This is a genomic window from uncultured Vagococcus sp. (assembly GCF_963518325.1).
Classification (GTDB): domain Bacteria; phylum Bacillota; class Bacilli; order Lactobacillales; family Vagococcaceae; genus Vagococcus_D.
This window is the reverse complement of the sequence record NZ_CAUQJB010000003.1, coordinates 115,343-230,685: the sequence shown is the minus strand read 5'-3', so window position 1 is coordinate 230,685 and position 115,343 is coordinate 115,343. Positions and strand designations below refer to the sequence as shown.

General features: G+C 40.6%; 106 protein-coding genes (2 of these 106 running past the window's edge). 23 read left to right on the top strand and 83 right to left on the bottom strand.

Features of this window, described 5'->3' with window-relative positions; translation table 11 throughout:
* The 9 genes from RWN13_RS04435 to RWN13_RS04395 all read right to left on the bottom strand — a co-directional run.
* A protein-coding gene (locus RWN13_RS04435) for a PTS transporter subunit EIIC (protein WP_314060841.1) crosses the window boundary here: on the bottom strand, positions 1-969 show its 5' portion. 618 nt of this gene lie to the left of the window's left edge; 969 of the gene's 1,587 nt are visible here — the first part of the coding sequence; it begins with the start codon at positions 967-969; its stop codon lies off the left edge, out of view.
* Between the two features lie 258 nt (positions 970-1,227).
* Positions 1,228-2,103 carry an LD-carboxypeptidase gene (locus tag RWN13_RS04430; protein WP_314060839.1) on the bottom strand — a complete coding sequence of 292 codons (876 nt, stop codon included), beginning with the start codon at positions 2,101-2,103 and terminating at the stop codon, positions 1,228-1,230.
* A gap of 23 nt (positions 2,104-2,126) precedes the next feature.
* A complete protein-coding gene (locus tag RWN13_RS04425) occupies positions 2,127-2,441 on the bottom strand; it encodes an antibiotic biosynthesis monooxygenase (RefSeq protein WP_314060838.1) in 315 nt (104 codons plus the stop codon).
* Between the two features lie 186 nt (positions 2,442-2,627).
* Positions 2,628-3,008, bottom strand: coding sequence for a DJ-1/PfpI family protein (locus RWN13_RS04420; RefSeq protein ID WP_314060837.1), 381 nt, complete (start codon positions 3,006-3,008; stop codon positions 2,628-2,630).
* A gap of 50 nt (positions 3,009-3,058) precedes the next feature.
* Positions 3,059-3,211, bottom strand: a complete 153-nt coding sequence (locus RWN13_RS04415; RefSeq protein WP_314060835.1) for a hypothetical protein — start codon at positions 3,209-3,211, stop codon at positions 3,059-3,061.
* Complete coding sequence (locus RWN13_RS04410; protein WP_314060833.1) at positions 3,208-3,405, bottom strand: hypothetical protein; 198 nt, start codon at positions 3,403-3,405, stop codon at positions 3,208-3,210. Before RWN13_RS04410 ends, RWN13_RS04415 begins: the two co-directional genes overlap by 4 nt.
* A 155-nt stretch (positions 3,406-3,560) precedes the next feature.
* The gene (locus RWN13_RS04405; protein WP_314060832.1) at positions 3,561-4,607 is read right to left on the bottom strand and encodes an oxidoreductase; all 1,047 of its coding nucleotides are present in this window, start codon (positions 4,605-4,607) and stop codon (positions 3,561-3,563) included.
* Positions 4,608-4,620: 13 nt separating this feature from the next.
* Positions 4,621-5,856, bottom strand: coding sequence for a PTS transporter subunit EIIC (locus RWN13_RS04400; RefSeq protein WP_314060831.1), 1,236 nt, complete (start codon positions 5,854-5,856; stop codon positions 4,621-4,623).
* Positions 5,857-5,860: 4 nt separating this feature from the next.
* Complete coding sequence (locus tag RWN13_RS04395) at positions 5,861-7,189, bottom strand: 6-phospho-beta-glucosidase (RefSeq protein ID WP_314060830.1); 1,329 nt, start codon at positions 7,187-7,189, stop codon at positions 5,861-5,863.
* Between the two features lie 213 nt (positions 7,190-7,402).
* Between RWN13_RS04395 and RWN13_RS04390 the strand changes: the two genes are divergently transcribed.
* Positions 7,403-8,140, top strand: coding sequence for a MurR/RpiR family transcriptional regulator (locus RWN13_RS04390; protein ID WP_314060829.1), 738 nt, complete (start codon positions 7,403-7,405; stop codon positions 8,138-8,140).
* Positions 8,141-8,219: 79 nt separating this feature from the next.
* On the opposite strand, the gene RWN13_RS04385 is transcribed toward RWN13_RS04390, so the two are convergent.
* From RWN13_RS04385 to RWN13_RS04365, 5 genes are all read right to left on the bottom strand, one after another.
* On the bottom strand, positions 8,220-11,105 hold the full coding sequence (locus RWN13_RS04385) for a glycoside hydrolase family 3 protein (protein WP_314060827.1): 2,886 nt from the start codon (positions 11,103-11,105) through the stop codon (positions 8,220-8,222).
* 307 nt (positions 11,106-11,412) lie between these two features.
* Entirely contained in the window at positions 11,413-12,525 is a 1,113-nt protein-coding gene (glf, locus tag RWN13_RS04380; protein ID WP_314060826.1) for a UDP-galactopyranose mutase, read from the bottom strand.
* Between the two features lie 34 nt (positions 12,526-12,559).
* On the bottom strand, positions 12,560-13,570 hold the full coding sequence (locus RWN13_RS04375) for a glycosyltransferase (protein ID WP_314060825.1): 1,011 nt from the start codon (positions 13,568-13,570) through the stop codon (positions 12,560-12,562).
* A 31-nt stretch (positions 13,571-13,601) separates the two neighbouring features.
* Positions 13,602-14,081, bottom strand: coding sequence for a GtrA family protein (locus tag RWN13_RS04370; RefSeq protein ID WP_314061011.1), 480 nt, complete (start codon positions 14,079-14,081; stop codon positions 13,602-13,604).
* 69 nt (positions 14,082-14,150) lie between these two features.
* Positions 14,151-16,553 (bottom strand): glycoside hydrolase family 3 C-terminal domain-containing protein, encoded by a 2,403-nt coding sequence (locus RWN13_RS04365; protein WP_314060824.1) that lies wholly within the window; start codon positions 16,551-16,553, stop codon positions 14,151-14,153.
* A 270-nt stretch (positions 16,554-16,823) separates the two neighbouring features.
* Here RWN13_RS04365 and RWN13_RS04360 point away from each other — a divergent pair, with 270 nt between their 5' ends.
* The 3 genes from RWN13_RS04360 (at position 16,824) to RWN13_RS04350 (ending at position 19,671) form a co-directional block, all read left to right on the top strand.
* The gene (locus RWN13_RS04360; RefSeq protein ID WP_314060822.1) at positions 16,824-17,531 is read left to right on the top strand and encodes a LytTR family DNA-binding domain-containing protein; all 708 of its coding nucleotides are present in this window, start codon (positions 16,824-16,826) and stop codon (positions 17,529-17,531) included.
* Entirely contained in the window at positions 17,528-18,832 is a 1,305-nt protein-coding gene (locus RWN13_RS04355; RefSeq protein WP_314060821.1) for a GHKL domain-containing protein, read from the top strand. The genes RWN13_RS04360 and RWN13_RS04355 overlap by 4 nt, the downstream gene beginning before the upstream one ends.
* Positions 18,833-19,296: 464 nt before the next feature.
* Positions 19,297-19,671, top strand: coding sequence for a YbgA family protein (locus RWN13_RS04350; protein ID WP_314060819.1), 375 nt, complete (start codon positions 19,297-19,299; stop codon positions 19,669-19,671).
* 294 nt (positions 19,672-19,965) lie between these two features.
* On the opposite strand, the gene RWN13_RS04345 is transcribed toward RWN13_RS04350, so the two are convergent.
* The 3 genes from RWN13_RS04345 to RWN13_RS04335 form a co-directional block, all read right to left on the bottom strand.
* Positions 19,966-21,558, bottom strand: coding sequence for a polysaccharide biosynthesis protein (locus tag RWN13_RS04345; protein ID WP_314060817.1), 1,593 nt, complete (start codon positions 21,556-21,558; stop codon positions 19,966-19,968).
* Between the two features lie 129 nt (positions 21,559-21,687).
* Positions 21,688-23,340, bottom strand: a complete 1,653-nt coding sequence (locus RWN13_RS04340; protein WP_314060816.1) for a hypothetical protein — start codon at positions 23,338-23,340, stop codon at positions 21,688-21,690.
* A gap of 12 nt (positions 23,341-23,352) precedes the next feature.
* A complete protein-coding gene (locus tag RWN13_RS04335) occupies positions 23,353-24,075 on the bottom strand; it encodes an ABC transporter ATP-binding protein (RefSeq protein WP_314060815.1) in 723 nt (240 codons plus the stop codon).
* Positions 24,076-24,299: 224 nt separating this feature from the next.
* Between RWN13_RS04335 and RWN13_RS04330 the strand changes: the two genes are divergently transcribed.
* Together RWN13_RS04330 and RWN13_RS04325 are read left to right on the top strand one after the other, a co-directional pair.
* A complete protein-coding gene (locus RWN13_RS04330; protein ID WP_314060813.1) occupies positions 24,300-24,869 on the top strand; it encodes a helix-turn-helix domain-containing protein in 570 nt (189 codons plus the stop codon).
* 15 nt (positions 24,870-24,884) lie between these two features.
* On the top strand, positions 24,885-25,262 hold the full coding sequence (locus tag RWN13_RS04325; protein WP_314060811.1) for an isochorismatase family protein: 378 nt from the start codon (positions 24,885-24,887) through the stop codon (positions 25,260-25,262).
* Positions 25,263-25,450: 188 nt separating this feature from the next.
* Here RWN13_RS04325 and RWN13_RS04320 read toward each other — a convergent pair whose 3' ends face one another.
* Positions 25,451-25,882: a flavodoxin domain-containing protein gene (locus tag RWN13_RS04320; RefSeq protein ID WP_314060810.1), complete on the bottom strand. Its 432-nt coding sequence runs from the start codon at positions 25,880-25,882 to the stop codon at positions 25,451-25,453.
* Positions 25,883-26,005: 123 nt separating this feature from the next.
* Between RWN13_RS04320 and RWN13_RS04315 the strand changes: the two genes are divergently transcribed.
* Complete coding sequence (locus RWN13_RS04315) at positions 26,006-26,485, top strand: MarR family transcriptional regulator (protein ID WP_314060809.1); 480 nt, start codon at positions 26,006-26,008, stop codon at positions 26,483-26,485.
* 201 nt (positions 26,486-26,686) lie between these two features.
* On the opposite strand, the gene RWN13_RS04310 is transcribed toward RWN13_RS04315, so the two are convergent.
* The 10 genes from RWN13_RS04310 to RWN13_RS04265 all read right to left on the bottom strand — a co-directional run bounded on the left by RWN13_RS04310 (position 26,687) and on the right by RWN13_RS04265 (position 36,322).
* On the bottom strand, positions 26,687-27,868 hold the full coding sequence (locus RWN13_RS04310) for an RtcB family protein (protein WP_314060808.1): 1,182 nt from the start codon (positions 27,866-27,868) through the stop codon (positions 26,687-26,689).
* 297 nt (positions 27,869-28,165) lie between these two features.
* On the bottom strand, positions 28,166-28,480 hold the full coding sequence (locus RWN13_RS04305) for a pyrimidine/purine nucleoside phosphorylase (protein WP_314060807.1): 315 nt from the start codon (positions 28,478-28,480) through the stop codon (positions 28,166-28,168).
* Between the two features lie 16 nt (positions 28,481-28,496).
* Complete coding sequence (proC, locus tag RWN13_RS04300; protein WP_314060805.1) at positions 28,497-29,297, bottom strand: pyrroline-5-carboxylate reductase; 801 nt, start codon at positions 29,295-29,297, stop codon at positions 28,497-28,499.
* A gap of 22 nt (positions 29,298-29,319) precedes the next feature.
* Positions 29,320-30,096, bottom strand: a complete 777-nt coding sequence (locus RWN13_RS04295) for a glycyl-radical enzyme activating protein (RefSeq protein ID WP_314060803.1) — start codon at positions 30,094-30,096, stop codon at positions 29,320-29,322.
* Positions 30,097-30,122: 26 nt separating this feature from the next.
* Complete coding sequence (gene hypD / locus RWN13_RS04290) at positions 30,123-32,525, bottom strand: trans-4-hydroxy-L-proline dehydratase (protein WP_314060802.1); 2,403 nt, start codon at positions 32,523-32,525, stop codon at positions 30,123-30,125.
* A gap of 504 nt (positions 32,526-33,029) precedes the next feature.
* Positions 33,030-33,251 (bottom strand): hypothetical protein, encoded by a 222-nt coding sequence (locus RWN13_RS04285; protein WP_314060800.1) that lies wholly within the window; start codon positions 33,249-33,251, stop codon positions 33,030-33,032.
* Between the two features lie 1,108 nt (positions 33,252-34,359).
* Positions 34,360-34,920 (bottom strand): elongation factor P, encoded by a 561-nt coding sequence (gene efp, locus RWN13_RS04280; RefSeq protein WP_314060798.1) that lies wholly within the window; start codon positions 34,918-34,920, stop codon positions 34,360-34,362.
* Between the two features lie 240 nt (positions 34,921-35,160).
* Positions 35,161-35,436 carry a nucleotidyl transferase AbiEii/AbiGii toxin family protein gene (locus RWN13_RS04275; protein ID WP_314060797.1) on the bottom strand — a complete coding sequence of 92 codons (276 nt, stop codon included), beginning with the start codon at positions 35,434-35,436 and terminating at the stop codon, positions 35,161-35,163.
* The gene (locus RWN13_RS04270; RefSeq protein WP_314060796.1) at positions 35,429-35,926 is read right to left on the bottom strand and encodes a hypothetical protein; all 498 of its coding nucleotides are present in this window, start codon (positions 35,924-35,926) and stop codon (positions 35,429-35,431) included. The genes RWN13_RS04275 and RWN13_RS04270 overlap by 8 nt, the downstream gene beginning before the upstream one ends.
* A gap of 27 nt (positions 35,927-35,953) precedes the next feature.
* The gene (locus RWN13_RS04265) at positions 35,954-36,322 is read right to left on the bottom strand and encodes a hypothetical protein (RefSeq protein ID WP_314060794.1); all 369 of its coding nucleotides are present in this window, start codon (positions 36,320-36,322) and stop codon (positions 35,954-35,956) included.
* A gap of 733 nt (positions 36,323-37,055) precedes the next feature.
* On the opposite strand from RWN13_RS04265, the gene RWN13_RS04260 reads away from it, so the two are divergent.
* Together RWN13_RS04260 and RWN13_RS04255 are read left to right on the top strand one after the other, a co-directional pair.
* Positions 37,056-37,280 (top strand): helix-turn-helix transcriptional regulator, encoded by a 225-nt coding sequence (locus RWN13_RS04260; RefSeq protein WP_314060792.1) that lies wholly within the window; start codon positions 37,056-37,058, stop codon positions 37,278-37,280.
* Positions 37,281-37,489: 209 nt separating this feature from the next.
* On the top strand, positions 37,490-38,032 hold the full coding sequence (locus RWN13_RS04255; protein WP_314061008.1) for a dihydrofolate reductase family protein: 543 nt from the start codon (positions 37,490-37,492) through the stop codon (positions 38,030-38,032).
* Between the two features lie 47 nt (positions 38,033-38,079).
* Here the strand turns inward: RWN13_RS04255 and RWN13_RS04250 are convergent, their stop codons facing one another.
* The 9 genes from RWN13_RS04250 to RWN13_RS04210 form a co-directional block, all read right to left on the bottom strand.
* The gene (locus tag RWN13_RS04250) at positions 38,080-39,486 is read right to left on the bottom strand and encodes a HAMP domain-containing sensor histidine kinase (RefSeq protein WP_314060790.1); all 1,407 of its coding nucleotides are present in this window, start codon (positions 39,484-39,486) and stop codon (positions 38,080-38,082) included.
* Entirely contained in the window at positions 39,467-40,114 is a 648-nt protein-coding gene (locus RWN13_RS04245) for a response regulator transcription factor (protein ID WP_314060789.1), read from the bottom strand. The genes RWN13_RS04250 and RWN13_RS04245 overlap by 20 nt, the downstream gene beginning before the upstream one ends.
* Positions 40,115-40,147: 33 nt before the next feature.
* Positions 40,148-40,741 (bottom strand): glycoside hydrolase family 73 protein, encoded by a 594-nt coding sequence (locus RWN13_RS04240; RefSeq protein ID WP_314060788.1) that lies wholly within the window; start codon positions 40,739-40,741, stop codon positions 40,148-40,150.
* A 180-nt stretch (positions 40,742-40,921) separates the two neighbouring features.
* A complete protein-coding gene (locus tag RWN13_RS04235) occupies positions 40,922-41,287 on the bottom strand; it encodes a DUF1304 domain-containing protein (RefSeq protein WP_314060787.1) in 366 nt (121 codons plus the stop codon).
* Between the two features lie 18 nt (positions 41,288-41,305).
* Positions 41,306-41,935 (bottom strand): nitroreductase family protein, encoded by a 630-nt coding sequence (locus tag RWN13_RS04230; RefSeq protein ID WP_314060786.1) that lies wholly within the window; start codon positions 41,933-41,935, stop codon positions 41,306-41,308.
* A 22-nt stretch (positions 41,936-41,957) separates the two neighbouring features.
* Entirely contained in the window at positions 41,958-42,386 is a 429-nt protein-coding gene (locus RWN13_RS04225; RefSeq protein ID WP_314060785.1) for a MarR family transcriptional regulator, read from the bottom strand.
* A gap of 195 nt (positions 42,387-42,581) precedes the next feature.
* A complete protein-coding gene (locus RWN13_RS04220) occupies positions 42,582-44,003 on the bottom strand; it encodes a leucine-rich repeat protein (RefSeq protein WP_314060784.1) in 1,422 nt (473 codons plus the stop codon).
* 12 nt (positions 44,004-44,015) lie between these two features.
* A complete protein-coding gene (locus tag RWN13_RS04215) occupies positions 44,016-44,606 on the bottom strand; it encodes a hypothetical protein (protein WP_314060783.1) in 591 nt (196 codons plus the stop codon).
* Positions 44,596-45,930, bottom strand: coding sequence for a WxL protein host-binding domain-containing protein (locus RWN13_RS04210; protein WP_314060781.1), 1,335 nt, complete (start codon positions 45,928-45,930; stop codon positions 44,596-44,598). Before RWN13_RS04210 ends, RWN13_RS04215 begins: the two co-directional genes overlap by 11 nt.
* 343 nt (positions 45,931-46,273) lie before the next feature.
* Between RWN13_RS04210 and RWN13_RS04205 the strand changes: the two genes are divergently transcribed.
* The 5 genes from RWN13_RS04205 to RWN13_RS04185 all read left to right on the top strand — a co-directional run bounded on the left by RWN13_RS04205 (position 46,274) and on the right by RWN13_RS04185 (position 53,559).
* A complete protein-coding gene (locus tag RWN13_RS04205; protein ID WP_314060780.1) occupies positions 46,274-48,040 on the top strand; it encodes a PTS sugar transporter subunit IIA in 1,767 nt (588 codons plus the stop codon).
* Between the two features lie 14 nt (positions 48,041-48,054).
* Positions 48,055-48,507 (top strand): PTS sugar transporter subunit IIA, encoded by a 453-nt coding sequence (locus RWN13_RS04200; protein ID WP_314060778.1) that lies wholly within the window; start codon positions 48,055-48,057, stop codon positions 48,505-48,507.
* Between the two features lie 4 nt (positions 48,508-48,511).
* Complete coding sequence (locus tag RWN13_RS04195; protein WP_314060777.1) at positions 48,512-49,909, top strand: PTS fructose transporter subunit IIBC; 1,398 nt, start codon at positions 48,512-48,514, stop codon at positions 49,907-49,909.
* 2 nt (positions 49,910-49,911) lie between these two features.
* Entirely contained in the window at positions 49,912-52,572 is a 2,661-nt protein-coding gene (locus RWN13_RS04190) for a glycoside hydrolase family 38 C-terminal domain-containing protein (protein WP_314060775.1), read from the top strand.
* A gap of 192 nt (positions 52,573-52,764) precedes the next feature.
* On the top strand, positions 52,765-53,559 hold the full coding sequence (locus RWN13_RS04185) for a hypothetical protein (RefSeq protein WP_314060774.1): 795 nt from the start codon (positions 52,765-52,767) through the stop codon (positions 53,557-53,559).
* A gap of 46 nt (positions 53,560-53,605) precedes the next feature.
* Here RWN13_RS04185 and menE read toward each other — a convergent pair whose 3' ends face one another.
* A complete protein-coding gene (gene menE / locus RWN13_RS04180; RefSeq protein ID WP_314060773.1) occupies positions 53,606-55,042 on the bottom strand; it encodes an o-succinylbenzoate--CoA ligase in 1,437 nt (478 codons plus the stop codon).
* Positions 55,043-55,044: 2 nt separating this feature from the next.
* On the bottom strand, positions 55,045-55,860 hold the full coding sequence (gene menB, locus RWN13_RS04175; RefSeq protein ID WP_314060771.1) for a 1,4-dihydroxy-2-naphthoyl-CoA synthase: 816 nt from the start codon (positions 55,858-55,860) through the stop codon (positions 55,045-55,047).
* Positions 55,861-55,952: 92 nt separating this feature from the next.
* Between menB and RWN13_RS04170 the strand changes: the two genes are divergently transcribed.
* Positions 55,953-56,345, top strand: a complete 393-nt coding sequence (locus RWN13_RS04170; RefSeq protein ID WP_314060770.1) for a PaaI family thioesterase — start codon at positions 55,953-55,955, stop codon at positions 56,343-56,345.
* A 45-nt stretch (positions 56,346-56,390) separates the two neighbouring features.
* Here RWN13_RS04170 and RWN13_RS04165 read toward each other — a convergent pair whose 3' ends face one another.
* From RWN13_RS04165 to RWN13_RS04115, 11 genes are all read right to left on the bottom strand, one after another.
* Positions 56,391-57,728 carry an amidase gene (locus tag RWN13_RS04165; RefSeq protein ID WP_314060769.1) on the bottom strand — a complete coding sequence of 446 codons (1,338 nt, stop codon included), beginning with the start codon at positions 57,726-57,728 and terminating at the stop codon, positions 56,391-56,393.
* Positions 57,729-57,778: 50 nt separating this feature from the next.
* A complete protein-coding gene (locus tag RWN13_RS04160) occupies positions 57,779-58,753 on the bottom strand; it encodes a LacI family DNA-binding transcriptional regulator (protein WP_314060767.1) in 975 nt (324 codons plus the stop codon).
* Between the two features lie 245 nt (positions 58,754-58,998).
* Complete coding sequence (locus RWN13_RS04155; protein ID WP_314060765.1) at positions 58,999-59,460, bottom strand: RidA family protein; 462 nt, start codon at positions 59,458-59,460, stop codon at positions 58,999-59,001.
* A gap of 16 nt (positions 59,461-59,476) precedes the next feature.
* A complete protein-coding gene (locus tag RWN13_RS04150) occupies positions 59,477-60,553 on the bottom strand; it encodes an alanine racemase (protein ID WP_314060763.1) in 1,077 nt (358 codons plus the stop codon).
* Entirely contained in the window at positions 60,553-61,650 is a 1,098-nt protein-coding gene (locus RWN13_RS04145) for a MupG family TIM beta-alpha barrel fold protein (RefSeq protein WP_314060761.1), read from the bottom strand. The genes RWN13_RS04150 and RWN13_RS04145 overlap by 1 nt, the downstream gene beginning before the upstream one ends.
* Positions 61,643-62,944 (bottom strand): PTS sugar transporter subunit IIC, encoded by a 1,302-nt coding sequence (locus tag RWN13_RS04140; protein WP_314060759.1) that lies wholly within the window; start codon positions 62,942-62,944, stop codon positions 61,643-61,645. Before RWN13_RS04140 ends, RWN13_RS04145 begins: the two co-directional genes overlap by 8 nt.
* Before the next feature lie 171 nt (positions 62,945-63,115).
* Positions 63,116-64,549, bottom strand: coding sequence for a glycoside hydrolase family 1 protein (locus RWN13_RS04135; protein ID WP_314060757.1), 1,434 nt, complete (start codon positions 64,547-64,549; stop codon positions 63,116-63,118).
* Positions 64,550-64,566: 17 nt separating this feature from the next.
* Positions 64,567-66,012: a family 1 glycosylhydrolase gene (locus tag RWN13_RS04130; RefSeq protein ID WP_314060755.1), complete on the bottom strand. Its 1,446-nt coding sequence runs from the start codon at positions 66,010-66,012 to the stop codon at positions 64,567-64,569.
* Positions 66,013-66,052: 40 nt separating this feature from the next.
* Positions 66,053-66,373, bottom strand: a complete 321-nt coding sequence (locus tag RWN13_RS04125) for a PTS lactose/cellobiose transporter subunit IIA (RefSeq protein WP_314061007.1) — start codon at positions 66,371-66,373, stop codon at positions 66,053-66,055.
* A gap of 29 nt (positions 66,374-66,402) precedes the next feature.
* Entirely contained in the window at positions 66,403-67,626 is a 1,224-nt protein-coding gene (locus RWN13_RS04120) for a PTS transporter subunit EIIC (protein WP_314060754.1), read from the bottom strand.
* A 13-nt stretch (positions 67,627-67,639) separates the two neighbouring features.
* Positions 67,640-67,951, bottom strand: coding sequence for a PTS sugar transporter subunit IIB (locus RWN13_RS04115; RefSeq protein WP_314060752.1), 312 nt, complete (start codon positions 67,949-67,951; stop codon positions 67,640-67,642).
* A gap of 238 nt (positions 67,952-68,189) precedes the next feature.
* Between RWN13_RS04115 and RWN13_RS04110 the strand changes: the two genes are divergently transcribed.
* Positions 68,190-70,088, top strand: a complete 1,899-nt coding sequence (locus tag RWN13_RS04110; protein ID WP_314060751.1) for a BglG family transcription antiterminator — start codon at positions 68,190-68,192, stop codon at positions 70,086-70,088.
* A 419-nt stretch (positions 70,089-70,507) separates the two neighbouring features.
* Here the strand turns inward: RWN13_RS04110 and RWN13_RS04105 are convergent, their stop codons facing one another.
* The 16 genes from RWN13_RS04105 to RWN13_RS04030 form a co-directional block, all read right to left on the bottom strand.
* A complete protein-coding gene (locus tag RWN13_RS04105) occupies positions 70,508-71,251 on the bottom strand; it encodes a DeoR/GlpR family DNA-binding transcription regulator (protein WP_314060750.1) in 744 nt (247 codons plus the stop codon).
* Positions 71,252-71,417: 166 nt separating this feature from the next.
* Positions 71,418-72,323 carry a DUF1861 family protein gene (locus tag RWN13_RS04100; protein WP_314060749.1) on the bottom strand — a complete coding sequence of 302 codons (906 nt, stop codon included), beginning with the start codon at positions 72,321-72,323 and terminating at the stop codon, positions 71,418-71,420.
* A gap of 2 nt (positions 72,324-72,325) precedes the next feature.
* A complete protein-coding gene (locus RWN13_RS04095) occupies positions 72,326-73,321 on the bottom strand; it encodes an ABC transporter ATP-binding protein (protein WP_314060747.1) in 996 nt (331 codons plus the stop codon).
* On the bottom strand, positions 73,311-74,342 hold the full coding sequence (locus RWN13_RS04090) for an ABC transporter ATP-binding protein (protein ID WP_314060746.1): 1,032 nt from the start codon (positions 74,340-74,342) through the stop codon (positions 73,311-73,313). Before RWN13_RS04090 ends, RWN13_RS04095 begins: the two co-directional genes overlap by 11 nt.
* Positions 74,335-75,207, bottom strand: a complete 873-nt coding sequence (locus RWN13_RS04085; protein ID WP_314060745.1) for an ABC transporter permease — start codon at positions 75,205-75,207, stop codon at positions 74,335-74,337. The genes RWN13_RS04090 and RWN13_RS04085 overlap by 8 nt, the downstream gene beginning before the upstream one ends.
* Complete coding sequence (locus RWN13_RS04080) at positions 75,197-76,186, bottom strand: ABC transporter permease (RefSeq protein WP_314060744.1); 990 nt, start codon at positions 76,184-76,186, stop codon at positions 75,197-75,199. The genes RWN13_RS04085 and RWN13_RS04080 overlap by 11 nt, the downstream gene beginning before the upstream one ends.
* A gap of 66 nt (positions 76,187-76,252) precedes the next feature.
* Positions 76,253-78,046: an ABC transporter substrate-binding protein gene (locus RWN13_RS04075; RefSeq protein ID WP_314060743.1), complete on the bottom strand. Its 1,794-nt coding sequence runs from the start codon at positions 78,044-78,046 to the stop codon at positions 76,253-76,255.
* Position 78,047: 1 nt separating this feature from the next.
* A complete protein-coding gene (locus tag RWN13_RS04070) occupies positions 78,048-79,703 on the bottom strand; it encodes a phospho-sugar mutase (protein ID WP_314060742.1) in 1,656 nt (551 codons plus the stop codon).
* Positions 79,704-79,958: 255 nt separating this feature from the next.
* Complete coding sequence (locus RWN13_RS04065; protein WP_314060741.1) at positions 79,959-80,132, bottom strand: hypothetical protein; 174 nt, start codon at positions 80,130-80,132, stop codon at positions 79,959-79,961.
* Between the two features lie 310 nt (positions 80,133-80,442).
* Positions 80,443-81,309: a nucleotidyl transferase AbiEii/AbiGii toxin family protein gene (locus tag RWN13_RS04060; protein ID WP_314060740.1), complete on the bottom strand. Its 867-nt coding sequence runs from the start codon at positions 81,307-81,309 to the stop codon at positions 80,443-80,445.
* Entirely contained in the window at positions 81,302-81,889 is a 588-nt protein-coding gene (locus RWN13_RS04055) for a hypothetical protein (RefSeq protein ID WP_314060739.1), read from the bottom strand. The genes RWN13_RS04060 and RWN13_RS04055 overlap by 8 nt, the downstream gene beginning before the upstream one ends.
* A gap of 158 nt (positions 81,890-82,047) precedes the next feature.
* Complete coding sequence (locus tag RWN13_RS04050; RefSeq protein ID WP_314060738.1) at positions 82,048-83,553, bottom strand: ABC transporter permease/substrate-binding protein; 1,506 nt, start codon at positions 83,551-83,553, stop codon at positions 82,048-82,050.
* Complete coding sequence (locus tag RWN13_RS04045) at positions 83,546-84,517, bottom strand: ABC transporter ATP-binding protein (protein WP_314060737.1); 972 nt, start codon at positions 84,515-84,517, stop codon at positions 83,546-83,548. Before RWN13_RS04045 ends, RWN13_RS04050 begins: the two co-directional genes overlap by 8 nt.
* 383 nt (positions 84,518-84,900) lie before the next feature.
* Positions 84,901-85,509: a hypothetical protein gene (locus tag RWN13_RS04040; protein ID WP_314060736.1), complete on the bottom strand. Its 609-nt coding sequence runs from the start codon at positions 85,507-85,509 to the stop codon at positions 84,901-84,903.
* A gap of 86 nt (positions 85,510-85,595) precedes the next feature.
* Complete coding sequence (locus tag RWN13_RS04035; protein ID WP_314060734.1) at positions 85,596-85,919, bottom strand: helix-turn-helix domain-containing protein; 324 nt, start codon at positions 85,917-85,919, stop codon at positions 85,596-85,598.
* A gap of 177 nt (positions 85,920-86,096) precedes the next feature.
* Complete coding sequence (locus RWN13_RS04030; RefSeq protein WP_314060732.1) at positions 86,097-86,744, bottom strand: GntR family transcriptional regulator; 648 nt, start codon at positions 86,742-86,744, stop codon at positions 86,097-86,099.
* A 138-nt stretch (positions 86,745-86,882) separates the two neighbouring features.
* On the opposite strand from RWN13_RS04030, the gene RWN13_RS04025 reads away from it, so the two are divergent.
* From RWN13_RS04025 to RWN13_RS04005, 5 genes are all read left to right on the top strand, one after another.
* Positions 86,883-87,650, top strand: a complete 768-nt coding sequence (locus RWN13_RS04025; RefSeq protein ID WP_314060730.1) for an arginine deiminase family protein — start codon at positions 86,883-86,885, stop codon at positions 87,648-87,650.
* A gap of 93 nt (positions 87,651-87,743) precedes the next feature.
* Positions 87,744-89,150 (top strand): basic amino acid/polyamine antiporter, encoded by a 1,407-nt coding sequence (locus tag RWN13_RS04020; RefSeq protein ID WP_314060728.1) that lies wholly within the window; start codon positions 87,744-87,746, stop codon positions 89,148-89,150.
* A 28-nt stretch (positions 89,151-89,178) separates the two neighbouring features.
* Positions 89,179-90,195: an ornithine carbamoyltransferase gene (gene argF / locus RWN13_RS04015; RefSeq protein ID WP_314060726.1), complete on the top strand. Its 1,017-nt coding sequence runs from the start codon at positions 89,179-89,181 to the stop codon at positions 90,193-90,195.
* A 12-nt stretch (positions 90,196-90,207) separates the two neighbouring features.
* On the top strand, positions 90,208-91,155 hold the full coding sequence (gene arcC, locus RWN13_RS04010; protein ID WP_314060724.1) for a carbamate kinase: 948 nt from the start codon (positions 90,208-90,210) through the stop codon (positions 91,153-91,155).
* 251 nt (positions 91,156-91,406) lie between these two features.
* Complete coding sequence (locus tag RWN13_RS04005) at positions 91,407-92,597, top strand: coenzyme F420-0:L-glutamate ligase (protein ID WP_314060723.1); 1,191 nt, start codon at positions 91,407-91,409, stop codon at positions 92,595-92,597.
* A gap of 1,460 nt (positions 92,598-94,057) precedes the next feature.
* On the opposite strand, the gene RWN13_RS04000 is transcribed toward RWN13_RS04005, so the two are convergent.
* Positions 94,058-95,224 carry a cation diffusion facilitator family transporter gene (locus RWN13_RS04000; protein ID WP_314060722.1) on the bottom strand — a complete coding sequence of 389 codons (1,167 nt, stop codon included), beginning with the start codon at positions 95,222-95,224 and terminating at the stop codon, positions 94,058-94,060.
* A gap of 178 nt (positions 95,225-95,402) precedes the next feature.
* A complete protein-coding gene (locus RWN13_RS03995; RefSeq protein WP_314060720.1) occupies positions 95,403-96,566 on the bottom strand; it encodes an NAD(P)-dependent oxidoreductase in 1,164 nt (387 codons plus the stop codon).
* Positions 96,567-96,693: 127 nt separating this feature from the next.
* Here RWN13_RS03995 and RWN13_RS03990 point away from each other — a divergent pair, with 127 nt between their 5' ends.
* Positions 96,694-97,317 carry a DapH/DapD/GlmU-related protein gene (locus RWN13_RS03990; protein ID WP_314060719.1) on the top strand — a complete coding sequence of 208 codons (624 nt, stop codon included), beginning with the start codon at positions 96,694-96,696 and terminating at the stop codon, positions 97,315-97,317.
* Positions 97,318-97,382: 65 nt separating this feature from the next.
* Here RWN13_RS03990 and RWN13_RS03985 read toward each other — a convergent pair whose 3' ends face one another.
* The 3 genes from RWN13_RS03985 to RWN13_RS03975 form a co-directional block, all read right to left on the bottom strand.
* A complete protein-coding gene (locus RWN13_RS03985) occupies positions 97,383-97,892 on the bottom strand; it encodes a hypothetical protein (RefSeq protein ID WP_314060717.1) in 510 nt (169 codons plus the stop codon).
* A 163-nt stretch (positions 97,893-98,055) separates the two neighbouring features.
* Positions 98,056-99,486, bottom strand: a complete 1,431-nt coding sequence (locus tag RWN13_RS03980; protein WP_314060716.1) for a HAMP domain-containing sensor histidine kinase — start codon at positions 99,484-99,486, stop codon at positions 98,056-98,058.
* Positions 99,479-100,141: a response regulator transcription factor gene (locus RWN13_RS03975; RefSeq protein ID WP_314060715.1), complete on the bottom strand. Its 663-nt coding sequence runs from the start codon at positions 100,139-100,141 to the stop codon at positions 99,479-99,481. Before RWN13_RS03975 ends, RWN13_RS03980 begins: the two co-directional genes overlap by 8 nt.
* A 118-nt stretch (positions 100,142-100,259) precedes the next feature.
* Here RWN13_RS03975 and RWN13_RS03970 point away from each other — a divergent pair, with 118 nt between their 5' ends.
* Positions 100,260-101,705 carry a helix-turn-helix domain-containing protein gene (locus RWN13_RS03970; protein ID WP_314060714.1) on the top strand — a complete coding sequence of 482 codons (1,446 nt, stop codon included), beginning with the start codon at positions 100,260-100,262 and terminating at the stop codon, positions 101,703-101,705.
* Positions 101,706-101,801: 96 nt separating this feature from the next.
* On the opposite strand, the gene RWN13_RS03965 is transcribed toward RWN13_RS03970, so the two are convergent.
* The 12 genes from RWN13_RS03965 to RWN13_RS03910 form a co-directional block, all read right to left on the bottom strand.
* A complete protein-coding gene (locus RWN13_RS03965; protein ID WP_314060712.1) occupies positions 101,802-103,382 on the bottom strand; it encodes a TcaA 3rd/4th domain-containing protein in 1,581 nt (526 codons plus the stop codon).
* A 240-nt stretch (positions 103,383-103,622) separates the two neighbouring features.
* On the bottom strand, positions 103,623-105,050 hold the full coding sequence (araA, locus tag RWN13_RS03960; RefSeq protein ID WP_314060711.1) for an L-arabinose isomerase: 1,428 nt from the start codon (positions 105,048-105,050) through the stop codon (positions 103,623-103,625).
* A 21-nt stretch (positions 105,051-105,071) separates the two neighbouring features.
* Complete coding sequence (locus tag RWN13_RS03955; protein ID WP_314060710.1) at positions 105,072-105,767, bottom strand: L-ribulose-5-phosphate 4-epimerase; 696 nt, start codon at positions 105,765-105,767, stop codon at positions 105,072-105,074.
* Positions 105,768-105,849: 82 nt separating this feature from the next.
* Entirely contained in the window at positions 105,850-107,448 is a 1,599-nt protein-coding gene (locus RWN13_RS03950; RefSeq protein WP_314060709.1) for an FGGY-family carbohydrate kinase, read from the bottom strand.
* Positions 107,449-107,964: 516 nt separating this feature from the next.
* Positions 107,965-109,068: a GntR family transcriptional regulator gene (locus RWN13_RS03945; protein ID WP_314060707.1), complete on the bottom strand. Its 1,104-nt coding sequence runs from the start codon at positions 109,066-109,068 to the stop codon at positions 107,965-107,967.
* A 104-nt stretch (positions 109,069-109,172) separates the two neighbouring features.
* The gene (locus RWN13_RS03940; RefSeq protein ID WP_314060706.1) at positions 109,173-109,889 is read right to left on the bottom strand and encodes an epoxyqueuosine reductase QueH; all 717 of its coding nucleotides are present in this window, start codon (positions 109,887-109,889) and stop codon (positions 109,173-109,175) included.
* A gap of 56 nt (positions 109,890-109,945) precedes the next feature.
* Complete coding sequence (locus RWN13_RS03935) at positions 109,946-110,788, bottom strand: MurR/RpiR family transcriptional regulator (RefSeq protein WP_314060705.1); 843 nt, start codon at positions 110,786-110,788, stop codon at positions 109,946-109,948.
* Positions 110,789-110,864: 76 nt separating this feature from the next.
* Positions 110,865-111,506 carry an HAD family phosphatase gene (locus RWN13_RS03930; protein WP_314060703.1) on the bottom strand — a complete coding sequence of 214 codons (642 nt, stop codon included), beginning with the start codon at positions 111,504-111,506 and terminating at the stop codon, positions 110,865-110,867.
* Between the two features lies 1 nt (position 111,507).
* Entirely contained in the window at positions 111,508-112,953 is a 1,446-nt protein-coding gene (locus tag RWN13_RS03925; RefSeq protein ID WP_314060702.1) for a PTS transporter subunit EIIC, read from the bottom strand.
* A 20-nt stretch (positions 112,954-112,973) separates the two neighbouring features.
* Positions 112,974-113,864, bottom strand: a complete 891-nt coding sequence (gene murQ / locus RWN13_RS03920; RefSeq protein ID WP_314060701.1) for an N-acetylmuramic acid 6-phosphate etherase — start codon at positions 113,862-113,864, stop codon at positions 112,974-112,976.
* Between the two features lie 71 nt (positions 113,865-113,935).
* Complete coding sequence (locus RWN13_RS03915; protein ID WP_314060700.1) at positions 113,936-114,991, bottom strand: MupG family TIM beta-alpha barrel fold protein; 1,056 nt, start codon at positions 114,989-114,991, stop codon at positions 113,936-113,938.
* Between the two features lie 221 nt (positions 114,992-115,212).
* On the bottom strand, positions 115,213-115,343 hold the final stretch of the coding sequence (locus RWN13_RS03910) for a MurR/RpiR family transcriptional regulator (RefSeq protein WP_314060699.1). Its footprint extends 727 nt past the window's final position; 131 of the gene's 858 nt are visible here — the last part of the coding sequence; its start codon lies beyond the right edge, outside the window; it ends in the stop codon at positions 115,213-115,215.

The window sequence follows — 115,343 nt, the reverse complement described above, 5'->3', positions numbered from 1 at the left end:
GCGGTTTTTTTCGCCTGGTTTTGAGGTTTTATACATGGCATAACAGGCCGCCGGCAAACCAAAGACCATAAAAGGAATTTTCCCTTGAGCTAAAAAGCGAGTCGCTTCTTGCATCATTCCTAAATCAGGGTTAGGTTGAGCAAGCAAGGTATTAAAAATGGTTAAAGCGCCAACCGTTTGCTCACCGTCAATCAGCGCCACACCACCGATTGGCGTAAAACGAACCAGTTGATTCAAAATATGATGTAGGCCCGTCGGCACTAACAGTCGCTCTAAAGCACCAAAAAGAAAGGTTCCTGGCGCTCCCGCCCCTGCAATAACCGTACCAAGTCCTTCTATCCCTTTTCCTAAAACAGGCCAGACTCCATACATCAGTAACCCCAATAAAGGAATTGTAACTGTCGTAATAATTGGCACAAAGCGTTTACCACCAAAGAAACTAATCGCCATAGGTAACTCAACATCGTAAAAGCGATTATGCACCGTTGCCACCCATAAACCGACTAAAATCCCTCCAAAAACATTCATCCTTAAAGTGAAATACCCTAGCACCGACTCGTAAGCTGACGCTATTTTAGTGGCCTCTAACTGACTCGAACCAGCCTCCACTAAAGCATCCACAGAAGTCGTCAATGAGTTAATGCTATTTAAATTTAAAATATAACTAATCGTCACATGAAATAAGATAAAGCCAATCACCGCGGCAAATGCAGCGGTGGCTTTCTCAGCTTTGGCCAGGCCAATCGCTACCGATATGGCAAAGAGAATCGGTAAATTACCGAATAGCGCTGCCACAATGGCTCTAATAAAACCAATCACCTGCTGAACGTTAACCAAGGAAACGAAGCCTTCACCCACTATCATTGGATTTTGCAAAACAGAAGCCAACCCTAAAAAAATCCCCGCTGCCGCAATAATTGAAATTGGCATCATTAACGATTTCCCTAACTTTTGTAAAAACTCTTTCATTTGTTTTCTCCCTTCTTAATTACTGAGTTTAGTATATGAAGATTAGTAACCGATTACAATCCCTTTAGCGAAGCTTGACCCGAGAACAAGTCAATGTATTTTGACCACAATAGGAGAGTCTTGTACACAAAACAAACTTTACTGCCTGACGGAAAAGATCAGAAAAAGCTCTGATATGTGGCTTTATTAGGAGGCTGATGGATGGGAGTATCATCGACCGATTGCATCCTAACTAAATAAAACGAAAAGACGACTGAACTAGTCAATCGTCTTTTCGTTTTTCTTAATGCTCACTTGTTGTCCAATCACTGCACAACACGATTGGGAACCATGACCAATCTCTGATGTTTTAGCTACAGATAAATCGGGATTATCAATCATCTCGCGGACCAGTTCACCAACAGAAAGTCTGTCCTCACTTGCCTCTAATTCCGTAAAGACCCCCAATAGAATACCACTAATTTGATTAAAGACACCGATTTGTTTTAATTGAGTCAAGTAAGTCGTTAGCTGAGGAATACCTCCCCCATTGCTTTCTAAGAGTAGCACTTTGTTCCGACAGTCTGGAAAATAAGGGGTTCCTGCCAACTTCAGAAAACAGCGGATATTCCCACCAATTAATTCCCCACTGATGGTTTCTCCTTGAATAAATTGCCATTGACAGTCAAATAAGGACTCTTCATCCTTTAGAAAACTTTCAACAAAGCGCTTTTTTTGCCTCCCTGTTTGATCCCAGAGAATGGTTCGCAGCTGAAACAAATAAGTCAGTACTCCTGTTTGTTGATAGATACCATTCAAAATTGTCGTGACATCACTGTAACCAAAAAAGGGTTTCGGATGCTTTTTAATCAACTCGTAATCCAGATAAGGCAGTACTTGATTGGCAATATCCCCACCTGAAATATCAAAAATCACTTGGACGCTCCGATCAGCAAAAAATGCATTCATCTCCATGCCACGTTCCTTTGGGCTGCCACTGGCAATTCCCTTTTTTTGATAAAGAAACTGACTACAAACAGGAGTTAATCCCATTTCAGTCAACTCTTTTAGTAGGGTTTGTAGTTCATTTTCCTTGTCTAGCGAAATCCCATTAGAATTAACCACCAGTGCAATTTTATCACCTTGTTTTAACATTTAAACGCTCCTAGCTTTTCGAATTATAAGGTTGCTTTCCCACCGTAGATGATTAATTCTGGGTAATGACTGTGAACTGATAAATCTAAAATCGGCATTGCTTGACCTATTAAGTTTCTGACAACATCCAAAGTAAGGGAGGCTTCATGAGCGGCCTTGTTCTCCCAAACTTCAAAGACATAAACTGCATTCGGCTCTTCCTCATTCATTCCTACAATATAACAGTCACAACTAGCGACAGCTTTCAGCTCCTCAGACGCTTCTAATAATAAAGATAACAATGTTTTTCCATGTCCATCCAAAGCTGTCAATTTACCATATTTACTATACTTTTCCATGATATCACTCCTTTAGTTGCCCACTCTCACTGCACTCCGCTTCGTTCTCACCAATCTCTAGACGTTGAAAACTCAAGAATTGACGGTCTCCTTTTCTTACGGGGCCGTCCTTCACGTTTATCTAAATTGTAGCACAGGTCTCGCTAATTCAAGTTGATCATGCTTAGTAGCCTCTTCTTTACTCAGTTAATGAAAAGGATCGATACTGGCGTCCTCCTGCCAATTGTATTCTATTTCGTTGGCGACTTGACTGGTAAATTTATGAATGAAACGATCTGCGAGAATGCCTAAAACCATATCCATTCCCGCCGAAACGCCTGAAGATGTATAGCTATTCTCAGTGACTCCCCTTCTAGCTTTCTCAATCCAGTTTACTTTCGGATTAACCGACTTAACCCAACCTAAAGCCCGTTTATTAGTGGTAGCTGGCTGATTGTCAATTAACCCTGTTCGAGCTAATAGTGCTGGCCCTGTGCAAACCGTTAAAACGGAGCTAGCTTCCAGACTAAATTGTCTTAACTGTCCAATGTAAGAATCATTATCTACTAGTCTCCTTGTGCCTTTCACCCAAGAATTAGAAGAATACCTCCTTGATCAAGTTCCAAAAAGGGCTGGGTCTAAATCTGCAGACTTTGATAACTAGAGACTAGTCCGCCAGTTTCAGAGTAGCAAGTCACTTGATACTCTGCTATCCGACCAAAAATTTCGATGGGACCTGCTGCATCCAATAGTTCAAACTCAGAGAATAGCATTAGGTTAACATTTTTCATAACCTATCTCCTTTTTCATTCACTCGTCCAAACATCAGCTCATCTCCCACCTTCTCTTGAATCGAGATGCCTATCGTCAGCTGATTTTCGTTGATTAGTTGTTCAATCCCTTGCCTCAATCCTTCTTCTTCAAAATAACCTGATTCATATAGTCCTTTTAAGATCTGGCCTAATTGACTTATCGGTAATTCCATTAAACGTCTCCTTGTATTCGTTATCTTATTCGATTCTCTCCCCTATTATAACGTAAATGATTCTTTTTTCCTTCAGATGGGAGCAGAATATCAGGAGACAAATTAAAGACGAGAATCAGTTTGATGATTCTCGTCTTATATCTCAACCTACTTGATTAATCAGCCCAGCGAAAAACACTTGGGTTCTTTTGTTTAAAACCTTGTTCCAACAACTTAATTGTCGTAATTATTTGATCAGCTGTGACAATTGGTGGTTTCTGATGAATCAAGGTGTCGTAGGCACTGTCATAGAATGCCCCGTAATCCCCTTGTTGACTAGTGATGGACTTGTGAATCCAGTCGCCATTTTGATTCTGATAGGTGACTTTACCATAAGCCTCAGGGCTATCCTCGCCAAAATGTGACGCTCCTGGCAAAATCCCCAGCTTTAAATCGTTTTCTTGTTGATCCATTCCGTATTTCAAATAGCTACCATGCGTACCGTGTAAAAGAAAACGTGGGTAAGGGGCAGCTACTAGCTGACTCGTTTTCACTATCACCTTAAACTGTTCATAATATAATCGGATATCATAATAATCATCCACTGCGCTTTCAGGATGCTGATTGTTGCCAATCTCATAACCGACAGTGTGGGGCTCGCCAAAAAGGGCAACCATCTGATCAATCTGATGAACGCCAAGACCATAAAAATTTCCCGTCAGGGGATGGCCAACTTTAATCGTCTTGTCTGGTCGAAAGTAATCAACATGCGCTTCAAGTTCCACCGGTCGCCCTACATACCCACTCTTTAACACCTCTTTTAAGGTCAAATAATCGCTATCAAAACGACGATTTTGATAAGGGATAGCTAACAGCTTAGCCTCTTTTGCCAAGGCCAACACTTCCTCAGTTTCCGCTACTGTCTGACAAAAAGGTTTTTCAACAATCAGATGTTTACCTTTTGCCAAACAACGTTTCGCCAACTCGTAGTGGCTTTCTGGCGGTGTACACAAGGTAATTAAACGAATTTCCGGATCATCCAGCAATTGGTTTAACTCATTGGTAAATTGGCAGCCTAAGTTCCGACAAGCGTCTTCCTTTTCAGGAGAATAGTTAACATCACATACATACTTAACTTGTATTTTATCCCTGATTGCCAGATAGGGCAAGTGGTAACGAGTCGCACTTTTACCAAAGCCAATGATTGCCATTTTTAAGATCATTCATCATACCTCCTTAATTAACTTCTTCTTCCAAATTAGTGGTTTCCATCAGGCTTTGTTTTTTATCGACCATTCTAAAAAATGGCAAATAAATCACATATGAAATCACAATCGTTAAACAGGACCAAATCGCTGCTCCAACATTGCCATTAGTCGCCAGATAGGGACCGATGATTGGCGGTGTTGTCCAAGGTACTTGAAAAACAATCCGACCAATTAAGCCTAGTCTCATTAAGATAATCGTGGAAACACCTAAGACCATCGGCGTTAAAACGAAAGGAATCGCCATAATAGGATTCATCACAATCGGGAACCCAAAGATAATCGGTTCGTTGATGCAGAATATGGCTGATGGAAACGATAATTTACCTAGCTCGCGGAAAGCCTTACTTCTGCCAAATATCATGGCAATCACAAGACCAATCGTCGCACCTGATCCCCCAATATTCATAAAAAGTGTCCAAAAACCGTCCGCTACTTCATTAGGAATCGTCGCGCCTTTTTGAAATGCCTCCATATTCATGGCAATATTACTCAAAAAGATAGGCGTGGCGATACCAGATAATAAATTGGGACCGTGAATCCCCAACGTCCACAATCCCAGCGCTAAGAATGTGTACACCAATAAACCAGGAATCGTATTTAAGCTAAAGACCAGTGGTTTAAAGACCATTTGCAAAATAGTATTAATCTCAATATTTAAAGCGACTCTAACAATCCAAACAATTGTCAGTGTAAACGCAGCTGGTGTTAAACTAAAAAATGATTGGGCCACAGCTGGCGGAACACCTTCAGGCATTTTAATTACTAAATCTCGCTTGATGACAAAGCGAGTGATAATCGTTGTCAGTCCTGCAACAATTAAAGCCGTAAACATCCCCGTTGCCCCCAAATTTGCAATGTCGATGGTAAAGTCTTTATTTGTCGTCGCCAATAAGAAGGCCACTACCGTAATTAGCGTGTTACTTAATGGCTCAAGCTTGAACTGCTTAGCCATGCTATAACCTACACCAATAGCTGATATCAGCCCTAACATTCCAAAAGTGACGGTTACCATCGAACCTAATAAGCCCGAGTATGGCGAGATGATGGTCATCCAGGCCTCTATTGGCAAATTGCCAATGATTAAAAATAAACTGCCAATAATAGTAAAGGGCACGGTAAACGATAGTCCGTCCCGAATCGAAACCAAATACTTATTGTCTCCAATTTTAATTAAATAAGGCATGATTTTATCCATAGCTGTCATTTTCCTAATCTCCTTTTTTGATGTGGGATTGATTAAATTGTGGTAAAAAAGCTTGATGAACCTCTAGCAACTCATCTAACATGGCCTTTCCTTGACTATCACTTGAGACTAAAGGATTGATCGTCATCGCGACTAACGCTTGGTTATAATCCCCTGTCACAGCCGCCTCACATGCCACCTGCTCGTAGGACTTCATGGCTTGAATAATCCCATTCAACTCTGGGGGCAATGGACCAGTCGTCAGAGGAACCGGCCCTTGACTCGTAATCACACAATTAACTTCCACCACCACATCTGATGCTAAATTGGTAATCGCCCCATTATTTCTAACATTAACGGTTTGAATGTCCCGCTTATCCGTATAGAGTGAGGTAATTAAATCACAGGCCGCTTCACTGTAACCAGCGCCGCCTCTTTTCCTTAATAATTCAGGCGCCGCCATCAACCCTTGATCTCGGTAAACCTCAAATAATTCCTGATCCATCTTTTGCGCAACCACAGCCCTAGAGCCACCATGGCTGGCTGCATACTGCTCACTTGCCAGCACTTCATTCGTTTTCCAATAATACTGTAAATAACTCATTGGTAAAGCCTTTAAGCCTTTCAAAAAATCAGGCTGCCAATCTGAGCTACCAGGATTATCTACAAAAGCGCCTTCATCTGCTACCGAATTAATGACTTGTTCCGTTACGTCCTTCCCATCCAAACACACTTTTTTTGCAAAAATCAGATGATTTAACCCGGCAAACTCCACATACAAGCGCCGTCTATCCACTCCCAAAACTCTGGCAATGTCATTTTCAATTGACAAGGGGCCATTACATATACTGATAATTTTGGTCCACTTACTGTGATTAAGAACCGCTTCCGACAGCATTCCTGCGGGATTGGCGAAATTAATTAGCCAAGCCTCAGGACAGTGGGCTTCCATCTCTTTGACAAGATCAAGCATGACTGGAATCGTCCGAAATGCTTTAAACAACTCACCTGGCCCATTGGTTTCCTGACCAATCGTCTCATATTTAAGGGGAATGTTTTCATCTTGAATCCTCGCCTCCATCTGGCCGATTCTAAATTGGGTTAAGACAAAATCAGCGTCTTTCAGCGCTTCCTGCCGATTAAGTGTTGTAAACAACTGAATCGAGCTGCCAGCTTTCTCTAGAATCCGCCGAGATAATTGCTCGACTAAAGCTAATTTCTCCTTTCCTTCTTCCACATCAACTAACCACAATTCCGTTACTGGCATCTCCAAGTATCGTTTAATAAATCCTTCGACTAATTCTGGGGTATACCCGGAACCACCGCCTATGGTGACGATTTTTAATTTTTTCATCCTAACGCCTCCTGCTAATAATAGTCGCCCTTAGATAAACGCTTTCATCGACTTGTTCACATTATAGCAAGTTCTTTTCATAAATAACGGATTTCCAGTTCTTTAGGCACACCATCAGTCGATTGATATTTGTGACACTTTTATCACAGGTTGTGACAGCTGTTTCTTTTTAAGATGGGATGACTTATACTCTAATTAAAGGATGTGATCACTTTGTTATTTTTAAATCGAACACCTGAGTTAACGGATTTAGATTTCGACATCTATAAATACATCACGGACCACTTGGAACAAACCACTTACATGACGATTCGTGAATTAGCTGACCAAACCCATACAAGTACCACAACGATTCAACGTTTTTGTCAAAAATTTGAGTGTAAGGGCTTCTCCGAATTTAAAATTCGCCTGCGCTTATACTTACAAAGTCGCGACCAGTTTGATCATGCTGTCACCCTCGACACCTCAACATATATCGATTTTTTAACACGGACAACTCAGCCTCACTTTCAAAAAAAAATTGAAGCGGCAATCCAATTACTAATAAATAAAGAGTTAATTCTCTTTATTGGGGTGGGCTCTTCCAATGTTATGGCTGAATACGGTGCCTTGTATTTTTCTTCGTTATTTCAGATGGCATTGCGAATTGAAGATCCCGTTACCAATCCCATGTCCTTTCTTTCTAAGGACTTATTGGATAAAACCTGTGTCATTGCCCTTTCCGTTTCTGGCGAAACGCCTGAAGTAATCAATTATTTAAGTAACCTTAACTTTCGTAACAGCAATATTATTTCCATCACAAACACAGCCAATTCAACGGTTGCCAAGCTCTCCAATGTGAATATTCCATATTACATTACCAAAGAATCTCTAGTCGAACAGGATATCACTTCCCAACTTCCCGTTTTATTTATTCTGGAATCGATTGCCAGAGCTATCCATAATCATTAATTCAGTTTGATTATCATCGCAGGAATTTTTAAAGACAAATAAAGACAGCCTAGCAACTTAACTAGACTGTCTTTTGTTTTTATTTCATCGCCTTCTTCTCACGCCGTTGTCTGATTAATTTTCGCGTGGTAATAAAGAAGATAAAGACTAGTAACCCACCAATGACTACATCAGCAGCCAACAAGAAGAATTTCCACTTAGGTGTTGCCTTTTTAACCTCTGTCTTTGGTGTCACACCGTTCATGGCATTGCTGTTAACAATCGTGTAAATAATGTTATGAGAAGCCTTCCGCAAATGATTGGCCATGGTTGGCGTTAACTCTTTATCCGAGAAATTCCACAACATAGTACTGGTATTGAGCCACATATCGGTGCCTGCTTCCAACCCGCCAAACATGTCTTGATAATAAAAATTTGGAAAGGAAGCCTGATCGGTAATCACAAGACCCCTGAAGTCCCATTCATCTCGCAAAGTATTGGTCATTAACCCTTTATGACTGCCTACCCAACGAGCCCCAATCCGATTCATGCCAGCCATGGCGCCTGAGGCATCACCTTCTCTAACGGTAGTTTCAAATGGTTTCAAATAAATTTCTCTAAGAGCTTGTTCATTGGCAAACATCGCCCCGCCCATTCGATTGGTTTCGATGTCATTTAGAGCAAAATGTTTCATAAAGACAAAAGTTCCCTTATTTTGAGCCCCTTCGACTTCGCTGGCACTTAATTTACCAGATATAAAACTGTCCTCTGAAAAGTATTCAAAATTACGACCACCAAATGGCAGACGGTGGGTATTAATACCCGGAGCATACCAACCCGATACTTTCGCGGCTAAACTGTCTTCGCCAATGGCTTTCCCCATTCGATTCACCACATCCGTATTCCAAGTCGATGCCACAACCACTTGTGCCGGATAGCCCATTGCCGTGGACTCACCACCGCCTACTAATGTGCTAGAAATTCCCGCAGGGCCATCTTTATTGATTGTTCCTGGTAAATTAATCGATTCGATGTAATGAGTGGCGTAGCCCCCCATTCTGACTAAAGTCGTCATGTCCTCTAAACTCATTTGGTTCAACAGTGCCTGATACTTATCGTCATCGTAGTCTGCTCCGATTAGCATAGCGGCACTTAATTTTCCATATTTTTTGCTAACTTTTTCAAATTCTGGCATCTTATCAGCTTTATTTTCTTCATGAGAAAATTCAAGATCGGCCAATAGCTGTTCACTGGCCTCTAACTGACCCTCCTGATAAACGGTCGGCCAAGTGCCCTCCCAGTCACTACGTGAAAGATAGGTAAACTGATCGTCATATTTTTTAATGTCAACAGCTTCAAATTGATTGTTAATCTCTTTTCCAGTTTCTGCTGAAACAGCATAAGTAGTGGCATCTAATTCGTCCACTGTGACTTTTTTAGTCAGTTCTTTTTGTCCCTCAGCATCCATCCCATCTGCCACGGTTTTTCCTTTAGCAGCTAGGATGTTATTGAGGGCTTCATGAGCGTCGCGACCAGCCGCCAAATAATAATCTCCGGCATCCACAATATACGTCCCATGGCCTTGACTGTCATAGGTTTTCATCTCTTCTTTTGGTACTTCAATCTTCACCGTTTCTGATTGTCCAGCTGGAATCATCACCGTTTTATCAAAGCCAACTAATTGAACTGCGGCTTTTTCGATCTGGTTTTCTTTATCGTAATCGGTATAAGGCGATTGCAGATAAAGTTGAACAGTCTCCTTACCAGCTGCTTTCCCCTTGTTGCTAATGGTTAAACTGACCTCAAAGCTACTATCAGTTTCTTTCACTTGATAATCTGTCCAAGCAAAATTTGTATAAGAAAGACCATAACCAAAGGGATATTGAACTTGCGTGGCGTAATCGTAAGCCGTCGCTTCCTCATTCCCTAAGATCACATCTTCGTAACGGGTTTCATAATACTTATAGCCCACATAGATTCCCTCACCGTAAACCACGTATTTATTGCCGTTAGCCACCTCACTGTTTTTAATCGTGTAATCCCCAAAGTTAACCATCGCCGGCGAGCTAAAAGCATCGTAGGCATAGGTGTCAACTAAACGACCAGAGGGATTGACCTTACCATTTAAGACTTGCCCAATTCCGTAAGCGCCTGTTTGCCCTAAAGCACCTGCCCAAATACAGGCATCAATCTTGTATTCCTTTAAAAATCCCAGTTCAATCGGATTAGACGTATTTAAAATTACCACAACTTTTTCAAAGTTATCCTGAGCCAACTGCAATAAATCCCGTTCTTCTTGGTCCAATTCCAAATAATGATAACCAGATTCTAATTTATCAGGTGATAAGTCGGCGCTTTCGCCTCCGGAACGGCCAATTGTCACGATTGCCGCATCTTGATAATCGGCAAAACTGTTAATTACTTCTTTGGTATAAAGGTCTTTCGGTACTTCGTTAACTTTAAAGGCTCCTTGTCCAGTAATACTCGGAGTTTCTTTGCGGAAATCTTTCCCTTCACCTTTCGTGTAAAAGTCCCATAAAGTCGGATTAATCTCAAATCCTGATTTTTTCATCACGGTCTTAAAGTCCGGCGCTTTACTGGTGTCAATTGAACCAGCCCCACCGCCACCATAAATTAAATCAACTGAGTTCTGACCTAATAAACTAACCTTATTGCCAGAAGCTAGTGGCAAGGTACTGTCGTCATTTTTTATCAAAACAATCGCTTCTTCCACAATTTCCTGTCCTAATTCTTTTGTGTAGTCATGTAAGGCCTCATTATTTTTAAAATCACTGGTGAAAAAATCAACTGGCTTTTCATCTTTTGCCGCAACCAACTTGGTTGAACTTTGACCTGTAAAGACGGTCACGATTTGTGAATAAGATAATATCAGCACATTTCCCACGATTAACAGAACTGTTAATAAGGTGGTGATCAAATAAATAATAACTGCTACAGGTATTGGTAATCTTCTCTTCTTTTTCATCGGTACTCTCCTTCTCATGGCGTCATTTAGACTTAATCTGCTATAGGTAGCCCTTTTTTAGAACGCTTTCAAATTACAACTTCATAAAATACCTTCCCCATTTCTTGTATTTAACGATAAATCCTTGTTATGACAACAGCTTTATCGTCATTGACTATTAGCTTAAGTATAGCATTTGCTGTTATTTATGAAATAACTCTTGCATAACCTGTCACGAAAAAAACATATCTTGTCACGGAATCCCAACATCATAAGGAAAGCAGTTATCAGCAATCATTTCTCCAAAGGAATGATTGCTGATAACTGCTTAGTTAAATTCACGTTTGACTAAAGCCAGTGCATTAGCCACGACCTGATCCATATTCAAGTACTGATAGGTCCCCAAACGTCCCCCAAAAATCACATTCGGTTCTCCTTTAGCCAACTTGACATATTTCTTATACAAGTGGGTGTTCTTCTGATCATTCACCGGATAATAAGCCTCATCACCTTGACGCCACTCCTTTGAGTACTCCTTGGTAATGATCGTATCCGGCTGCTGCCCAAAGTTAAAGTGCTTATGCTCAATAATCCGCGTATAAGGTGTTTCCTCATCGGTAAAATTAACAACGGCGTTCCCTTGATAATTTGCCACATTTTTTAAATAAGTGGTTTCAAATTCCAACGACCGATATTCCAGAACCCCTAACTGATAATCAAAATAATTATCAATCATTCCTGAATAGATAATTTTCGGATACTCCCGAAGATAGGTAGCTTTATTGTCAAAAAAATCCTGATTGGTCTCAACGACAATCCGATCTGAAGACAGCATTTTTTCCACAATCGCCGTATAACCAGCCACAGGGATCCCCTGATACCTATCAGAGAAATAGTTGTTATCAAAAGTAAAACGAACAGGCAACCGTTTAATAATAAAAGCAGGCAGGTCCTTTGGCTCTTTGCCCCACTGCTTTTTAGTGTAAGACTTAATCAATCGCTGATAAATATCTGTTCCAACCAAAGCAATGGCTTGCTCCTCTAAATTTTGAGGCTTTTTCCCGGCCAGCTCAGCCCGCTGCTCAGCAATTTTGGCCTGAGCTTCTGCTGGTGACGTAATGCCCCACAATTGATAAAAAGTATTCATATTAAAGGGTAGATTATACAGATTTCCCCGATAATTGGCGATCGGAGCATTGATAAAATGGTTAAATTCCGTAAATTGATTCATATACTGCCAAATCACATCGTTCTGAGTATGAAAAATATGGGCACCATAACGATGTACATCAATCCCGCCAATCCTTTCCGTGTAAATATTGCCCCCAATATGGGCCCGCTTATCAATCACCTTCACCCGATAGCCCCTTTGCGCAGCTTCGTATGCAAACGTCGACCCAAACAAACCAGCGCCTACAACTAAATAATCAAATTTATCCATAAGCTTTTCTTCTCCCTATCACCGACTCACAAAACTAGTTAAAGCCATAAATTTTTTGAAGCACCCGGTAAACCCCAATCACCGTAAAACGACCTGTTCTCCCTGGTAAATTGACACTGTAACCAATAAAACTTTTACGCATCAATTGATACAATGTCCGATTTTTTTGGGCAATATACGACCATAACTCAGCTTTTTTCGTTAGACTTTCTGGCGAACCATCTTTTAACAGCATTACCGAAGACACACTGGTAATGATTTCAATGTACTGACGCATGTACTTTTGCTGATCCTCAGACAAACCCTGTAGATCCGAATAAAAATCCACCATCCGTTGATTAACGAACAATTGTTGATCGATACGAGCAATCATGTTTTTCTCATTGACCGATTGATCCTCGCGACCGATAAAATAACGATAAAAATCAACATTCAAATAGTACATCCGCTTCACATACGGCAGAGGCTCAAAGGCATAGAGATTGTCCACATAAAAGGTGTGAGCCGGCAGCTTGAGTTGACAGTCTTCCAAGACCTGTCGCCGATAAATCAGCGCGTGCATCAGTAAATACTTGCCAACTGGCAAATTGACTTCCTTCCATGAAAAGACTCGATCAACTGGTAATGTGGCGGAATAGTTAATGCTCTTTTTATTACGGGCCCCCACTTTTTCATAAACATAATTATTAATAATCATATCTACGCCACCTGACTCAGCCAAGTGATCAATCAACTGCAAGACAGCCTTTAAGGCACCTTCGTCGACCCAATCGTCGCTGTCCACAATTTTTACATAGTCTCCCTTGGCTTCTTTTAAGCCAGCATTAATCGCCATTCCATGGCCACCATTTTGTTGGTGAATGACCTTGATGATCTGTGGGAAACGGCGCTGAAACTCATCAGCGATTTCAGCAGTTCGATCCCTTGACCCATCATTTACGATAATAATTTCCAGTTGTTGGCCACCTTTCAGTAAAGACTCCAGACAATGTGCCAGATACTCTTCCGAATTATAGCAAGGAACAACCACACTTAACGATTTCATTGTTAACGTACTCCTTTTTCTCTGAAGGCCCCTATTCCTTCTTCATGATTTTGAATTTCATCATGGGATAATTAATAACCACTTGCAACACAATGTTGACGATATTAGCAAACGTCGGAGCAAAGCCATGTAATACGGACTGAGTTAATTTTATGATATAGGGCGGTAACCAAATGGAGATAATCCCCGCAAACATCACAGTCAACAGATACCACGGCAGTACTTTTTTTATCTCCACCGTAGCCGAAAAAACAAATTTTCGCTGAACGATAAAGTTCACGACTTGGGCGCAGCTATAAGCCAAAAGAAAGCTAAGAAAGCCCCCAAGCCCCCCTTCCTTTGAGGAATAATTGAAAATAAACCAGTGAAAGTCAATCTCTGACAGATTGGCAAACAACAAGCCAGTGCCAATCCATAAAACAATAAAATTGGTGATCGTCGCTACATTACTCATGATATTAAACATGATAAACTCAAATAAATCAGGGTGTTTCTCTTTAAATTGTTGAATAGCCCTTAATGGACTTCTTTTTTTAGATTCCACTGGTTAATCACCTTTACAAGTATAGTATAGTGTAGCTTAGATTCCTCTTTTTTGCAATTTTCGATTGCGACGAAAGGCTCCTACTAACTGGCCAAAGCCAGCCCAGAAACGACCATTGACCATCACTAAAACAGCTTCCATCATGTCCTGATTGGCCATGCCGTTGGTCATCTTACCGACAGCTCTAAAGGTCATATTATAAATAAATAACACATTTAAGTTAGGTTTCCCCTTCTTTTCACTGCGCTCTAGCATCCCATCCAAAATCCGATACACAAGGCGAGCTAATCCACTTTTGGCATAAACCAACTGACTGATTGAATCATTCAAAAACAACTCTTGGCCTTTAGTAAATGGCAAGAGTCGAACCTCTCGCCCTAATAATTCTTCAAACTCAGCCAGACTAACATCAGTCACCTTCCCACTAAAGTAATGGGGTATCGATTCTAGTTCATAAGGCGAACTCACCTCCCCCACTTGCTGAATACTGCCCTTCAACCGAATATCCTGAACGCTAGCACCTACTAACAAATCATAGTCACCTGGCTCAACAGCCCACTCCTGAGTCAGAATATTGTAATAACGAAAGGTCTTGTCATCAAAAGGAATCTCAATGCGCTGACTTTCCCCAGCCTTCAGAAAAACTTTCTTGAAACCTTTCAGCTCTTTAAAGGGGCGATAGATGACCTCTGATCCTTTGGAAACGTATAGTTGAACCACTTCAGCTCCATCATACTGACCTTCATTTTTGATCAAACAACTGATTCCTGTCTCACTGACGGTCAAGTCAGAATAACCAAACTGAGTGTAACTTAAGCCAAAACCAAAAGGATATTTGACCTCTTTTTGAACCGTTTCAAAATAACGATAACCAATATAAGGGCCTTCTTGATAAACAGTTTGATTGGTTGCGCTTGGGTAGTCTCTAGCAGAAGGTAGTTGCAGGTAATCATGAGGATAAGTTTCACTCAGTTTACCACTAGGAGTGGCTTTCCCCACAATCACATCCAACATGGCACTAGGGCCTGCCTGTCCAGCTAAATAGCCATGAAGAACCCCTTGAACGTCTTGATCCCAAGCCATGTCAATCACCGAACCCGCCGAAATTATCGTTATCACCTGTGAATTAACTGCTGTGACAGCCTTAATCAACCCAAGCTGATTAGCAGGTAAGGACAATGTACTACGATCCAAGCCTTCTGATTCACTGATTTCATCCAGACCGATGTATAGCAAAACCGTCTCAACTCGTTTGGCCAAAGCCACCGCTTCATCAATCAGTTCCTGATCCTCTTTAAAACTTCGATGATAGCCTTTGGCAAATCCCTGATAGTCAAGGTCGTAAGAATCTATCACTTCTAAAGTTGTATCTAATCGAGTCGGATTAACCACCGACGAACCTGCCCCTTGGTACCTTGGCGTCTCAGCAAAATCACCGATGATCCCAACCTGAGCTTTTGCTTTCAAGGGTAGGACCTCTTGGTTTTTTAATAACACCACGCTCTCTCTTGCGGCTTTCTTAGCCACTTGATGGTGGTCTTCTAAGGTATCTGGGCTTTTTTGATAATTAAGACTAGCTGTTGCTAAAAGAACTGTCAATAATTCATCGACCCGCTGATCGAGGACCTCCTCAGATAAACGGCCAGATTTAACGGCTTCGACCAGTTCTTTTGCTCCGTTAACACCAGTCGTTGGCATTTCCAAATGACTGCCTGCCGCCACCCCTAAGACATGGTCATTACTGCCTCCCCAGTCAGACACCACAAAGCCATCAAAGCCCCATTCCTCAACCAGAACGTCCCGTAACAGCCACTTATCTTCATTGGCGTAGACCCCATTCAACCGATTATAGGCCGTCATAACAGATTTGGCTTGACCTTCTTTTACAGCTATTTCAAATCCAGTTAAATAGATTTCTCTTAAGGTTCGCTCATCCACAATTGAGTCAGTAGTCATGCGACGAGTCTCTTGACTATTGGCTGCCAAATGTTTCGGACAAGCCACAACGCCATTTTCTTGGATTCCCCGAGTGTAAGCCGCAGCCATCTTCCCTGCCTGATAAGGATCTTCACTAAAGTATTCAAAATTGCGACCGCAAAACGGGTGCCGCTTGATGTTCAGACCTGGCCCCAATACAACATGAACATCATTGTTACGAGCTTCCGCCCCTAAACTACGGCCGATTGCCTCACCAATTTCGGGATCCCAACTGTTGGCAATCGTTGCCGCTGTGGGAAAGCATGTCGCCTTCAAACTGGCATTTAAGCCTAAATGATCCGCGGCCCCTTCTTGTTTTCGTAAACCGTGGGGCCCGTCTGACAGAAAGATTGAGGGAATTCCTAAAGCCTCATAAGGAACGGTTTCCCATGTACTTGCTCCTGACATCAAAAAAGCTTTTTGAGTTAAATCTAATTGTTCAATCAATTGTTTATTTTTCATTATTCTGTTTCTCCTTTCAACCACCCTGTCTGTCCCAGACCCACTAGTTGCTCCTGAAAATGGTTGGTTTCGCCATTTTATCTCTTATTTTCAGTATAACATCAGGGGAAACGTTTGCAATCACACCTGCATAACTTGAACCATTTCATTCATTTTCTGTCATTGAAGTCAGCCAATCAGTCCTGTTGGCTATAGCACAAGCTTGATAATTTTGTTATACTGTTTCTCAAAAGCACCCCTTATCTAAAGGGGAGATTATGGGGGATTATTATGCGCATTGCGATTGTCGAAGATAATGAAGCCAATCGACTCACATTGGAACAACATATCAATACTTTTTCTAGCGATCATCACCTTAGCTGTACCATCGATTGGTATCCTAATGGTCTCAGCATTGTTGACAATTATCAAAGTAATTACGATATTATTTACTTCGATGTGGAAATGGAAATCATGGATGGCATGACCGCGGCAAAAAAAATCCGCCTAGTGGATGAGGCCGTGATGATTGTCTTTATTACTAACTATGTCCAGTTTGCGATTGAAGGCTATGCCGTAAATGCCGTGGATTTTCTACTAAAACCACTCAATTATTTCAACTTTAGTGAACACTTTAAAAAGCTCTTAAAGAAACAGGCCAACCAAGAACACAAACACCTGACGATTAAAGCCAGTAGTGGCTTTAAAAAAATCAATCTCAACGAGCTGGTATTCGTGGAAAGCGATGGCCATTATTTAAAACTTCATACTCTTGAACAAACCTATACAATTTTAGATGCCATGAAACATATGGAACAAAAACTAAAGGAAGACGGCTTTTTCCGTTGCAATAATTGTTATTTAGTGAATTTAAAGCATGTCTCAGGCATTGAAAAAAACATTGCCAAAGTCGGTCGTTATGACTTGCAAATCAGCCGCCCAAGAAAAAAAGAATTTCTTGAATCCTTAACTAATTATATCGGAGATGACCTCTCATGATTCAAGACGTGCTGCCTAATATTCCCCGCTACTATACAGCTTTGGCTGAATGGTTAACCTGTTTGATTTTTATTTTGCCCCTTACTAAACGCCACCGCTGGCCAGTTGTTTTTATCTTAATGGGCATCGGTCAGTTTCTCTTGCAACTCTTTGTCAGTAGCTGGCCACTGGCCTTTTGGATTGTCGGCATGGCATTGAATGTCCTCTGGATGTTTTTAACCATTCTGGCATGTAGTGTTATCAACCTAAAAAATGCTAGTTACCTCTGTGCCAAAGCCTTTATTGTCGCAGAGTTTATGGCCGCCTTTGCTTGGCAGATGTATTGTCACATCTTCCTTGATTCCTTTCCAGATAATCCATATGTAGCCATTGGAACCAATCTCTTTTGGTACTTGCTTATATTAGGGATTATTTACTTTTTTGAGCACCGTGTCCATCAAATTGACATTTCCTTAACGCTTCAAAATCGCAATGTCTTTATTGCCATCCTGACAGCTATTATCATCTTTGCTATCAGCAATATTGGGTTTCTGTTGGCAAGGACTACTTACTCCTTTGGTGATCCTTTATCGGTCTTTCTCGTCCGGACCCTGATTAACTTTTGCGGTATTTGTATCCTCTATATGCAGGAAAAACAATTGTATGAGCACCATTTGCAAAATGAATTAAAAGCGGTGAATAACATTTTCCAAAATCACTACGAGCAATATGTAGCCTATAAGGAAAGTGCCGGCTTGATTGAACAAAAGTTTCACGATCTAAAACACCAAATAGAGATTATTCGCATGGAAGAAAACTCCGAAAAAAAGGAAGCTTATCTCGATGAAATGACTCAGGTTCTCAACACCTTTAGCTCTGACATCCATACCGGCAACGGGATTTTAGATACGATTCTTTCACGAAAAAATATTTATTGCATCGAACATAATATTCGCTTTACATGTATTGTTGACGGCCAACTACTAAACTTTATGGATACCATGGATATTTGCAGTCTCTTTGGTAATGCCTTAGATAACGCCACAGAAGCCGTCTTGCGCTTACCAGACAGTGAGCAGCGTCTCGTTAATTTAAGAGTCTTTAATCGGGGCAACTTCGCTATGATTTTAGTTGAAAACTATGCAGCTGATCAGATTGAGCTCTCTGCCGGTTTGCCTCAAACCACTAAATCCAATAAGGACTATCATGGCTATGGTCTAAAAAGCATTTCTTACATTGCTGACAAGTATGAAGGCAATATGAGCGTCACCGCCGAAAATAACTGGTTTTCCTTAAAAGTGCTCTTTCCTGTCAACACATAAAAAAGATCAGACTATCACTCCGATGGTCTGATCTTTTTTGTCTTTGCCTGAACCTGTTTTAACACTCGATTATCACAGTTCCCTGATAATACAAGCCCCGTAATAAATCAAGGCTCCCATCACAAAAGGAATCAAGGTTGACACAAATATATCCCAGTAACTATTTGGATGAACCTCAGCAAAAAAAAAAACGACAGACAGACAACATAACCAGGCCTTCCAATCTTTGTCCCTTTAACTATTTCATTCATCCATTGGTTTCCTTTTTTACCAGTTGATTCCTGACTTAACTAAATTCAGTCTAACAAGGCCCAATCACAGCAACAAGAGCTTTTGTTTAGGTTACATCTCAGGTTGTTTAAGTTGCAATAATCACTAATAAGATTGATACTATATGAATAATATGTTGAAAAACTCGTTTGTTTCACCAAATAAACCTAAACTTCAATCAAAAGGAGGATTAAATGTCAATCGATGCACGCATTCAACAAGAATGGGCCACTTGGAAGTATTACGTCATGTCCCGTTCTCAACAACAATACAACGATATTCGTCAACTTTTTTCAGGTAATCAATGGAGTCCCCAAAAAGACGCCCAGTTTCACTCACTCTTGGAAGAAGCTCAAAGGACTAACCCCACTCTTGGTAGTCTGAGAAATGCTTATCAGCATGTCTGGGGTTATTTTAAAAGAGTCGCCACGGCCGATGAAAAGAAGGTCTTCCAACAAACATTAGCTAGTCTGACCTTAACAAGGGATGAGGTCGCCCCTTTATTACGCAACCTAGCGACGCACTATCAGATCGATTATTTGCAACAGTCTAAACTCCTTTTCCCATAAAACACAAGCTGGGATATACAGTCATTTTGTTTCCTCGTTGGACAACTCGTCACAGATAAACACATGCTCCCAGCACTGCATAAGTTACGATACCTTCACTCCTGCAAGTTTACTTGCTTCGAAATTTAGGATAACGAAACGAAGTAAAGTGTCCCTCACCTCTAAAGTCTAAAGACCTAAGAATAACGGCAGCATTTAGAATTTGTTGAGATCGAAACAAGCAGACTTTTGGAGCGCGTTTATCGCACAATGTTCGTAAAAGTATCAGAGGCTGGGACAATAGTCCCAGCCTCTTTATTTATTTTTATAGGCGACATAATAATGCTTGGCGGTTTTTCGGAAAACAATCAGACCATAGACCATAATGCCAATACTGGCTACCATCAGTGAATAAAGAAGACTAGCCATCCATGAATTCAAAACCAGATATTGCTGTAACACACGGCCTGCCACATAACAAACCATTCCCATTATCACACTACCAGCAAGAACTCTGCCGATATTACGGCGAACATAATACAACGGTCGAATGGCGTATTGATGTACTAAACGTTGATAAGCCATGATGGTAATCAATCCAAAGGAAAGGGTTGACGCCACATTCGCTCCATAGCCCTCCAAGAAATAAATACAAGGCACTTGCAAGATCACCTTAGCCAGCAAGCCATAACCAAAATAGCTAAGAGCCAAACGATGTTCCCCCAGAGATTGGATAATCGTAAAAACAGTAGCAAACAAAGAAAAAGCCACTGCCGCAAAAATAGCTACGACTAAGTAATTCCCTCCTTGCTTATCAGGACCAAAAATCAAACGATAAGCCGGTTGCGCTAAGACCATCAAACCAATTGCCATTGGGATTAACATCATTAACGTCATGCGCAGACTATCAGCCACTGCCCCCTCTAATTCACTGCGATTACGTTTTCCTATCTCAGCGATTAACGGTAACGAGGCGCTGCCAACTGAAGCCGCTAACGCAATTACCAAAGCGGTTAACTTATTGGGATTAGCTGATGACTGACTAAATAAAAATTCAATTTCCTTGAGGGTAAAGCCACCTTTTGCTATTAATATTTCCTTTAACATCAGCTGATCAATCAACTGAGTTAAGGTAATGGCTGAACCGATAATCACAAAAGGAATCGATTCTTTGATTATGGCGCTCACTAATTGTTTGACCGATACAGGTAGCACGGGTAAACTCTCACTTATTTTCCGGCGATACTGCTGACGTCTTCGGTAGACGTAGATTACAAGGTATAAGAGTGCTAACACCCCACCGATAAAAGAGGCAAAGGTACTGAGCTTGACTGCTTCGGCAATATTGCCCTGATTAACTTGCAAAATAAAATAGGTAAAGCCTAAGATAAAGACGACCCGACCGAATTGCTCTAAGATTTGCGATAAGCTAAAAGGTTTTAAATCATTATTTCCTTGAAAAAACCCCCGAAACACGCTTAAAATGGGAATAATTGCTAAGGATGGACACAGTGATCGAATACACATAATCGCGTCCTCAATATTACTAACCGGACTATTTCTCGCTAAAACAGGTGCCAAGACATACATTAACAATGCCGAGACTATGCCAGTTGCAGCCATTAGTAGTCCGCTGACTTTCAGTACATTTAAACTAGTTCGAAAATTATTTTTGCCATTGTATTCTGCCACTTGCTTAGCAATGGCGCTTGGAAAGCCAGCTGTCCCAAGAGTTAGAAATAAGGCATAAGGCACATAGGCCACGTTATATAAAGCTTGCGCCTCCAATCCTTCTTGTTGGCTGCCCATCATGGCTAACCAAGGAATGATGTAGATTATGCCCAATATTTTGGAGAACATATTAGCGAATGACAACCAAAATGTGCCAACAACTAATTTCTTTTTCATCTTACCTACTCTCCTTCTCAACTTATCTACTTTAGCAGATTAAGCCGATTTGAACAATTCTTTTTTGAGAGTTTGACAAAGATTTAAACTAATCACTCGGAACTCACCTCAAGGTTTCTGGCGAAACGCCTATGCCTTAATCGGACGATGTCTTTCGTTTAAGTATAGAATAACTGTTAGAATCCCTACAAGGAGGCTGATAATCAAGGTTAAAAGAATCGGTTCAATTGGAATAATACCGATGTTAACAACCACGCCGGCTAGACCGACGACAACCAAACCACCAAGCATGCCTAACATACTCATCATACTTTGCTTAATCAGCTGCGTTTCCTCCTGCCAATCATAATAAGCCAGTCGATTGCCAATCAAAAGACCAATGACGGCTGTAGCAACGACAAACACTAGAGGTGTCACAAAAAGAGCCACCGTTTCCAATAAGTTAGGTTTAAGGGCCACACCCATTAGGGCCGAACAAAGCAGTGATGTTGGTAGCGTAAAGCTTAAGTTAACTAATAAATAACTATCGTACAAGGTTTTGGAAGAAATTGGTAGCGACTTAATCACCCAGATCGTCTTCCCTTCCAAAGCCAGCGACACACATGCCGTATTAGTCATGCTCGCCATGGCCCCAATCACAAAGGGGGCCGCACTTTTCAAAATCGGTAATATCCCCGGCATTTCCAGTGTTCGAGCTACTGTTTCCGGGCCAACCGCCAACATGGCACCGGCGGCAATGATCGCCATGATACACCCCATTAACAGATTGGTCGCCACAACCGTACTTTTTAAAATGCGCAACATGGTCTTCTTGTACAACGCACTTACCATGCTCACTTGCTTTAACGGCTTCAATTGATAATTGGCCCGATTGGCTCTTGAGGTAATGGCTGTATTGATTTGCTGGTAACGCAAAGATAAGAGATAAACAAATAATAAATACCACCCAATCGACAGCCCCGCAAACAACAGATATTTCGCAAACTGACCCTCTACCACGCCAGCCGTAAATAAACCCGCAGGTGGATACACACGGTTAATCACATCTGAGATGACAGGTGCCAATGATGACAATGCTGAGATATCAAAGTTACCAGAGCCGTCTACTAAACCTCCTAATGAAGAATTAACTGAACCTAAACTCATACTGCCAATTAGAATCCCAATCACTAGCAGAAAAGATAATACGGTCGCCACAACATTGGCATAACGAAACTTGGTTGAAATAGCAGTAATTCCTGCCCCAATGACAGCGGCGATAGTCGTTGGAATTAAACTACTTAAAAAGATACCTATTAGCCATAGAGGATAAAAATACCAGTCTGGTCGGCCATACCAGCCATAAACAGCCCCCATCGGCCCCATTACCAAGACACTGATAAAGGTATTCCAAAGATACATATTGATAAACCGACTATTGATAATCTCTCGAGCTGAAATCGGTAGTGACATGACTAATTCATAATCATTAAACCCAAATAATTCCCCGTTAGCTTTAAAAATCGTAAAAAAGAGAGTGATGACACTACAGATCATCAAGGCAATCCCTGGAGTTAAGTCATTTAATCCGATAAGCGCATACCCTACTGCCATACTTGTCAAATACCCCACAAGCATCAGCAATAACAACCCAATCACAGCCACCATTAGTTTTTTATTACGCTTTTTCTTAAGGTCTGTTTCATAGCGGAAGACGTTTAGTCCCGTTTGAGCTAATAGGCGATTCTTAACCAATAACCAAGTCAAAAAAAAGCCATTTCTTTTTTGTGTCCTTGTCGTCATGATATCCTCCCCCTACTCTTGATTAAGAATATCCATAAAGATATCTTCCAAACTGCCGCCAGTTTTTTCTGACAACATATCTTCCATAGTTCCAGCAAAAGCCAGTTTTCCATGATTAATCATGGCCACTTTATTACAGAGCTTTTGAGCCACATCCAAGACATGTGTCGAAAAGAAAATCGCACTGCCCTTTTGACACAACTCCTTCATGATTTGTTTTAAGACAACGGCTGCTTTCGGATCCAAGCCAACAAAGGGTTCATCTAAAACAAGTAACTTAGGTTCGTGAACAACTGCGGCAATGATGGCCAATTTTTGTTTCATCCCATGGGAATAAGAAGAGACTAAATCCCCTAAATTAGGGGTCATCTCAAAACTATCGGCGTATTTTTTAATCCCCATTTCCCGACTACTAGCTGATACTCCAAAGATATCAGCCATAAAATTCAAGTATTGAATTCCAGTTAAATGCTCGTACAAGTCAGGATTATCAGGAATATAAGCTAATTGCTGTTTGCAAATTAATGGTTCTTCCTTCATGGAATACCCGTCAATTAAAATTTCCCCTTCTTCGTAATCCAAAACACCCACAACCGCTTTGATTGTCGTGCTTTTACCAGCACCATTGTGACCGATAAAGCCAAAAATATCCCCAGCTTCCACTTGTAAACTAATGGCATCAACCGCTTTTTTTCCACCCTTATAGGTTTTACTAAAGTTAATTATCCTTAACATCTGTCTTCCTTCTTTCCATAAAAGCTGTTGACTATATATTATCAAAATGATAACATAATTACAATGATAATATAAAAAAAGGACAAATAGGATTTTTTTCTTTGATAAAATCGCCTATTACGCAACTAGATAGTTCCTCTTAGATAATTGTGACTATGTTGATCAACTAGTAGAACAACATGTTTTAATTATTTTACGGGATGTACATAGAAAGGAAGTAAAAAATGGCTCTCACTACTAAAGAATTGATGGAATGCTTTATCAACCCTAACAAGAGTAGTATCCTCTTAACCATTCAACAACTTGGAACTTGTACGGCAAAAGAATTGATGGCACAACAACCTGACATCCCTCAAGCCACACTTTACCGAACCTTAAAGCAACTGACTAAAAAGGGCATTCTTAAAGTGGTATCAGAAAAGAAGGTTCGTGCAGTTGTAGAGAAAACCTATGGTCTAAACGACTCCTTCGGGCTAAATATCGAGGCCATGTTACATGAAAATAACGGTCCCGCCTATTTTCAATTAATGAGTAGCTTTACGCTTCAATTAATGGCCGAATTCAAGACTTATTCAGAACGACCTTCCATCGACATTATCCACGATGGTTCCGGTTTCTCTGCGACACCTATCTATGTCAACGAGGAAGAGATAAAGGACTTAGCCCAAGAAGTAGCCAATGTAGTCAAACCTTATCAAACAAAATCTACCGATCCAGAGACCCAACAAACATTACATACGATGGCCGTTATTTTTACGCCCCCTCAGTCTTCAAGCCAGAAAAATTCAGAATAGAAGAGGCGTTACTTAATGCTTATTTTTCTAATGATACCCGCCCTACTTTTAGTAATAGGTTGCCTTTTTCACTACTTAACTGCCGCTACCAGAGGAAAACAGCGCTCTGCAAATGTTGATGGTTCGGCCCTCCTTGTGATTGATATGCAGGAAGGAATCATCAATCAACCACATTACACGCACAAAGAGAAACTAATTAGCACCATTCAACAAACCATTGAAGGTTCCCAACAGATGGACGTGATATTCATTACTCACAGCATTAACAAACACCCAATAGATACTTTGTTAACAGCCGGCCAAATGCAAACAGGTTCACCCAGTACTGATTTAATCAAACCTTTAGCTCAATTTTTTAAAAAAAATGTTCCAAAAACACCGAGCAGATGTTAGCGGCTGCATTTATCGAACTACTCTTGGTGGACTTAATCGCGGTTACGAGGTGACTTTTATTGAAAATGGTCTCTTTGCCACCAGTCAACAATCGAAAGCTAAGATGCTTGCTCTCTACCAAAAACAAGGGATTCAGATAACCTCAACTCCTTTCCAATAACTAGAATCCCACGATAATTTTGCCCATGCTAGCTGAGTTTACTAACAAACTCAGCTATTTTTTCTTGGTCGATGCCTTTTAATTTATTTGCTGGACTAACAGGCACCCAATTAGGTTTATAACCACCAAAAGCCATAATCTCTACTGCCCCTTGACGAACCCCTTCAGGTATACTAGCCACAATCACCTCTTCAGTAGTCTTTGGTTTCGAATGACATAAAAAACAGGCCAATTCTTTCGTCAACAAATGCGCCTCTTGCTTCTTTAGATAGTCTCGAATTGGTTTATACATCTTATCATTGCGAACTCCCGCCCCCACTATGACTCGTTCAAAATCTGCCAGCTCAGGTTGTTCAACCTCCACATTGGCAATCCTAGAGTCTTCTATCAACTGACTTAACAGTTTGGCACATTCTTCTGAAGCACCTGACTTAGTACCATAAATTATTAATGTTTTCATGACTATTCACCTTTCATTAACTTGCTGTAATGACCTTGATTTGCTATAATTCAATTGATTATCTCGTTAAAAAAGTATCTCGTTTGACGAGATATATTCTTATAATAAAGGGAGGCACTTATTTTGTCAACGAATCAAGACAACCACACCGAGGATTTAGCTAAACAATTGCCTGATTTAATGCGGGCTCTCGGCTCGCGTACCATTCTTTACCAGCAATCAATCATTAAACAACTGGATATTTCGGGGAACGATTTTATTTCCATTGACCTACTAAACGAACTTGGTCCCATGACCGCCGGTGAATTAAGTAAAAAGACTGACTTATCCACAGGGACCATTACCGCTTTGATTGACCGCTTGGAAAAAATTGGTTATGCCCGTCGTGAAAAAGACCCAAATGATCGCCGTCGAGTCATCATCGTGCCGACTTACGAAGAAAAAACAGAAATCAAAACTAGCTACGAATCCTTAAATCAGTCAATGCTTAACTTAGCAGACCGTTATACGCCAGAGCAACTTACGGTGATTAATCATTTTTTAACCAATGCCGTTGCCATTCTCGATGAAGAACTGCAAGCCAATAACCAGAAGAAGACTTAGGAAATCACACACCTAAGTCTTCTTCTGGTTATTGGAAACGAGCACTTTCTCTATATTCTAGTTGACGTCCAGCTTAACTCATCAACCACTGCCTAAATTTTGTTGCCCCTTCTCTAATTGCTACCGTTATTCTTGCGAATTTATTTTGTTAGAGATGGAGGACACTGTCGTAAAGCCATAAGAACAACCAAGCTTTTCTTATTATTTCCCTTTAAAATTATAAAGAGGCTTAATTATTTCTTTTACGTCAACCGTCTCTTCGATGTAACCTAAAATTTGTTTTTTCTTTTTATAAGCACCAGGAGCTTCATCAAGAGTTTGTTTGGAAACAGACTGGGTCCAGATTCCCTTCATGGTTCCCTCATACTTCTCCAAGGATAATTGTTTTCTGGCTGCCGAGCGACTAAGCAGACGGCCGGCACCATGAGGAGCTGACTGATTCCAGCTCGGATTACCTTTTCCCACAGCCAAAATACTGCCATCACGCATATTTAAGGGAATAATCACCGGTTGGCCTAGTTCTGCCGCTGTGGCCCCTTTCCGCAATATTTTTCGTTCCAAATCTATATAATTGTGAGGACAATCAAAAGAGTCCAAAACTTTTTTATCCCACTTCATGCCTTTTAAAATAGTCTCCGCCATGACCTGACGATTTTTGGCGGCATACGCCTGAGCAATTGCCAGATCCGCTAAATAATCCGTCATTCCCTGGCCTGTTAAATAGGCATGTTCTCTCGGTAAGGTCAACTCTTCATAAGCCCCTTTAAGTGGTTCATTCTCGCTTATCTTGCCAGATTGCTTGTCCTTTTTAACGAGCTCTTTCATTTCCCGACGCTCTTGAAGGCATGTGGCATACGCCATTTCTTGATAATAGTTAGCCACTTCTTGTCCCAATGAACGGCTGCCACTATGAATCACTAGATAGACACCATCTACGCCCTCGGCTACTTCAATAAAATGATTGCCACCTCCTAGCGTTCCCAAATTACGACGGGCTTGCTTGTAATTAACAGGAGACTTTAAGTCACCATAATCAAATTCTGCCACAGCTTGCTGGTGACTGACTTTCCCTGAAGGAATTCGATTGCGAATCAAACGCTCCAATTTATCAAAATTTTTCTTTAAGCCTTTCTTCTCAAGCTTAACAACAAAAACACCGCAGCCAATATCGACTCCTACTAAACTGGGAATCACCGACTCCCCGAGTGTTAAGGTGGTTCCTATGACACAGCCAGTGCCACTGTGAACATCTGGCATGATCCTTATCTGGCTGTCCTTTAAGCTTGCTAATTCACTTAAGCTCTTTAATTGTCCTGTGGTGCTGTTATCTAACTGGTCCGTATAAACCAGTACGTCATTGTATGTTCCATTAATTGTAATCACGCTAGTCCTCTTTCTATAGCTAGAGGAATCTTCGTCCCCTAGTTTTTTCTTTCCTAATAACTTCTTCTTTTCCACTCATAAGTCTCACCCCATCTAATTTTTTGGACACAAAAAGCCGCACTTCTCCTCAGAAAAGTGCGGCTTTTGATATTGCTATCGTTAGAAGGAACGAGCTGTTTTCGCACTGGCATTCCGTCTAAGCAGACTTTTCTGATTTTGACTGATACTTGGTTTAAACATCTCGATTCCTCCTTTCATTATTATTTAAGTACTTCCATATCTTACAAGAAATAACCCTTAATTGTCAAGCTCCTCCTTAAGGTAATAGCACTTATAGTCCACATAAGGATCTACCTTCACTTGAAACCGACTGTTAGCAGGTATTTCAAAGGTTTGCCCTACTGTATAAGTTTGCCAGTCATTCTCCAAGAAAACGGCTAGCTGTCCAGCCATTACTTCCATTCTTTCTTTAGCCTCAGTATTGAATTCATAGTCACCTTGGCACATAAAACCCAAGGTCAAAAGTCCATCCTCTGAATAAACCCTTCGACTTGTCACCTTACCGTCAAAATAGATATTGGCTTGTGGCTCTATTGTTCCTTTAATTTTCATCTGATCTCTCCCTTGTTTAAGATAACTCCTGATTTTTTTTAGCAGCTGCCACAACAGCATTCATAACTGTCGCCCTAAACTGACCACTTTCAAGGGCTTGAACTGCGGCAATTGTCGTCCCTCCTGGTGAACAGACCATGTCCTTTAACTCAGCAGGATGTTTGCCTGACTCCAAGACCATTTTAGCCGACCCCAGTACGGTTTGGGCTGCAAACTGATACGCTTGTGCTCGAGGTAACCCCGCCAAAACGGCTCCATCTGCCAAGGCTTCAATAAAGATATAAACATAAGCGGGAGCCGACCCGCTTACGCCTACCACCGCATCAATTAAATATTCCTCCACCAGTTCAACCTTGCCAAAGCTGCTGAAGACTCTTAAAGCCGAGTCCTGCTCATCACTGGTGACAGACTGATTAATCGACAAAGAAGACATTCCCTCACCCACTAAAGCTGGCGTATTTGGCATCACCCGAATAATCTTAGCCCCCTCAGGCAGTTCATTAGCTATAGTCTCAATGGTCACCCCAGCCGCAATCGAAAGGATGACTTTCGATTCATCAACCTCTGCTTTAATTGCCGACAAGACCGATCTCATCATAATCGGCTTAACAGCAATGATGGTCAGGTCAACCTGTCTGACTAAATCTGCCTCCGAGGCCGCTCTGCCAATCCCTAATTCTGCCGTCAACTTGTCCACTAAAGGTTCAACATCGTAGATAATAATCTCATTTTTCAGATACAGTCCCGCTGTCAACAGACCATTAATAATGGCCTGGCCCATATTGCCCGCACCAATAAACCCAATTTTTTCTGTCATCTCTTTCCCTCACTTTAGGTGCTTAACCACCAATTTTAACCGATGGATATTCTTCCTCCCATCGTTTTTTTATCTCAGCCAAACGTTCCTCCGATGGCGCCTGAAAGGACTCCCAAGGACGATTTAATCTTTCATACTTTTCTTTACCAAACTGATGGTAAGGTAACAGATGAACGGATGTCACTGAAATTTTTTCAGTTTTTAACCATGCCATCGTTTCAGTCATCTGTTGATTGTCAGCATTAATTCCCTCAAGCAATATCAACCGTAAATCAATCGTCGCTTGATGGTCGCTTAACTGTTTCAGATTGGCCAAAACCAGCTCATTAGTCACCCCAGTATAAGCCTTGTGGAGGTTGGTATCAACAAACTTCAAATCATATAAAAAGAGATCCACATAAGGCAATAACCGCTGATAGTTGGCAAAAGGGGCCACCCCACACGTGTCAATTGCGACTGAAATCCCTCTGCCTTTCAACTGTTTCACTAAAGGCTCAACAAAGGCCATATTCTGAGTCATCACCTCTCCACCAGAAAGGGTCACACCACCACCTGACTGTTCGTAAAAAAGCTGATCTTTTTCAATTTCTTTCATCAGTTCCGACAGTGTATAACCTTTACCAACCAGTTCGCTTTTGCCATTTTTTTTCGGCATGTTTTCACACTGATACAAGTGGCTCTCAGGATTATGACACCAAGCACAACGAATCGGACAGCCTTTAAAAAAGATCGTCGTACGAATGCCTGGTCCGTCATGAAGGGAAAACTTTTGAATGTTAAAAATCAAAGGCACAGTCATTTACTCACCTCTTCTTGACTGGCTACTTAGCCAAAATTTTGTTCCGTTCGGTTAATAATCTCATCTTGCAACGCTCGATCTAAATTATTAAAATAATCACTATAACCTGCTACCCGCACGATTAAATTCTCATACTCTTCTGGATTTTGCTGAGCCTTAATCAGCGTCTCTTTCTCAAACACGTTAAACTGAAGATGATGACCATCCATGGCAAAATAAGTTCTCAACAAGGACGCCATATGGGATAAGCCTTCTTCTCCCGCCACTACTTGAGGAGTGAACTTCTGATTGAGCAAGGCTCCACCGGTTTGGAGCTGATCCAACTTGGCCGCAGATTTAATCACCGCGGTCGGTCCTAAGCGATCAGCACCTTTTTCAGGTGAGATGCCATCTGGCAGAGGAATACCTGCCTTGCGACCATTAGGACTGGCTTCCATAACTTGCCCAAAATAAACATGACAGGTGGTAGGCAAATACTCCACAATCGTTTTAGCTCCCTTAGGGGTTGAACGCCCACCGATTACCTGTTGAAGTGTCACATTTACTTCTTTCAGTAAGTCATCAGCGGCATCATCATCATTGCCATATTTTGGGGTCTCATTATGGACCAGCTCAAAGACGTCGTCATAACCTTCAAAATTATCTTTACAGGCCACCAATAACTCATCCATACTTAAGTTTTTTTCCTCAAAGACTTGCTTTTTAATTACCGACAAAGAATCCGTAATCGTCGCAATCCCCACACACTGGATATAGCTCGTGTTGTAGCGGGCCCCTCCACTGTTGTAATCCAGTCCCCGTTTAATACAGTCATCCGTTATCACTGACAGCAGAGGGACTGGCATATGCTCCATGTACATGCGCTCAATCAAATTGTTGCCAGCCACTTTAACATCAACCACGTAATTTAATTGCTTTTCAAATGCGTCGTAAACATCCCTATAAGAAGTAAATCCCCGAGGATCACCTAAGTCCAAGGCAATCTGCTTATTTGAGTATGGATCAAACCCCCGATTTAAAACTAATTCGAAAATCTTCGGAACATTTAAATAACCGGTTAAAACATACGCTTCCTTACCAGCAGTTCCCGTCTCAACACAGCCACTGGCCACACCACTTTCCCGAGCATCAGCCATTGATTTGCCCATGTTTAACAATTCCTGAATAATGGCATCTGAATTATAGAAAGCAGGCTGTCCCCATCCTTTGCGAGAGATTTTAGCCGCTTCTCTGACAAAATTTTCCGGTGTTTTTCGAGAAATCTGGACATTTGAACTAGGTTGTAGTAATTTCAACTCATCCATGACTTCTAGAATTAAGTAACTAACGTCGCTAACCCCTGAAGTGCCATCTGGTCGTAGAGCCCCTGTGTTGATGTTACAAAAATCCGTGTAGGTCGCACTTTCTTTTAAGGTAATGCCGACTTTTGGTGGAGCAGGCTGGTTATTAAACTGAATCCATAAACACTCCAGCAATTCAAAGGCCTCTTCTCTAGTCAAAGTCCCCTCGGCTAATTCCTTATGATAAAAAGGTTCCAAATGCTGGTCTAATTTTCCAGGGGAATAGGCATCCCAATTGTTCATTTCTACAGTCACACCAATATGAGTAAACCAATACATTTGAATCGCTTGTCTAAAAGTTTTTGGTTGATTGGCTGGTACCACGTCACAGACCTGAGCCAGTTCCAGCAGCTCCTTGCGCCACTGAGGATCCGACTCCTCAGCTGCCAGTTCTCGGGCTAATGTCGCATAACGTTGCCCCATAATAATCATCCCTTCACAGACCAACTTCATGCCTTCCAATTCTTCTTTTTTGGATAAAGCCTCCATGTCCTGATTAAAATCCAACTCAGCAATCTCGTCGTTAATCAGCTCGATGTAATCACGAAAACCTCGCTGATATATTTTACCGTCAGCCACCGTATGCCCTGGTCCACGCTGCATGAGAAATTCGGTATACAAGCCACCATCAAACAAGCCATGCCACTCCTCAGGCAATAAGCGGTTCATCCGTGTCATCATGGCTCGTTCATGCCAATAAGGAATAATCACCTCTTCTTGAATTCGGCGATCTTCTTCCGAAACCTTAAAAAAGACCTTTTCACGCTTATTCATATTCTCAAAATCTGCCATAGTATGACAGCACAGTTCTGGAAAAGTTGGTGCGGCCCACGGCTTATGTCCTTTTTCTCCGACAATTAATGACCCTTTTTCTAAATAAAGATGACGCTTCTCCATGATGTCCTTAAAGACCTTCCCTCTTAGTATAGGGGTCGGACAACTTCCTTCATATTTTTTGTAGGCCTCTGTTAAAAGAACCGCCCTTTCCATGGAAATTGACGGTGTGCATTCTTGATCGCTAATCTGACGCAGGCGTTTGACTCTTTCGGTTGAGCCGCGACGAGTTGGTTCTAAGGTTAATGTTGACATGTTTTTCCTCCTATCTTTTTCTCACTATTCCAGCCATTGTGAAATAGGTAACTAAATAAAGCAGCACCCAACATATTTCATTAAAATGAATCTTAACCACTATTTTTTCACATATAAATAATAAATCGTTTTCACTACTCATTATATATTCTTTAGAATAAATTTCAAGCCTCTTTTTCATCAACTATTAGGCCTCACCTGTTAGTTTCTACGCCTCTTTAGATTTGCCCACTCTTACCTATTTAACATTTTTAACATCTAATTGATAGGTTAAGAGAATCGATTCTTTTTTCTTACACGTATTAGAAAACAACCACACTATTTATCCTGTTAAAAAGGGAGCTTTAAGGTGGATAACATCGGTGAATTAATAAAAAAAATAAGGCTATCCCCTAAAATATCTTAGTTAAACATTAAATCTATCAGTCGGATTTCTCTCTCAGTTTGAACGTGGCATCACCACTATTGCAGTCGAGCATTTAGTTAAAATAGCCACTTTTTTGTCTAATTTTTTAGCCTCTTTTTCAGCTTCTTTAATTCATTGCAACATGTCTGCTTGGCGAACTTTGAACAAACGGATTTCTTTTTAGACAACAAAAAAGACTCTACTTCGCGATGAAATGAAGTCTTCTCTTCTTTTGCCATATCCGATTCAAACAAGGTTTCGTATTCACCTGTTTTAAAGGCAGTTTTATCACCTACTAGTAGCGAGCCGTTATAAAACATTTAGCATCACCTACTTTTTAATGCATTTTGTTTCACCATACCTTTCCACACTGAGGTCATTAACAGAAATATGACATAATCCAATCTCTTTCGGTTGTTTCTCGATAGCTTATCGGCTATTATAAGATTATTGATAAGATCGTAACCTTTGATTGGGTAACAAGACCAAATGGTACGAGTCTATTTGTCGAATTTTACTGACTTTACGCGAAAAATACCCTAAGTCATATACTCAGAATCTTCACCTTAATTAATCATTTCTCAAAACAACTTTCATGTGATTGTTTAATCTTCGTCACACTTACTTCATATTTGCACGTTAATATATATGTATACCAACAAACAACCCTAACAAACTTTTTCATTATTTACCCTATGGTATCCCTTGTCTCTAATTGCTAACCTTATTTCTTAGTGGTTTACCGCTTAAAATAAAGGTCAACGTAGCAAAGCAATAAGAACAACGGTTCCTCCAAAGTAAATAAAAATCTCCTGCCCTCAGCCTCCAACTGAGGGCTATTTTTTGGCCTTAATTACATAAAACACTTAAAAAACAAACAAAATCATGATAAAATAACCCTGTAGAAAAGTTAACAGATGGTGGCTAGCTTCCCTTTGTCACACAAAAGGAGGTGATGCTTATGATAAAAAAAATAAGTACTCCCTTACTCTTTCAAGAAAGGGAATACTATGTCAGTATTCGAAGCATTAACACTGGCCATTAGTTTGGCACTGTTAGTGATCGCGATATTGAGTTTTAATCAAGACAAGTAACCATCCTCTAAGCTTTGACAAGTCTGGATGGCTACTTGTTCCCGGCTAGTCACTGATCTTTTATCAGTTCTACTAGGAGTCCTGTTGACGCAGGGCTCTTTTTACACATTTAGTATATCAGCTTTTTGATTTTTTTTCAAATTTTCACACGACTATTGTATCAGAAAAACCAGGACTTTCCCCCTCATACAACTAACCGTTAGTCGAAGCATGATCAAACAATCCTGCGCATCATTAATGATACGATGTATACATCCCATGGCCATCCTCTGGAAAACAGATAGTCTCTAAACAGACGCTTAGGATCAAAGTCCCAAGCGCCTGTTTTAGAGAGTTATTTAATACGTTTTTGATACGTACCTTCTGAGGTATTAATTTCTAGTTTTTCGCCTGCTTCAATAAAGTCAGGAACGTTAACGACTAAACCAGTTTCCATAACAGCTGGTTTACCAGAACCTGTTACAGTTGCACCTTTGATTGACGGTTGTGTTTCAGCCACTTCTAAAATAACAGTTGATGGTAATGTAATCCCGATTACTTCATCGCCATAAAACTGAATTTTAACTTCCATGTTGTCCAACATGAATTTCAGTTCATCTTCGATGATCGCTGTTGGGATTTCATATTGTTCATATGTTTCTGAATCCATAAAGTTAGCTGTATCATCTTGGCTATATAAATATTGAACGTCTTTGTTTTCGATGAACGCTTTTTTCACTTTTTCATCTGGGCGCATCGTTGTTTCAGTCGTGGCACCTGAACGAACATCCTTTAATTTCATACGCATTACAGTGTTACCTTTACCAGGTTTGTGATGACTTGCTTCCATTACACGGATTAATTTTCCGTCTTGTTCAAAGGTCATGCCGGCCTTTAGATCGATTATTGCTATCATAGTATGATCTCCTTTTTCTTGAAAATCTGCCGTTTAGTTTCTCTAAACAACAGGCTTCTTTATCTGTAGAGTGCTTCATTTCTCAAAGCTCTCCAACAAAAACAATTCTCACTTATTGTAACAAACTTATGGCGCTTATTCTAGGGGTAACTGCTTGCTGGAATAAATTTTGATCTTAAAAGAAGAAAAAACACTGACATTAAACAGGCACAATAACACTATTTTCTTCTTTTTTAACGATTAAATTCCAACTCCAACTCCTTCAGATATTTTACTCATGCTACCTTCACCATGACGAAAAGAAACATCCAAGTCTTTAGTAGATCGCAAGCCTTCTGAGTACATAATTCCCATCAGATAGCCGCTCTTTAGAATAAAATTGTGGCGATACTCAGAAATCGACAATCGATATAAAAATCGTTCAATACCAAATTTAACAGAAAATAAATCATCAGTCATTTCAGGATGATTCTTCATATATTGTTTTCTCAACTCTTTAAACCGCATATTATTCATAGTTCAACAACACCTCAACAATCGGCTCCATCTTCTCCCATACACCTAGCTTTTTGGCTTTTCTCTTAAGCTTTTTAGGACTATAACCTGTTGAAGAAAAGTATTTACTTAGAATTTTGGACTTTACATCATGATCCATCTTATATCTCTGATGGAAAAAGTCACAAATAGTTCTTTCCCTATCGGTAATCGGTATATAATTTCCTAGACTAGTTGCAACATATTCCACTTCTTCACTTTCAATCAATTGCCTTGATCTAACAATGCTCATTTCTTCTCCGTAAATAGTTAGTCTCGGATTATAGTTGTTTTCTACCGTAGCGTGAAGAAAATAGGGATAAACATCTGACAGACTATGATAATAAAGGGCTGTTTCATGTGAATACACCAGTTTTGGATATTTTTTCGACAAAATAAACGCTACATCTTCTGGTGCAGATTCCTTTTTAAAAACAAAAGGGACAATGATTTCATAATCATTCTCAAACATTTGCTCATTTAAAACATTCTCTGTTTTTTATTCGATTTCAAAGGGCTGCCCTATTTTATAAATTATGCCTGTCTTCTCATCTACTGTCATGGTTCCATCAATATAATCTGATGAATGATGCAAATAATAAGTTAAAAACGTATCAAAATAAGATAGCTGCCCCATTTGTTTACCAGTCATTGCTTTCTTTAGAATAGCCTCTAATGCTAGCAATTCTTCGTTATCCAAAACTGCACTCTGTAATTGTTTTAGCAACAACTTTTGCTTGGTTAAAGGTAATTGAATACTTGGAAGTTTCTTGGTTTCTTCATTTTCACCATTGTTTTTTTGCAATTGATCAATAAACTCAAACTCATTATAAATCGTCTTTAAAGTGAGATTAACATTTCCAGACAACGTTACCACCTCCGTTACCTCACTATAACACTTTTGAGGTAATGATAAAACGTACCTCAAAAAATTAATTAATTGTTACTTTATCCAAGTTAAATGATGCCAATAATGAAATAAATAGTTTTACACAAATTGAGTTTTTCCACACTCATTTTCATACTATAGCCTAATTTTTTCTTTTTCTTGCAAGAGTTTTATCTTCTGTTCTAAAGTTTCCATACTGAACTCAAAACTTTCATAAAATGTATGAAAGATTCTTGCTTGTGAATGGAACTCTCTCATAATTTTCTTCTTGTTTAGTGGAATTGCTTGGTTTTCAAAAAAAGTATTTATCAGCTTCAACTTTTTCTCCTTTCCAACTTATTATGCGATATTCGCATAAAGCTTGCTATGTTAACAATCATACTATAAACTCTTCATGAGGCGATTTTATGTATGATTGAATTTGTGTGTTTCGTGAAGATTCAAATTTAACCCAAAAATTAATTGGTTTAATAGTTAAAAGTTATCTAAACAGCTTACTCTCGTTATGAAACTGGAAAGTTGAATATCCTTAGTCAGTCATTGAATAGACTTCCCTGATATCCCTAACGCAGTGATTATCTAAGACGATTGACGAACCAGAAGAATCCCTATCCTCAAAATTCCAACTATTTCCACTTACATTTTATGCGATATTCGCATAAAAACCAATATGCTAAAAGCGCATAAAGTAAAATAACTATGAGGTGATTTTATGTACAACCGAATTCGTGCATTGCGTGAAGACAATGATTTAACTCAAGCACAACTTGCTCAGCTACTAAATATCAGCCAAACAACTTACTCTCGCTATGAATCTGGAAAATTAGATGTTCCCAGTCCATTTCTGATAAAGTTAGCGAACTTTTATTCAACAAGTATCGACTATCTTGTAAATACCACTGACTGCAAAGCTCCTTATGCAAAGAAAAATAAATAGATATATATCATCATATAATTAGAACAGATAGTTCTACTGGTCTATTGGCTCACCTTCACATCTTAGTACTCAGAATTGAATGAGATCGAAGCATTGCATAGTAACTACTTAACAGGAACTATCTAGGAAAATTAATGATAAAAGCAATTGTAATGCTAAAAAAGGTTGACTACAATCAATCACTAATTATCAAAGAAAGTAGGGAAATCATGACACGAAAGATTATTTTTTATGGCGCCATCAGTCTAGATGGTTTTTTAGCACGGGAAGACCAACAATTGGATTGGTTATTTGAGACACCAGGTGGTGAAGACACTGCCTATGATGATTTTATTCAGCAAATTGACACGACGATTATGGGCCGTCATACCTATGAAGAAGTCCTTTCCAAATACAGTGGTCCTGAATTTATGTACAAGGATAAAACCAATTATGTCTTTTCAAACGCCCTTCTTGGCCAAACACCGGCAGAGCCGTCTGTTAACTATGTGGCAGGTGACATTGTGCCTTTTATCAAATCCTTAAAACAAGAAGAAGGCAAAGGAATCTGGTTAGTTGGCGGCGGTGCCTTAATCAAGCCATTGATTGAAGCCAATTTAATTGATGACTGGTACATCCAAATTGCTCCGGTCATTCTTGGAACTGGTATTCCTTTATTTTTTGACAGTCAGGCCGATCTGCGACTTGAGTTAGTAGACGTTAATCGCTATCAACAATTTGTTGAGATGCATTATCGCAAAATAGAGAAATAACACAAACAGGCAAGCCCATCATTAGATGACTGGCTTGCCTGCTTTTGTTAATGAATTGATTCAATTAACTCAAATACTACCGTGACACTGAACCGTCGATCATCGATGTTAATCACACCCTTTGTCCCATGTTGAGTCAAGGCATGTTCCACAATCGATAGACCTAAACCAGTTCCCGTCAACTCTTTATTTCGTGACTCCTGACCTACAACAAAGGGTTGCCAAAGTTTACTAAGATCCACCAACGTCTCGTGGCTCTCAGGCAGCTGATTGCTTATCTCAAATTGCAAGTTTGTGCCCACTTTTTCCAGCTTAATCTCAATCACATTTCCCCCGTAACGAATCCCATTACTTAATAGATTATCCATAACCAAACTTAAGAGATACTCGTTCCCTAGAACAACGGCTTTCTTCTTCTGCCATTCAAAATTAGCCGCCACACGCAATTCTTTTTTCTCTAGATGGGCTAAAGACTCAAAATCAGTCAGCTTACTCTTTAAAATCGCTAATAAATCAAGAGGGACTAGTGGGAAATCCAATTGACTAGTCTTGCTGAAAGCTAGCATATCAGAAACAATTTTATCCAGTTGCTCCGCTTGTTTTAAAATAACCTGATGGTAGGTGCCATCATCGATGCCATCTTCAATCCCTAAAGCATAGGCCTGAATTACAGCGATCGGTGTTTTTAACTCATGGGTTAAATCCGCTGTTAATTGGCGAATTTGTTGATTTTGCAGGTTTAAGCGGGCTTGATTTTGTTTCAAGGCTTCACTCATGACATTAAGACTATGAGCCAAGTCCCCTAATTCATTGGCAGGGTAATCTGAGATGGTCACATAGTCCAGTTCTGCGATTTTTTCTGCACTCTCCTTTATCACTGTTAATGGCTTTAACAACTGCTTAGTCGTCAAATAAATCAAACCCATGCCCACTACTAAAACCAAACCTAGTGAGATGAAAAAGAAGCGATTCATGATGGCCGCTGTCTCAGAGAAATGGGCCATTGACCTTCCTACCACTACCACTTGTTGATCAACAATAGCCAACTTAGCAAGATAGGATGACTTCTGTTTTAGTTGATCGTAATTCCGAGTAATCTCTGGTGCCCCCTTTTCCAAAGCCTCTAAACTCTCTTCACTGACCCAAAACCGATTAAGGGCAATCCCCTTGCGCTTCATTTTTAGCAATAAATCATCGTTCAGATCATCTAAGACAAATTTATCTGGTTCACTGGTGACAATCGTTACCCCGTAGAGTTGTTCAATCTCTTCCCGATCCCTGTCCCCCTTTTTAAACGCCTTCATGGCCAATTCCACATTTTGATCAATTTGAAAGGCATAGTAGTTCGGCAGAAAAAAGTGTGTTAAGACCAGCAAACCAATAAAGACCATGGCTAACACACCAAAAAGAATAAGACTCAGTCGTATACTGATTTTATACTGTCGCTGTTTCAATCTGATACCCCACTCCTCTAATGGTTTTAATCGTTTCAAAGCCAATCTTTTCCCGCAATCGCTTAATATGGGTATCTACGGTTCGGTCATCCCCGTCGTAATCCATGCCCCAAACGTGAATGAGCAACTGCTCTCTAGTTAATATCTGATTAGGATGTTGAACAAAAAATAACAGCAAATCCGCCTCGATTTTCGTTAAAGCAAGAGCTTGTCCGTCTATAAGAAACTCTCGTTTAGGGAAATCAAAAAAGCCCTTACCGATTGCCACCTGTTCTTCCACGCCTAAAAGTTTTTTGACGCGTAGCAACAAGACTTGGGGGTGGAAGGGTTTTGTCACATAGTCATCAGCCCCTAGCTTTAAGGATTCCAACTGATCCTCGTGAAGATTCTTGGCTGTTAGCATCAGAACTTTAATCTTACTTTGGGCCTTGATCTCCTTTAAGACCTCCAGGCCACTCTTTTTCGGCATCATCCAGTCAAGAATCGCCAAATGAATTTGCTGCTCATAAAAAATAGCCAAGGCCGCCTGACCATCGTCAGCCACAAATACCTGATGCCCTTCTTTTTCTAAATAACGCTTCACGATGTGCTGCATATCTGGATTATCTTCTGCCAATAAAATATTCATGCTCTCGCCTCCAAGGAATGATTGCCTTTTTATTTAGGAATCATACTGACTCAATTCAAACTGTTCGATCAATTCAATTAATTTATCGGCATAGCGGGGATCTGTGGCATAACCGCCAGCTTGCAGGGCTATGGCTGCCTCACGATAATCAGTGGCACTTAGGACCGGTTGGTAACTCGCCCCTTTTAAAAAGGCCAGATGATCTTCCATCGCCTGCTGAACATTGTCGTATTTTTTAAACTGATCATCGATGGTAATTCGCTCACCGTCAATATATTCATCTGTTTTCATTATAACAGATTGGCTATTATGTTCACCTTTGACGCCAAAAAGATTGTTGGCTGACTTAGCCAAATCACTTTGCCCCCAATCAGATTCTAAAATTGCCTGGGCAATGATAATACTTGGAAAGAGCTGAGTTTCCCCGTGTAAATTCTGGGCTGGCCCAGCTACTTCGTTAATAAACTCCCCTTGATAGGCAGTTGAGTACAACTCATCATAATAACTTTCCCAGTTAGGTTTCGGTTTATCCACTAGTTTAACTATGCCAATAATGGCCACAATTATGACTAAAACAGCAATTAACCAACTACTGCGCTTTATTTCATTTTTAATTTGTGCATTCATCTTTATTCCGCCTCTTTCTTTTAGATCCAGTGTCCATTATCGCTGAAATAGCTAACGTTGCAAGTATAATGGCCCTTCTCTCATCTCTGATTACCCTTATCATAAATCATCAATGTGACAACAGTATGGCAAAAGAAAAAAACTGATAGCTCGATTGATTCGAGTCTACCAGTTTTTTGATTAATTAACTATTAAGAGACTGATTAAAGCTAAAATAGCTGGGCCACCTTGTTTGAGAATGATGCTCTTTGAACTGGTCAAACCACCGTAAACAGCGGCAACAGTGACAAATATCATAAACATCGTGGCGATTTCAATACTATTAGCTGAAATGAACAAGGCATAAAGAATGCCCACAGCGAACAACCCATTGTACACCCCTTGATTCTTGAAAAGGGTTTGAATCATCGGTTTGTTTAATTCCTCTGGCGACACATTAAAGGTCTTCGCTGTTTTTGAAGAACCTGTAGCAAATGTTTCTAAATACATGATATAAAGATGTTCCAATGCGACAATTAAGCATAAGATTAGTGAGACGATTGACATGCTAATTCCTCCCTTTTCTTATTTCCAAGTTGTGAATTTTTCAATAGGTAAGCGAATAGAGTTATAGCCAGTTTCAACTGCTTTGCCAATTGAGACGATCATTACTGGAACATAACGATCGGGATCCATCCCTAAGACCTCAGTTAATTCTTTGGCTTCAAACCCGCCAATTGGATTAGTTTCATAGCCATGAGCGCGAGCCACTAACATTAGTTGCATGGCAGCTAAGCTAGCATCAATTTTGACGATATCGTTCATGTGCTCTTTTGGTAAGTTTTGATAGAGTGGCAAGATTGCCGCTAATTGCTGATTTTTAACCTCTTCAGACATCTTGCCTTCTGCTACGGCAGTTTCATAAATTTCCTCTCCGTATTCATAACATTCCAAATCCCCAAAAATCACGATCATCGCCGCAGCTGTTTCATTTTGACGGGTATTAAAGCGAACTAATGGATGCATTTTAGCTTTCACTTCGTCACTTTCTGCAACGACAAAGCGCCAAGGCTGCATATTCACAGATGACGGAGCTAAAGCTGTCTCCGTTAAAATTTCAGTCATCTCTTCTTTCGATATTTTAACTGTTGGATCATAAGCTCTCACTGATTTACGGCCTTTAATTATTTCATTTAAACTTGCATTTGCATTCATTTTATTCGCTTCTTTCTTTTTTTTAGTCCATGGTTGTAATGTTTTGGGAAATAATTCCTAAAACTGATACTAATTCTGTTTTTTGCGCTTCACTAATGCCCTGATAAAATTGTTCAAGGACTTCTTTTTTGTTTGTTTGACACCCTTGAATAATCGCTTGCCCCGCTGGACTTATTTGAACGTAGACTTCCCGATTATTTAGCGGATTTCGCTCCCGTGCGACGTAAGCTTTCTCTTCTAATATCTTGAGATGGCGCGTCACAGCACCTTGATCAATCTTCAATATTTTTTGTAAATCCCCCTGCAAGACTCGCTCTTTTTTTGCTAGTACTTGCAAGATTTCGTAACGTGTTAAGCTAATATCTGTTTTTCGCTCAAAGCACTGAGTCATTTGATTCCCCAAGCTTTTTAAGAGAAACAGCAGCTCTTCCGATTGTTTACTCTGCTCCACCTTCTTCACCTCTAGTCAATTGACTTAACAACTATTGACAAGTCAACGGTTGATTTATCTATCATAACTTGATTTGGGTGAAAAAGCAATTATGTTGTTTCAATAACATCATTAGACAAAAAAAGCTGATCCATTCCTCAACCATCATCATGGTGGTGATTACGAATCAACTATTTTTGACTGTTAATTGTTAGACTACTGAACGTCCATTTCCAACGTCCACTCTACTTGAGTTGTTTGATTACCTACCGCTTTAAAATCAGCTGGGATTGTTAAGGTCGGATTTAACTTAACCTCATAACTACTTGCTTTAGCTGTTCCACCAGTAAATAAATCTTTCTTTGTTTTATTCAGTGAGACATTGCTGACGACCGACGCATTTGTCGAAGTTCCATTCAAAGTCAGATTCATTTTTTTATCAATGTAATTCGTATCCTTGTAATTAACGCCAACTTTCCAGCCAGTGTTTTTATTCGCACGAGTATCCGTCACTTTTATTTTAGAAGCTGTTTGTTCACTCGTCGTTTTGCTCGTTCCGTCTAAGATAATTTCATCAAAGACCATCTTAGCATCTGTCGCGATTGCACCAAAACTGACTGCCCCTACTTCTTGTTTCTCTAATAACTTAATGGTTGCATCTGAAACGCCCGTAGATGGTTTCGGTGTTTCAGTATCTTGTTTCCATTTAGCTGTAAGGGTGATGTTGCCCGTTTCAGCAGGTATCGATAATGTATCTGATTGATACGTAGTCCCCTCACTATTTGCCCAGCCTTCAAAAATATACCCTTCTTTGATTGGAGCTTTAAAGACATTGGAATAGATTCCATTCACTATAGATGAAGTAAAAGTTATTTCTTCTATGTAGTCTCCATAAAATGACTCTACTGATAAGTCTTCTCTCTTAACCAAAGACGTTGGCATTGCAATTTTAGTTAATCCTGAACCAGTAAACACGTGATATGATATAAAAGAAACCGAATTAGGAATATTAATAGTTTTAAGTGATATACAATCTCTAAACAAAGAATTTGATAGGGCGACAAGGCCATTTGGTAATGCTACATTGCTTAGAGATGATGCTCCAAGAAAAGCAGCATCCCCTATCGTTTTGACGCTATTAGGTATTATTATGGATTTCAGTGACGTTGCATAAGTAAATGCATAACTGCCAATTGAAGTTACGCCATCACTAAGTTTAACATTTTCTAATTTAGTTCGCCCACTAAATGCGCTATTCCCAATTTTTAAAACAGTCTTAGGAACACTAATTTCTTTTACTATGTCTGTTTCTTCAGTACCTAGGCCTAAGGCTCCTGTGCCGATTCCAGTAACAGTATATTGTATTTTGGTAGTTGGATCTGTTATTTTTTCATTAATTGTTACTACTTCGGGTAAACCATTTTTTATATGGGACGTAATCACTGCCTCATTTGTGTTCTCAGTTATTGTGTACACAACACCATTAACATTAAACTTGACTGGATCAGCATCTACAGAAGCGGCTGATTCTACCTTTACGTCCATTACTTTCTCAGCTCCAACCTCAGTCCCACCAATCGTTAACGCAACCGCGCCCAAAACTAATACACTACTAAATAAAATAAGATGTTTTTTCATAATGTTCTCCCCTTAAATTTCTGGTGTTAGCGTCCACTCAAGTTTAGCTGAGTACTCGCCACTTGTATTTAATGTCGCAGGAATCGTTAAGGTTGGATTTAAAGTAACCTCTTTCTCTTTGACCCCTGTTTCATATTTTCCGCTAAATACAAGTTGACTACCTGTGCCTACAGTTGGGGCATTGTGAGTATGAGTCCCCTTGCCTGACACATTAGCACTTGCCAGTTTTAAACTCAGACCATTTTTAAGGAAACCATTAGCCGTCGTGGTCGGTGTCACATCTTTGACTTGAACCGTATAGGTACCATCTTTACCTGCTGTTAAATTTTCGCGAGTATCTGTCAATTTTATTCTAGCTGTCCCTGCTGTTTTTTCATTAGCTGTCAGAAGTGCGCCAGTTAATGTTGTATCAGCAAAATTAATTTTGGCACTGGTTGTCACATCAACAAAGCTAATCGCTCCTGAAGGTCCTGGCGTTGTGCCTTCCTTGATTGAGACTGACGCATCAGACGTTCCTGATTCTGCTTTAACGACCATTGGTGCAACTAGCATCACGCTTGCGCTTGCTACCATTAAACTTGTGATTATTTTTTTACTTGTCATCTTTTTTACCTCTTTCTGTTTTTATGAATACGGCCGTGGCACATAACAGTATGACACTTCCTAGTGATACCAGTTGTTTGTTTGTCGATTCACCTGTTTGAGGTAAAATCTTTTTGGGTGTGCTAACTGTTTTACCTGTCGAGGTCTTACCTGTGCTTGGCAGTGAGGGTTGTGTTTCCTCTGTCCCTGACTCTTTTGGCTTAATGAGAATCGTTGCGTCACTCACGCCATTATTGCCTTCAGTTGCAGATACTTGGTAGCCCATAGTCAAGCCTGAAACAGTTAATAAAAAAATTAAGACGTTTCGTGAGTGTTTTTTTGTCCGTTTTCGTTTTTTCATTTTTTTAGTCTCCATTGTGTCTTTTGACTTTTGTTGCCACTTCTTTTGCCGGTACAACAAATACCCTATAACGAACACCGCCGCCACAAATGCTGCTACCAGACCATACATGCCCCAATTCGTTTGCTTCTTAAACACCATTTCATCATTAAGTTCTTTGGCTTCTTTTCCGCTAATCTCAAAGTCTTCCTTCCAGGTCTCATTGAGCCTCTCAGCCTTAGCGGTCAGTTCTAGCCGATATTTACCTGATTTGAACTGATTGGTTCCTAATGAAATCCCATAATCAAAGCTTGAGTTCGGCGCCAACTTCATCGACTCTTGCTTTTCTTCATACACAACATCACCCTTTTGTTTGAACACCTTAGCTTCCAATGTCAGATCTCTTAAAATGGCCGCTTGAGGATTTTGCAAACGGGCTTTAATGACATTCTCAAAACTTTGCTGACCAATGCTAACCCCTTTGAAATTCAGCTTGTTTGGGATAACCGTTTCATTTTGCCAAAGTTTAATCGGAATCACATAAGAAAAAACGTTACTAATCCCTGATTGTTTCTGATTCTCCTCTGATAATTTTTCCGAGACACGTATCCCTCCCAAAATAATTCCTTCAAAGGATTCTCCAGGCATCGTCACAGCAATCTCAGCTTTTCCAACACCGCCACCCTCAACCTCAATCAATTCTACTACTTTTGCCACATCCGTCAGCTTATAGGTAAGTGTCTCGTCATATTTCTTTGCTTCATGCTGATACTCAATGACGCCATGATCATTTGTAATAGCATTTTCCACAACTGTTACGAACGTCATGATCTCTGCTGTGTTGTTATGAATTTCCAATTGCAGTCTTTGTTCATCATTCTCTTTTAATTGAACATCAAAGTAATCTGTTACACCTTCTCGTTGATTTTCAGTTAAAAGTGGTTTTACGAAATAAGCTGCTTGATTATCTTCAGCATAGGAATGGGCTGGTATGATTAAAGTCAAAAGGATTATCAGTAACCATCCTATTTTCTTCCGTATGATTATCACCCCTTTTAAAACTATTGTAACACCCCAATTTTTAAAAGTCTATCTGATTTAGGCTTGTATCTTAATAGTTATGAGACCGAAAGGCCATTCTTTTTTTTAAGCAGCCTTATCTGGATAATTATCAATATCCGTATTTAATCATCCTCCTTCTCTCTTTCATTGTAAAATAAAAGGGTCCCTCCAACTGGTCACATTGTTTTTTATTTTATTCTTCTGAAAAAAATATGTATCACCCCTGACACTCACTATCTTATAGAATGAACGTAACTGATAAATCAGATGAAAGGAGTAAACAGCTATGATTAAAAGACAACAGGAACTTTTTCAGTTTCTAATTGAAAATAACCCTTGTACTATCAGTGATATTTGTCTTTACTTAACTATTTCTAAACCTACTTTACGGAGTGATATCGAGCATATCAACCAAGAAATAAGAGATTACCATGTGTCTATCCATTATCTAGAAACGGGTAACATCGGATTTAATGATTACAGCGCCGCTTTAAAACTGCTTAAAATTATGGACTCGTTTATTGAAATCTCTTTAACCTCTCAAATGCAATTATATTTGTTGCTAAAAAATAAAACCATCCCACTTCAAGAGATCGCAGATGAGCTTTACGTCAGTAAAAGTAAAATTGTCAGTGTCGCGACACAGTTGCTCAATTTTTCTGCTGGTTTAGTCCATTCTTCACGTCATGGTTATTATTTCACTAATCAGCACCAAATGAGAGAAGATGTTTTTATTAGCATACTGGCTCCTTACTTCAAAGGCAATGATTTTGAAGAGGAATATCACTGGTTTTGTTTAAACCAATTTGATTTAACCCCTTATATCACGTCATCTGCCGTGAGAAAGGCAACCCTTGAAGCTCAGTTAAAAGAGACGAATGAGCTGGTAAAAGACCATTTCATCACCAAATTATTTTTAAGTAATGTGTTTAACTCTCTCGAAATCGATGCTAAGGAACAACATGCTGAAATCGTTTCACTGATACCTCCCTCTAAAGCAGACGACAATCGGGCTCCCTACCAAATTGTTAAAGACATGCTAACATCAATCGATCAGTTTTTAGGAACTAGTTTTTCAGTTGACGAGGATTTAATCAGCGGCTTAATGACCCATATCGATTTTACTTGGAAAGAATATCGGGATCAAATTGGGCCAATCGAATCGTTGGAGTTTATGGATATGAAAAAACAATATCCTCTCAGTTATGAGTCAGCAGTCATTGCGTCCCAGCATTTATCAGATAAGTACGCCGTTAAATTTGACACCAATGATCTGACTTATTTATCGATTCATTTTCAAAATTCTTTGGAAAAGAAAAAAAGAAAAAAGACCAACCTAAATACGGTTATCTTAACGCCCTATGGACTGACAGCAGGCAAACTGATTGATAATCAGTTGTCACAGCTATTTGAAAGCATTCACACAGTTGATATCACTTCTTACAGTGAGTTTATTTTTAAAAACTATGAAGAACCCATTGACTTGGTATTATCCCTTTCTTACATCGAAGACTGCCCTTTACCTGTCATTTACTTGCCACTGGTTTTAACAGAAAGTGTCGTAAACGACATCGATCGGTTTATAAAAAGTAAAAAGTATGACCACTTAGTCGAATCAATGATGGATCAGGCACTGATTATTGAAAAAAAAGACGTTCGTTCCGTCACTCAAGTCATTGAATTATTAACACAAGAACTTGAGCTAGTAGAGGCGATTAATAAGGATTACTTGGAAAGCGTATTAGAACGAGAGTCACTTTCGACCACTGCCCTTAAAGGTGTCGCAGTTCCCCATGGAAATATTCGTCATGTGAAACAAAATCGCTTAGCCATTTTAAAACTGGAAACCCCTTTGCAGTGGGAAGCCGAACAGGTTGACTGGGTCTTTATGTTAGCCATTACAGAAGAAACGATGAAAGCCAATACTCATTTTTTTAATAGTTTTTATCGCGTTGTGGCTAAAAATATGTTTTATATCTCACTTTGCAAACTGAAGGAAGAAAATGATTTATCTCATTTAAGGAACCAACTATTTAATTTGTTTACTAACTAACTGGAGGAATTTAGATGACCCTTATCAAACAAGAACTTGTATTTTTAAACATTGAGGTAGATGCTTCCCATAAAGAAGAGGCTTTACCCATTATCAGTCAAAAAATCAGTGCTATTTCTGGACTCTCAGCAACGGAATTGGCAGCCGGTTTCGAACAACGGGAGGCACTGTCCACCACAGGTTTTGGTTCAGGTTTTGCTATCCCTCACACTAAAATCACACAGGGTGAAGGATTAGTCGCATTCTTTCGCTTTAGTCAGCCAATTGACTGGCAAGCAATGGATGACTCCCCTGTTTCCACAGCCATCGCATTGGTGATGCCTGAGGCCGACGACACCAATCTTCATCTAAAAATGATTTCAAAGCTAGCTCGTTTACTGATGCACGATGAATTTATTGACACACTGAATTCATTGACAACAGAAGCCGCTATTAGAGACTACTTAAACAGCAAATTGGAGGATTAATCACATGAAAAAAATTATTGGTGTCACAAAATGTCCAAATGGTTTAGCCCACACTTATATGTCGGCGGAAAAACTGGAAACGGTTGGGAAACAATTAGGTTATGACGTTAAAATTGAAACACAAGGGGCGGCTCTTGTTGAAAACGAACTGACCCCAGAGGATGTCAAAGAAGCTGATTTTGTGATCATCGCCGCAGATGCGGCAATCGATGGCAAAGAACGCTTTGCAGGCAAAAAGTTATTGGAAGTACCGATTTCAGATGTCTTAAAAAATGCAAAAGGACTCATCGAAACTCTCGATACCACTGCAACCGTCTATCACACGACAACCAGCACTGCCGCACCGGCATCGGGCAGTGGCTCACCGATGAAACAATTGATGAATGGCGTCTCTCATATGGTCCCCTTTGTTGTCGTTGGTGGCTTATTAATCGCCATTGCCGCAGCCATTGGTGGTGAAAATTTACCTGAAGGCTTAATCATTCCCGCCGGTTCCATCTGGCAACGTGTCAGTGACATCGGGGTCATTGGCTTTGATTTAATGTTGCCAATCTTTGCTGGTTATATCGCCTATGCTATTTCAGGCCGTGCCGCTTTGGCTCCTGCCATGATTGGGGCTCAAATCGCTAATACTCCCAGTATTTTAGGCACAGAATCAGGAACTGGTTTCCTCGGTGCGATTCTTGTTGGTTATATGGCCGGTCATTTAGTTAAATGGATGAACTCTTGGAAAATCCCCAAGGATTTGCGGGCGGCTATGCCAACTGTGGTCATCCCAATTCTCGGAACTGGCATCATCGCAGCTGCTCTGATGCTTGTGCTCGGTGCGCCCATTGCTTGGTTAATGGACAGTCTCAACAACATGCTAGCTTCGCTCTCAGGTAATAGTTCAACCAGTATTTTACTTGGAGCTATTCTGGGAACCATGTTAGGGCTTGATATGGGTGGCCCAGTGAACAAAGTCGCTTATCTCTTTGGCGTCGCATCGATTACAACTGGTAATACCATGGTCATGGGAGCCGTCGCTGCCGTCATTGGTGTGCCACCTCTCGCCTTAGGTCTTTCTACCTTTATTAATAAAAAGTATTCTGAAGAAGAAAAATCAGCCGGGATTCCCGCTCTTCTAATGGGACTCTTGGGCATTACTGAAGGGGCCATTCCCTTCGCCGCTGCTAATCCCAAAGTGGTAATGCCCAGCATTGTCCTTGGATCAGCTGTTACGGGAGCGGTGGCCATGCTCCTTAAAGTGAGTGTTAGTATTCCAAATGGCGGACCAGTCGCGGGTTTATTAGGCGCAACCAACAATGTCCTGTTTTATTTACTAACTATTCTCATTGGCGTGATTGTGGTTAATGTCTTTCTGATAATCTTTGGAAAAGTCTTCACCAAAGGAGAAGCCTAATCATGAGTAAAAAAAGAATTCACATTGTCCCTCATACTCATTGGGATAAAGAATGGTACTTTACTGCTTCACGCTCAAAAGTGTATTTAATGCGCCAAGTTCAAGAGATTTTGGAAGTTTTAAGTACCAATCCTAGCTACACCTCTTATTTACTTGATGGCCAGACCTCTCTCGTAGAAGATTACTTGCGTTACTATCCAAATGATAAGGCTAAAATCAGTGAAATGATTCGCACAAAACGATTGCTTACCGGTCCCTGGTACACCCAAACCGATCAATTAGTCATTTCACCGGAATCCATTGTGAGAAATTTGTATTACGGGATTAAGGGGGCTCAAAAACTAGGCCACTCAATGACCGTGGCTTATGTGCCTGACGCCTTTGGTCAGGGTGCTAATATGCCGCAAATTTATCAACAGTTTGGCATTGATTCTTTTCTATTTTGGCGCGGAATTGCCGATGATCGCTTAGACCAACTGGAATTTATTTGGGAAGGCGCCGACGGTACCCAAGTCTTAGCCAATCAGATGTACTTTGCTTACTACTACGGGTTAAACATGCCTCAGGATTCTGAGACCTTGCCGGATTATATCGACAGCGTCATGACGCCTTTAGAAGCACGTTCCACCTCACAAGCCCTTTATTTTCCATGTGGCGGTGACCAATCTCCTGTTCAACGAAATCTGGTGGAAGTCGTCGACCAGATGAATCAGAAGGACCCGACTCGGGAGTATTTACTTTCCAACCCGGAGCTATTTTTTAACGATCTAAAACACGCTACAAAGGATTTACCTGTAATTTCAGGGGAAATGAGCGAAGGAAAAAACAGCCGGATTCATAAGTCGATTTATTCCACTCGTGCGGATTTGAAACAAGCCAATAATCGCATTGAAAATAAACTGACCAATGTTCTCGAACCCCTTCTAGCTATTAGTCATTCTTTGGGCAATCGTTATCCCCATAAAGAAATCGAAGAAATCTGGAAATTACTGTTTGAAAATGCCGCTCATGACAGTATCGGCGGCTGTAATAGTGATGAAACCAATCAAGACATTAAAGCTCGTTATAAATTGGCGGAAGATATGGTCACTCATTTATTGGATTTACATATGAGAGAAATTGCCATGAATATAGCCCAACAACAAAAATATGCCCTTACCATTTTTAATACGCTGCCCTATCAACGAGGAAGCATTCTCGATACTTACCTCTACATCCCTGATGGGGAATTTAAAATTGTCGGTGAAGATGGAAAAGAGTTAACTTATAGCATTCTATCAAAGGTAGATCAATCAGATTATCTACTGAATCAATTTGCTTACTTAACCCCTCATTTATATCGGAAGGAAATGGGAGACCACTATATTCCCAATAAAGTTTACTACGCCCGTTTACAAATTGAGGTTCCTTTGGTGCCCGCCATGGGATATACGCAACTATACTTATTACCCAATGAGCAACCACAACAGCAACATCTGATCACTACTAATGCTACTAACTCAATTGAAAATGACTTTTACCATGTTTGTTATCAAGCGGAAAGCAATAGCTTTTCTGTCACCCATAAAGAGACTCAACAAACCTATGAGCAACAATTTACCCTAATAGATAACGGTGATGATGGTGATTCTTACAACTACAGTCCCCCTCTTAAGGACTGGCTAATTTCTAGTGCAGATGCCCAAAACATCGCAATTAATGTGGAAATTAACCAGCTAGTTGATTGCTTGATTCTAACCTATGAGTTACCATTGCCTGCTAATTTAGCTGAACGAGCAGCCGGCATCCAATCTGTCACGGTACCCGTTACTCAGCGAATTTCTCTGGTCAAAGGCGAAAAACTAGTACGTGTCTCCATGACCATTGACAATCGAGCGAAAGATCATCGCATGTGCTTGCATAATCCAACGGGGATTAGAGCAAAAAATTCAATCGCTGATAAATTATTTGGCGTTGAACCTTCTGCTTTAAGACACCCAGCCATGGACTATTGGGAAAAAGACAAGTGGACGGAAGCCCCAATTTCAATTAACCCGATGCAATCCTTTGTAGCTTTAACGGATGAAACTACAACGGTGGCGGTTATGACAGAAGGTGTCCGTGAATACGAAATTATTGGCGAAACCTTTAGCGATATTCAATTAACCTTGTTCCGCAGTTTTGGTCATATGGGGAAAGAAAACCTAGTTTACCGCCCAGGGCGTGCTTCTGGCGAAAAAATTGTTGAGACCCCAGATGCTCAATTGCAAGGCCCTTTAACGTTTGAAATCGGTGTTATATACGAAGACGCCACTTTTGACGAAGTCACTATCGCCAAAACCAGTAAAGAGTATCTGACCCCTCTTCAACAATATGAATTAACTGACTTTTTAAATGGCCGCACTATTTTTAAAAAGAATGTGCCTGAATCCAAAAAGCTCAAGACCCATTATTCACTCCTTGATTTTGGAGAGGCTAATGTTATTCTAAGCACCATCAAAAAAACGGAAATGACTGATAACTTGCTTTATCGCATCTATAATCCTTTTATCAATCAGGTAATCGATTTAGCTGGTGTTGTCACTCAACAAGATGTGGCTGTTGGGTTAGATGAAGTCACTCAAGCTAAGCCAATCACCCAACTAACTCACAATCAATTCCAAACATTTATCAGAACTCTATAAACGGTCTGCCCCGAAAGCTCCCCAGCTTTTCGGGGCTTTTTTTATACACTATCGGAACAAATCAATCATTTCCTGTAATCTTCGTTATGTTATACAATGATATTAACGAGTTAGCTGAGAAAAAGTGAAAGTAGAATGTTATTTTTCTCTGTCGTTCATACCAATCAAGGTTTAACATTAGGAGGAATCACAATGAAAAAGATCAAATGGGCCGTTCTTCTGACTGCTTCCCTTATCTTGACAGCCTGTCAACCTAAGAAAGACGAGACTCCCCAAACGACAGCAACGACGGTTTCCAGTAGTATAGCCGATAGCGCTAGCAGCACTGAATCCAACTATCCCACGACAAAAGAACAGCCAACCAATGATCCGGAAGAACAAGCTCAAGCAATTCTGAAGAGACTCTCAGATACGATTCCCACGGCCTTACCGCAAAAAATACTGACAGCTCAGGACGGTCATTTTCTAAGCGCCGCAACCGCTCAAGATAATGCCATAGCTGTCAACTATTACGCAACAGAACAGCCGATACCATTGAACGATACACACTTAAATCAACTAACTCCTATCGCCCGCTTCACTAAAACAACTTACGGCACCGAAGTAGAAGCCAAAGAAGCTGTTAACTATGTTCCAGTTAACACGGCCGGTCAGCCTGTGGACTTAGGTCACGCGATTACAGGTTATCAAGATGCTGGCGCTGGCTCGGTTTTCTTAAGCTGGCAAGAAGGCAACTGGTCTTTAACCGTTCGTGGCGTTAATTTAGACGGTGAAGACCCGGTACCTCTTGCAAAAGAAGTGGTGGAACAACTGGAAACAGCCAGCTTGCCTGCCCCTCAAAATGTCGGGCAAATTAACTTACGGGTTTCCAACAAAGAAGGCGAGATGGCTGCCAATACCCTTACTTGGCAAGAAGGCACAACGGTCTATCTCCTTGAACATCATGATCCTAAACAAGTTATCCACATGGCGCTATCTTTAAAATAAAAAAAGCTCATGCCTTCTAAAAAAGTTGGCATGAGCTTTTTACTATTTAATGATAGTAAGTTGCGATTATATCCAGTTGAGCTAAGCGTTTTTTTTGTAATTTCCCAAGTGAATTACGAGGTAATTCGACCACTTGATAATAGATTTTCGGTTGTTTAAAGGTTCCTAGGTCTGCTTCAATCTGGGCGCTGATAGCGGTCAGATTCAATGGCTGGTTATCAGAAGTTACCACGTATGCCACGACCTTTTCACCCCAATAGTCATCCTCTTCACCCACAACCGCCACTTCTTTGATGCTTTCTACTAAGGTCAGAGCATTTTCCACCATTAAGGGATAAATGTTCTCACCGCCAGAAATAATCAGCTCTTTTCCTCGTCCCACAACATAGAGAAACCCCTCATCATCCAAGTAACCGATGTCACCTGTCTTAAAGAATCCATCTCTAGTTTTAGCCATCTCAGCATTTAGATAACCGGGCGAAAGGTTTGGTCCCTTAATCAGAATCTCACCAATCCCTGATTCGGTTTCTTCGATTCTGACTTCCACTGGCAATAAAGGCTGGCCACTGGATCCCCTTTTCCGCTTAGCATCACGGCTATTTAAAGCCAGTACCTGAGAGGCGGTTTCGGTCATGCCAAAGGACTGGATCACTGGCAAGTTTGCTTCTTCGCTTTGAGCCAATAAAGACGCCGATAGTGGCGCGCCACCTAACAAGAGGCAACGTAATGACTCACCTTTAAGAAAGTCCGGCTCTTTCAGCAAAGCAGCTAGCATAGTGGGCACTAGGGAAATATGCGTGATGTTGACGGAAGCCGCTAGTTCACCAATCAACCGTGGGTCAAACTTTTCAACAAGATACACCGTATTGCCATACAGCAAACTTTTTATCAGCATGGAATAGCCACTGATATGATAAAGAGGAACAGCTAACAACCACTTGTCACTTGGTAACATCCCAAGGTTTAAAACCGACCCGATTGCACTTGCCAAGTGATTGCCAAAGGTTTGTTTAACCCCTTTTGGCGTACCCGTCGTACCTGAGGTAAACATGATCGTCGCCACTTGCCACGATTCAATCTGGCCAACTGGCGCAAAATCAGTCAGGTCTGGCTCTTGCCAATTCCCTAATACCACTTTCGGTGTCCTGACAGCTGCGACCTTTTGTTCATAGGGGCTTTCATAAATCACTAAATCCGGTTCCGAAATAGTGACTTGCTGCTCGATTTCATTCAGGCTTAATCGACTATTCAAAACCACTACCTCCACGGCTAAATGCTGAAGGGATAGTAATAATAAATAAAAATCTGCCGTATTGCCACCAATCACCGCAACTCGCTTTAGCTTGGGACTTACGTCATAAATAGCTGCCGCCATTCTCAAAGAGGCTTCGGCTATTTCCTTAAATGTCCACGTCTGATGCCCATAAACCAGCCCAACTTGATCAGGGCTGATTCGACTTCGTTTTAAGACCCAATTTTCCATGATTACGGGAATTTAGGGAATTGATCGAAATCAGGGTCACGTTTTTCAAGGAAAGCATTTTTACCTTCTTTGCCTTCATCGGTGGTGTAATACAGCATTGTCGCATCACCAGCAAATTGTTGCAAACCAGCTAAACCATCTGTATCAGCATTCATGGCAGCTTTAATAAAGCGCAAGGCAGTTGGGCTTTTTTTCAACATTTCCTCTGCCCATGAAATCGTCTCAGCTTCCACTTGATCCAAAGGTACGACCGTGTTAATCCAACCCATTTCAAGCGCCTCTTGTGCGGAATACTGCTTGCACATAAACCAAACTTCTTTTGCCTTTTTATGTCCTACTACGCGAGCTAAATAACCAGAGCCATAACCAGCATCAAAACTACCGACATTCGGACCTGTTTGGCCAAAAACGGCATTATCCGCTGCAATCGTTAAATCACAGACCAATTGTAGGACATTACCGCCTCCGATTGACCAGCCTTTTACCATAGCAATAACCGGTTTAGGAATAACCCGAATTAGGCGTTGTAAATCTAGGACATTCAAACGAGGAATATTGTCCTCACCGATATAACCACCATTACCACGAACACTTTGATCGCCACCGGAACAAAAAGCTTTATCCCCTTCACCCGTTAAGATAATCACGCCGATTGAAGCGTCATCTCTCGAAATAGTAAATGCCTCAATCATCTCTGAAACCGTTAGCGGTGTAAAAGCATTATGCACGCGGGGTCGATTAATCGAAATCTTCGCAATAGCCCCTTGTTTTTCAAATAAAATATCTTGATACTCTTTAATCGTTGTCCAATTCATCATGTGTACATCCTTTCCATAACTACCATATTATACACGATTTCGCTCAAAAAATTGAAGGAAAAGCATTTTTATGGTTTAATGAAGCAATACTAATGACTGAAAAAGAGGGATTGACGATGATTGATTTTTTAGGAATAAAAGAAGAGCTGGTTTCTGGTAACAAAGTGGTGCTTTCTCTGCCAATTACTAGCGACTTACTACAACCTTATGGCTTAATGCATGGCGGTGTCTCAGCGGTCCTAGCCGAAACAGCTGCCAGCCTTGGCGCTAATGCCTGGCTTGAGTCAGATAAGCAAATTCCCGTGGGAATGGATATTCAGACCCGCCATTTAAAAAGTACTGGACTTGGTACCATTACTGCAACAGCTCTACCGATTAGTCAGGGAAAAAAGGTGCACGTCTGGGAAATCAGAATTACCAATCAAGCTGGTCTCATCATCAGCCATAGCACTTGTAGCTTAATGATCATTGATAAACCGAGCTAGATGGAAAAACAGCTACAGTTATGTTGTCTAATGAACGGTAGCTGTTTAAAGTGGCCTTTGCAAATGAACCTGACTCACTCCCTGAAAAGCCAGTCCAATGTCAATTAGTTGTTGTTCAGAAAAACGATTAGCAATCAATTGAATGCCGATTGGTAACCCCGTTACTTTCGAAAAACCAATCGGAATCGTTAACACAGGTACACCCGCATTTGAAAATGGTTTATTGAAAATTGGAGAGCCTGTTGATTTTAGCCCTTTAGGCGCGGTCACAGGTGTCGCAGGCGTCACTAAGACATCTACTGTTTGGAATAATTCAGCCAGCTGTTGTTGATACTGCCAACGAATTTGCTGAGCCTTTAAATAATCCGTAGCCGTGTAAGTTAAACCAGTTTCAATATCCTCTCTTAGTTCAGGGCTATAGAGCTCTTTCTGTTTAAAAAAGTCCTGATGATACTGGGCTGTCTCTGAATCAACCACAATACCGTGTGCTTCATTGGCCTCTTTAAATATCTCAGGCATTTGACAGCTGATGATCACAAACCCACATCTTTCAAGCAAACTGATGGCCTGTTCAAAAGCTAACATCACCTCCGAACTCCCTTGAAAATAATCATCTGTAACGACGGCTAGGCGGTAAGGATGACTGCCATTTTCTCCTAGTGCTTGCTTCGGAGCTAAGGCTATTGTGTCTTCGCTTCGATTTCGAGTGACTAATTGATTGTAAACTATCGCCACATCTTCCACTGTTTTCGTGAAAATCCCAACCGTGTCAATGCTCCAACTAGCAGGAATAATTCCTGATTTTGACAGTTGGCCATAGGTGGGTTTCAAAGCCGTAATCCCCGTATAGGCAGCCGGTCGAATAACCGAACCTGAGGTCTGAGTCCCGATAGCGAATAAAGCCATACCGCTGGAGACAGCTGCCGCCGAACCAGTGCTAGAACCACCAGGTGTATGACCTAAGTTCCAAGGATTGCAGGTATCTGGTGCACCTCCGCCACTAGCAAATTCTGCTGTAGTTGTCTTCCCTAAGAGCATCGCCCCCAAATTTGTCAATTGTTCAATAAGAGTGGCGTCATGATTGGGAATAAAGCCAGCTAACGTTTTAGAACCTGCTTCTGTGGGAATCCCCTTCGTATAGATAATATCTTTGGCTCCATAGGGAATTCCAGCAAGAATTGAGCGCTTAGCTAAGTCACTTTGATCAATTTCCTTTGCCCTCTTAAGTAACGTCTCCCTTGATTGACGATAAGCCCAAGCTTTAATTTTCGGTTCTACTTTAGCATTACGCTCAATAAACATTTCAGTTAGCTCACAAACAGAAAGTACTTTTTTTTGCAATAAGCGACTGGTTTCAGCAATCGTTAGTTCTTCACTAATCATCAAAGAGTCCCCCTTTCAAACTTTCAGCCAGCTCACCATTTACACCTATGCTAGTTCGTCTGTCGGTAATAAATAGGTGAAAAGCGAAAGACCTTCTGATTCTCACTTTGTTGGTTAAGGCATTCAATAATTTTCGTACAAATCTCATCAATAGGATGCTCAATCGTCATATAGATGTCGTCAAATAGTTCGAATAATTCCAATCCATCCACAGTTACGATATCAAAATCCTTTCCATGATATTGGTGCTCTTTCAATACTCGCAGTAATATCTTTAAGCAAGTGTCATTAGACGCTATAAAAGCCGTGGGAAAATAATTTTTACTTTTTAGCAGTGTCTCAATTCGTTTCTTTAAGGTTGATTCACTTCCTGAAAGAACTGTAGGCAAGATACTTTCTTCCACTTCCATCGCCTGATTAAAGGCTTGTAATCGCTCAGTCCGTGGGGTTAGATAATCAACCAATGGCAAACTCAAATAAACGATTTGTTTATTTCCTCTGGCAATCAAACTACTAACACTCTCTACGATGGCTTCTTTATTATTCAATAAAACACAGGCTCCCTCTTCTGCAGGAATCCGATCCACGTAGACGGTAGCAATCTTATTTCGTTTTAATAACTGATAATGCTCTGGGTTATTGCTCACAGGAAAAATCACCACTTGATCCACATCCTGAGAAATAGCCTGCTCAATTAATAATCGCTCTTTCTTTTCATCATCAGCTGAGTTTGAAATAATCACATGGACATCCTCTGAATTAAGTCGTTTATCCATTTGCTGCACAATTTGGGTGGAAAAAGAACTCTCCAGATTTGCGACAATAATATTTAGCACTGTAATTTTTTTAAACTTCAAATTACGGGCACTGCTTTTAGGTATATAATTGGTTTCCTTAATGATTGCTTCGATTTTATCTTTGGTCTTCACACTCATAAACTTATAGTTATTATTTAAATACTGCGACACAATGGTCTTAGAAACGCCTGCCATTTCAGCAATATCTTTAATGGTTACTTGTCCCACTGTTGCCACCTTCTTTTTCTTTTTTGATCCGCCATTCCCAGATTATGTGTTGCTTAGGTCTAGATCTACTTATTAACTCCTCACGAACAGCCCTTAACCTTTCAGCTGAACAGCAGCTAAAAGTGACACTCTTTGCACATCCAATTGATTATCAGTGGTACTAGCTATTCAAATTATGTGACGGGATGCCTACAGCTACAAAAAAACTATGGATGCCAGTTTTACTTAGCATCCATAGTTTACCATTAGTGTAACTCGACTATCAACTCAATTTCAACCGGGGTATCAAATGGCAAAGTGTTCGTTCCAATTGCCGATCTGGCATGTCTTCCTTTTTCACCAAAAACTTCTACCAGCAACTGCGAGGCGCCATTGATTACATATGGTTGCTCAACATAATCATCTGTTGAATTGACAAACGCCAGCATTTTAACTACTTGTTTAATTTTGTCGAGGTCACCTAATTCTTTTTTCAACACTGACAAAAGATTAACCACTACTTGTTGAGCTGCTTCCTGGCCTTGTGCCAAGGTCAAATCTTTGCCTAATTTTCCAGCGTAAAGCAATGTTCCATTGCGACGACAGTCACAGCCTGAGGTATACAACAAATTCCCGACAACTTTTGATGGCACATATTCTGCAACAGGCGTTGGCACTTCCTCTAAAAATAACCCTTTACTTGCCAGAATTTCTTCTACTTTTGACATCTTATTCACTTACTTTCTATTGAGTTTTGCCGCGAGCAGCAATCGCTACGGCTTGTTGATTAACATAATAAACATCGTATAAATTAATGGTACTGCATATATGATTGGGAATAAGTTCCAAGGTATCCCCAATTTGAATCTCTTCATCGGTCAAAAGCAGTACTCCATGCTCTTCATTCATCCGCTCAAAAAGCACGTTTGGATATCCCTTAACACACCCAAATCCACTAATGAGCGTCGGCACCTTTGTGGGTTGAACATCAGTGGCAAATGCCTTGCTGCCACCATCGATGACGATTCGCTTCCCGTGCTTGCTGACGACTGTTACCAAAACGGTAGCGGCACAATCAACTTGGCTACAAACACCGTAAGACATTTGCATCGCATCATTAAACACATAGGTTCCTGGTCGAACTTCCGTGACGCCTTCCACTGCCAACACGCCATCAATGCTCAATGAAGAACCAACACTGACATCTTTAATGTCAATGCCTACTTCCCTTAAGTCTTTAGCTAAGCCTACCATAGCAGTGCCTTCTTCAATTCCAGCCGAATAAGTATCTTTGGTCGCTTCGCCATCTAATAATTTTGACCCACGATAAGTATAAATCCCCGTCAACTTAAGTTGTTTGAACTGCCTTAGACTTTCGGCAAATGTAACACCCTCTTCTAGCTCAACACCGGTTCGATTCAATCCTGTATTAATTTCCAGCCGAATCTCCACAGTCATTCCCCGATTTTCGGCCACCTGGTTTAAACGCTCTGCCCCCTCAAATGTATCCACACTAAATATAAAACGATCGATTGTTTTCGCTAGACTTAGTCCCCAATTAAGTTTGTCAGTTGTAACGAGTGGGTAAGCCAGAAAAATATCCTGAATCCCCCCATCAATCATCACCTCCGCTTCCCCTAGCTTCGCTACTGTAATCCCAACGGCGCCACTATCCAGTTGTCTTTTGGCAATCTCAGGGTTTTTGTGGGTCTTAATATGAGGTCGCAACTGAACTCTTTTCGTTTCCCCAACCTTTTCAGCCATTCTTAGAATATTATTTTCCAGAACTTGTTGATTAATCAATACAGCTGGTGTTTCCATCAAATCACTTCTTTTCTAAATTTAAACTTTTTCCAAGGCGTTATATACTCAATCAGAAAGGCTTCTTCTTGAGGAATGTGCCCAATCACATTCCACTGGCCTTGATTTTCCCGCTCTTTTAACGCAATTTGCAATTCCCCTGCATAAATCCCATAAGTCTGATTTGCAATTAAAACATCACCTGGCTGAATTTTTGCCTGTCTAGGATTCTCTTTAATCGCCTGTCCTTTATAAATCGATCGAGGCGTTGTCGAGCGCACCATATAACTGGAAATATCTCCCCGTTGAAAATGCAGGACGTCAAAACAAATTTGCTCCTCTAAAGGGCTCAGCTCTTCTGACAACTCAATCCTTAATGTCACTAGACTAGGATCAATCAGTGACAATGCCTTCAGTTCCGCTTCCGAAGCGAAGGCATTACCAACAATAATGTCGTCAATCTCTGAACAAGCCCACATTGCTCTAGCTTGAAGATCCATTGGCAAATAGCGATCCCGTTCCAGTGTTGGTTGTCCTTCACTAATGTCCCAAGGGCCGAACTGAGCCGACTGTGAGGTCACAAAAGCCGCTGTATGGAGCCCTTTCTCATGAAATTTACGTGTGGTCTCAACGAAAAAGCCTTCATCTAACCCTGTAAATTCTTGAGGATAAAAATTATGACACCCTACTACTTGCTCTTTATTAGGCTCAAAAGCCAGAATATTATCCACATAACTCGTGTCATTGCTCAGGTTAACTTCAATCATTATTTTTTCTGGATTATAAGACATTAAGGCCTCCTCAGAACCTGAAAAACTACGATCCAAGCGAAACCCTGCCGCCCCTAACTCTTGAAAGAATGATAAATCATCTAGTTCAATCCCCATTTTGGCAAAAAATGACGCATAGACATCCACATATGTCGCCAGTCCTTTTTGATTACCATAGGCGATTAAAGGTTGGTACTTAGCCAAGAGGTCATCTTTACTTAACTCAGGAGACAAAAAACAAGTAAAGAGTCGGCTATAACCATATTTAGCGGCCAAATCAATATAAGCCTTGTTTTCAGCATCTGTTGTTTTTTCTGGATAAATCGAAATCCCTAAATTTTTACTCATGGGAGTCGCCTGCTTCAATTTGAGTTAGGTATTGTTTTTCAGCTGCTTTTAGAAATGGCATGTAGCAGACAATCGCCACAATAAAGTTTACCAAGGCTAATGCGCCGCCACGCCAAGACCCGGTTGCTAAGAAGCCCCCAATAATCGGTGGTGTTGTCCAAGGCACCATGACCACGGTTTTTGGTACAAGTCCCACACTTAGTGCTACATAAGAAATAACCGTTAAAATCATCGGAATCACTAAGAAAGGAATAAATAAAATAGGATTTAAGACGATTGGAAAACCGAACATCACTGGCTCATTAATATTAAAAATACCAGGTGCCAATGATAGTTTAGACACAACCGAATAAGGTTTGTTTGCTTTAGTAAAGAGCAACACACTGACGACTAACGCTAAAGTTGCGCCTGTTCCACCAAGATAGATAAACGAATCAAAAAATGGCTTAGTGACAATATTAGGAATATCAACACCATTTTGCAACGCTGCAATATTTTGATCGATCGCTGGTAAATAAACACTTTGCATGATTGGCTCTAACACACTCCCACCATTTAAACCAAAGAACCAGAAAAGGTGATTCAGTAACACAATAATCAGAGCCGTTGGCAAGGTATTGGCCATTTTAACAATCGGAGCTTGTAAGACATCGTAAAAAGACTGGTGAATGTCACTGACGCCAAAGATATCGAATAAGACTTTAATTAAACCAAAGATAATAATCGTTAAAATTGCTGGTACTAACGAGGCAAAGGATTTTGACACTGCTGGCGGTACACCATCCGGCATCTGAATCACCATCTTTTTATTGTTGCTTAGGCGAATAAAAATTTCCGCTGAAATTAAAGCAACAAAAATGGCGATGAACAAACCTTGAGCACCCATCCATGAGAAAGGCAATCCGATATTTCCCCCTTCTTCATTTTTTAGTGGTAACATGATGGTCACCAAAGAGGTTAAAGCAATCGCACCTGTCGTAATTTGATCTTTGCCATAGTTTTTGGCCAAAGCAGCTGCAATCGTAAAGGTCACGACTAAAGACATGATGTTAAAACTACCCTGAGAAATATAACCTGCTAGCGTTTTCCAAGAGTCACCACCAAAAATACTGTTCATCATGGTTTGATAGGCTTCAATTGGTAAGTTATTGACCAAAACGGCTAACGAGCCGATAATCATCATCGGCATAATGACCACAAACCCATCTCTAACAGCCACTAGATGCCTCTGAGCACCGATTCTTGATGCAATTGGAACGAACTTTTCATCTAAAAAATTGATAAACTTATTCATAAACAATCTCCTTTTATTCCTTATTTATTTTTACATTAACCGGTTAATATAGACTGTAAACGTTTTTCTTTTATTTGTCAACCACTTTATTTTTTTGAATCAAGGCGACAAAAAAACTAGTGACTTTTATTCAAAAAATCTACTAGTTTTTTTCAATTAAATTGACTTATGCTACAAAACTTCCCCATTCGATTCGATTACTTTTTTATACCAGTCAAATGAATCTTTTTTATAACGATTACCTGTTCCCCGACCTAAATCATCAAAATCAACATAGACAAAGCCGTAACGTTTGGACATTTCCGCTGTTCCAGAACTGACTAAATCAATCGGGCCCCACGGCAAGTAAGCCATCACTTCCACACCATCTTTGATCGCTTCTTTCATCGCCTTAATGTGTTCCCTTAAATAGTCGATTCGGTACTGATCGTGGACTGTGCCGTCAACAAAAACATCTTCGTAGCCAAAACCATTTTCTGCCACCATCAACGGCTTTTGATAACGATCCCAGTATTGACTCATACAGTTGTAAAAGCCTAGGGGATCGATGGTCCATCCCCAGTCGTTCCCCTTAAGATAAGGATTTTCTGTAATATCTGCGGCATCCATCGTATTTTTTTCTGCGTCTACCGTTCGTGAATAATAGTAAGAAAAAGCTAAAAAGTCGCTAGTATGCTGTTTTAGCAATTGTTTATCAGCTTCCGTTATCTTGACGTTAATGCCCTGCTCATTAAAATAACGTAGCATATGCATCGGGTAAGCCCCTCTTAAGGCCACATCTGAAAAGAAATACTGCATGCGATTGCGTTTCATGGCAAAGACCACATCTTCTGGTCGACACGTGTGGGGTGCAAAGGTACAATCAGCCAGCATTATCCCAATTTGAATCTCGCTAGCCATGGTTTTGGCAATTTCTTTCAGTTTGGCATTAATCAAAAACTGATGGTGAATGGCCTGATACTGGTCTTCTTCAAAATGATCGCTGCCATCTGTGACTAATCCCAAAGATTTGAAGCCACAATACTGAATCAAATTAATCTGATTAAAAGGAATCCAATACTTCACTTTATGACCGTAACGCTGCAGCAGCGTTTCTCCATAATGCACCATATAATCGATGACCTTGGGGTTTTTAAACCCTCCAAGAGAGACGATGTGAAGAGGAATATCATAGTGCAACATGGTCACAATCGGTTCCATCCCATTGGCAATCACTTCATCGATGACCTTGTCATAAAAAGCTAATCCCTCTTCATTCGGTTGGGCCTCTCCTTGAGGAAAAATCCGCGGCCAAGCAATTGACAGGCGAAATGAATTAAACCCCATCTCTTTCATTAAGCCAATATCTTCTTGGTAGCGGTGATAAAAATCATTACCGTAACGTTTTGGGAAGTAGGAAGCCTCGTCTTTTAAGACTGCCTCTAGACTAGCCCGTGTGTGTTCGTTCTCAACTAATTCTTTACGATTCAAATGGGGTTCATACCGATGAATGTCCGAGGTGGACAATGAACGACCATCCACATCATAAGCCCCCTCTATCTGGCAAGCAGCCGTTGCTCCACCCCATAAAAACCCTTCTGGAAACCCCGTTTCTAATTGATACATAGTGCCACTCCTCTCTTTTAATCCAGCTGATTGCCGTTAGACGCAATCACTTGACGGTACCAGTCAAAACTCTTTTTCTTGATTCGCTGTCCCGACCCTTGTCCAAAATCATCATAGTCTACGTAAACAAATCCATAGCGCTTGCTCATTTCAGCAGAAGATGAACTGACAATGTCAATCGGTCCCCAAGCGCAGTAAGCAATTAATTTCACCCCTTCTTCGGCACAGCGCTTTAATTGTTCAATGTGCTGACGGTAATAATCAATTCGATAGTCGTCGTTAATGGTACCTGCTTCCACATTATCAATGGCTCCAAAGCCATTTTCACCGATCAATAAGGGCACTTGATAACGATCCCAGTATTGTGACAAGCAATGATAAAAACCAAGAGGATCCATTCGCCATTCCCAAGGAGTTGGCTCTAAATAAGGGTTTTGTTCAAAAGTATTTGGGTCCATTGAATTGGTTTTTGCACTGATTATTTTGCTGGCATAATAACTAATGGCTAGAAAATCCATGGTATTTTCCTTTAACAATGCCTCATCACCTGGTTCAACCTTAATGTCAATCTGCTGATCAGCAAAATACTTCAAAGCGAATCCCGGATAACTACCTCGCAATTGAACATCGGAAAAATAATACTGCATACGATTGCGCGCCATGGTTAACACCACGTCTTGAGGATCACAAGTGGCTGGATAAAAGGTGCAGTCCGCTAACATCGTTCCGATTTGCGCCTTAGGATCAATTATTTTTCCAAGTGCTTTTGTTTCAGCTGCCGCTAAAAACTGATGATGAACGGCTTGGTACATCAATTCTTCCATATTTTCCCCTTGCCCCTCATAAATACCAAGAGAACCAAATTGAACGACTGGTACTAAATTGACCTGATTAAAAACAATCCAATACTTAACCTTACCTTTGTAGCGTTTTAACAAAACTTCGGCGTAGCGTTTGAAGAAGCCAATCACTTGGCGATTAGCGAAACCTCCATATTCAGTAATCAGATGCAGGGGAATATCGTAGTGGCTCATGGTGATAATCGGTTCCATATCCAAACGAATAATCTCAGCGATTAAGTCATCGTAAAATGCCAAGCCAGCCTCGTTAGGTACTAGCTCATCCCCCTTAGGAAAAATCCGTGACCAAGAAATACTCGTTCTAAAGGTCTTAAATCCCATCTCTTTAAGCAAAGCCAAATCCGCTTTATACGTATGGTAAAAGTTAATCCCCTGTCGTTTAGGATAATAGCCTAATTTGTCGTCAATGGCCTCTTGGATTTCAGCTAGAGTGCCACCCCCTTCTTTTTCAATCAAGCCCCGATTGATTTCAGGATCATACTTGTGGATATCTGAACTGGATAATCCACGGCCATCTTTGGCATACTCCCCCTCCACTTGACAGGCAGCAACCGCTCCGCCCCATAAAAAATCTTGATTAAACCCCGATGGTATGTTGTTCATTTCTTTGACCCTTCCCTCATGTTTAAGGGAGCTTTCTTTTTTATTTTGTAAGAATCATCTCAAACATCTCGACTAGTACTTTAGTTAAACGTAACTCGCTAGAAATCGTCATCATCGTATCTTGAGCATGAGTAAATAGCAGACTCGGCTCGTGTTCGATGCCCCGAGTTTCATCTTGAATCACTTTCGTTTGGGACTGGTGAGCTTTGATTATTTTGTCATGAGCTTCTACTAATTTCTGATTTGCTGCCTCAAATTCCGCCCTCTTAGCACACTCAATTGCTTCGTTGGCTAGCACCCGAGCATCACCGGCATGTAAAATAATTTGCATCGCAACAGGCACCAATTCATTGTCTTCCATGGACACGGACTTTCCCCCATTCACTTCACTTATTTTTCTTCTGCAATCACTTGTTTTTCATAGACTTTAAAAAATGGTAACCAGACAAACAAGTAAATAATAAATAACAACACATAGACAATCAGGGCACGCCAATCTTCCGTAATCATCACACTTGAAAATGGGGCAGGGATCTGTCCAACTTGAATCATTTTACTTGGAATTTTCAGTAAATCAGTTCTCATTGCCACCCAAATAACAATCGGGCCGATAATTGAATTCACCCACATCGGTAACATTAACAGGGGGTTCATCACGACTGGCCCACTAAACATGATTGGCTCATTAATATTAAAAATCGATGGGCCAATGCAAATGCGACCAATTGTTTTTAATCTAGGAGATTTCGACCAAAGCATCAGAACATTTAAACCTAAGGTCGCCCCCATGCCTCCCATGGTAATTAAGGCTGCCGTAAAGACCGTTTCACTGGTGACGATATAAGTCGCAGCTTGACCTGCTTCAACTGCGGCAATATTGGCAGAGATTCCCGCCATAAAAATCGGGGTGGTAACCGGACCAAAGAGCCAGCTTGAAATTCCCATTGAATAAAAAAAGGAGGGGATAAAACAAACCAGGATAAAGCCAGGTAAGGTCTGCCCAAAGCTTTGGAGAGGTGAAAAAAGTGTCACAATCAAATCAAACATGTCCAAATCAAATTTAAAGGTAATCAAAGCAGACGCCCCGACTGCGATTGAAATCGGAATAATGTTGTTGATCCACTCCACTACAAAATCAGGAATTTCCGAATCCTTCAAAAACTTTAACTTGCTGTATTGATGAAAGACCATTGCAACTAACAATCCTGCAATCATCCCCACTAAGATACCCGTTGGCCCTAAGCGACCAAATTCAATGGTCATATTGCCATCAGAAAAGATTGGCTTGATATACATTAAAAAGACGCAGATTGACACCAAACTAGCCGACACGGCGTAACCAGGATGACGCAGTTTTTCCATGGCTTGGTTCGTCACCATAAACGCCGTTATCAACCCTATCATCCCAAAAGTGTAATCTGCCAATTTACCTAAGTCTGGCAAGATCTCTATATAAGAACGAAAAACATTGTAAAAAAAGACAATCGATCCCGTTAAGATAAAAGGAATCAGTTTTTGCATGGCCCCAGACACCGCCGCAACCCATGGTCGCTTCGTTAATTTTTGCATAGCCGGGGCAAATGAATTCGCTAGCCATTCCATAAATTTAGTCATACTCGTTCCCTCCTTAGGTCAAGTTTGCTAATGCTAAGTCCAACAATTTATCCCCATCTAGCATGCCGTAAATATCCTGAGGAATAACTACTACGGGGACATTAAAGGGCTTTGCCATCTCTGCCATTTCTTCTTGGTAACTGGCATAGTGAGGCCCTAATAATAAGATGTCCACACTGGAAAAATACTGGGGGGCTTCACTTTCACTTCGTGCTTCAATCGACGCATCAAGGCCTCTTTTTTTAGCCGCTTTTCTAGCCTTTTGAGCTAATAATCCACTGGACATCCCCGCACCACAACAAAGTAATAGACTGATTGTTTCCATTTCGACTTCACTCCTTCGTTTTTTTGACACCCTTATCATCTCCCAAACCACTGGCTCCTCTCAACTAAACCTTTTCACCACACGGTGCAGCCACTGCATTAACCTGTTGCACCCCCTCAGGAAAAAAGTTAGTTGATAGCCCTTACATTCCTTTCTATAATAAACTCGTGTATCATAAAACTATTTAGTCCCTATATCCAATTATTCAACGTGATGTTTATCTGAGGAGGTTACACCAGTGAAAGAGAAGCAAAGAGAACTATTATTGTTTTTAGTTGAAAAGGAACAACCCTTTACGTCCAAACAATTGAGTTCTTACTTAGGTATTTCTCAACGAACCATTAAAAACTATGTCAAAGAGCTAAATGGCCATGGCCCTCAACTTGTTATCGCCTCAAGCCAGCAGGGATACCTTGCCATGAAAGACCCAGCCATGGCTTTGTTTGAAGAAGAACAGGCTTTGACCGTTCCCCAAGATTATATGGAACGAGCTTACTACATCATCAAAAAAAGTTTAATCAGTCACGAAAAGCTCAGTCTCTTTGATTTATGTGAAGAGCTACATATCAGCTACTCTACTCTAAAAAATTTACTGACTAAGATGAATGGCACTTTTGAATCCTTTCACCTTCAGTTTGCTTCCACTAACAACCAATTAAACATTGTGGGAGAAGAAAAGGACAAGCGACGTCTCATGTCTCATATTATCTACACGGAAACCAACAATAACTTTTTTAACTGGAACGGCCTTTTTCAAAGTTACGGAGAAACCTATATCAAACATCTATCTGCCATTGTCAAAGACGTTTTTAAACAAAATCATTACGACATCAATGATTTTTCATTTATGAGTTTGATTTTACATCTGACGATTCTGATTAATCGGGTTAGAAGTGGGAAATACATCGAGGGGGAAACCATTCTAAAGATTGAACCAAAGGAAAAAAAAATCATGGAGGATCTCTGCCATGCTATCGAGGCCACCTTCGAAATTACCTTGACCCCGTCAGAAATCAGTGAAATCTATATTCTATTCAAAACCGATGTTAATTTGTCCTTATCTCAGCCTACCAAAGATGTCAAAGAACTCGTCGGAGGCCCACTTTACCATCAGGCGATTGTCCTGATTGAATCCGTGAATCAGATGTACAAAATTAATTTAATGACCGATCAGTTTATTATTCCCTTTGTTCTCCATTTAAAACGACTTAAGACACGTTTAAAGTATCACGCTTACAATAAAAATCCAATGATTCAAAGTATTAAGCAAAGTTTTCCCTTGATTTATGAGATTGCGGTCTATTTGTCCATGCAGTTGGAAAAAGAAAGCCAGATTGTGATTGTGGAAGATGAGGTTGCCTTTATCGCCTTACATGTTGGAACCGAAATGGAACGGCAACAAAAAAATGCCGAAAAGATTAAATGTGTCTTACTTTGTCCTGACTATATGGCCATCAGTAGTCGGATTGAGAGCTTCCTCCTCGCTAATTTTAGTCATGACTTGCATTTAGTTTCAGCTGTTCGCTACCAGCATCAACTGGCTTCGTTGGACTTTGATCTGTTAATCACAACCATTGACAGCGAACCGACGAGTCAGTATAAAACCTTTCAAATAAGTCTATTCGACGTGGAACGTTCCAAATCAGCCCTTTATCAAGTCATCAATCAAATTAAGACTCAATCCAAAAATAACATTCTCAAGCAAAATTTTGACCAGTACTTTCAGCCGGCCATCTTTTTTGTTAACCCACCATTTTCAACGAAAGAAGACTTAATCAACCAGCTATCCCAAGAGATGGTGGCGTTAGACTATGTCTCTGATTCCTTTGGCACTCATGTTTTGGAGCGTGAGCAAATGTCCAGTACTTCCTATGGCCAGATTGCGATTCCCCATTCAATTCACATGGATGCTATCAAGACTTGCGTTTCAGTGATTATTATGACCGAGGGCTTTCTTTGGGATGATACCCTAGTCAACATCATCTTACTAACCGCGATTAATGATGTTGATCGCCGAAATTTTCGGATTATTTATGAAGCCATTTTAGAGCTTTTCGAAGAAAAAGACATTGCCCAGCTGGCTAGTTCACTGTCAACCTTTCAAGATTTTAAACAGTTTGTGGAAACCAATGTGTGAGGTGGCTCATTACAACCCCTCATTCAGCGAGCTGAATGAGGGGTATGGAAGAAGAACCCACTGTTGATAACGTTTAGTTCAGAAAAGCTTCGCGAATCGCTGCCGTTGTTCTTATTGCTTTACTACGTTGTCCCTTATCTCTAACGAATAAATTCGTAAGAATAACGGCAGCCGTTGCTCTTAATGCTTTAGCATTTAGAAGCAAGGGACATCGAAGAGCACTTAGAAATTGATGAGATCGAAGCGAAGCGGAGAGCCTTAACTCTTGCAAGTTTACTTGCTTAGAAGTTTAGGACAACGAAATTTATGTAGTGGTTGATGAGCTAAGCTAGACACCGACTAGAATATAGAGGAAGTGATATACTTTCCTATAGTCAAAAAAAAGAAGGGAGCCGGCTGGCTCTCCTTCTTTTTTATTATTAATCAGATAAGATATAAGCATCTAGCTTTTGCTCATAGGACTTAGGAATTTGATTGGTAATCAAGGTAACCTTATCCGTGACTGAAGCAAATTGATGAAAGGATTCAATCTCAAATTTAGTACTGTCACTTAAGACAAAAGCTTGTTTAGAATGATTAATCAGTGTCGATTTCAATTCAGACTCATTAATATCCGCATTCGTGTAGCCCATCTTTAAGCTAACACCATTGGCACCGATAAAGACTTTGTCAAAACTGCATTTTTCAATGGCTTGAATGGCGATGGGGCCGATAAAACAGCCTGTCTTCCTCTTCATCTCACCACCAATAATAAAGGCTTTCAAGTTCATTTTTTCCAAAATCGAGATATGCATAATCCCATTGGTAAAGACAGTGATTTCTTTATTAGTCAAGTGGTTCAGGACAGCCGCTGTCGTTGTGCCACCATCAAGAAAGATCACATCGCCATCTTCAATTAAACTGGCCGCTTTTTTTCCAATGGCTTCTTTTGATTCACTAAAACGCTGCAATCGTTGAGGAACTGAGAGTTCGCGGCTCGTATCAATTAATTTTGCGGCACCGCCATGGAACCGTTCGACTAGCCCGTGCTTCTCTAAGTACATTAAATCCCGACGAATCGTTTGCTCTGAGGTGCCCACTTTTCTGGCAATTTCATCGATGTAAACAATCTCGCTATTTTTTAACTCATCTAGAATTTTTTCCCGCCTCGTTAATGGAATCACTGTGTCTCCCCCTCTGGTTTATGTCTGACTCTGACCCACGGCCACATCCCGTTTTGTCTACTACTTTTATTTTTGGTTAAAATGGATTTTCCCTTGATTCAACAGTATCGTGCTTACCTCATTATTTTACCAAACTATTTGAGCTAGAACAAATTCTGCCTTCTCTTTAACTAAAGGGATTAGCGACGGTCATCACCTGAGCGTGGGAATCGCCAACTCCCACGTACAAGTCACAACTGCCATCGCCATGATCGATCAGACCACCACTAAAGATCACATCTTCAAGATCTGGTCGTTTCGCCTCACCAGCTTCAAACTCTGCTCTAACTGCTACCAGTTTCATCTCAGAATGCGTCCCTGCTTGGGGGTTAATGGTAAAGGCCATGGAATAATAATGGCGACAGTCTTCTTCGTCAAAACAAGCAATATGTCCAAGGACACCCACCGTTTCCGAATCGATTGGGTAAATCGCATTAGCGCCCCCCCATTCCTCTGATACAAATTGTGGCAATAAAGGAGCGGCCAAAATCAGCTCATGGCTTAACTCCTCTAACTGGTTGACGTAAGTTAAGCCGATTTGACCACGTCCCCCAAGCTCTCCCTGAGGTCGCGTTAATACCATAATACGACCATCCACTAGTTTTGCTAAGCGCAAGTCCTTCATGCCCTTAGGTCCTTCAAAAAAGCGTGCCAGAGACATCACATCTTTTCCTCGGTAAAAAATCGTGCGCCAGCCTAACGCTTCAGGGTTTTCTGGCAAGGGATAAATTTCAACTCCACCTAAAATAAGTTCCCCATTAATTTTGGTGACAAAAGGGTCCTGCAAGTCAAACGTGGGGTAATCCGGCAATACTTCCCACTCAAGGTCAGAGACTTTGCCAAAAAAGTGAATCCTTGCTTGCTCACTATCTCGTCGCTCTACTCGACCCGCAATAATTTCCCTACCATGATCGTCAAAAGGCGCCGTAATATTATACACGTCTACCTCTGACAAGCCTTTAAAGATCAGTTTTTTTCCTTTGACACCATCGATGACGTGCTGACTTAATAACTCTTCACATCTTTGTTTCACGATTAATTCCCCACCATTTCTTTAATATCATGGACACGCATGCAGGCTACTTCTCGATTGCCCACAGCCGTCAGTAGTTGTTTTTCTTGACTACAGGCTGCCGTCGCATAAATACAGCGTGGATGAAACGGACAACCCGTTGGTAACTTTTTAATATCTGGAATATCAACGCCTTTTAAAGGCAGTTCGACTTGTTTAAACTGACCGTTAATGCCTTGAGGTACAGCCTGAATCAGCGCTTTAAAATAAGGATGAAGCGGATCTTTTGTAGCCTCTTTAATCTGAGCTTTTTCAATGATTTCACCTAAGTACATAACGACCAATTGACCGTGGTCTGAAATATAACGGGCTGTTGCTAAATCATGGGTGATGTAGACAAAAGACACCCCATATTTTTGATTCATGTCTCTCATTAGCTGCAACAACGAAATCCGCAGGGAAACATCCACCATTGAGACAGGTTCATCCGCGACGATTAATTTTGGTTTAACCCCCAAAGCCCGGGCGATCAACACCCGTTGTCGTTGGCCACCACTTAATTGATGGGGATACTTGTCAATATAATGTTCTACTGGAACCAGCCCCACATCGGTTAACAAACGAGCTACCTCGTGACGAGCCTCTTGTTCTGCTACAAACTTATGCTCGAGCAAGGGACTGCTAACTGAATGGTAGATAGTTTTATAGGGATTTAAGGCAGCGAAAGAGTCTTGTTGAACCATTTGCACACTTAAACGGTAATTTCGATACGCTTTTTTATCCATCTTGCGAATATCCTGACCATAATACTTAATGGTCCCAGTAGTCGGCTGATGCGTGTCGACAATAGTCTTGCCTAGTGTGGTTTTACCACAACCACTTTCACCAACAATGGCCACACTTTCACTTTCAAAAACCCTTAAATTGATGTTTCGTAACACCGTGACCGTCTCGCTTTTTTTACCAAAAGAAAGGGTCAAATCTTCTATTTCCAAAATTGGGGTACGCTTATCTTTCATTGGACTCCTCCTGATAACGATTGATACAGCGTGCCACATGGGTTTCGCTAACTTCAAACAGCTGACAACTGTCACTGGCTAAGCCTTGACAGCCGACTTCCTTGGCTCGCTGACAACGATTCTTAAAGCGGCAACCGCCATCCGCCTTTAGCATATCATAGGTGCCACCGGCAATGGCCTTTTTACTGCTAATGTCGTCATTCATTGTGGGGATCGCTCCAAGTAACGCTTTCGTGTAAGGATGAGCCGGAAAACGATAGACGTCTTCTGTCTTGCCAATCTCGACAATCTGCCCCGCATACATCACCACAATCCGATCAACCATGGCACTAATAATTGAGATATCATGGGTTAAAAAGATAATGGTCACGTTTTTTTCCCGGTTAATTTTTTTCAAAATATCGAGAATGTACCACTGGGTGATAACATCCAAAGCCGTTGTCGGCTCATCTAATATAATAATCGACGGGTCCAACAACAAACTTAAGGCAATTAAAACCCGCTGCTTCATGCCCCCACTTAGTTCAAAGGGATACATCTTTAAGACATTCTTATCCAAACGGACATAGGCGCAAAGCTCTTCCACTTTTAGCCGCAACCCATTCGCGTCGAGAGCCTCAGCTCGTGTCGTATGGGCCTGATAAGTATCAACAAAATGATCATAGACCGTTTGAATCGGATTTAAAGCACTTTGAGCCGCCTGAAAAACTGTGGCAATCTCTTTCCAGCGAAACTCATTTTCCTGCTGAGAATCAAGCTCCAGCACATTCAATGCCTGGCCGTCATTTTTAATAAACTGAACCTGACCACTAGCAATCACCCCTGGGGCATCAATCAAGTTTAAAATCGCAAAAGCCAAGGTAGACTTGCCACTACCACTTTCACCAATGATTCCCATCATTTCGCCCCGATAAATATCTAAATTAATTTGTTCAATCGCTTTGATTTTTTTGATTTCTTTTTGCTGCTTTAAATTAAACTCGACCGACAACTCTCTCACGGTCAAAATCGGATTAGTCATTCATTTCGCTCCTCATTCTTGGATTAAAGGCATCTTCCAAACCCTTGGAAAACATAAAACAAGCTGTTTGAAAAATAATAATCCCAACAATTGGGGTAATTAAATAAATTGCCGCACTTGAGCCAAACATCGCTCCTGATTTTGTCATGGCCAAGTTCAACATCATGCCCCAGTGTTCCCCTTTAAAGGGTGCCAGACCTAACATCATCAAGCCCACGGAAGCTAAAACAGACGCCCGCATAATCAACACAAAATTGACAGCAATATAAGGAATTAAAGACGGAAAAATATCATTGATGATGATGTGCTTCTTAGACATGCCTAACATATTACTGGCCATAATAAAGTCACTTTCTCGCAAACTAATAACCTGACTGCGAATACTGCGAGCTAGCCCTGCCCAATTCCATAAAGACAGCAACAAGCCAAACATCACAGGATTACCGGCATTGACGACTAGAGAAAGAACCATTAAGACTGGAAAAGCCGGCACTGTAATGACCACATTGGTGATTAGCATTAAAACACTATCGGTTCTGCCGCCAATAAAACCAGAAATCGTGCCAATCAAGGTGCCAATGACAATTGTAAAAACCCCAGCAAAGGTGGCAATCAAAATCACATCTTTGGTTCCCAAAATAAATTGCAGCAAAGTATCCCGTCCAGAAAAATCAGTCCCTAGCCAATGCTGGAGAGACGGTCCTTGGAATCGCAAGCCATACTGAGCAGGTAAATCACCAATCACCGTCGTGCCAAAAATGGCAAATAAAATCAGCACCAGCAACACGAACATGCCAACTTTTGCTTGACTGTTGAGCATGATGACTTTGAAAAATAGCTGGATTTTTTTTAACCTATTTTTCACCATGGGACCTCCTTAGTCTGGGATCAATATAGCCATAAAGGAGATCCACAATAAAGTTACAAACAATCACCGTCATAATGATCATAAAAAACAAGCCTTGCATTAAAGGTATATCCCTAACGGCTACACCAGTATTCAGGAAGAACCCCACTCCGGGATAAGAAAAGACATTTTCTATCAAGGGAGCGCCCCCTACTAACATGCCAAAGGTTGTCCCCAAAGCGGTAATCATCGGCAGTGAGGCATTTTTTCCGACGTACTGTTTGCGGATAACCTTGTTGCTTAAGCCTCGAGCACGGGCGTATTTAATGTATTCCTGATTCATAACGTTAGCCGCACTGCCTCGCATATTGACAATCCAATTGGCAAACTGGACGATAAACAATGAGAGCACTGGCAAAATAGCATGGGTTAACACACTGCCAATAAAGGCTAAAGAAAAACCTGGATCAACCGTGGCGCTATAGGCTCCCCGAGAGGGTAAGAGTCCCAATTGTACCGCAAAGATTGACACCAATAAAAACCCAATCACATAGTCCGGCACTGAACCAAAAATAGATGAGACAATATCGGTAATGGCATTGGCTTTTTTATCTTGTTTCCAAGCCACATACAAACCTAGCTTGGTTCCAATAAAATAAGAAAAAACCGTCGCTAACCCCGCTGAAAACAAGGTCCAGGGCAAAGCCGCTTTAATGATGTTGACCACAGGGGTTTTAAAGCGAATCGACGTGCCTAAATCACCTGTTACCAAGCCTTTTACAAATTGAACCATCTGCGCCACAATTGTTTTATTCGGGTCATAATTCAACATGGTAATTGCCCGCTTAACCGCTTGCTCCTCGGAGATCCCTTGAGTGGTTCTTAATTCATTGGCCAGTACATGAACAGGGTCTCCCGGCATTAATTTAACAATCAAAAAGGTCATAAAAACCGCCACAACAATCGTGACAGCCACGACTAATAATCTATTTTTCACGGTAACCTCCTTACAGATCAAGGCCGGAAAAAGCTCCCAGCCTTTGTCTGACGATCTTTCTCTTGCTTATTTGATAGCGTCTTTTAATGTCCCCTCGACTAACAGGGTCGCAAACATCGGCTCGGCTACCCCACTGAAACGAGGATCTTGAATCAAGGTATCGGCTTTTACCCCTAAATCGATGTCACTCTTTAGGGTTCTGACTGGAAAGCCTTTTTCAAGATAAGGGATAAACAAAGCATTCTCTGCTGTGACGCTCATTAATTCTTTTAGTGTGGCATCGTAGTCTTCACCCGAATCCACAAACAGTTGTTTCGTTAAATCAATGACATTGACCTCTTTCCCTTCTGCATTTTCCAACATCAAGCTGCCGTCTTTCTCATCAGCCCCTAACCCAAACAACCATAATCTACCGCGATATAACTGTTCGTAAGTCCCATAGGCATTGGCGTAGATAATATTAGACGGTGGTGCAAATTCAATGGCCACGCTATGCTCGCCATTTCTTAAGTGAGCATCATAAGCGGCACTTTCCATCGGTTTGAAGGTCACATCAAACCCAAAGTCTTTTAACGCACTAACATAGGCTTCACCAGGCAGTAAAGCTGATCCCCAACCGCTGTTAGCCGTTAGTTCAAATGACACTTTTTGATTGTTTTCATCAATCCACTGATCATTTTTATCTTTTTTCCAACCAGCTTCTGTTAAGAGTTTTTCCGCTTTTTCAGGTGCGTAATCATACTGAGTTAAATTTTTCTTTGACCACTCATCAACACTATGGATTTTTTGTAATGAGAGAGGTAAGCCTGATAAGCTTGCTTCTGATGGCAAACTACCGACTTCTGCTAATGGTAATAATTCCTCTCGGTTCAACAAGTAAGACATGGCTTGTCTAAAGGCTTTTTCCTTAGCGAATTCCTTTTGCACATTAAAGACTACCGCCATCTGAGAATACTCCGGCAAGAAAAATTCCGTATAAGCTGGAATCTTTTTACGCATTTGCTCGATTAAATCCAGATTCATGCCGCCACTGTGTAAATCCAAGGTGCCTTCCACCATGGCATTAGCCGCAATTTCCGGTGTGGTCACACGAACGATGTTTAATTTTTCAAAGCCCGTTTCTGTATAAAAATGCTCATTTTCAACTAAGCTAGCTTGGTCGGTCGTCATTTTTTTGACGGTATAGGCGCCAGAGCCAACCATCTCCGTTACTTTTGGCTGATACTCGTCTAATTCCTGATTGAGGGTTTCCAAAGCTTGGTTGCCTTCCTCTGTCATCCAAAAGGTATTGGTTTCCGAATGCCAGTCACGCTTCGTATTGGCGATTTCTTCGTATTGCTTGGCCCACTTGCCATATTCAGCTGTTGACCCTTGAATCCGAACATCCGTCAGTAAATTAGCCATTAGGCCGCTGTCAACTTTAAAATGAAAGGTCATCGTATTGGAGTCGTCATACTCAATTTTTTCTAAAAATTCCCAAACTTGTTTTTTTCCGACCCACATGTAATAACTAGTGGCAATATCTTCCGTCGTAATTTTTTCACCATTACTCCACTTAATGTCATCTTTTAGCGTAACGGTGACTTTTTGGTCATCTTGGGTAAATGATTCTGCTAAATGGGGCTTGAAGTGTTCATCTCCCACTGGAGTAAAAGCGAATAAGGCTTCTTGGACATAGGGATCTAATCCCCCTCCAACGTAACCACCAATAAAGGGATTTCCATGAGCCGTTGGCGGAATGACATAATCGCCGTTTAGCGTCAATTCATTTGGCGTCGTCTTCCGTTCCGTGCTTTCCTTTGATTGGCACCCTGTTAAAGTTAACAAGGCGATTAATGCTAATCCGATAATTTTTTTCATCTTATTCTTCCTTTTCTGGTTTCATATTTTGATCAATCATGGTGACTAAATTAGCGATTTTAGCTGCGGATATCTCTTTGGTTGGGCTGTTAGTGCCTAGATACAGCTTAAGCTTTGGTTCTGTGCCAGATGGTCGGGCACATAACCAAGAGCCATCTTCCAACACATGTTTCACTACTAAGGCTTGTTCAAATTCAAGTGGCACTGACTCTGAAGAATAGCGGCGAACTCCCAACTCATAGTCCTCTGTATAAGCTAAGTCGATTAAAGGCAGTTGCTTAAACTGTTCGTAGAGGCGTTTAATAGTTTGTTGACCCGCTCTCCCTGCCAGCGTCCAGGAAATCAAGCGCTCTTCGTAAAAGCCATATTCATTAAATAAAGCGGTTAAGCGGTCTCCCAAAGTTTGCTGGTGATCCAGATAATAATTGGCCATGACTACTAAGGAAAGGACGATTTGAATGCCATCTTTATCCCGAGTTAACGGTTCCATCAAATAACCAAAACTTTCCTCATAGCCTCCAATAAAGCCAGCTTCGCCCTTTTGATTAATCACATCGCCAATGTATTTAAATCCCGTTAAGACATTTTCAACCTGAACACCGTGAGCTTTAGCAATCTCCGCCCCTAGCTCCGACGTAACAATGGTTTTAACGATATAGCTGTCAGGTCCCCGTTGCTTAAATTTAATAAAGAAATCAATTAACAAAGCCCCCAACTGGTTCCCGCTTAACAACTGATAGTCCCCCAGTCGATCCTTGTATACCACTCCCACACGGTCGGCATCTGGGTCTGTCGTAATCAAAACGTCCAAGTCATACTTGCGACCATAATCAATCAGCAAATCATAAGCGCTGACATCCTCGGGATTAGCGCTTTCAGTTTGTGAAAAAAAAGGGTCAGCCGCCATTTGTTCCTGAACGTACACCACTTCATTAAAACCGTAATCAGCCAACATCTCTTTAACGGGCTCCCGAGAAGTGCCATGTTGCGGGGAAAAACCGATTGTCAATTTTTTAGAGGTCTCCACCATGGTGGCAATCCCTGCCAATTCCTTAATATACCTATTTTGAAATCTCTGATCCAGATAAGTAATTCCCTGACGACTGGTCGAGTATGCAAAAAAGTCCCCACTGTTCTCAATACAATCAATCACCTTGGCAATTTCCTTTGGCAACATTTGACAACCGGTCTCATCATAAATTTTATAACCGTTGTATTCCGGTGGATTATGGGATGCCGTTATGACAATACCTCCTTGTGCGTTTAACTGTCTCACCCCAAAAGATACTAGAGGTGTAGCGGCGATGTCTTTAAACAGGTAGACCTTGATCTGAAAGCCTGCTAGCACTTCTGCCGTATGTTCAGCAAATTCTTTTGAATACAAACGATTGTCATAACCAATCACAACAGCTGGTTGTTCCAAATCAGCGTACTTCATTAATAGATACTGGGCTAGTCCACGAGTTGCTTTAGCTACGGTCAACAAATTCATGCGATTGGTGCCGATACCGATTAACCCCCGCATCCCTCCTGTACCAAAAGGTAGATCTTGATAAAACATGTCATTTAACTGATCTTCTGTAGCTTCTGTTAATTGTTTTTTCAATTGGTTATCGATTCGCATAGAGTCTAACCATTTTTTTTGATTCTTTTCCACGTCTTCCTCCATTAACTCATCATTTAGCAAACGTTATCACAACACAATGTTACATTTTTTTACAAATAAAGTCAATAACTTTTGTAAACAATTGTTAAATAGTGTCAAAAAGAAAAAATCAGGCGTTAGACAGCCCAAATACATGTTGCTCTTCCTAACTAATCACGTTTTTACAAAAAATGACACCTCAGTAAATTCTTTTAGCCGAATCGTTGGGTACAAAAAAAAGAACTCTAAACGAGTTCCCTTCTTGCATTACTTATTTTTAATCGAACGTTTCATCGACTTTTGCCCCTTTTGTTTACTGTCACGATTAGGGCTTTTAGCAAAACTCGCTTGATTCCCTTTATTAGATTGAATCAACGCCTGTAGCTTTTGCTTTTGTTTGTTTTTCTCAATTAGTTCCTTGGCTTTTTCTACTTCACTCATCTTTATCCCTCGCTTCCATCTCTCATCTTTAAGATTACACTGATTTAGACTGACTGTCACTAAAAAGATGCTGTTTCAATGAGATTAGAGGCGAAAAGTAACATGCTCTATTCTCTAGCATCAGAGTAAGCTCTTCTACTATCTTTTAACTATCAGGACAAGCTCTGTTCCATGTAAAAGGAAATTACCTTACCTTTGTTTCACAAATCTTTCTACCGACAAAAAACAACCAAATATGAATAATGATAAAATAATTCACTGCGTTTCACAATTTGATTTTACATTATCATATTGTTTAGTAGCAATTCAGCTAGTTATCATCTCTGATTTGATTTTTTATTAAACAATTGACAAACTCTTTAACTGAAACCATGATAGTATCAAACAGAAGATCTTTCGCAAACACTTTACCTCTTGTGTAATTTAACCAAAGCTCTCGTTGAAGATCTGATAACCATAAAAAATCAATGATTTTAATGTATTGATCTAAATAAATTTTCTCTTTTCTCTGATACATGATATTTTTAATAGCCCTGTTTACCATTTGATAATCTATTTCTTTATTAGTTTTTGTCAAAAAATAAATATCGTAAAGATCTTTAGAACGAGAATTTGTGTCATCAATCACCCCATAAGCTAACGTTGTATATATTTTATCCGCTAAAATTTGCTCTATCGGATAGGTCGGCATATTTATTTCGCCATCTTCAAACATCATTTTAATATTTTGATTAACGACTGTTGGCAATAACATCTCTCCAGTTGTTAAATCCAATTCAATTGAATAGCGACTCTTACCGTTCAAAAAATTCATTTTTATGTTAAATCCGTCATAATCAAACGCTTCTCTAATTGGGCGTACCTGCTTTACTTCGAAATATCGGTTACCATCTTCAGACGGACTTTCGATAAACGTCACAAACTTACTCACACTTTCATGAGTGAGCGACATATTACGAATAGTTCCATCCAAATCATTAGTTGAACGATTATCTAACCCGTATATTGATGTTAAAAGATAACCACCTTTTACAACAAAATGATCTCTATACATAGATTTACTAATTTTCATTAATAATTGTTCCAATCCATATAATGAATACAACTGCAGTGGAACTATATCATATTCTTTAGCCTTTTTATTAATTAAACGCTTCATTTTTTGATTATTAAGCAACAGGAACCACAACCCTCTCTAGTAAATCCTCAAGATTCAGCAATTTTGCATAATAAAAAAGATTTTTGATATTTTTATCTTTATCAAAATAATAGTTAGTAAGCATTTCTTCAATTTCATACTCATGGGCTGTTGGGCTTGAGAGCATATCTAAGACCGTTCTCTCTCGGTCATAAACAGTCACAAAATTATCCTCCCATGTTTTAACCTGAGTCGCACCTAACGTATAAAAGGCATTAGCTACATACCGCGCCCTAACTTTCTTAATAACTAAAGTAGCATTATGATACCCTTGTGGAAAAGTCATATGAAATTCATGTGGCACAAATGTGCTGTAACCATATAACATCATAGCTGTTTCATGAGAGTATATGCCTTTACTTAGGACCACTTGGGTACTGAACAAATCATCCAAGAGCGAATTTGGTAATAAATAGACACCTCTGAAAGGTCGTTCAATATCTCCACGTAGATAAGCTTTTCTGAGTGTTTCCTTATCTATCCCATTTTTATGAGCTAACTTGGTTGGTAACGTCCCGTTATATTTTTCAAAAACCGCTAATACTTTTTTACTTAGCATTGTCATCACCTCATAACTAATTTTACCATTTCCCCGTACAAAAGGCGAATCTTAATGTTGAAATAGAGATACCAAATAAGGAACTCTCTTTAGATGCTCCTTATTTTAATATCTCGATAGGTACTTATTTCAATCCCGATTAACTTTTCCTGTTACATTTAAAGCAACTGATGTTTTACCAAATAAGCATGGGCAACGTCACTTGGTGCCTCACCATTCACGTTGACATCGTAATTCATCTCACTCATCTCTTCCTCGGTAATTTTGCCGGCAAGCTGATTGAGAATGCCCTCTAATTCAGGGTATTTTTCCAGAGTTTCCTGCCGCATCAATGGTGCGCCCTGATAAGGGGGGAATAGTTCTTTGTCATCTTGTAAAATCACTAAGTCGTATTGTTTTAACTCACTGTCAGTTGAATAAGCGTCTATGACGTTAACCTCACCATTTTTAATGGCCTGATAGCGTAATGCCGGTTCCATCGACTTAGTCGTCAGTGTCAAACCATAAAGAGACTCAATGCCCTTTAAGCCATCCTCACGATCGATAAACTCCAAGGTAAAGCCACCTGTCAACTGATTTTGAACCTTCTTTAAATCAGAGATTGTTTTAAGATGGTGTTCTTCAGCAAAGTCACGCTTCACAGCAATGGCATACGTATTTTGATAACTCATAGGTTCTAAAAAGGCAAACTTATCTTGAGCGTTTATCTCATCTCTGGCTAATTCATAAACCTCTTGAGGGTTATTTGAATAAGACACGTCCTTTTTGATAAAGCTTTCTAAAACTGTTCCAGAAAATTCCGGATAAAGGTCAATTTCAGCTGATTTTAAGGCGTTGTAAAGAAAGGTTGTCTTCCCAAAGTTTTCTTTCAATTCCACTGAAATATCCGTCTGTTCTTCAATCAACTCTTTGTACATGTTTATTAAAATATCCGGCTCTGAGCCTAATTTACCAGCAATGGTTAACTCTTGACGCTGCCCGGACGAATAGAAAAAAGTGCCTCCTAAAAATAATAACAAGGCAGCAAAAACCACGGCGATTTTTTTGCCGCTAGCTTTTTCCAAGTAACGAATTCCAAAGTTAAACAGCACCGCCAACAACGCTGAAGAAATTGCCCCAATTAAAATCAAGTTAATATTATTGCGATCAATTCCCAAGAGGATAAAGGTTCCCAAGCCTCCAGCGCCAATCAAGGCCGCTAAAGTCGCTGTCCCAATGATCATCACCGTAGCTGTCCGAATTCCTGCAATAATCATCGGCAATGCCAAAGGTAATTCCAGTTTAATTAACTTTTGCCTCTTGCTTAAACCAAAAGCTTCTGCCGCTTCTTCCAGCGACTCATCAATTTCTATCAGCCCCGTATAGCTACTCTGTAAAATAGGAAAAAGAGCATAAACTACCAAGGCGACAATCGCTGGACCTGAGCCAATCCCAATTAAAGGAATCAGTAATCCTAATAGTGCCAGTGAAGGAATCGTCTGCAGGATTCCCGTAATTTGCAGGACAAACTCTGCCGCTTTTTGATAATTTGTCAGTAAAATCGCCACTGGAACGGCAATTAAGATGGCAATCAATAACGAAAAGAGTGAAATTTCAACATGCTCCAATAACGCTTTTAACAAATCATCCTGGCGACTGACCAAGGTTTCCATAAAATTAGCCATTGACCGTCACCTCCTTTAATTCCACTTGGAGGAAATGCAGAAGGTCATCGTTGGAAATCGTCCCAACTAGTTGATGATCGACCACAACCGAGACGATCTGGTGCCGTTGAATCAACTCAATTAGCTCGACTAAAGGCAACTCTGGACTGACGCTGACCGTTTCTTCCTGATGAATAATGGGATTTTGACTCTTGACTAGTACATCGGCCACTGTTAATCCTAAGAAATCCACACCGCCTTGACTCTGTTCCTGTTTAAAAAATTCTGCTACAAAGTCATTTTCAGGGTGTTGCTGAATCATGTCAGGCGTGTCTATTTGAACAATTTTCCCATTTCGCATGATGCAAATACGATCACCAAGTTCAAGGGCTTCCTTCATATCATGGGTGACAAAGACAATCGTACTTTTAATCTCATGGTGAATTTCTTTGATTAGTTCTTGCAACTGCTGACGAGCAATTGGGTCCAAGGCACTGAAAGGTTCATCCATTAAAATAACATCGGGCTTGGCCGCAATCGCCCGTAGGATTCCGACCCGTTGTTGTTCCCCACCAGATAGTTCAGAAGGCTTTCGCTTCAAGTACTTATCAGGTTCTAAATTAACCAATGTCAATAATTCCCGTACTCGTTTTTCCCGTTTGACTTTTGGCCATTTTTTTAATTCTGGGATTAACTCAATATTTTCCTGAACCGTCAAATTAGGAAAGAGTGCAATTTGCTGTAAAACATACCCGATTGACAACCTTAATTCTTTTAAATTATAAGTCATTAATTCTTTTTTATGAAGGTAAATATCCCCTTCTGAAGGATCGATTAAGCGATTAATCATTTTTAATGTCGTTGTCTTTCCGCTACCACTGGGGCCAACAAGGACAAAAAACTCTCCTTCCTTGACCGTTAAGCAAATCGTATCAAGAACCGTCTGTTGGTTATAACGCTTCGAGACATTCTTAAATTCAAGCACAGAACCACCTCGTTTCTTAGTTTGGATAAAAAAAAGACAAAAGAAAGACATGAGCTTTTTCTTTTGTCAATGCCAATTGTTACTTATCATCCATTTTTACAAGAATAAGTATCAGTTGCAAACAATTCGACTTATCTTTTACTCATTCTACTAAATAAGACACATTTAAATTATACCGAACATACGTTCTTTTTGTCAAGCAGAATTAACACATTAAATGCAACACTAAAAATAAATGATAATTAATAGCCCCCCTGCAATTATTCGATCTCTTGGTATCATTGAATTTCTCTATCTAAACCAAAAAGATGAGTAAACATAATCTACTCACCCATAACACTATTACTATTAATGTGACTTAAAAAAGTTTCACGGTTAGTGTGCTAATCGTATGACGTAATCTTTAACTCTTTAAAGAACCCCTGGGTACCAACGTCCACAAAAAGACCAATCGACCCTCTTGCTTCAGCACCTAATAGTAAATGATCCACCACCAGAGTTGGTCTATCTCCCCCGTTGACATAGAATGTTGCCCTTTGATCTCTAATAACAGCCTTTATTGTTATCCATTCATCCAAACCTATATCTGCAGGAGATTCAAAGTCAGTCATCCCTCGGTCTCTAAAGTATTCAAAGGTGTAATTGGGATAGGAAAAATATTGCGTTCCTCTATTTTTTCTAATCGGATCAGCCACTCTTCCATTTGTTGGCCTGATATAAAATGATTCAAATGATGAATCGTCCTGACTAATTCGAAAAGCAATCCCAATAAATCCCCTTGCAAAGTCTGGCGCATCTGGTAACAATCTACTTAGAACTTTGACTTCGATGACCCCATTGTGAAATGAAGTATCTTTTACCTTACAATAAGTATTCTCATCAAATTCCATTATTTTTTCACTTTTTATTACTTGCAAAACAGGTTCGCCGTCTAATTCGACTAATTTAGACGTTGTATGAACCGGCGTAAATTCAACTAATTCTATACTCATTCGTCTTTTCTCCTCACTTACAGCTTAATCTAATACTAAATTATTAAACTCAATTTGTGAAGTAGGTACAAAAATGTACCTATGAGTTACATCTGAGACTTGTAATAGTTTCCCCATTGCCTCATAGATTCAATAACTGGAAGAAACGACTCTCCTAAAGACGTTAATTGATACTCAACATGGGGTGGTACTTTTTTCAAATCAATTCTATTCACAAGTCCATCATCTATCATTGAACTTAAACTTTCCGTTAAAACCTTCTGAGAGATACCTGACAAAGAACGTTTAAGTTCGGAGGTTCTTTTTGAGCCTGAAATAAGATCTCTAATTATTAACAGTTTCCATTTACTCCCAACTAATTGCACAGTAGTTGCAACATCGCATATGGGCATTTCTTCTTTTTTTATCATTAGTTTCCCCTTCTTTTTTAGCGTTACTTTTTTTAAAACAATGTATATAAACACTGCCTATTATCTGTTTAATCAACCGTCTAAGTCTACAAACCCATTAATGAAGTTTTTAACCTTTCATTAAATGCTAGAAGTAAAAAAACACCTCACTAAGAAGTGTTTTCCCTTATTCCATCATTACCAAATATCATACTGGGCTCGTTCACCACTCCAATGAAGATCTTCAATAAACAACCGGAGTTTCATGACTTCTTTAGCTTTGAATAAGGCTAATATTTCCTGATGCTCCTGATTGGTTTCATACAAAGTAGCCTGAATCGCCGCTGCTGGGATATTTTTATAGGTAATTCCTAAAAAAGCGTGTTTGTATTTTTCCAAACCTTGAATTAGGGATTGATTGCCGCACTTGTTTGTATAGACCTGATGAAACTCCAACTGAAGTTCATTGTATTTTGTATACAATTCATTTTTTATAGCTGAATTCATGGCATCAATCAAGTATTGCATATTGGCAAAGTCTTCTTCTGCGAGCTTAGGTAAGGCTAAAGCTGCTGCTTTACCATCTAGCACACCAATTATTTCATAAATTTCAACGACTTCTTCTTGTGTCAATTTTTTGATGCGAAACCCTTTTCTCGGCGTGTGTTCCAAAATGCCATCTGCGGCCAATTGAAACAAGCCTTCTCTAACAGGCGTTCGACTAATCTTTAACTTATCCGTAATATACTGTTCCGTCAATCGGCTATTGTATTCAAGGTTTCCATGACTTATTTCTCTTGAAATAAAATTATATATGTGTTGTTTTTGTGAGATAACTTCTGCCATATTCCCGCTCCTTTACCCATTGTGTACATCTAGTATACCACGTTGAGAGTCATAAAAACAGCGCTCTCAAAAAAAGTATTGACAAAAACATCACAAGAATTGTATACTATATACAATAAAAAGAAAGAAGGTAAAATTATGTTTAAAAATGTGATTGTCCGTGTCCCTTCTGCCAGTATTTCCGATGGTCTTACTAGTGCAAATTTAGGCCAACCAATTTACGAGAAGGCACTTGTCCAGCACGAAAATTATGTAAGCGCTCTAACTAAAACAGGTGTTACAGTGACTGTTTTAGAACCAAAAAACCAGTTTCCTGACTCCTGTTTTGTTGAAGATGTGGCCCTTTGTACAAGTAAATGTGCGATTATCACTCGACCAGGCGCTGAGACACGTCGCCAAGAGGCCGAACTAGCGGACATGCGGGCTACTCTGGAACAATTATATGACCATGTTGAGCAAATCGAAGCCCCAGGAACCGTTGAAGCAGGGGATATTATGATGGTTGGGGATCATTTTTACATCGGTGAATCTGCACGAACCAATCGAGCAGGTGGTGAACAGATGATTCAAATTTTAGAAAAATACGGCTTAACCGGATCAATTGTGACACTCAAAAAAGTCCTTCACTTAAAAACTGGCTTAGCATATCTTGAAAACAATAATTTATTAGTTGCTGGAGAATTTGTCGACGATCCTGAGTTTGCTAGCTTTAACCGAATTGAGGTCCCTGAGAACGAAGCTTACGGAGCCAATTGCATCTGGGTTAATGACCACGTTCTCGTTCCAGAAGGTTATCCAACCATTCAAAAGAAAATTGAAGACTTGGGCTATGATGTGATTTTGGTAGACACCTCTGAATTCAGAAAAATCGATGGCGGCTTAAGTTGCCTATCTCTTCGATTCTAGCTTTCTCACTAGCATCGCTCGAAGGAGCAGGGCGATGCTTTCTATTTTGACGCGAAGAACTTCCAAGTGATTGAACTTAGGAGGATTATGGAGATGAAAACGGAAGAAAAAAAATTAAATCTACTCTCATTAGTCGGCATTATTATTAGCGCCATTATCGGTGCCGGCATTTTCAATTTAATGTCAGATATGGCGCAAACAGCTTCAGCTGGTGCTACGTTAGTCGGTTGGTTAGTTGCCGGCCTCGGAATGGGGTCTCTCGCTTTTTGTATGCAAAATCTAAATACCAAACGGCCTGATTTAGATGCTGGCATTTTTAGCTACGCTAAAACCGGTTTTGGTAATTACATGGGGTTCAACTCTGTTTGGGGCTATTGGATTTCGGTGATCTTAGGTAACGTTGCCTTTGGTACCTTGTTATTTAGTGCCATTGGTTACTTCTTCCCTGTTTTTGCTGGTGGGCAAAATGTGGCGTCCATCATTGGTGCCTCAATTATTTTATGGTTGATGCACGTGATGATTTGCCGGGGGTTGGACAAAGCTTCCTTTATCAATAATTTAGTGATGATGGCAAAGCTAGTTCCCTTGGTCATTTTTTTAGTCTGTGTGATTGGTGGCTTCAAGATGGGTGTTTTCTCTGATGATTTTTGGGGAACTCTCAGTGGTAATTTTAGCTTTTCTGAGGTTTTATCGCAAGTTAAGGGGACAATGTTAATCACGGTTTGGGTGTTTATCGGAATTGAAGGCGCCGTTGTCTTTTCCGGTCGCGCCAAAAAGCGCAGCGATGTCGGAAAAGCCACCCTTTTGGGCTTTGCTGCCGTTACCTTGATTTACATGTCGGTGACAGTACTGTCGTTTGGCATTATGAGTCAAGCCGAATTAAAAGGCTTGGATCGCCCAGCAATGGCCTTTGTACTGGAACGGGTCATCGGAAAATCAGGGGCGATCATCGTGAATATTGGCGTGATTATCTCAATCTTCGGGGCTTGGATTGCCAATACCTTACTAGCTGAAGAAGTGGCTTACCAAGCAGGAAAAGACCAGTTATTTCCCAAGTTTTTCTTAAAAGAAAATAAAAGTGGCATGCCGATTCATTCCCTTTTTATTACTAACCTGATTGTCCAACTATTCTTACTCTCCTTTTTAGTGACGGATCAGGCTTATACGCTAATGGCCTCTCTTGCCTCTTCCACTGTGCTTTTGCCCTATGCTTTCGTGGCCTTGTATCAGATTAAATACACCTTGCAAGCTGAGCGAAGTCATGATTTCACCCGAAATATGGTGGTCGGTCTGATTGCCACCGTTTACATGCTCTGGCTGGCTTATGCCTCCGGTGTCTGGTATTTATTGCTAACTGTTATGTTATTTTTCCCTGGTACCTTGCTCTTCGCTTTTGTTCAACGAACTTATCACAAGCAACTATTTCTGACTTATGAAAAAGTCATCGCTGGCTTTTTAGGCGTTGCTTTTATCATTTGTCTCATCCAACTCGTCCATTAATCGCTCAATAAAAGAAAGGACTATTATTATGAAAACATCTATTTTTCAAGGGAGAAGTTTTATCGCTGAAAAGGATTTTAATCGCGAGGAACTCAACTATTTGATTGATTTTTCTGCTCATTTAAAAGCATTAAAGAAAGCAGGCATCCCCCATCATTATTTGGAAGGGAAAAACATTGCCTTGTTGTTTGAGAAAACCTCTACCCGAACACGTGCCGCCTTTACAACTGCAGCCATTGATTTAGGCGCCCATCCAGAATTTTTAGGCCAGAACGATATTCAATTAGGCAAAAAAGAATCAGTGGCAGACACAGCAAAAGTCTTAGGCAGAATGTTTGATGGCATTGAGTTTCGCGGCTTTAGTCAACAAACAGTGGAAACGTTGGCTGAGTTCGCTGGCGTTCCCGTTTGGAATGGTTTGACGGATGACTGGCATCCTACTCAAATGATTGCTGACTTTTTAACCGTTCAAGAAAATTTTGGCTATTTGAAAGGCATTAATATGGTGTATGTCGGCGACGGCCGTAACAATGTGGCCAACTCCTTACTGGTCACAGGAGCGATTTTAGGCGTTAATATGCGCATTGTCACGCCTCGGTCACTGTTTCCAGATAAGTCGATCATCACGTTGGCAAACCAGTATGCCGCACAATCAGGGGCCATCATTCAGATGACTGACGATGTCCCTCTGGGCGTGAAAGACGCCCATGTCTTATACACAGATGTCTGGGTCTCCATGGGAGAAGAGGACAAATTTGCCGAACGGATAAACTTACTGACACCTTATCAAATCAACCGTCACATGCTGGATTTAACGGGCAATGAAGAAGTCATTGTGCTCCATTGCCTGCCAGCTTTCCATGACAGTCAAACAGAATATGGTCAAAGGATTGCCAAAGAGTTTGGCATCCAGGAAATGGAAATCACAGATGAAGTTTTCCGCAGTTCTAATGGTCGACAATTTGAACAGGCTGAAAATCGCATGCACTCCATTAAAGCGATTATGGCCGCGACTTTAGGCAATCTCTTTATCCCAAAGGCCTAGAAAGGACTCCTTATGACAAACAAAAGAATAGTAGTGGCCTTAGGAGGCAACGCGATCCTCTCAGATGATGCCACGGCTTCAGCTCAACAAGACGCACTTAATCGAACAGCTGAACAATTGGTAACCTTGATTCAACATGATCAGGAATTGATTATCTCTCACGGCAACGGGCCTCAAGTGGGCAACTTGCTTTTGCAGCAAGCCGCATCTGACTCTCTAATAACGCCTGCCATGCCCTTGGATACCTGCGTGGCCATGACACAGGGTTCAATCGGCTATTGGTTGCAAAATGCCTTAGACAACGCTTTAGAGCGTCATGGCATCACAAAAAATGTTGTGACCTTAATCACTCAAGTCGTCGTTGACCCACAGGATCCCTCCTTCCAACTCCCGACAAAGCCAATTGGCCCTTTCTACTCCGAGAATGATGCCAAGGATTTGATGAAGAGCTCTCTTGACCAGTACGTTGAAGATGCCGGCCGTGGTTGGCGCAAGGTTGTGCCTTCACCTAAGCCCTTAAGCATTAAGGAAGCCCCCGTTATTAACCAGCTGGTCACCCAAGGAACAGTGGTCATTGCCGCTGGTGGTGGCGGTATTCCTGTGATCCAAGGCAAAGAGGGCGTCACAGGTTGCGAAGCGGTCATCGATAAAGACTTCGCTTCTGAAAAACTGGCGGAGTTGATTGAAGCGGATACGATTATTTTTTTAACAGGTGTTGATTATGTTTACCTCAACTTTAAAACCGCCAACGAAAAAAAATTGGAAACTGTCACCCTTTCAGCCATGAAGGACTATCTGGCAGCCAATCAATTCGCAGCTGGCAGTATGAAACCTAAAGTCGAAGCGGCCATCGCCTTTATCGAGGCACGTCCCTCAGGGAAGGCCATCATCAGCTCACTGGCAAACATTAAACAGGTCATTGCTAGCAATAGCGGCACAGTTCTTGTAGCTGATCCATAATCAATTTTTTCTGATAAGTAAAAGACATCTTTTACTTATCAGTTTTTTGCATTCTGAAGGGAGTGCCATCACTGTATCAGCCAACAAATTTAAATCAACGAAAAGGCCAGATTTATTTTACTTCTCACCTACTTATAAGGTATAGTATAGAGGCGAAATAAAGTGATGATAGCTAATAATTGTTATCCACACTAAGAAGAATCTGTGTCTGTGAACCGCACTGCGGACATTAGATAAAAGGAGCGAATCAATTGGAAAGAACCGTAGGAACAACTGTCCGTGGTCTTCGTGGCCCAATTATTAATCAAGGGGACAAATTAGACGAAATAATTGTTGAAACGGTCTTAAATGCTGCCAAAGCGGAAAGCTTTAAGATTGAAGATCAAGATATCGTCACCATTACTGAATCAATCGTAGCCCGTGCCCAAGGAAATTATGCAACTGTCGATCATATTGCCACTGATGTTCACGCTAAATTTGGTGATGATACTGTTGGAATCATTTTCCCTATTTTAAGCCGGAATCGTTTTTCAATCTGTTTAAGAGGAATGGCCCGTGGCTTGAAAAAAGTGGTCTTAATGCTTAGCTACCCTTCTGATGAAGTTGGGAATCACTTAGTTGACCTTGATGAATTAGATGAAAAAGGCGTGAATCCTTGGACGGATGTTTTAACAGAGTCTGAATTCCGTGAGCATTTTGGTTATAAAAAGCATACCTTTACAGGCGTTGACTATATCGATTATTATAAATCATTAGTTGAGGCTGAAGGTGCCACTTGTGAAGTGATCTTCTCAAACAATGCGAAAACTATCTTGGATTACACTAAAAATGTCTTAACTTGTGATATCCACACCCGTTTCCGTACTAAACGGACCTTGGAAACCAATGGGGCTGAAAAAGTTTACTCAATGGACGATATTTTAAGTCAATCAATTGACGGTAGCGGCTTTAACGAAGCTTATGGCTTACTGGGATCAAACAAATCAACGGAAGACAGCATCAAACTGTTTCCAAACAACTGCCAGCCTTTAGTCGATGGCATTCAAGCTAAACTAAAAGAACTGACTGGTAAAAATGTAGAAGTAATGATTTATGGTGACGGCGCCTTTAAAGATCCTGTTGGTAAAATTTGGGAACTGGCTGATCCCGTAGTTTCACCGGCCTTTACTGTTGGCCTAGAAGGCACGCCTAACGAAGTCAAACTCAAATATCTGGCTGACAATAACTTTGCCGATTTGCGTGGCGATGAATTAAAACAAGCCATCTCTCATTATATTGAAAATAAAGACGATGATTTAGTCGGCGCAATGGAAGCTCAAGGTACCACTCCTCGCCGCCTAACTGACTTAATCGGCTCCCTGTCAGATTTAACCTCTGGCAGTGGCGACAAAGGAACACCTTTCGTTTACATTAAAGGTTACTTTGACAATTACACAAAATAATACGCCCATCCTGCACATTTATATTGACATGTGCAGGATTATTTTCTTTTTGTCGGGGAATATTATGTTAAGATTTGATTAATTTTTTTCAAAAGTGGGGAGAATCAGGTAATAAATTTCGTGTTATTAGTATAACAAGAAAAAATAGAGCATGGCCCATCATTAGCAAAATACGGATTTGAGAATATGACATTATGAAACGAGTCAGTCATATTTATAAGAGATTCATAGCCAAATTTCGCTGTTAAAATAAGTGGCCCTTTGACAGACGAACAGCATTACTGAGAAGGCCGTTCTTTACGAGTCTGATAAAGCCTAAGCAACCGTCCAATTCGTTATTTAATAGATGAAATCTTCACTCATTAGCCGAGCTTTTCATGACTTATTCAGCCAAACAAACGAGGACTACCTCAGGAACAGCTAACTCTATCAGTCTCTTGAGTGATAATTCCACTCATCGGTAACGTCGTTATAGATATAAAAAGTACCGCACGTATTAACCAATCATTAAAACATTGAAATACGCGTTATTTAACGAGTGAGGCCTTCACTCATGAGTTGCCTTTCACATTACTTATTCAGTAAACTAAACGACTATTACCGCAGGAATAGTTAACTCTATTAAATCTTTGATAGATGATTTCACTCATTGATTAACTAGTTATCTATTCAGAAATGATTCATCCATTAGCGTCTAGGTTTAAGCATTGAAATAAGCGTTATTTAATGAGTGAAGCCTTCACACATGAGTCACGTTTCATCTTACTTATTCAGTAAACTAAACGACTATTACCTAAGAGAGGACTTCCTCTGTCAACCTTTTGAGTGATAAGTTCTTCCATCGATGACTTTGTTATCTATGGAAGTAACCGCACTTGCTACCCTAAATTAATCCACTCAAGAATTCGTTATTTAATGAGTGAGGCTTTCACTCATGGATCGAGATTTTCATTATTGATTCAACTAACTAAACAAGCGTTTCTTAGGAAATAGCTCCCTCTCTCAACTATTTGACCGATGATTCCACTCATTGATTAATTTGTTATCGATACAGAAATACTCAGATTCGTTAACCCTATATTAAGCCACTGAAAAAATTCATTATTTAACGAGTGCCTTAAGGTTTGATCCTCTTCATCCCAAAAAAGATAAATTTAGCAGGTACAACCTAGCTTAGTTAACTTCTTGGATGAAGCAATCATTCATATCCTATTGCGTTATATTAAATACGGCAAACACAGAGAAAAACGAACAACTAACCATTGATTTTTAGTTATTTATTGAGTGATTTTTTCACTCACCAGCTGAGGTTATGAGGCAGATTTCATCACCTCCTTGGGTTTCTCGCGTAATAATTTTGTCATCAGGATTGAAGTGATCCAAACAAAAAAAGCCGTTATCAGTCTCAGACAGACACTGATAACGGCTTACTTTGGTTCCCCGAACCACAAACTCTCATCTCATAGCAAATAAGTATGGTCAAAGGTAATTTTAATTTTATACTGACCAAGTTTTTCCAAGGTTTGACGCTGAACTTCATTGGTGATTTCTTGTTCCGATAATCGGAATTTATTGGGAACCACCAAATCAAAAAGAATCATTTCATCTTGACCATGTTTCAGTGTTCGGATGTCATGGACTTTAAAATCCCCTTCGATTGATTTGATGATAATTTTTATTTCTTGGTGAATCAGTTGTTGCGTTTGATCATACAAATTAACAGGATCGATATGACAGACTAGGTCCACACCTAATTGCTTTCTAAATTTATATTCAATCTCATCGATTCGCTCATGAGCTCTAGTTAAATCCCAGCGATCATCGATTTCAATGTGAACAGAAGCAAAGGTTTTATTAGGCCCATATTGATGAATCAGTAAATCGTGATAACCAATAATATCAGGGACTGCTGACAAATATTCTTTCATTAAATCAATTTGACTTTGATCCGGTCGCAAGCCCATCAACTCATCAATAAACTCTCGAATCAATTGAAGCCCACTGTATATAATGTAGCAGGCAATCAATAAGCCAACATAACCATCAATTTGCAAGCCCGTCACGCCTTCAATTCCGGCCGAAATCAAGACCGTAATCGTTGTATAGACGTCATTAAAGCTGTCTTTGGATGCCGCAACTAGCGTATTTGAGTTGATTTTCTTAGCTACCCGTTGATAAAACACTCCTTGCCAAATTTTAATTAAAATAGACAAGACCAATACAACTAAGACAATCGGAGTAACCCTAACACTTTGAGGATCCCTAATGCGGTCAATCGATGTCGTAAAAAATTGAAATCCCACGAACGTAATCAATAATGAGACCAGCATACCGCTAATATATTCAAAACGTTCATGACCATAAGGATGTTCTTTATCCGCTGGTTTCCCTGAAATATAAAAACCAACTAAGGTTAAAATCGAGGAAACTGTATCAGATAAATTATTCATGGCATCTGCCATAATGGAAACACTTCCTGAGACAATTCCTATCAATAATTTGCTAACAAAAAGCAACAGATTTGAAACTAAGCCGATTTTTCCTGCAAAGGAGCCAAAAGCTGATCTCAAATCTGTCTTTTTTTTCTGTTGGTTTGTTTCAAACCTAGTAATCAAAAAATTTATCATCTATTATCCCTACTAACTTTTTAGAGTATAAATGCTACTATATGATTTCTGGAAGCATTTGTATAGCAAAAGGCTTCTTTTTTTAGCGTCTTCTTATTATTTAGAAAGCCCCCAATCCAGAGGATACCCCCACCTTTTTTTATTGTTAGGACTCCCTTGAAATAGGCTCGCCGTTACGTTATTTAGCGACAAGGGGATTTCCGAGCAGTCTGACTCGTTTTACTGGCGCTAAATGGCTGATCTCAGCCAGAGCTTTTTCAATCTTGTCTTTATTGTCAGTTTCCAAATCAATCATTGTATAGACTTTTCCCTCCTTGCGGTTACTACTCATATCGCCAATTTCCAACTCATAATTTGATAAAATTTCCACTATTTTAGCCCAAATTCTTTTTTTATCTTGATAAAACAAAGTTAAGCGATAAGGCGATTGAAAGAGTAAACGAGCATTTGGAAAATTCACTGAATCACGGACGGTCCCAAACAATAAAAAATTCCGTAAATGTCGACTGGCCATTTGTTCACCATCTTTAATCGCTTCATGAGTATTGCCGCCAATATGAGGGAGCATTACAATTTGGTCATGGTCGATAAATTCTTCTTGGGGAAAGTCAGTTATATATTGAGTTAGATTGCCTTTATCAATTGCCCTTAAAAGTGCCTGATTATCTACAATTTGATCACGCCCAAAGTTGAATAAACGCGCCCCATCTTTCATTAAGGCTAGTCTTTCATCGGTAAACAAATGTCTAGTTTCATCTGTCAACGGCAATAGAACGACTACAAAATCCGACTGTCTCAAGAGTTCCTCTAAACCAACTTGAGTTACAAAAGACAGATCGTGGTCCCTTCTGGCGTACCCTAAAACATCCATCCCTAACTCATAGCAAATTCGACCAACTTGTTTGCCTATGGATCCTAACCCCAATATGCCGATCGTCTTTCCTTGAAGCTCCTGGCCAATTAAGTCTTCGCGCTGAGCTTCCGCTTCTGCCAAAATATTAGGGCCTTCCAATTTTTTCACCTGACTGACTGCTGTAAAGATCGGCCGCACAGCTAAAAATAAACTGGCAATGACCAATTCTTTGACGGCATTAGCATTTGTACCGGGGGTATTTAAGACTATCGTGCCATTTTCAGTGGCTTTCTCCACATTAATCGTATTAACGCCAACACCTACTCGCGAAATTGCCAGTAAATCTTGAGTGATTAACTCATCGGGAACAGTTGAACTGCGAACCATAATGGCAGTAGGACGTCCCGTTTGATCAATAAAACAACTGCCTTCTGATAGGACTTTCTTTGACTCAGGGGTAAACTGATCCATTAAGTGAATTTTATACATGCTAGACGCCCTCCTTTATTCGTTATACTAAGTATCCCACTTGTTACAAAAAATAGAAAGAATCTTACTCTTTGCCAATAATAAAAAAATCAATTACACTATAGAAAATAGTTTGGGAGGGATTTTTATGCACTTGGAAACGACTCACTTATTTCCTGATAAACCCGTTATTGGCCAAAACAGCCAGGTGAAAGGAACAACTTTTGGTCGCTATGTGGAATTAGGCGAAAGTAATTTTGTTGACCATGCGACGATCGATGACTACACCTATACGGGGCAATTTTGCTTTATTCAAAACAGCCACATTGCCAAATTTGTTAGCATTGCTGCCATGGTTAGAATTGGCCCCACCAATCACCCTTACAACCGTCCTTCTCAACATATGTTTGCTTACAATGGAACCGGCTATGGCTTTCCTGACAAAGATCAGTCCTACTTAGAGACTCGCCAAAATAACTGGGCAACGATTGGCCCAGATGTCTGGATTGGCCACGGTGCGATTATTCAAGCCGGCATCACGATTGGTACAGGAGCCGTCGTCGGAGCTGGTGCCGTGGTGACAAAAGATGTGGCCCCTTATACGATTGTCGGTGGTGTACCTGCTAAAGTTTTAAAAGATCGCTTTCCTGATGACATTAAGGAAAAATTATTAGCCATTGCTTGGTGGGAATGGGATCGCTTAACGTTGGAAGCTCGTTACCCAGATTTTGCTTTATCCATTGAAGAGTTTGTGGAAAAATGGCAAGTCTGATCCGCATAAAATAACAGGCTGAGATAAAATTCTCAGCCTGTTATTTTCAACTTGATGGTTAGTTTTTACCCCATGGCATATTTGTGAACCGTTCCGACAGACACGTCACACATAGCCGATACATCTCGAATACTATGACCACCTTCGTGATATAGCCTTTTGATTCGTTCAATCAATTCTTCAGTGATAGTTGGTCGGCCAATCACTTTTCCTTGTTCTTTTAACTCGGTGATAACCTCTCTGGAACGATGAGACATGACTTCTTTTTCCTGGCGAGCCATGAGTAAGAGATAAGTGAAATGCTCTTCTGCGCTCAAGAAGGGGAACGAGCCCTTGTCGGAAAAATTAATGATGATTTGAAGTTCCTGAGCTTTTTCTAATACTGGTAACAATTGAACCAGTTGAATTTTCAATTCCCGGTTGCTAGGAATAATTAGCTGATGCTCGTGATAGGTCTCAACAAAGGCTACTAAATTATCTACTATTGAATGCTCTTCCTGATTTTCAATCACTAAATCACAGACTCTAGTTAGGGCTGTTTCTTTTGTATTATCTCTGACAAATCCGACGATCATATCCATCACCTCTTGGTTTTATTTGTGGCGTAGATTTACTACTACATAACGAACAGTTATTTCTGCCGCCTTACAAGAGTAATACTATCAATAATCTAAGAGGTGATTGTCTCAAATCAGAGACGACTTTTATCAGCCATTTGAGACAAAAAAGGACACTTCTTTATCTAGAAGCCTCCTTTTTTCTATGTGGTAATCTAATTAAAAATTGAATGCCCGTTCCTTGATTCGTCATGGCGTACTGAATACCTAGCTTTTCAAAATTATTGGCCACGATGTACAAACCTAACCCTGTACCGCCGCTCTCCCGATTGCGTGATTTATCCACGCGGTAAAAAGCCTCAAATACCCGACCTAGATTCTCATCAGAAATTGACTTAGCCGTATTAAAGATGCTGATTTCAACCCCTGCCAAAGTCTCTTTCAATGAAACAGTCACATGACCATTCTCCAGACAGTACTGATAAGCATTAGATATAATATTCTCTAGTGCTTTACTAAAGAGAATTTTTTGCGTGTCAATCATTATACCTTTTTGAATTTCCATAAAAGTTTGAATTGAGGAGGAAAAAAACTGTCTTTGCCGTTGAACAATCTCTTCAACTAACTCTGAAGCATTCAAGGTTTGTAAATTATCTTGTAAATCAACATAGTTTACTTTCGCAATTTCCAAAACATCTTCTGCCAGCTTTTGCATGTCTTCCATGATGACATAGCTCTCTCTTAAGTACTTGTCCCGATCAGCATAAGGGCCGATATTTAGTAACATCGCTTCCAATTGGCCCATTACTGCAGCAATCGGTGTTTTCAACTCGTGAGAAATCACTGCTGCCAATTCAGTTCGCTTCGCCTCTTCATACTTTAAAATTTGGGCATCCACTTGCAATTGGGCATTAGCTGAATTAAGTTTAATCAAGTTAGTCTCAACACTTTTAGACATGCTGTTCAGATTCCTAGACAATTGACCTAGCTCATCTGTTCGCTTTTGAGGCAAACTGGCAGAGAAATCCAGTTGCTCCATTTTATTGGCTGTTTCATTCATTTCGATTACTGGATTGGTAATCCGTCGCGCTAGAATCCAAGCGCCTACCCCAGCTAGGACACTGCTAATGAGAAAGGCGTAGACTAGGAAAATAAGTAGATTCTGCCGAAATTGCTCCTTTGACGTTACAGGTATGCTGTAAGTAACGAAATAGGTACTGCCGTTTAATTCAAGCGGGCGAGCATTGGCGAAATTATCTGGACGAGCTATAATCGGTCCTATTCCTAACTTATTTAAAACAGAAGCATTTGGCTTGTCGAGTCCTCGCACGAAAGGAAACAACAATTGTCCCTCCTCATCAATGATAATAAATTTTACATTTGTCATACCATAAAAAGTGGCCAACTCTTCTTGAACTTCCTCAGGTGACAAACCTTCTAAACTAGCAGTAAAATTTTCCAGAATCTCATAATTACGATCCAACTCTTGTTGATACTGATAATCAGGCAAATAAACATAGACACTGGCGAATATCCCTCCGATAATCACCACCAACAAGCCAAAAATTGCTAAAAAGAGCTTAAATGAGATACGTCGCCACCACTTAATCATCTAAACGGTACCCCACATTCTTGACAGACTGGATGAACTCTCCACCTAGCTTTTTACGTAAGTTTTTAATATGCTGATTAATAATTTTCAAATTTCCTATATGATCGTACCCCCAAACCTTATTGATTAACTGCTCTCGAGTAAAAACCTGATTTGGTCGACTCATTAATTCTATTAAAATTAGGTATTCTTTATGAGTGAGATTAATTTCCTGCCCTTCCATCAAAACACGATGCTCATCTAATAAAACCTCTACCTTTTTGAAACGTAGAACATTGGTTACTTCCTCACCATATGTCCGAATAAGCAAGGCTTTAATTCGCTGTAAAAAAACAGTAAAGGACAGAGGTTTAGTCACGTAATCATCAATGCCACTGTCAAAACCTTCTATCTGGCTTTTCTCTTCTGATAAAGCCGTCAACATTATAATTGGCACCTTACTTTTTTTACGAATCATCTTGCTGACACCATAACCGTCCAACAAAGGCATCATCACATCCACAATGACCAAGTCATACGATGCCGCTTCAAAAGCCATAATACCTTCCATGCCATCATCTACGGCTGTCACTTGGTAATTCTCTGACTCTAAAAAACTGACCAGTAAATGCTGAAAATTTTTATCATCTTCAATCACCAATAATTTGTATGACATCAGGTTTTCCCCCCATTCTCTCAAGGCAAATAACTCCCTCTTTACCCTTCCTCTACACTTCGTCTACACCTTAGCCTTCTATTATTAAGATAAGACAAAGACAACGGAGGAAATGACCATGGATGTTACTTTATTATTGCCAACACAACAGCAAAATGAAATGGCCTTGTTACATTTATTGAACAATGCTAGTCCCAGCTGGCTCTCAAAAGATGAGCTGGCGACTCATTTTTCACTGCCTATTTCGACTATTCAAAAAAACTATCGCCAGTTAGAAAGCAGACTATTGATGGCATTTCCGAAACTTGCTCTAGAAGTCAATACTACCTTAGGTTACCGGATAAATCAAAATATTAATACTCATTTAGGGGCAATTTTACTGAGTTATTTGCAAGACGCCCCTTTGTTTAATCTCTTATCAGCTGCCTTTGACAGCCAACCTTTTAATGCCACCCTTTTTGCGGAGTCATTTGACATCAGTCGAGCCACTTATTACCGCGAGGTCTCCAACCTGAACGGTCTTTTAAACGCCTATGGCATCAGCTTTGATTCCAAGTCTGGAAAACTGATTGGCCAACGCCACCTAATTCGACAGTTCGCTCAACACTTCTTCTGGAGTGCCTATAAAAATAATGAATTTCCCTTAGCGGTTAGTCAAGATCTCGCCCCTTTGTTCTCTCAACTCGAGGAGGTCTTATACAGCCCACTGAATAGCGTGACACAGAAAAAAATCCGCTTTAGCTTAACCGTCAGCTTTTTGGATATGCGTCAAGGCTTCTACCTTGAAAAGCCTTTGCTACACAGTGTTTCAAAAGAGCCCTTGTTTCAAGTGATTCACACTTTTCTCAGCGGTCAGTTTTACTTGCTGAATCCGAATATCATTGAGAATGAGAGCCAATTTATTTACCAGTTACTACTCACTGGCATCCTCTCTCTTAACACAACTGTTTTCTCAAAGAGTGTGGTTACCTATTTCAGTCATTATGAGCCTGCCAGTTTTGCTTATGTGACGGATATCTTAACAGAGCTCAAGGGCTATCCTAGTCTCCTTCATTCAGATGAAGAGACCTTAGCTTTCAAAGCAGACTTACTTATCAGCCTTCACCAAGTACAAACAAGCCACAGCGAGCGAACCGACATGAACAACTACTCACTGGATTATTTTTCTCAACACTATTGTTCGTTATATAGTGGCTTAATCACTCTTTTCCAACGAGTCGAAAAACAAACTAAACAGCCAGAAAAGAACTCCGCTATCCGGTTTAAAGCCCTTGTCTCAGCTATCGAGACAGGCTTTGACCTAATGGAATTTGAACGTGATTTTAAGATTCAAGTGATTTCAGAACGTAGTCATTACTCAAAAAAAATTAAACGGGAATTAAAACGTTACAGTCAACATAAAATCAGCTTTAGCGATGAGCTGCCTACAGTCGTTTCGCCTGATTTAATTATCACGGATACCCGTATCGATAGCACACATAGTGCCTTGCTCTACCATATCTCCTACCCACCACGGGCCACCGACTGGCAAGAAATCAATCAACTAATGGCCAAGATTGGTTAAAAAGGGATTACTGCAACAGAAATACCGTCAGAGCAAGGGGGCAATCCCCTTACTTGTGGCGGTATTTCACTTATTTAAGAGCTTTGCTATTGACGTTTAGGAGACTTGTTCAAAGTTTTCCGCTCCACCTAAATCACGAATCTTCATTTGACTGTCTGACTCATCGTAGATAAACGTGGCTTGCTTATAGCGAAAAACTTGAGTCAGTGAGTCTTTTTTATAATCGGAATAGACGGTTCTATATTCGATTAAATACGTCCCTCGATAGGTGTTCTTCCCAATCATCTCCAGACTTTCAAGGCTCCCATTGGCGGCCACATAACTCTTTCCCTGACTCTTTCTAATTTCTGAAATGAAGCCATCAAAATCCACATACTCTGGATTACTTTTACCATTTTCAAAATAACTGGCCAGCCTAGTTAGCTCTGAGGCTCCATAGGAATAACTAGTGTTAGTATCGGTAGTAAGGTTAGCGTATAGATTGTCTAAAAGAGACTGGGCGTCAGACTGATCTTTTAAATCAAAGGACAGCTCGATTCGCGAAGCATAATTTTGACGATTATAGTCGACAGAACTGAATGCCTCTTCTTCGATGGTTTGGCTATTTGATTTCAATTCCGTCTTATCTGGAAAGGAGCGCAGGACTTGGACGGTCATGCCTTTGTGCCAGATCAAGTCTTTCACTTCTAACTGGCCGTCTTTTAACTCGCCAATTTTTTTACCATCCACTAGAACATCCCCTGTAGTGGCGTTAGCCATCACCAAGAACGAGACTTTATTAATGGTCACGCTGACTTGCTGATTTTCTTCAAATTCAGGGTTGCCATAGCGCATTAAGTTAACCTGATTAGTCTGCTTTTCATTATCTTTGGCTAATTCTCCTACAATCGTATAATCTCCAGGTGTTAATGGTCCTACATTTAAGCTAAACTCTTCACTGTCAGACTTACCAAGATTCTCATGATTAAGACTAAATTCAACCCCTTCTTGGTTCGTCCTTAGGCGAATGTATACAGGCTTCAAGTAATACTGATACCTATCAAATAAGAAATAATAGTGACCTTCTTTTTTTAACGATAAATCTGCTAAAGTATCTCCTTGAGTTTCAAGATCCATAATCAGATTAGAGAAGGCTTCTTTATGACTGTTGCTGGCGTAATAATCAAGGTATGGTTCCAGACTTGTTGCAGTTACTTGATAATTAGGATCGCTGCTTTTCAGAACCTCTGCCAGCTTATTGGCATCCTTTGTTTTCAATATCTCAACAAATCGCTGAACCTGTTTTTCTTTGCTGTAATACTGTTTCCCATACAGATACGTGCCTCCACCGACAAACACTAGGAAGGCAGCCAGCCCAATAAGCACTTTAGTTAAGAGGGTCATAGGTGGTCGCTGCCGATGGACCGTGGCGGGAATCCGCATACGCTCTACTTGAATGTCAGGACTTATGGCCGTTTCCTCTAACTTAACCTCCGCCTCTACTGAGGCCCCACAATTGACACAAAACTTGGCCCCCTCTTCTAAGGGTTCCTGACAGTTTTCACACACAAAACCAGACACTTTTTCTGGCGGGACTGGCTCATTTTCCATTGCTTCAACTTCAAACCTTGCTCCACAATTATGGCAAAAAACAGCAGATTCTTCGCAAGCTTCACCACAGACATGACACTCTTTCATTTCAATCTCCTCCAACCTCTTTACAAATTCGTACCAACTATGGACATTCCAGCTAACAATCTATACTTCTATGAGTGCTCCCCAATGAAATGACCGCCTTGATTATTATCAGAATATACATAATAAAAATAGACATTTTGTCTATTATATCATAGACCATAAGGATTATTAACCAGATAATCCCTTCAAATCGGTGATACCTTATCAAAAAAGCAACGCTGGTTTCAGCGTTGCTTTCCTTTAGTTAATAACGACGTAATCCAAATCAACCATATTGGCCCAGGCCACGATTTGATCGGTTGTTAAGTTTAAAGAGACAACGGTATGATGACCACCGCCGTTTTCAATCCAGGCACGTACCCCGGTTTCAAAGTCAGGCTTCACTTCCCATAGAATCCGAGCAACAGGCAAATGAGGCGCAGCTTCAGTTGGTTCAAAGAGGGACACTTCATTAATTAATAACTTGTAGTGCGTGCCGAAATCCGCCATGGAAACGACCACCCCTTCACCAGCTTTACCATCAAAGACCAGGCGAGCTGGATCTTCCCGATTCCCCATGCTTAGAGGGGACACCACTACTTTCGGTTTATTAGCCGCTAGCGTTGGGTCCACTTCCAGCATATGGGATTGTAAAATAGCTTCTTTCCCTTGGGCTAGTTCATAGGTATAATCTTCCATAAAGCCCGTATTTTCATTATGAGCCATGATTTTCATCAGACGATCAATCGCGGCTGTTTTCCAGTCACCCTCACCAGCAAAACCATAGCCTTCCGCCATTAAGCGTTGAACCGCTAAACCTGGCAGTTGTTCCATACCATATAAATCTTCAAAATTACTGGTAAAAGCTGAGTAGTCTCCCGCTTCCAAGAAACGCCGCAAGCCCACTTCAATTTTCGCTTGCGCTTTGACGTGCTTATCCCAGACTTCTTGTTCATAGTCACCATAATCAAAGTCATACATTAATTTATATTCCGTAAAGACCTGTTCAACCTCTGACTCCGTGACTTTATCAATCTCTGTCACTAAATCACCAATACCAAAGTAGTCCACTACCCAGCCAAACTGGATTTGAGCTTCAACCTTGTCTCCTTCCGTTACTCCCACATTTCGCATATTATCGCCAAAGCGTGCTACTTTAATCCCGAAGCTCGCTTCATAGGCGGCTGCCACATCCATCCATTCCCCAATCTGCTGTTGAACGCTCTCACGTTGCCAGTACCCCACAACAATTTTGTTGTTTTTACGTAGACGGGCATTGATAAACCCGTATTCTCGATCACCATGAGCACTTTGATTAAGGTTCATAAAATCCATGTCAATGGTTTTCCAGGGAATACTTTCATTGTACTGGGTCGCCAAGTGCAGCAATGGTTTTTGCAGCATTTTCGTTCCGCGTATCCACATTTTAGCTGGCGAAAAAGTGTGCATCCAAGTAATCACACCGGCAACTTCATCGCGGTAATTGGCTTCTTTCATGATTGTCGTAATGGCATCGGCCGTCACCGCTAACTCCTCTTGTAACCGAATCGGATAAGGCAATTGACCACTATTATTTAACCCATCGACCACTTCTCTTGCATGCGACTTAACTTCCAGTAAGGTTTCTTCTCCATATAAATGTTGCGACCCCACTACAAACCAAAATTCTTTTTGACTGATATTTAACATGCTAGGCACTCCTTATTAGTTTTATTTTTGACCGTAATACGCATTTTCACCATGTTTCCGTAAATAGTGTTTATCTAATACCCGTTGAGGTAATTCCTCGGCAAACTGATTAAGCTGGCGGGCATATAAATTAGTCTGGCACACCTCATCGAGAACAACTGCGTTCATTACCGCACTTTTGGCATCTTTCCCCCAAGTAAAGGGACCATGTCCATGTAATAAGACTGCTGGAATTGCCATGGGATCCAGCTCCCGTTTTTCAAAGGTTGACACAATTAAATGCCCTGTTTCTTTTTCATATCCCTGATCGATTGCTGCTTGAGTTAAAAAAGGGGCACAGGGAACCGATCCATAAAAGGTATCGGCATGGGTCGTGCCCATTGCCGGCACATCCAGGCCCGCCTGGGCCCAGATAGTCGCCCAAGTAGAATGGGTGTGAACAATTCCTCCCACTTCCGAAAAATACTTGTACAATACGGCATGTGTGGGCATATCAGAGGACGGTTTGAGTTTTCCTTCAATTATATTTCCCTCTAAGTCACAAATAACCATGTCACTGGCACTCATATTCTCATAATCGACACCACTTGGTTTAATGGCAAACAGTCCTGTTTCCCGATCGATTCCACTAACGTTTCCCCAAGTGTATTTAATCAGGCCCCTTTCAGGCAACTCTAAATTCGCTTGAAAAACGTCTTCTTTTAGTTGTTCTAACATCTTCTTCTCCTCACTTAATCATCCTCTTGTATCGAAAGATCATTCCTACTATTGGCTTACACCAGTAAAAGTGGTGGGTAACCTAAGTAAGATAGTCAACTGCTCCTTGTTCAATTGGCAAGCCCTTTTGATAACGAGTCATAAAGGTTTCAAAGCCCCTCACCTCTCTCTGTCTAGGTGAAACTGTCGATCCTTGATTGCCAGCAAACACTTTTTGTTCTAGAAAATCAGCCAGGCTTAACTGGTCACCTTCCTTGAGATAGGCCGCTAACAAGGCAATCCCCCAGGCCCCCCCTTCGCCAGCCGTTTCCATGACTGACACTGGGCTATCAATCACGCCAGCCAAAACACGCTGACCGACTTCTTTTGTTGTAAAAATACCACCGTGACCTAAAATGCGATCAATTTCAACTTGTTCCTCTTTTAATAAAATATCCATGCCAATTTTTAAGGCGCCAAAGGCTGAAAATAAATGAACCCGCATAAAGTTAGCCAAATTAAAGTTACTTTCTGGTGTTCGGACAAACAAAGGCCTTCCTTCAGCCAGTCCTGTAATATTTTCTCCCGAATAATAACCGTAAGACAAGAGCCCCCCACACTCTTCATCACCTTCCAAGGCTTGATTAAAGAGGGTTTGATACAAGTGATTAGTCTCTATCGGATGGCCTGACGCTGTCGCAAATTCGCCAAAAAGTTTAACCCAAGCATTGATGTCCGATGAGCAATTATTAGCATGAACCATGGCCACACTGCTGCCAGATGGGGTCGTGACTAAATCGATTTCCGGATAAACCTGTTGCAAATTTTTTTCTAATACGATCATGGCAAAAACGGAAGTACCTGCAGAGACATTCCCTGTTCGTTTTGCCACGGCATTAGTCGCTACCATCCCTGTGCCAGCATCGCCTTCAGGTGGACAAAGGGGGATTCCTTCTTGTAAGTTGCCACTAATATCCAAACGTTTAGCTCCTGCTGCCGTTAACTGGCCAGCTTCTGCACCCGCTACCAATACTTCTGGTAATATCTCAGCCAATTGCCAAGGGTACTCTTTTTGAGCAATTAACTGATCAAAGGCTGTTACCATCTCCTGATTAAATTCATTACCTTCGCTGTTTATGGGAAACATTCCCGAAGCATCACCAACCCCTAACACTTTTCGACCAGTTAACTGCCAGTGAATATAGCCTGCCAATGTCGTCATGTAAGCCACTTCTTTGACGTGAGCTTCCTGCTCTAAAATGCCTTGATACAAATGAGCGATGCTCCATCGCAGAGGAATATTAAAATTGAACAAAGCGGTTAACTCTTGCTCTGCCTGAGCCGTATTGCTATTTCGCCAAGTTCTAAAGGGTACCAACAATTCATCCTTTTTATTAAAGGCCAGATAACCGTGCATCATCCCACTAAAGCCAATTGAAGCTATTTTTTCCAAAGACTCCTCATACGTCTCCTTCAGGTTAATTCTTAAGGCCTGGTAACAGCTTTGTAAGCCTTGCCAAATCGAATCAAGGGAATAGGTCCAAAACCCATCAACCAGTTGATTTTCCCACTCAAAACTACCAGATTCAATCGGGCTATAATCCGATGCGATTAAGACGGCTTTTATTCGAGTTGACCCAAACTCAATGCCAAGAGTCGTTTTTCCTGTGACAATCTCCTTTTTTATTTGCGCTACATCCATTCCATGTCCTCCTCTATCAACAACTTATCAAAGCAGGTTGTTTTTAATAACTCAAGTATAAAATAGATGTCCGTACATGTCAACATCATAAATAAAATTGTACGAATGAATAACCCAGTTAGATTACGCCCATGCCGGGCAAACCACTAAAAGTAGCCCTCTTAATTAAAAGAGGGCTACTAGACTTCAACATACTGTTGGTAGTTATTCAATTATTTTTTGATCAAGCAGAAGATTTTGACAAGACTTGATAGACTAGACTTACAGAGCCGTTTTTATGGGCGGTGGTCAATCCCTTTCGAAGGCGTGTGAGGCGTTTGAAAGGAGATGCCTTGTGAGTGTCCCTGAAACCCTTGAATTAATGTTCATTTCTAGAATGTTTATCATAGGATTACTGACTGTTTTCTACTGCAAAACGATCGAATATTTCAATAAAGCTGGTAGAAAGTCAGTAAGCCAATCAGGTCATTAGCTTACTTAACAGTCACCCGATATCAGTAACTAATAAGATCCGGTCTATCTATCTGATTGTACTTTAGTCAGTTTGGCCACTGATTCTCTCTGAATTAATACTGGTTCGTAACGTATCGAATCCATTAACTTATTCCTGCCTTCAATGGCGTCGATGATCCATTTAGCTGCATCACGGCCCATCTTTTCCTTAGGATGACTAATCGTCGTCAATTTAACATCGGCAGCCATTCCGACAAAAGAGTCATCTTGTCCAATAAGCGATAAGTCTTCAGGAATTTTCAGATTCACTTGTTTGGCCAGTTCCATTATTTCCAGCCCAATGGCGTCATTATAACAAACGATTCCGGTAATGGCAGTTTCTTTCTTCAGCAATTCTTTACGGACATTTTCAAGCATCTGATTCTTACTTTCAGTCGTATAAGTAAAAATACTTTCTGAAGCAAAGACTTTCCGCTCCAATTCAAAGGCTTTGATATAGCCCTTCATACGGTTCTTCCCCTGTAAATCGTCAATTTTGGTTATTAAGGCAATCCCTGTATGGCCCTTGTCTAATAATTCTTTCGTAGCAAGATAGCCAGATTGAACATCATCTAATTCAATAGAAGGTGCCGCCAGTTCTTCGTAATGGGCATTGATCATCACAAACGGGATATTCTGCCCCTTAAAGGCTAAATAGTAGGAAAGATTCGGGTTGTACTGGTTGCTTTTCGTTGGTTCCACAATCAACCCATCCACCCCATAACTGAGCATCATTTCCAAACTTTTCTTTTCCTGAAGGGTATCATTATTAGTACTAGCAAGTAAGAGTGAGTACCCTTGTTCACTTAATTCTTTTTCAATTCCCCTGATGATTGAAGGGAAGATATAGTCCGATAAATAGGTTGTAATCACACCGATGGTCTTTTTACTGGTGTGTTTGGCCTGTGTCTGATAGGCATCACTAACATAGGTGCCGGAGCCTTTTTCTTTCCGTAAATAGCCTTCATTTACTAGGAGAGAAATAGCCTCACGAACCGTATGGCGACTGACACTATAGTCTTTTTGTAATTGTAATTCTGGGGGGATTGCCTCACTGACTTTTAACGCCCCGGCTAAAATGTTAGACCGAATATCGTCTGCAATTACTTGATACTTTGTTTTTTTCATTTCCATTCTCCTTAGTAAGGCTTAAACCAAAAGTTGTCCGAACATTTATTATAAAGTGAAGCACAAAAAAAAACAAGTCAGTCATAAGGGACTGACTTGCCCTCTCAGCCTTCTAAGAAAAAGGTCGCCTCTTGCTCGACTTGCTTCAAATCCACACCTTGTTCCTTGGCTGCAAAAACACAACCACAATAACATTGACGATAGATATCGTAGTCACCGCAAAGCTCAACAGACCGCTTATAGCCATTATTCTTTTTAAAATCCGATGGCAAATAATTAACGTCATAGATTTTTTGAATATCCAAACCAATTTCATTAATCAACTGACTGTTTTTATGAGGCGATACTGTTAGGGCACTGCCAAAATAATCATACCCTAATGCCAAGGCCTGTTCCGCCACGATATCCAAGCGCATCTGGAAACAGGCGTGACATCGTTTACCACCTTCTGGTTCATTTTGCAGTTTATTTTTTCCAACAATGCGCATAAAGTCCTTAGGCTCATAAGGTGAACTGATAAACTTAACATTAGTGCCGTTCCGCTTATTAAACTCCGTCACAAAATCTTGTTGAACCTTTTCCCGTCGTCGGTATTCACTTTCGGGATGAATATTCGAATTAGCAAATAGAATGCTGACCTCGGCATGGGCCACTAAATACTCCAAACTGTAAGTACTGCAAGGCGCGCAGCAACTGTGAAGAAGAATACTCGGTCGTTCCTCCCGCTCCTGCCAGTCAGCCATGACTTTTTGCAACACGCGGTCATAGTTAACTTTTTGATTTTGGGGCAGTTTTTCTAAAATATCCTGTGCATTTTTCATTGTAATTCCTCTTCTTGATTAATTGATTGTCCTCTAAAACTAGCTTCATACAACAACTAAACCTTCTTGACGATCTCCTTAGACTGACTTAGGCGTTCAATAGTGCTGTCATAATGCCGAGATGCGTAGGCAGAAAATAGAATGTCCACGGTGAAAAGCTGGACTAGCATAGAGCTGGAAGCCGAACTTCGTAAGACCGCTTCGCCACCACTGGCTGTTTCTAAACTCACATCGGCAATTTTGCCTAAGCTAGAATTGGCTGAGTTGGTCATGACAACCAAATCAATCCCTCTTTCTTTGGCAATGTTGCCTAAGTGAACTACCTCTGATTTTTCGCCTGAGTTGGAAATGGCAAACAGCACCCCTTTGGAGGGATTTGTCACTAAAGACGTGGCCATTAAATGATAATCTTTGGAGAAAAAGACATTCTTACCAATTCTTGTTAGTTTCTGAAAGATATCTTCAGCTACGAGTCCTGAAGCACCGATTCCATAAGTGTAAATCACTTGAGCCTGATCCATCATCGCCATGGTTCGTTCCACCATGGTATCGTCTAGCTTCGACATGGTTTCCGTAAAGGAATTGGACACTTTAAAATGGAGTTTCTTTTTAATCTGAGAAATCTCTTCGTCTTTGACAATATCCGTATGCAGCTCTTCTGCGATCTGGGGTAGGTTGGTTGACAACTGCAGTTTCAAATCGGTAAAGCCCTCTAAGCCTAATGAATAGCAAAGACGAACAACCGTTGCCGGACTGGATTTTGCCTTTTTCGATAACGTCGTCACATTCATGTGAATGACTTCAGCCGAGTTGGCCAAAATCCATTCTGCTAATTTTTTTTCAGCATTGGATAAACTTCCAAGCCTTTCTTGAATAATAAATAATATATTGTTTGGCATTTTTTCCACCTCATTCCTATCATACACGGTTAAAAAAAGACATACAATCAAAAATCCAATTGCATGCCTTTTTTTATTATCTCTTTAGCCAATCAGGGAGTTCTGTTAAGGAATGAATCACATGAGTGGCCTGACTTAAATCAACTTGATACGCCTTGTTAACCAGTCCTAAAACATCAATCCCAGCTGCCTGAGCCGCCTTAACGCCATGTTCCGAATCTTCTATAGCCAGGCACTCACTCTCCAAGAGACCTAAGTGAGTGGCTGTGTAGCGGTAGATTTCCGGATCAGGCTTGGATTTGGCAAACTGCTGACCACTGACGATCAATTCAAAATAAGTGGTTAGTTTCGTTTGCTCAAGGACGTTCATCACACTAGCGTAAGCGCCTGACGAAGCCACTGCTAAACGATAGCCAGCCTCTTTTAAGCAGATCAACACTTCTTCAATCTCAGGATTCAACATACCAGGGATATCCATCACATAGTTCTCTCGAAATGTTAGGAACTCAGCTTTTAGTCGCTCTCGTTTTTGCTTTTGCTCATCTTTTGGAAATAAGGCTAAAAACAAATCATCTGGATTGGTTCCAATAAAACTCTGCTGCCTATCAGCTGTTAAGATGATGTCTTTTTCTCGGAAAAATTGCTCTCGTCTTTTTTGATAGACTAGCTCTGAGTCAATGATCACACCATCCATATCAAAAATAACTGCTTTTTTCATTTTATTCGCCTAATTGCATTTCTTTAGTCGTACCAAAGAAGTAAGTCGCTACAAAACCACCAGCATAACCTGCCAACAAGCCGAAGACATAGCCTAACCAGTGACCATTAGCGATCAGTGGGACTAAGGCTACACCACTCGGACCGATTGACGTGGCGCCAATGTTGCCTAAGAAGCCAATCACCGCTCCGCCGATACCACCACCGATACAGGCCGTAATAAAGGGACGTCCTAAAGGCAAGGTTACTGCATAAATCAACGGTTCACCAATTCCTAAAATACCGACTGGTAACGCCCCTTTAATCAATTCAACTAAGCCTTTATTTTTACGACATTTCACCCATAGTGCAATTGCTGCGCCAACTTGACCAGCACCTGCCATGGCTAAAATAGGTAACAATAGCGTACTGCCCGTTTGTTCGATCATTTCTAAATGAATCGGTGTTAACACTTGATGTAAGCCAAACATTACCATTGGTAAGAACAGTGTGCCTAAAACAAAACCAGAGAAGGCTCCACCAATTTCTAAAATCCAGTTAAGTGAGCCAACGAGTGAATCTGAAATAACGCCAGCAATTGGCATAATCAGGAAGATCGTCGCTAAGCCCATCACTAATAATGTGAGCGTCGGTGTCACGATAATATCAATTGAATCCGGTACGATTTTGTGTAATTTTTTTTCAAGGAAAGACATTAACCAGACAGCGAAAATCACACCAATCACGCCACCTTGACCGGCATTTAAATTGCCACCTGTAAAGATATTTGGCAGCGGTGCCTCTGGGTTCATTCCCGTTAACATTGTCACACCACCTATGACGCCACCTAAACTTGGCGAGGCACCAAATTCTTTGGCACTGTTCATCCCAACATAAATCACTAAGTAAGCAAAAACACCACGTTGAATAATTCCCATTACTGCCGCAATATTAACCCACATCTCGCCAGAAATAGTCCCCGCTGTCAACAAGTTGCTGACAATCGAGGCAAATCCACCTATTAGACCAGCACCAACAAAGGCTGGAATCAGTGGCACAAAGATATTAGAGATTGATTTTAATACTTTAGACCAAGGTTTTTGATTTTTCTTTTTGATTTCTGCTTTTTTCTCATTTGCTTTTTTTTCAGCTAAGGCCTGAGCTGACAGACCTTCATCAGAGGGTTGTGTCTCCGATGGGAAATCATCGCCTAGGTTTACCCCAGCCATTTCAACCATCGCTTGAGCGACTTTATTTACCGTTCCTGGTCCAATTACGACTTGCAGGGTATCGTCTTCTACAATTCCCATCACACCATCAACGGCCTTAAGGCCCTCCATGTCCACTTTTGAATAGTCTTTAATTCCCATCCGCACACGGGTCATACAGTGAACTACTTTTGATACATTTTCCTTGCCACCAACATTTGCATAAATACCTTTTGCAATATCTTGAATTTTATCTGCCATTTTCCGTCACCCCAACTTTTTTATTTTAGTGTTTCTCTAATAAACCCATTACCACTTACTAATTTCTCCTGAGCTTCCGCCTTCGTTGCCTCTGTCAAAATCATCACGATGGCCACTTTAACATTTTCATCCGCTTCAACAAAGGTTTTTTCTGCCAACTCATATGAACAATCTGTTGCTTCCATAATAATCCGCTTTGCTCGTTCCACTAATTTTTCATTAGTTGGACGCACATCGACCATCAGATTTTTATAGACTTTACCGATGCCAATCATCGAAACAGTCGACAACATGTTAAGGACTAATTTCTGCGCTGTTCCCGATTTCAAACGAGTTGAGCCTGTTAAAATCTCCGGTCCCACTTCAACTTCAATTGGGAAGCTGGCGTACTTGCTGATTTCAGCCCCCTTATTACAAGAAATCGTGGCGGTTGTAGCTCCTACCTCAGTCGCGTAAAGCAAACCACCAATGACATAAGGAGTCCGTCCGCTTGCGGCAATCCCAATCACAATGTCATTTTCAGTTAAACCGATGGCCTCCAAATCCGCCTTACCAAGTTCACGAGAATCTTCTGCTCCCTCAACTGCTACTGTCATCGCACTCATGCCACCAGCAATTAACCCTTGAACCATCTCGGGCTCTGTTCCAAATGTAGGCACACATTCGGCAGCGTCTAAGATCCCTAAACGACCACTAGTGCCCGCACCCGTATAGATCAGACGGCCTCCTTTGCGAAAGCTTGCTACGATTTGATACACAACACTTTCGATTTCAGGTAAAGCATTCTCAATGGCCACAGGAACTTGTTTATCTTCGGTGTTCATGGTTTTCAGAACCTCTATTACCGACATTTTATCCAAATTCATCGTGTTCATATTTCGGGTTTCTGTTGTTAGTGACTCAATATTCATTCTTATTTCCTCCTAGATATCTCTTAACATTCTTCGTTCCACTATCTTAGCTGGACGTCAGCTTATGCTTTTTATAAATAAAACTCGTATTGTTGCCCTGGCTGAATCCAATCAACTAAATCTAAATGGGCCGAGCAAACTTTAGCCACCACGTTCACGCGAGAATCTGCTGGCAATTCTTTTTTTGTCACCTGCAATTCACCCATATAACGGCCATACAACTGATTGTCCAAGGTAACAGAACCTTTCTCCCGTTTAAGACAGGATTCCTGTTTAATCTGCGGTAATTCTTTAAAGCGGGCTTCCTGACTGCGAACCACATCCCGAGCATCATCTACCCGGTTGGTGTGACAGCCAACAAACAAAGAGTGGTAATGCGGGGTCAGCGGCATTACTTGTATACTCACTACCTGATCTTGAAAATAGCGATTAAACTGAGTCATTGTTGTCTGAGATAATCGTTCATCTCCGATATAAACCTCATCTACCTGACACTCCCTGATTAACTCAAGGGCCCCTGCTAAGGGGCTAAGTTGACGGTGTTTTTCCAGAGTGGGTAAATGCTCAAACAAAGGACCACGCAACCGCTCGTCACCTGGTACAAAAGCAATAACCTTTAAGCCTTGAGACTGTAGCCACTTGTTCCGCTCAACAAAGGACTCTTTAGCCAAGCCCGTTTCCGGTCGCGGATAATAATTGTGCCACAGTTCCATCTGTGAAAAATCAGCTTGATGACTTTCAAGCTCCGACACTTCTTCTGGTGTTAACGTACTGGCATTTAGTCCCACTGTCATAACCTTGGAAACTGCCGCAATCGTCGCCATAGATATACCGTAGTCCATCCGAATGCCAGTAATCCCCATCTCTTTAAGTGTTGAAACATCTTCCTCAATCTTAACGCCAATGGCTTCCAAGGCTTTGGCAGAAATATCGACCATTAGAGCTAGTTCTAGTTCCTTAGCCTTTTGTCCTAAAGCATGAATCCGTTTTAAATACTGTGATGAATCATCCTCCGGAATGTGGAGTGACGTAAAAATGCCCTTAAAATTGGCAGCTTTCATGCGTTTCATATAGTCGTAAGTTGATGGACTAGGGTCCTCACCAAGAAATATTGAAAAACCAATCATCTCTTTGCCTCCTACTTAAAAAGTCTGATTTTTTTTATCTGCTAAAAATCAACTGATGTGATTGTTGGTAAACTTATTTCACTTATTACGAGTTCATTATACCTCCTAAGAAATATTATTTCAAGTTATTTGTTAAAAATAAGATAAAAAGGAAATATTATTTCTTTTTGAGGTAAAAAAACACACCTTCCATAGTTTAGAAGGTGTGTCACATATAATAATTAATGATTATGTTTGTAGGTATCTACCGCTTTTCTAGATGAGCGGATGGCTGCCATATTCTCGTCATAATTTTGCAAGACATACGCTTGAAACAACACATCCAATGTAATAAACTGAGACATTAACGAGC

Bases quoted from the DNA above. Each gene is read 5' to 3' on its own strand.
- RWN13_RS04200 (WP_314060778.1), top strand. From the start codon at position 48,055: ATGACCCTTATCAAACAAGAACTTGTATTTTTAAACATTGAGGTAGAT.
- RWN13_RS04090 (WP_314060746.1), bottom strand. From the start codon at position 74,342: ATGACTAATCCGATTTTGACCGTGAGAGAGTTGTCGGTCGAGTTTAAT.
- RWN13_RS03975 (WP_314060715.1), bottom strand. From the start codon at position 100,141: ATGTCATACAAATTATTGGTGATTGAAGATGATAAAAATTTTCAGCAT.
- RWN13_RS03970 (WP_314060714.1), top strand. From the start codon at position 100,260: ATGGATGTTACTTTATTATTGCCAACACAACAGCAAAATGAAATGGCC.
- RWN13_RS04055 (WP_314060739.1), bottom strand. From the start codon at position 81,889: ATGCTAAGTAAAAAAGTATTAGCGGTTTTTGAAAAATATAACGGGACG.
- araA (WP_314060711.1), bottom strand. From the start codon at position 105,050: ATGTTAAATATCAGTCAAAAAGAATTTTGGTTTGTAGTGGGGTCGCAA.
- RWN13_RS04020 (WP_314060728.1), top strand. From the start codon at position 87,744: ATGAAAACGGAAGAAAAAAAATTAAATCTACTCTCATTAGTCGGCATT.
- RWN13_RS04275 (WP_314060797.1), bottom strand. From the start codon at position 35,436: ATGAATAATATGCGGTTTAAAGAGTTGAGAAAACAATATATGAAGAAT.
- RWN13_RS04405 (WP_314060832.1), bottom strand. From the start codon at position 4,607: ATGATCTTAAAAATGGCAATCATTGGCTTTGGTAAAAGTGCGACTCGT.
- RWN13_RS04415 (WP_314060835.1), bottom strand. From the start codon at position 3,211: ATGAAAAATGTTAACCTAATGCTATTCTCTGAGTTTGAACTATTGGAT.
- RWN13_RS04215 (WP_314060783.1), bottom strand. From the start codon at position 44,606: ATGACAAGTAAAAAAATAATCACAAGTTTAATGGTAGCAAGCGCAAGC.
- RWN13_RS04135 (WP_314060757.1), bottom strand. From the start codon at position 64,549: ATGTATCAATTAGAAACGGGGTTTCCAGAAGGGTTTTTATGGGGTGGA.
- RWN13_RS04230 (WP_314060786.1), bottom strand. From the start codon at position 41,935: ATGAATGCAAATGCAAGTTTAAATGAAATAATTAAAGGCCGTAAATCA.
- RWN13_RS04190 (WP_314060775.1), top strand. From the start codon at position 49,912: ATGAGTAAAAAAAGAATTCACATTGTCCCTCATACTCATTGGGATAAA.
- RWN13_RS04245 (WP_314060789.1), bottom strand. From the start codon at position 40,114: ATGAATATTTTATTGGCAGAAGATAATCCAGATATGCAGCACATCGTG.
- RWN13_RS04325 (WP_314060811.1), top strand. From the start codon at position 24,885: ATGCTTATTTTTCTAATGATACCCGCCCTACTTTTAGTAATAGGTTGC.
- RWN13_RS04410 (WP_314060833.1), bottom strand. From the start codon at position 3,405: ATGGAATTACCGATAAGTCAATTAGGCCAGATCTTAAAAGGACTATAT.
- menE (WP_314060773.1), bottom strand. From the start codon at position 55,042: ATGGAAAATTGGGTCTTAAAACGAAGTCGAATCAGCCCTGATCAAGTT.
- RWN13_RS04075 (WP_314060743.1), bottom strand. From the start codon at position 78,046: ATGAAAAAAATTATCGGATTAGCATTAATCGCCTTGTTAACTTTAACA.
- hypD (WP_314060802.1), bottom strand. From the start codon at position 32,525: ATGTCAACATTAACCTTAGAACCAACTCGTCGCGGCTCAACCGAAAGA.
- RWN13_RS04365 (WP_314060824.1), bottom strand. From the start codon at position 16,553: ATGAAAAATAAACAATTGATTGAACAATTAGATTTAACTCAAAAAGCT.
- RWN13_RS04155 (WP_314060765.1), bottom strand. From the start codon at position 59,460: ATGTCAAAAGTAGAAGAAATTCTGGCAAGTAAAGGGTTATTTTTAGAG.
- arcC (WP_314060724.1), top strand. From the start codon at position 90,208: ATGACAAACAAAAGAATAGTAGTGGCCTTAGGAGGCAACGCGATCCTC.
- proC (WP_314060805.1), bottom strand. From the start codon at position 29,297: ATGACAGAAAAAATTGGGTTTATTGGTGCGGGCAATATGGGCCAGGCC.
- RWN13_RS04395 (WP_314060830.1), bottom strand. From the start codon at position 7,189: ATGAAAAAATTAAAAATCGTCACCATAGGCGGTGGTTCCGGGTATACC.
- RWN13_RS04345 (WP_314060817.1), bottom strand. From the start codon at position 21,558: ATGAAAAAGAAATTAGTTGTTGGCACATTTTGGTTGTCATTCGCTAAT.
- RWN13_RS03980 (WP_314060716.1), bottom strand. From the start codon at position 99,486: ATGATTAAGTGGTGGCGACGTATCTCATTTAAGCTCTTTTTAGCAATT.
- RWN13_RS03965 (WP_314060712.1), bottom strand. From the start codon at position 103,382: ATGAAAGAGTGTCATGTCTGTGGTGAAGCTTGCGAAGAATCTGCTGTT.
- RWN13_RS03945 (WP_314060707.1), bottom strand. From the start codon at position 109,068: ATGAAAAAAACAAAGTATCAAGTAATTGCAGACGATATTCGGTCTAAC.
- murQ (WP_314060701.1), bottom strand. From the start codon at position 113,864: ATGAATATTGAGTCACTAACAACAGAAACCCGAAATATGAACACGATG.
- RWN13_RS04240 (WP_314060788.1), bottom strand. From the start codon at position 40,741: ATGAATGCACAAATTAAAAATGAAATAAAGCGCAGTAGTTGGTTAATT.
- RWN13_RS04030 (WP_314060732.1), bottom strand. From the start codon at position 86,744: ATGGCAGAAGTTATCTCACAAAAACAACACATATATAATTTTATTTCA.
- RWN13_RS04235 (WP_314060787.1), bottom strand. From the start codon at position 41,287: ATGTCAATCGTCTCACTAATCTTATGCTTAATTGTCGCATTGGAACAT.
- RWN13_RS04065 (WP_314060741.1), bottom strand. From the start codon at position 80,132: ATGAGTGAAGTAGAAAAAGCCAAGGAACTAATTGAGAAAAACAAACAA.
- RWN13_RS04255 (WP_314061008.1), top strand. From the start codon at position 37,490: ATGACACGAAAGATTATTTTTTATGGCGCCATCAGTCTAGATGGTTTT.
- RWN13_RS03990 (WP_314060719.1), top strand. From the start codon at position 96,694: ATGCACTTGGAAACGACTCACTTATTTCCTGATAAACCCGTTATTGGC.
- RWN13_RS03925 (WP_314060702.1), bottom strand. From the start codon at position 112,953: ATGGCAGATAAAATTCAAGATATTGCAAAAGGTATTTATGCAAATGTT.
- RWN13_RS03935 (WP_314060705.1), bottom strand. From the start codon at position 110,788: ATGCCAAACAATATATTATTTATTATTCAAGAAAGGCTTGGAAGTTTA.
- RWN13_RS04170 (WP_314060770.1), top strand. From the start codon at position 55,953: ATGACTGAAAAAGAGGGATTGACGATGATTGATTTTTTAGGAATAAAA.
- RWN13_RS04285 (WP_314060800.1), bottom strand. From the start codon at position 33,251: ATGTTTTATAACGGCTCGCTACTAGTAGGTGATAAAACTGCCTTTAAA.
- RWN13_RS04035 (WP_314060734.1), bottom strand. From the start codon at position 85,919: ATGATAAAAAAAGAAGAAATGCCCATATGCGATGTTGCAACTACTGTG.
- RWN13_RS04095 (WP_314060747.1), bottom strand. From the start codon at position 73,321: ATGAAAGATAAGCGTACCCCAATTTTGGAAATAGAAGATTTGACCCTT.
- RWN13_RS04260 (WP_314060792.1), top strand. From the start codon at position 37,056: ATGTACAACCGAATTCGTGCATTGCGTGAAGACAATGATTTAACTCAA.
- RWN13_RS04425 (WP_314060838.1), bottom strand. From the start codon at position 2,441: ATGGAAAAGTATAGTAAATATGGTAAATTGACAGCTTTGGATGGACAT.
- RWN13_RS04145 (WP_314060761.1), bottom strand. From the start codon at position 61,650: ATGAGTAAAAATTTAGGGATTTCGATTTATCCAGAAAAAACAACAGAT.
- RWN13_RS04000 (WP_314060722.1), bottom strand. From the start codon at position 95,224: ATGATAAATTTTTTGATTACTAGGTTTGAAACAAACCAACAGAAAAAA.
- RWN13_RS04115 (WP_314060752.1), bottom strand. From the start codon at position 67,951: ATGGAAACAATCAGTCTATTACTTTGTTGTGGTGCGGGGATGTCCAGT.
- RWN13_RS04150 (WP_314060763.1), bottom strand. From the start codon at position 60,553: ATGGAAACACCAGCTGTATTGATTAATCAACAAGTTCTGGAAAATAAT.
- RWN13_RS04335 (WP_314060815.1), bottom strand. From the start codon at position 24,075: ATGTTAAGGATAATTAACTTTAGTAAAACCTATAAGGGTGGAAAAAAA.
- RWN13_RS03930 (WP_314060703.1), bottom strand. From the start codon at position 111,506: ATGAAAAAAGCAGTTATTTTTGATATGGATGGTGTGATCATTGACTCA.
- RWN13_RS04270 (WP_314060796.1), bottom strand. From the start codon at position 35,926: ATGTTTGAGAATGATTATGAAATCATTGTCCCTTTTGTTTTTAAAAAG.
- RWN13_RS04125 (WP_314061007.1), bottom strand. From the start codon at position 66,373: ATGGAAGACAATGAATTGGTGCCTGTTGCGATGCAAATTATTTTACAT.
- RWN13_RS04185 (WP_314060774.1), top strand. From the start codon at position 52,765: ATGAAAAAGATCAAATGGGCCGTTCTTCTGACTGCTTCCCTTATCTTG.
- RWN13_RS04320 (WP_314060810.1), bottom strand. From the start codon at position 25,882: ATGAAAACATTAATAATTTATGGTACTAAGTCAGGTGCTTCAGAAGAA.
- RWN13_RS04195 (WP_314060777.1), top strand. From the start codon at position 48,512: ATGAAAAAAATTATTGGTGTCACAAAATGTCCAAATGGTTTAGCCCAC.
- RWN13_RS03955 (WP_314060710.1), bottom strand. From the start codon at position 105,767: ATGTTAGAACAACTAAAAGAAGACGTTTTTCAAGCGAATTTAGAGTTG.
- RWN13_RS04050 (WP_314060738.1), bottom strand. From the start codon at position 83,553: ATGGCTAATTTTATGGAAACCTTGGTCAGTCGCCAGGATGATTTGTTA.
- RWN13_RS04350 (WP_314060819.1), top strand. From the start codon at position 19,297: ATGTCAATCGATGCACGCATTCAACAAGAATGGGCCACTTGGAAGTAT.
- RWN13_RS03915 (WP_314060700.1), bottom strand. From the start codon at position 114,991: ATGATTGGTTTTTCAATATTTCTTGGTGAGGACCCTAGTCCATCAACT.
- RWN13_RS04355 (WP_314060821.1), top strand. From the start codon at position 17,528: ATGATTCAAGACGTGCTGCCTAATATTCCCCGCTACTATACAGCTTTG.
- RWN13_RS04360 (WP_314060822.1), top strand. From the start codon at position 16,824: ATGCGCATTGCGATTGTCGAAGATAATGAAGCCAATCGACTCACATTG.
- RWN13_RS04340 (WP_314060816.1), bottom strand. From the start codon at position 23,340: ATGACGACAAGGACACAAAAAAGAAATGGCTTTTTTTTGACTTGGTTA.
- RWN13_RS04400 (WP_314060831.1), bottom strand. From the start codon at position 5,856: ATGACAGCTATGGATAAAATCATGCCTTATTTAATTAAAATTGGAGAC.
- RWN13_RS03950 (WP_314060709.1), bottom strand. From the start codon at position 107,448: ATGGATGTAGCGCAAATAAAAAAGGAGATTGTCACAGGAAAAACGACT.
- RWN13_RS04295 (WP_314060803.1), bottom strand. From the start codon at position 30,096: ATGACTGTGCCTTTGATTTTTAACATTCAAAAGTTTTCCCTTCATGAC.
- menB (WP_314060771.1), bottom strand. From the start codon at position 55,860: ATGATGAATTGGACAACGATTAAAGAGTATCAAGATATTTTATTTGAA.
- RWN13_RS04025 (WP_314060730.1), top strand. From the start codon at position 86,883: ATGTTTAAAAATGTGATTGTCCGTGTCCCTTCTGCCAGTATTTCCGAT.
- RWN13_RS04330 (WP_314060813.1), top strand. From the start codon at position 24,300: ATGGCTCTCACTACTAAAGAATTGATGGAATGCTTTATCAACCCTAAC.
- RWN13_RS04385 (WP_314060827.1), bottom strand. From the start codon at position 11,105: ATGAAAAAGAAGAGAAGATTACCAATACCTGTAGCAGTTATTATTTAT.
- RWN13_RS03940 (WP_314060706.1), bottom strand. From the start codon at position 109,889: ATGAAAAATGCACAGGATATTTTAGAAAAACTGCCCCAAAATCAAAAA.
- RWN13_RS04140 (WP_314060759.1), bottom strand. From the start codon at position 62,944: ATGAATAAGTTTATCAATTTTTTAGATGAAAAGTTCGTTCCAATTGCA.
- efp (WP_314060798.1), bottom strand. From the start codon at position 34,920: ATGATAGCAATAATCGATCTAAAGGCCGGCATGACCTTTGAACAAGAC.
- RWN13_RS04040 (WP_314060736.1), bottom strand. From the start codon at position 85,509: ATGAGTATAGAATTAGTTGAATTTACGCCGGTTCATACAACGTCTAAA.
- RWN13_RS04120 (WP_314060754.1), bottom strand. From the start codon at position 67,626: ATGACTAAATTTATGGAATGGCTAGCGAATTCATTTGCCCCGGCTATG.
- RWN13_RS04305 (WP_314060807.1), bottom strand. From the start codon at position 28,480: ATGAAAATTAAAGGAACAATAGAGCCACAAGCCAATATCTATTTTGAC.
- RWN13_RS04130 (WP_314060755.1), bottom strand. From the start codon at position 66,012: ATGAACAACATACCATCGGGGTTTAATCAAGATTTTTTATGGGGCGGA.
- RWN13_RS04165 (WP_314060769.1), bottom strand. From the start codon at position 57,728: ATGATTAGTGAAGAACTAACGATTGCTGAAACCAGTCGCTTATTGCAA.
- RWN13_RS03985 (WP_314060717.1), bottom strand. From the start codon at position 97,892: ATGATCGTCGGATTTGTCAGAGATAATACAAAAGAAACAGCCCTAACT.
- RWN13_RS04220 (WP_314060784.1), bottom strand. From the start codon at position 44,003: ATGAAAAAACATCTTATTTTATTTAGTAGTGTATTAGTTTTGGGCGCG.
- RWN13_RS04205 (WP_314060780.1), top strand. From the start codon at position 46,274: ATGATTAAAAGACAACAGGAACTTTTTCAGTTTCTAATTGAAAATAAC.
- glf (WP_314060826.1), bottom strand. From the start codon at position 12,525: ATGGATAAATTTGATTATTTAGTTGTAGGCGCTGGTTTGTTTGGGTCG.
- argF (WP_314060726.1), top strand. From the start codon at position 89,179: ATGAAAACATCTATTTTTCAAGGGAGAAGTTTTATCGCTGAAAAGGAT.
- RWN13_RS04375 (WP_314060825.1), bottom strand. From the start codon at position 13,570: ATGAAATCGTTAAGTGTGGTTGTTCCTTGCTATAATTCGGAAGAGTAT.
- RWN13_RS03995 (WP_314060720.1), bottom strand. From the start codon at position 96,566: ATGTATAAAATTCACTTAATGGATCAGTTTACCCCTGAGTCAAAGAAA.
- RWN13_RS04430 (WP_314060839.1), bottom strand. From the start codon at position 2,103: ATGTTAAAACAAGGTGATAAAATTGCACTGGTGGTTAATTCTAATGGG.